Below are 110,967 nucleotides of genomic sequence, written 5' to 3'. Positions count from 1 at the left end.
ACCGCCAAAAGCTAATATATCTGCAATTTTCAAGGTTCCGATGGAGCCATTTTTTCAGCTCCATTTTTTCATAGACTACTTTACACTACCATTGATTGCAAAACCACTTTATATAATCTTGTATCATATCCTCTGAAACAGGCTCCCCAGAACAGGCACAATCTAATTGGTAGTCCATGATAGCATGAACCGTCATAGCAAAAGAGGTAGCTGCCATATCAATATCCCTAATACAGATTTTTTTGTGTACCTGTAAAGCATAAAACAAACTTTTAGTTGCCAAAATCATCCTTTTTGTTTCTTCTGCCATAATTTGGGCAGCAGTTGGATTAACCGCCCGTTCAGAATAAATAACCTTGTAAAAAGAAAACATTTTACTTTCGGTACTTATACTGCTGTAATTTGATACCGACTGTGTTAATGCTTCTTCCATACTTTTATCCTTGATAAATTCGCCGTAATCAATATCTGTAAGTGATAATTGCTCTTTTGATTTTTCCCTTAGATATTGATACATTGCAGCAATAATTTCTTCTTTTGATTTGAAGTGATTATAAAGTGACGGTTTTCGTATTCCCATTTTTTCTGCTATTTGAGCCATTGATACATTACTTAATCCGTTCTCTGCTGCAAGTTCCAATGTAACAAGGATAATTTCTTCTTTTCTATTCATCAGTATACCTCCTGTACTCAATATTAGTTATGTTACTACCAATCGTTAGTTTTTGCAATAACTTTTCTTCTATAAATTCTAAAAAAGAAAAGCGACAGAACTTTTACCCTCTGCCGCCAGTCTATTATGCGTAAATGATTTCCTCATTCACAATCTCCCTCGCACACGCCCGTATGTTATTGAGCCTTTGTACCTATTCAAGCTGATTTTCAGCCTGCCGCTTGTGAGCAGATTGATATATGTACCTCTACGGTACTCCTTGAGATAGCGCAAGTGACGCTCTCCCCATACGCCTATCGGCTGTTCTTCCTCGGCGGGTAAGGTAAGGCATGGGATTAGGTAATCGCCTTGCCTTTCGTATCTGCCCCCATTTCCTCGAATAATGATTTTGCCATTGTCTGTTACCTCCACATTCTTTTTTATTTTGAATGTCCGAAAAATCTGTCCTACATCAGAGGGTCGCCACGGGCAGTCTAAATTATGGATGGCAATGAGCCTGTCCTGCACATTCGTGCCTGCCCCATCTTCGGGGTAGAGCCGAACAATATACGCACCTCGCCGCTTCTGACCCTTGCAAACAGCTCTTTTTTCTGTGCATCGGTAGTCGCTTCATGGATAAAACGCACCTGCTCTGCAGGGATGCCACGGCGGATGAGCTTTTCCCGCATATCGTCATAGACATTGAAAGTGCCGTCATTCTTCGGAGTGGAAAGGTCGCAGAATACAAGCTGTGCCGCCTTTGTGTCGGCATGTTCCGCCCAGATACGGTACACATTGTCCACGCAGGTATTTACCTTACTGTCTGGGTCATCGGGCAACATCGGGTCAATCATCCTCTGGTCGAGTGCCAGTTTCCGTCCGTCATTCGTGATTTTGAGCATATTGTCGATGTTCGGCTTCACAAGCCTTGCACGGACTTTCTCGGCTCTCCCCGCAAGCCCCGCCACCATTTCTTTCTGTATCTCACTCGGCTTTGTCTTGATATTGTGGTATCTGACTTCTGGCACGGGGAGCTTTAACATATCGACGGTCTGAATATCCGCAATCTCACGGAACATCTGCATAAGCTCTGGCAGGTTATAGAACTTCGCAAACCGTGTCTTGGCTCGGTAGTTCGTACCCTCTGGGGCTAATTCCCTCGCCCTTGATTTATAGGTACATAATGAATTTTTTAGTTGATTTCTCCCACAAACTTATAGAAAATCCGTATTTTCTGGACTTTTTCCCCGCCTATGGTCATTGGTTCTGATACCTCGATCTTTTCAATCAGTCGGTTCACTATGGCTATGGTCAGCTCCTTGATCTCCGCACATTCCGCCATCTCATTGGCAAGCTGCTCCGCTTTGTACGTGCTGTCCTCCAGATTTTCCGCCATAGTGTTCAGTTTTTCAATTTCTTCTGTGTATTCTTTCTTTTCCTGCTCGAAGTGTGCGGACAGCATCCGGAACTGTTCTTCTGATATGAGTTTCTTAGACAAGTCCTCATACAGACGGATGAATTTACTGTCTGATTCCCGGCGTTTTTTCTCCAGTTCCCCCACTTTTTTCTGGAGATTTTTCTGGCTGTATTCCGCCGCCGTATTCATCTGCCCTAACACCCTGCGCATGAATTTTTCCCGGTTTTTTATGATTTTTCTTGCATGGTACTGGATGTCGGACAATACCAGTTCTTCCAGATCTCCGGCACTGATACGGTGCTGGCTGCAGAACTTCGTTCCCTTTACCCGGTAAATGCGGCACTGGTAATACGTCCGCTCCAGAAGCGGCCTGTCGGGGTTCCTCTCGTCCGTATGGATCATCAGATTATTGCCGCAGTCCGCACATTTTAAAATTCCCCGGAACTTGTTGTCATAACCGGATGTACATGGCTTTACTTTCGTGTGACGGTCAAGGATTTCCTGTACAGCATCCCATGTATGCTCGTCCACGATGGCTTCATGGCCGCTCGGGATGATGGTTCTCTCCTTTATGGGGATGTAGCCCCGCCCTTTCTGCTTGAAATGCTTCTTGTCACATTTCTGTACCCAGAAATAGCCTTTGTACAGCGGGTTGCGGAGAATACGGATGATCGTCTCCTGTTTCCAGTCATACGCATCCTCTTCACTTACCAGATATTTTCCGAACTGCTCCTGCTTGTAATACGCAGGCTTCGGTATCTTCTCCACATAAAGGATTTTCCCATTAAATCACCCGCCTGTTTAAACTCAAAATCTTTCTTCTCCCATTCTACCGTTCAATTTCATTTATGATATTTGATTTCACAATCCTTCTCGCCGGAATGCTGACTGCTATGACCGCAATCACAATATTTAATATCATAACCGCCGCCATGATTCCATTCGGGACTCCTGCTGTAATATGCAGGAACTGTACCACATGGGCCATATAATAATCCATGATTCTCCGAAAAACGAGATTGTAGATCAGAAAAATAAAGAGATCTGCCAAAATGCCATACAGAATTCCCGTCCTTAAGATCATCTTGTAAAATCCAACATCCGTAATCCCCATTGCCCGGATAATACCGTATTCCCGCCTGCGAGAGAGGATGGAATAATTCATACTGTTCATAATGTGGAACAGGCTGATCACCAGTAAAATTACGGCAATTCCAGAAAAGAATAACTGCTGCTGCCGCAGGTAATTTTTCTGTGTTTCGATTGCCGCTGTGTAGTCCTTAAGGACCGCCTTGGGTACGTCCTGAATCTTTTGCAATAACTGACCGCTTACCTGATCAGTATCTGCCCCGGCAGCCGGAGATGCATTCACAAAGCTGTAATCCTCAATTCCAAACTGACTGCTCATCTGCCAGTTCGTCATGATAAAACTCTGCGTATTACTCCACGGTTCCACATTCAGGAAACTATCCTCCTGGGCCAATGCGCGGCTTACGATGGCTGCAATTTCAAATTCCTTTGTGATATAGTTTTCCTCTGCCTCCTGGAACGTCAACACCTCCTGGGAACAGTTCAAGTCTCTTGGAACCCGCAGCGTAATCGTATCTCCGGGATGTTTTCCGTAAAAGTTATAATTCCCCTGTCCATCCATGTTTGCGACTGCTATGATCTGGTTCCCCTCTTCCAGCTCTTCCGGGATAATCTCTCCTTCCAGGACAAACGCCTGCAGTTGTTCAAGCATTCCCGCATCATATCCGTAAACATCATACTTGATTCCATAGGTTCCATCCTCCTTTTCTACACAAATGCCTCCGAATTGCTGCTGGAAATAGCTATATTTATTCCTTTCACTAAAATATTCCTCCCATTCCAGTTCCTGTGTCTGAATCGTAAGTTCGCCCAACGTATATTTCGTAGCATATACCTCCGACAACTCCGGCATATTCTTTATTGCATCAACGGTTGATGCCGGAATGGTATCCGATAAAACATTCGATTTTACAGAAATCCGGTATTCCGATCCCAGGCCATCGTCTGACTTCATGGACATTTCTGCGTGTACCTTCAAATTCTCCACCATATAAGTGGTGCAAAGGAAGATACATCCTCCAATCGACAAAGACAGCAAAATTCCAATGACTCTTTTCTTATTAGCAAACATGAATTTTCTTACTACAACATTCGCAAGGCTGGCATTTCTTAAGCTGTATATCTTCCTTCTGCTTTTTACAAAGGAGGTATCTCCGCTCATTACCTGCCGGATCGATTGTTTTCGCATAGAGTATACCGTACAAAAACCAACAACCACCAATGTTACCAATAAGAAAAGAAAACCAATCAGCATAGCCTCCCATGACACATAGAACCCTGCAGTCCCCATGCTCTCCTGTATGGCGGTCTGATCCAGCCGGGAAAGTTCAACACCGGTTCCTGCTGCTCCAACCGTTTGCGTTGAAAAGACACCATTTAACTGTCCGCAAAGCAGATTCAGAATCCCATTCCCTAACAGGCACCCAATCGGATAACCGATAAAAAATAAGATCCATAATTCTAAGATCAGTGTGCCGCCAATGCTTTTTTCACTAATTCCAAGTGTTTGCATCATGCCGTACTCCGCCATCCGTTTGGAAACAGAGATATGAAAGATGCTGTTTATGATGAACAAACTAAAAACACAGAGCAGCAAAATCATCCCGTTGAAAGCCAGGTTATATTCACTTTGCAATTTCAAGACAATGTATGTGAAATTACCTCTCTCATCCGTCAATGCAAACTTTACGATGTCTATGATACTGTCCGGCTGCTCACCGCCTAAGTACATGACAACTTCATCATTTACCGTTACTGCATCACTGGAGATCTGATACTTCTTCAGGAAAGCGTCCAACTGCTTATACAGCTTCTCACCTTCATCGAATCTCAAATATAAAAGGGGCTGGTTTCCCCGGCCTTCAAAGCCCTCTCCCACAAAAAGCTCCATTTCATTGGAACTGGCTGCCCAGGCACTTTTTATAATGCCGGTCAGGACATACTCTTTTCCATTCAGGCTTAAGGTATCGCCAATCTCACCGGAAAATCCCAAATTCCCCAACGTGTAACGATCCGCCGCGATCTCGTTTGCTCCTGTGGGATAAGTTCCCTCAATCAGCTCCCGGTGTGCCATCTGTCGGTAAGAATCATCCGTATTGATAAAATAAATGAGATAAGGTTCTGTCACCACATCCCGGATTTCCATCTTACCGCATTGTTCTACCTGAAATCCGGCATCTGTCTGCCCGCTGCGTACTTCCTCAAACACCTCCGGTTCCACATCCAGGTAATAATGCCAATCCCCATATATGGTCTTATGATTCTCCAGGCTGTTCCTCTGGCTGCTGTAGATCAAGGAACTGACGCCAGACAACAGGGCAGCCGTTAAGATGATACTTGCCAGAATTGCAAAGGTCTGGCTTTTATAATACCGCATATATTGATACGCCAGTTTTAACATACGCCATCACCGCCTTTTGGGGGAAACAGGTGTGTTCCTGACGTTACCATACCATCTTCAATGTGGATGATCCTGTCACAGATCTGTGCAATGGCCTCATTATGCGTTACCATCAGAATCGTCTGATTGTATTTCCTACAGCTTGTTTTCAGCAATCCGATGACTTCTATGGTGGTAGCAGAATCAAGGTTTCCTGTAGGTTCATCCGCCAGAAGGATTGCAGGTTTATTGATTAAGGCCCTTGCAATCGCAACCCTCTGCTGCTGTCCTCCTGACAATTCATTCGGATACTTTTTCCGTTTGTCCCAAATCCCAAGCTCCTTCAGCAATTCTTCGATGTACTTGCGATTGATATGTTTCCCTTTATCAAAAGTTACCGGAAGTGCAACATTGTCATACACATTCAAGACGGGCATCAGGCTGTAATTCTGAAACACAAACCCGATGTTTCTCCGCCGGAAAATGGTCAATTCCTTTCTGGTAAGCGAACCGATCTCTTTTCCTTTTACAAGAATTTTGCCCTTTGTAGGTGTATCCAGCCCTCCCACAAGATTTAACAGTGTGGATTTTCCGCTGCCGCTGGTTCCTACAATCGCAATAAATTCTCCTTCTCTTACCTGTATATTGATATCCTTCAGCGCTTTTACCTGATTCTCTTTTTCGCCATATATCTTTTCCACATGACTCAATTCCAGTATATTCTTCATGGTTTACCGCTCCTTTCCTGTTGATACCAACAGTATATCTGTGGAATCTTGCATTTTCTTTACAGGGCGGTAATCAGTTCTTACAGTTTTGTAAGAACACCGAAAAACAGCTTCCTTCTCCATAGACGGACTTCACTACCATGTAGCCTTTTTCCTTTTCAAGAATCAGGTTTGAAAGGTACAGCCCAATGCCGGAGCCTTCTATGTGTTCCACTTCCCGGCTTCTGTAAAAGCGTTTGAATATTTCCGTAATCTCATCCTCACGGATACCACATCCGTTATCTATGATCTGAATCTCCGTATAGATTTCATAGGAACAAACCTTGATCTGTATTGTGCCTCCCTGCTTCGTGTACTTGATCGCATTCTCCAGAAGATTTACAAAAACTTCAACCGTCCATTTCCGATTATGAAACAGCAGGATATCCTCATAGGTTTCAGAAACAAGCATGATCCCTTTCTTCTCCAGCTTTTCATATACCGTGTCTATTGCGTCCAGAAGCGTTTGTCTGATTGAGATGCTTTCTGCATCAAATACAATCACATCCTGCTCCAGTTTTACCATCTTAGCCAATGAACCTATGATCCAGTCCAGCTTATCAATCTGCTTTTTGATTTTTTCAGCAACTTCCGCTTTCTTCTTTTCCTCTAATTCCTGATCATTTAAGATTTCCGTATAGACAGAAAGGTTTGCCAAAGGTGTTTTAAGCTGATGCGACATATTGGAAACAAGACTTTTTACCTGCTCTTTTTCCGCCTCTGCCATCTCCACCTGTTTTCCCAAAACTTCCTGAATCCGGTTAATCTTATTTACCAGGGCAGACAGCTCTCCCTCCTGGACATCGGAAAGTTCTATCTTTTCCTGATTTAACACACAATCTAATAACCTGTCTATTGAACGGTAAGTTTTCCTGTTTTTATAAATGCTGTACCCTACAGTGAGGAATAACAGCGCCACAAGTATGATATTGAGTATCATGTTCCTATTCCTTCCAAATATATCCAACTCCATGTACGGTCTTTATGAACTTTGGATCGGATGCATCATCTTCTATCTTCGTTCTCAATCTGCTGATATTTACGGAAACCGTATTGTTATCTACATACTTTCCGTCACTATCCCAAATCTGGCTTAAAATCTGCTCCTTCGACAGTACATGGTTTTTATTTTCAATTAAGTACATAAGCAGCTTGTACTCTAATTTGCTTAATGCGATTTCTTCCTCATCCTTATACACTTTACAGGTACTTTTATCAATGACAATATTTCCGGAGCATAAATTTGTCGTTTCTACTTTTTCATTTAGAATCCGTTTCATTCTAGCTTTCAGCACACCCAGGGAAAACGGTTTTGACAGATAATCATTCACCCCCAGTTCCAATGCCTTGATCTCATCCATTTCCGTATCACGGGCAGTCAGCATGATAATAGGAATCATACTGAACCGGCGCACTTCTCTGCACAGATCAAACCCAGTTCCGTCCGGAAGATTACAGTCTAAAAGCACAAGATCATAACTCCCTTTTTTAATTTCCTGCTGTCCTTCTCTCCTGGTTCCCACATCAAAAACCTCATAGCCATCTCCTTCAAAAGAAAAGCGCAATCCTTCTCTTAAATCCATATCATCTTCAATGATTAATAGTTTTTTACCAACCATTATTTTCTCCTTTCCAGGCAATCATTTCGTCATTTCACAGTGCAGCACTGATTATACTCATATCTGCAATCAAGAAACTGTTTATAGGATAGCATAATCTGCGAAAAAAAGCATCTGCCCGCTTTCAACCACTGACAGATGCCATTACCTATTTTACACTTTCATCCAACAAACTGATACCCGCTCCCAACTACTGTTTCTATGTGCCCATCTCTGATCTTTCGTCTGAGCGAATACACCACATTCGCCACCGCCGCCCCACAATACTCCGGGTTTTAGTTTCCAAGTAGCTTTGTGTATATCTACTTCTCTAATCAGCCTCCGCCTCAGTTTCCCCTTTCGTTATCCTTTCCGCTTTCTCCATCGGGAAGTTTGGTATTTCTTCCAGCAACTTCGATGCTATCTCCTGCTTCATATCCTCGTCCACATAGGTTCTCACGCTACCGTCCGGCTGCCTTTCTTTCACTGTGGCGAGTTCTTCAATATAAGAATCGTAGTGTGCAATAACCTTTTCTGTTGCCCATTTCTCTCCGGCAACCACCGCTTTGATGATTTCATAAGTCAATGGATTCTGCTGTTCTTCCATACCCGTACCTCCACCAGTTTGATTGCTTATAGCATACCATATCCGAAGACTGCAATCCAGTGAACCGTGAAAAATGAAGATATTTTACAAGCCTTTTGCATTTTGAAATGCTACAATGAAGAACAGCAAGGAGGGAACACACATGAAGAAAGAAACAAGGACAGTGGTTTATGATGATGAGCTTCGGATTGAAGCATACCGTTTTGAGGGAATCGTGCAACCATTTCCAAACCACTTCCATGAATATTATGTAATTGGATTTATTGAGGACGGACACCGCGTACTGTCCTGTAGAAATCAGGAATACGCTTTAAAAAAGGACAATATTCTTTTATTCAATCCCGGAGACAATCATGCCTGCGTACAGAGTGATGATGACACTCTGGATTACCGGGGATTTAACATTACCAAAGAAGTTATGCTGGACCTGGCAGAAGAAGTAACCGGGAGAAGGGAACTCCCCGGCTTTTCCAAAACCGTGATCTTCGATGAGGAAGTGACCTGCTATCTGCATCCACTCCACGAACTGGTCATGAAAGGCTCCTGTGGGTTCGGCAAAGAAGAAAATCTGCTGCTCCTCATATCTCTGTTGATTCAACGGTACGGGCAGCCCTCCCCAAGCTGCATCCCGGAATGCCGGGAGGAAATTGAAAAGGCCTGCGATTTTATGGAGCAGCACTTCGCAGACCGGATTTATTTAGATCAGATCTGCCGTTATGCTGGTCTTAGCAAATCCACACTGCTCCGGGTCTTTACCAAGTCCAAAGGTGTCACACCATACAGCTACTTAGAGAACATACGCATTGGCAAAGCAAAGAAACTTCTGGAACAGGGCGTGCCTCCCATAGAGGCAGCCATGCAGACCGGCTTTTCCGATCAGAGTCATTTCACGAACTATTTCAACCGATTTATTGGATTGGCTCCGGGTCTTTACCGTGACATATTTTTAGAGAAGGGGGGAAACGCCGGATGAGTAAAAAAGCAACCGGGCATCTGGCGGCATTGGTAACGATCCTGATATGGGGAACTACCTTCATCTCCACCAAAGTGCTGTTAGTGGATTTTGAACCGATAGAAATCCTGTTCTTCCGGTTTATTCTGGGATTTCTGGCATTGCTGATCGTCTATCCCCACCGGATGAAAGGAACTACCAAACGGCAGGAAGCTATCTTTGCAGCGGCGGGACTGTGCGGCGTGTGTCTGTATTACCTGCTGGAGAACATTGCCCTGACTTATACAATGGCCTCCAACGTAGGTGTAATTATCTCCATAGCACCCTTTTTCACCGCAATGCTCACCCACCTGTTCACAAAGGAAGAAAAGCTGCGTGCAAATTTCTTCATCGGATTTGTAGTTGCGATGATCGGCATCTGCCTGATTAGCTTTAACGGAGCGAATATGCAGTTAAATCCCATCGGTGACTTATTGGCCGTAGCTGCGGCAGTCGTGTGGGCCTGCTACTCTGTGCTGACACGGAAAATCAGCCGTTTTGGATATCACACCATCCAGACCACAAGGCGGGTATTTGCTTATGGCATTATATTTATGATACCCGCACTATTCCTGTTTGACTGCCGCATTGGAGCAGAACGGTTCGCAAATCCAGTCTGCCTGGGAAATCTGATCTTCTTAGGATTGGGCGCATCCGCGCTCTGTTTCGTCACCTGGAACATGGCTGTGAAGGTTCTGGGCGCTGTCAAAACAAGCATTTATATTTACTTAGTTCCGGTTATCACGGTTGTCACCTCTGCCCTTATTCTGAAAGAAAAAGTAACCGTGATGTCCGGTATTGGTACGGTCCTGGCACTGATCGGACTGTTCCTTTCTGAATACAGAGGAAGAACACAAAAACAGGAGGCAATCTGAAATGGATTTACAAAATGAAAAATGCGTCATGGTCATTGACCTACAGAAACCTCCCCCGGAGCTTCCCTTCGGATGCATGGCAACGAAAATCTGCCGCTTGGCATTATCGCAAATACGGCGGCTATCATGGGAATTACCTTGGGAAAAGAGATGCCGGAGGTGGTCGGTGCAAATGTTACAGATCAAAGTGGAAACGAACATCTCGGCATTATTGAATTTCCCGTACCAATTTTGAAAGGCTCACCGGAAATCATCAAAGCAATCCGTGAGAAGCTCTATCAGCCCGACTTTCAGGATTTGACCGTGGTTGACTTTAGCGATCTGGCACAGGGCTGTAAAACCTATGATGAATTTATTTCTAAAATGGGGAACGTATCAGAAAGCACTTTGCAATACTTCGGTCTTGCCATTTGCGGTTCTAAGAAAAAAGTCAATAAGCTCACAGGCAGTATGCCACTGCTGCGATAGGCTGAGTCAGCAACAAACCGCTGGTACATGGAAACCCCATGCTCCAGCGGTTTGTTTTACAGTTCCATATTCAAACAATTTCGCATAACTCTGTTATTTAACCTTTTCGCATAACCCCGTCCCCACTTCGGAAACATATCTACATTTCAAATTTCAATAAAACACACGGCCCCAACTGGCAAAAACCTTTGATTTACCGGGCTTTTCTCGTCAGCAGACAGACCGTTTCAATATTTTCGGTAACAGGAATTTTATACTGCATTGCAAAAGTATGTAATGTATATTTAAGATTGGGGTAACGGCTTTATTCTCATTATGTATTATTTTCGAATCTCTACAGTTCCCTTTACTACATCTGCAACGTATTTTGAGGATATTTCGTAATCTATAAAATCTGGTATTTCCTTAAATACTAAAACTGATGGAAATGCCATTACTGTATTATGTTTAAGATAGCCTATATGAAATACCAAAATATCAACATCCTCTTTTTCATAATACTCATAACAGAAAATTCTGTTTAGCTTTTCCATATACTCCTCTTTATTTCTATTATATTCTTCTTGTGCTGATGGTCTAGTAAATGGATTATCAGCAATTAAAGGCATGCTTGGTGTTTGTAAAGGATATCCCGTATATTCAACAACAATATCATTACATTCAATTTGATATGCATATTCCAAAAATCTCATTTTCAATATTTCTTCAATGATATTACTTTCCGGAACAGCTATATCTTTTATTTTGCAGACATGATTTTTCTTAATAATAATTTTTACATCAATGTCTTCATCAAATGTATTACCTATATTGGCCACGGTTAAATCAACTAGCCCTTGTTTATCCACCTTTTCAAAAAAGGAAATATATTCGTAATAATCAACAATAGCCCAATATAATTCCCTTATGGAATCATACCGTTTTTTCTCTTCCTCACTACCTTCAAAGGTTGTACCACTCCCTCCATAAAAAGGAACTAGTGTAGATACCCTTTTTTTAAGATTTCCAACATTCCAAAAAGAATCTTCGATTTCGATGTCATTCTCTTTGGCGAATTTACAAATGGTACTCTTCCATCTATCAGCAATATCTGCATCCGTTATTTTGCCTGCCATAAAATCTGATTTTCCTAATAATTTATTCAAATCAGGGGTATTGATCAATAAAGGATTCTCCTTTTTTTCAATATCCTCTGTATTTTCCTTTTCTCTGGCATTCAGATATCCCTGCTGTAATAAAGCAAATTTTGAAATAATGCTCTTTCTTTTATCCTTTACCATTTTACACTCAGAAAAGCCAGAATACTCTACATCTGCACCTTTATCTTCTTCCAACGATGCAGCCTTAATTTTAAGAACAGGGCTTTCCTTTTTTTCAAATAGCGTTTTCTGACCTACTGCTAACGGTAAAAAATGCATTCCTAAATGATTAGTAAATAGCTGTCTCAGTTCATGTTCATCTTTTACTATAAAATAAATCCCTCTATCTTTGTACTTTTCTTTAAAGGCCTGCACCTTTTTATATTGTTCCATATCTACATTAGATGGATTTATAGGTGCATCAAGAAAATACATAAATACTTGTTTATTTGAAGATAACATTTCTTCAATTTCTTCTTCTGTTCCAGAGCCATATTTATCTGTTGGCGTGCCAAATTTTGTCCAAAATATAGCTACTGCAGCATCGCATTCCCGAACAAATTGTTTATTCAGCAATTCCTGTGGTTTATCTCCGGATTGCGGATAACTATCTGTTGACCAATGCTTTGTTGCAATTTCCATATTATTAATATTTCCATATACTCTATTAAAATTATCCACACATTCCCTAATAATATCGATAAATTGATTCACATCACCCGGACATGAAATTAGCAAATCATACGCAGTAATTCCTACTCTAGGCATAAAACATTCCTCCTCTGTTACTCGGCAATATCAGTATCGAAACACAAACTTAATTACATTCGTTTCTTTTGCGAAAAAGTATCCCTTTTGCCAAAATGTATCTGGACAATTCCGAAAATCTTACCCCCTGGGGTAAATCAGTTTCCGCATTGTCATTCTACGGAAACTGAAACACACATCCTTTTTTGCCCCAAAGCTGCGGAAATCTTTGATTTACCGGGCTTTTCTCGACACCAGAGCGACTGCTTCACATGGCCAGTATTAACAATTTTGCAAAACCCCATCCTCCCCTAATCGCCCTTATTTACGGGCTTTTTTGCACTTAGTTTTGCCAAATTATTTGTTTCCGCAGACCACAATATCTTGTGGCTTTTACATATTTTTCTATGTCAATTATGCAAGATTTTGTGTCAGCAAACAGACTGTTTCAACGTGATAAGTCGAAGGAAACAAATCCACGCACGCCATCCGTTCCACCCGGTACCCTCTGCCCTGCAGCATCTCCAGGTCTCTGGCAAGGCTGGTTGGTTTACAGGCAATATAAACCATTTTCTCCACACCGAAATTCGTAATCTTCTCCAGCGCCTTCGGGTGTACGCCATCTCTTGGCGGATCCAGCACAATCAGATCCGGTACTTCTCCAAGTTCATCAATTACCTTTAAGACATCTCCTGCCCAAAATGTACAGTTATCAAGTCCGTTCAGCTTCGCGTTTTCTTTTGCCGCCTCTACAGCTTCCTCCACGATTTCCACGCCTACTACCTTTTTCGCTACCGGTGCCAGTATCTGGGCGATTGTTCCGGTTCCGCTGTAAAGGTCAAAGATAACTTTATCTTTTGTATCGCCGACATAATCTCTTGCAAGTTCATACAGTACTTCTGCTCCCAGTGAATTGGTCTGGAAGAAAGAAAACGGGGTAATCTTGAAGCGCAGCCCCAGAAGTTCTTCGTAAAAATAGTCCTGTCCATATAATATTTCTGTACCTTCATCTTTTACTACATCTGCCACGCTGTCATTTTTTGTGTGCAGAATTCCTGCAATCTGACCATCCAGCTCCAGGGAACAGAGACGGTCTGCCCATTCTTTTCCGCCAAATTCTGTATGGAAACTGTGCTCTGTTGTCGTTACAAGGTCTATCAGGATGTCTCCTGTCTTCACGGCTTTTCTTACCAAAAGATGGCGGAAAAACCCCGCATGATGCATTCGGTGATAATATGGCAGCTTTGTCTCCCTGGAATATTCCAGAGTGCAGGCAAGAATTTTCCTATAATCTCCATCCACAATCTGACAATCTGTAACATTTACAATATCATGAAAGCTTCCTCTCTTATGCATCCCAAGTGCCAACGGGCCATCTTTATATTCATCTCCAAAGGAAAATTCCATCTTATTCCGATATTCGCTCTTAGAGGGACTTTTCCTGATTCCTTCCCATACATAGTCCCCATTTACTGCTGCATCCATCATTTTCTTTATCTGTATTTCTTTCATCTTAATCTGTTCTTCATAAGGCAGATTCTGATAAGTACATCCACCACACTGTCCAAAATGCGGACATGCAGATTTTATTTCAACAGGGGCGGGTTCTAATACTTCTATCAGCCGACCCTCTGCTATTTCTTTTTTCACTTTATTGACAGAAATTCGCACCTTCTGCCCCATTATCCCGTTCTTAACAACTATTTTTTTGTCTTCCCCCGGCACTGCTGCAATTGCTTTGTTGGGAAACTCTACCTTTTCAATCAGCCCTTCTAATATCTGTCCCTTTTTCATCTTCTTTTCTTTCCATTCATTTTATTCTCTATAAAGCCAAGTCTGTCATGGCAGGCATAAGCGCCGAAACGGTCTCCCATACGATTTGCCGCAGCTACCGCTTTCTGCCTAATCGAATGAAAGACCGTCACCATCTTACCTTATACTATCTTTTTATAATCCGTTCTATACCTGATCATCATCATTAAAGAAATCGTCATCGAAGTCATCTTCAAAATCGTCTTCAAAATCTTCCAGATAATCTGGTGCAAAGAAACAATATACTGCATATGCGATTGCTGCTACTGCTGCAACGACTCCAACAATTGCCAGTATCCAAAGAACTGTCTTGCAGTGTTTTTCTTCTTCTTCTTTTTTCTGAATAAAATCATTCAATTTTGATGCGGTAATAATCTCTTCTATTTTGCTCATGCTTCCACACATCCTTTCTTTTGCTTGCCGTGCAAGTAAAATTCGTTTCATTTATTATAACACCATCGCTCCGATATTACTACTTTTTTCTGTTAAATTTTCTGAAGTCTGGCAAATGCTGCAAACATTTTCTTGGTTCCTGCTGTATCAAAATCAACAGTTACTTCATAATCCCTTCCTCCCTCTGTAATGGAGGTTACCAGTCCTTCACCAAATTTCATATGACGTACCCGGTCTCCCACATCATATCCCGGTCCTTTCCCATTGCTTACTTTAAATTGCTGTACCGGCTTCGTGGAAAATGCTTTTGTTTGAAATGTTTGTTTTGCCTGCCGGTAAGTATTCTGCATCTTTACCTCCTTATCCTCCCGCTCGAATACAGCTCCAGTAGATAAAAGCTTCATCGGTATTTCTTTCAGAAACCGTGACATTTTGTTATACTGAGTCTCTCCCCGAACCATCCTCCTTCTGGCACAGCTTAGAGTCAGCTGTTGTTTTGCTCTTGTGATCCCTACATAACAGAGTCGTCTTTCTTCTTCCACTTCTTCCGGGTCATCGGATGTAATCGTCATATAACTTGGGAAAATGCCATCCTCCATGCCGGTCAGATATACATGAGGGAACTCCAGCCCTTTAGCACTATGTAATGTCATGAGAATCACGTAATCGCTATTTTCATCTAAACTGTCAATATCTGCAACCAGGGCGACTTCCTCCAAGAAATCACTAAGAGACGGTAACTCTCCTTTCTGCGTACAGGCTTCCTCATAGGCAGCAATCTTGTTCTTCAACTCGTCGATATTCTCCATGCGGGCTTCTGCTTCCACATCCCCTTCTGCCTTTAATTCTTCCACATAGCCTGTCATCTCAATAATGTCTTCCAACAGTTCAGAAATACGCACCTGTTCTGCTTCTGCCTTAAAGTGCTCAATTAGGGCAACAAAAGATTCCATTTTCGAGGCTCCTCTTCCTATATTAGGAATCAAATCTACAGCTCTGAGCGCATCATAGAAACCAATCTCCCGTGCCGCCGCATACTCCTGAACCCGGTTGACACTGGTGAGGCCGATTCCTCTCTTGGGTACGTTAATGATTCTGCGTACTGCCAGATCATCCTGCCCATTATCAATGGTTTTCAGATATGCCAGAAGATCTTTGATTTCCTTTCTGGCATAGAAGTTGATGCCGCCGACAATCTTATAGGGAATTCCTGCGGTCACAAATCTTTCTTCAAACATACGGGACTGGGCATTCGTGCGGTAAAGAATTGCATTGTCATTGTAGGCACACTCTCCCTGTTTCACATGCTCACGGATATCATCCACCACATATTCTGCCTCATCATAAGCAGAATCAAATTGCCGGAAAGAAATCTTCTCTCCCTCTCCATTCGCGGTCCAGAGTGTCTTATCCTTCCGCCCTCTGTTATTACGTATCACTGCATTGGCAGCATTCAAAATATTCCCGGTAGAACGGTAATTTTGCTCCAGCTTAATAACCTTGGCGTCTTCAAAAACTTGCTCAAAGTTCAGGATATTTTTAATATTAGCCCCTCGGAATTTATAAATAGACTGATCATCATCACCCACCACACACAAATTCCGGTATTTTGCCGCAAGGATACTAATCAACATAAATTGTACTGTATTGGTGTCCTGATATTCATCTACCATGATATAACGGAACCGTTCTTGATAATATTCCAGCACATCTGGCTGTGTCTGAAACAGCTGAACAGCCTTCACAAGAAGGTCATCAAAATCCAGCGCATTATTGGCCCGGAGCTGTTTTTCATATTCTTCGTAAACGGATGCAATTTTCTGCTTATGAAAGTCTCCCTCTGCCTGCAGACGGTACTCCTGCGGTGTAATCATTTCATTTTTAGCAGAAGAAATGGCAGCCAGAAGATTCCGTTCCTTATAGATCTTGGTGTCAATCTTTAAATATTTGCAGACATCCTTCATCAACGTCTTCTGATCGTCCGTGTCATAAATTGTAAAATTAGTATCATATCCCAACCTGTCAATATGGCGTCTCAGAATGCGAACACAAGTAGAATGAAAAGTGCTGACCCATATACTCTCAGAGCCAAACCCCACAATATTATCTACTCTTTCCCTCATCTCTCCTGCGGCTTTGTTGGTAAAAGTTATCGCCAGAATGTTCCAGGGATTGATTCCTTTCTCTTCTATTAAATAAGCGATCCTGTGAGTCAGAACCCTCGTCTTTCCCGAGCCCGCTCCTGCCAGTACCAGAAGCGGTCCTTCCGTATAAAACACAGCTTCCCTCTGCTGTTCGTTCAATTTTTCATAAATACTCATAATTCATCCTTTGCTTCTTAATATCCTATTTTCACTTGCTCCATCATATCACATATGAACTGCAGTTTCCATCATCTTTTTCTGAAAGAGATTTAAAATCTATGGACATTTTTTTTTAAACATGGTATATTTTAAATGATATTTTTAATTCAGCACTTTAAAGCGCGAATGTTTGTCACTTTAAAGCAATAAAGCGTTCGTGGGAATATAGGAGGATTTTTATGAGATTACAAGGTGAAATTGCAATTGTAACCGGCGCTGGAAGAGGAATCGGCAAGGAAATTGCACTGGCTCTTGCAGCGGAAGGTGCATCAATCGCAGCTGTAGCGCGTACATTATCAGATTTAGAGCAGACCGTAGCAGAAATTAAGGAAGCCGGAGGAGATGCCATTGCCCTCTCCAGAGATTTAACCGACATTTCCCAGGTTCAATCCATGGTTGATGCAGTTGTTGAAAAATATGGAAAGATTGATATTCTAGTAAATAATGCAGGGGGCTATCCCAAAGAAATCTACGATATTACGAAAAATCAGGCAATCAAAATCTGGGACTGGTCAGAAGAACAATGGGATCAGATTATCAAAACCAATCTTAAAATTCCATTCCTCTGCACAAACAAGGTCATTCCGGAAATGATCAAACAGAAAAAAGGGAATATTATAAACATTTCTTCCCGAATGGGACGGATTGCTTCCCAGATGGGCGCATATGCCTGCGCAAAAGCCGGAATTGTTACTCTTACAAAGACCACGGCAATCCAGGCACAGGAGTACGGTATCCGTTGTAATGCAATTGCTCCAACAATACTGGACACACCGGGACAAAGGGCTTATAATCATTCTGTTGGACAAGATGAAATTAAGATGGGAAACGCAGACTGTATGGGCAAGGCCGCTCTTTATCTAATCTGTGATGCCCCAGAGGTTATGACCGGACAGGTACTTGATTTATTCCCAACAGTTTAATATGATAATAGTAGACTATACTTAATTACATGAAGACAGGAGTTTTACATTATGATTATCAAATTAAAGAATTCTACAACTGAAGCTGAAAAGCAACACTTAATTGAATGGGCCGAAAAGCAGGGAGTTTCTGTATGCACCGTTACAGGTACAATGGATACTCTGCTTGGTTTTATCGGCGATACTGCGCATATCGATATGGAGCAACTGGAGGCAATGCATATTGTTGATGCTGTAAAACGTATCCAGGCTCCCTATAAAAGAGCAAGCCGCAACTTTCACCCGGAAGACACCGTTATTACCGTCGGCGATGCCGTAATTGGCGGGAAAGAACCTGTAATCATTGCAGGCCCATGCTCTGTAGAATCAGAAGAACAGATCTGCGGCGTTGCTATGGACGTAAAAAAATCCGGAGCAAAAATTCTCCGCGGCGGTGCTTTCAAGCCCCGCACTTCTCCATACTCTTTCCAGGGATTGAGAGCCGATGGCATTAAACTTCTTCTGGAAGCTAAGAAAGAATCCGGACTCCCAATTGTAACAGAGATTATGGATATCTCTCAGCTTCCGCTTTTCGATGACGTGGACATCATTCAGGTAGGCGCAAGAAATATGCAGAATTTCGAGCTTCTCAAAGAACTTGGCAAGACAGAGAAGCCTATTTTATTAAAGCGGGGGCTCTCCAGTACATTAGAAGAATTACTCATGAGCGCCGAATATATTATGAGCGGCGGCAACGAACAGGTCATCTTGTGCGAACGCGGTATCCGCACCTTTGAGACAGCTACCAGAAATACTCTGGATCTATCCTGCATCCCAGTATTACAATCTTTGTCTCACCTTCCGGTGATTGTAGACCCAAGCCATGCAACCGGCAAGGCTGACCTTGTCGCGCCAATGTCACGGGCGGCAATCGCTGCCGGAGCTGACGGACTGATTATCGAAGTACATAATAATCCGGCATGTGCGCTGTGCGACGGTCAGCAATCCCTGACTCCTGCAGCATTCGATGAACTGAAAAAATCTATCGATAAGGTGGCTGCAGCATTATGTTAAAACAGATCATACAGACAGGTAAGCCCTACCCCGTATACATCGGGACAGGGCTTCTTGCCCGCTCAGGAAATATTTTTACCGAAGCTATTGAACATTTATCCGGGAAATCCGTAGTCATCATCAGCGACTCCAACGTAATGCCTCTTTATGGAAGTATAACTGCAGATTCTTTCCGTTCTGCGGGGTGTCAGGTATATACTTATGAAATTCCTGCCGGAGAGACGTCTAAGAACTGGAACCTACTGGGTGCCCTGCTGGAACACCTTGCTAATCTGCAAATTACCAGAAGCGATTATCTTGTCGCCCTTGGCGGCGGTGTTGTAGGCGATTTGACCGGATTTGCTGCTTCTATCTATATGCGCGGTATCTCATTTTTACAAATTCCTACTACCCTGCTTGCAGCTGTAGATTCTTCTGTGGGCGGCAAAACTGCCGTAGACCTACAAGCAGGTAAAAATCTTGCCGGTACTTTCTGGCAGCCGGAAGCCGTGCTTTGTGATACAGACGTATTCCACACACTTTCCAGAGAAATTTTCCTGGACGGCGTGGCAGAAAGCATCAAATACGGTATTCTCAGAGACAGGCAACTATTTCTTTCCATCCTGAATGGCGGACTGGAACATACATGCAATGACATCGTTGCAGCATGTATCGCCATGAAAGGAGAAATTGTATCTGAAGACGAATTCGACCGGGGTACACGGGAACTTCTTAATCTGGGACATACTTTTGGCCATGCAATAGAAGCCTGCAGCCATTTTGCAGTAACTCACGGACATGCTGTTGCCATCGGTATCCACATGGCAGGCCAGACAGCAGCAAAGCTGGGAATCTGCAGCAAAGAATGCAGCCATGACATTACCAATGCTCTTCTGAAGCTTGGTTTCTCACTGGACTGCCCCTATTCTGCAGAGGAATTATATGAAGTTATGCTTCGTGACAAAAAACGCAAAGGCGGAACCATTGATTTAATTCTCCCATATGCTATTGGAGACTGCAGGATTTATCCGGTAACAATCGAACAATTAAAAGAAATCATGCATGCATAAAATAAGAACAGCCTACGAAATTCTATGCTTTACCGCATACAATTTTCGCAGACTGTTCTTATTTTTATGACATTTAACTGAAATCAATGCTCCGAATTGCTTTTTCCTCCGGCACATGTAAAGATAAAGACCAGCAATGCAATTGCCACTGCCATCCACCCTGCCAACATCGAAGTTCCTTTTCCACTGAACATATCATAATATCCTTTCAGATAAATAAGAATCACCAATAAAGGAATTCCATAGGCAACATACAGCCGTACAAAGGATGGGAATTTTATTCCGGAACCGGTGTTTGCTTCTTCTAAGAAATTCTTCCAGCCCCATCCATTTTTCTTCGTACAGAACATTACCGATACCAGGCTTCCAAGAGGAAGCAAATTATTAGATACGATAAAATCTTCCAGATCCAGAATGGTACTGCCTTCACCAAGAAGCTGTACTCCCGACAGTACATTGAACCCAAGCACACACGGCATACTAAGAAGGATAATTAAAACGGCGCTTACCTTCACGCTTTTCTTACGCGTCCACCCCAGCAAATCCATATCAAAGGAAATAATATTTTCAAATACCGCAACTACAGTAGAAAAAGCGGCAAATGTCAGAAACAGGAAAAATAACGCCGACCAGAACCTGCCTCCCGGCATCTGCGTAAAAATATTCGGAATGGTTATGAATATCAGACTGGGACCTGCCCCCGGCTCGATACCGAACGCAAAGCACGAAGGGATAATAATAAATCCTGACATCAGTGCTACAAAAGTATCCAATGCTGTAATTGTAATGGCCTCTCCGGTCAGGCTTCTGTCCTTATCCATATAGCTTCCGAAAATCAACATACTTCCGATACCAATAGACAATGTAAAAAAAGCCTGGCTCATTGCTCCGAAAATCATATTTCCAATTCCTACTTCCCGTATTTTGTCCAAATCAGGAATCAGATAAAAACGAATCCCCTCACCGGCTCCTTCCAGGAAAACAGAATGTACCGCCAAAGCCACCATAATTGCAAGCAGAGCCAGCATCATGACTTTTGTAATCCGTTCAATTCCTCCCTGAAGACCAAAGGCACAGACGCCAAACCCAATGATGCAGACCAAAACAGTCCAAAACATCATTACAGGTGCATTTCCTAACATCTTAGAAAATTCCTCTGTAACCTGCTCCGGGGAAGCCCCCGCAAATGTACCGATTATGCTTTTGTAACAATAATACAGCATCCACCCTGCAACTGTCGTATAGAACATCATTAACAAATAGTTTCCGATAATTCCAATCCACCTTGTCATATGCCAGCGGGTTCCCTCCGGCTCAAGTTTTTTATGCGCCGCCGCAATGCTCAGACGGCTTCTCCGCCCTATTGCAAACTCACACACCAATACCGGAATCCCCATCACCAGCAAAAAGAACAGGTAAAGGAGTATAAATGCCGCTCCTCCGTATTCTCCGCACATATATGGAAATTTCCACACATTCCCTATACCAATTGCACATCCGGCAGACACTAGGATAAAGCCCAGGCGCGAACCAAATTTTTCTCTTTTCATCTCTCTCTCCTTATTTATCATGCACTAATAGAATTGCCTGTATATAATTGATAATATCTTCCCTGCTCTCCAATTAACTGCTCATGGGTTCCTCGCTCAATAATCCTTCCTTGCTCCAGAACCATAATACAATCCGAATTACGGACAGTAGATAGACGATGGGCAATTACAAAGGTAGTCCTTCCTTCCATCAGTTTATCCATACCTTCCTGCACAATCCGTTCTGTCCTGGTATCAATAGAGCTGGTAGCCTCATCCAAAATCAATACCGGAGGATCTGCAATTGCCACGCGGGCAATTGCAAGTAACTGCCGCTGCCCCTGGCTCAAATTTGCACCGTCGCCTGTCAGCATAGTATCATACCCCTCTGGAAGCCTTCGGATAAATCCATCTGCATTTGCCAATCTTGCCGCTGCAAACACTTCATCATCCGAAGCATTCAATTTTCCAAACCGGATATTCTCTTTTACCGTTCCTGTAAATAGATGGGTATCCTGCAGGACGATTCCAAGAGAACGCCGCAAATCAGCTTTCTTGATTTTATTAATATTAATACCATCATACCGGATTTTTCCATCCTGAATATCATAAAAACGGTTAATCAGATTCGTAATCGTCGTCTTTCCTGCTCCGGTAGAACCTACGAAGGCAATCTTTTGTCCCGGCTCGGCGTACAACTTTACATCATGAAGTACAATTTTATCGTCCGTATAACCAAAATCCACTCCGTTAAAGACCACATCGCCCCTCACTTCTACATAATCAACACTGCCGTCTGCCTGATGTACATGCTTCCACGCCCAGCGCCCGGTTCTCTCTCTGCTCTCAACGAGCTTTCCATCCTGCTCTCTGACATTCACAAGCGTAACATAACCTTCATCCGCTTCCTCCTCTTCATCCAGCAATTGAAAAATACGCTCTGCTCCTGCCATAGCCATAACAATTGCATTTACCTGCTGGCTCACCTGATTGATTGGCATACTGAAGCTTTTATTAAAAGTCAAAAAGCTTGCCAGACCCCCCAGCGTAAACCCACCTACATGGTTCAGCGCAAGAATTCCTCCCGTAATTGCACAGATTACATAGCTTACATTTCCCAGCTGCGCATTAATCGGTCCCAGAAAATTGGCAAATGTATTCGCTCTGTCTGCACTGATATACAGAGTATCATTCAATTTCCGAAAAGCTTCTTTATTCTCTTCTTCATGGCAGAATACTTTTACTACCTTCTGTCCGGCCATCATCTCTTCGATATATCCATTCACTGCCCCCAGATTCTTCTGCTGCTCCACAAAATATCTGCCGCTTCTTCCTGCGGAAGCCCTGGACGCCAGTACCATAACGCTAACCATCAGCAGCGTTACCACTGTCAACGGCACATTCAAAATCAACATACTGACAAATACACTGACAATGGTAAATGCACTGTTAGCCACCTGCGGAATACTTTGGCTGACCATCTGTCTCAGAGTATCAATATCATTGGTATAAACAGACATGATATCCCCATGAGCGTGGGTATCAAAGTATTTAATAGGAAGTTTCTGCATATGAGAAAACAAATCGTCCCTCAGATTCCGCAGTACTCCCTGTGTAACATTTACCATAATCCTGTTATATGCGTAAGTAGCGCAGATTCCCACTGCATAAAAACACGCTACTCTGGCAATCGCACGGGCAAGCGGTGAAAAATCCGGCTGATCCGTTAAAAGAAACGGTGTAATATAATCGTCAATCAGATTTTTCATAAACATCGTTCCCTGCACATTCGCAATCACACCCAGAAAAATCAAAAGTAAGACCGCTATACAGTGAAATTTATATTGATGCAGTATATACCGCATCAGCCGTATAAAAATTTTCCCCGGGTTCTCTACCTGCTGCTTAGCGCCCCTGGAGCCTCTGTTCATCAATCCGGCCATAAGCTACTCACCTGCTTTCTCGTCAAAATCACCGCCGCCCTTTGTTTGCGACAAGTAGACTTCACGGTATATTTCATTGGATTCCAATAATTCTTCATGCGTCCCAAATCCATCAATCCGGCCTTCTTCCATAACAATAATACGATCCGCATCCTGAACACTCGCAATTCTCTGCGCAATAATCAGTTTCGTCGTATCGGGAATTTCCTCCCGGAAAGCCCTGCGGATTTTCTTGTCCGTGGCCGTATCTACTGCACTGGTACTATCATCCAGAATCAATATCTTTGGCTTCTTCAGCAGCGCTCTTGCAATGCAGAGTCTCTGCTTCTGCCCTCCCGAGACATTGCTTCCGCCCTGTTCAATATATGTGTAGTATCCTTGAGGAAATTTCTGAATAAATTCATCTGCACATGCCAGCACACATGCCTCCCTGCACTCTTCTTCTGTCGCTTCCTTATTTCCCCATCGGAGATTATCCAGAATCGTACCGGAAAACAATACATTATTCTGCAATACCACCGAAACCTGATTCCGGAGCGCCTCCAGTCCATATTTCTTTACATTGATTCCTCCCACAAGCACTTCGCCATCAGAGACATCATAGAGACGGCTCACCAGATTTACAAGACTTGTCTTGGCACTTCCCGTTCCTCCGATAATTCCAATCGTCTCCCCGGCATGAATTTTAAGATTAATATTCTGCAGTACCGGCCGCGCGCTTCCTTTTTTATAAGAGAAATCCACATTTTTAAACTCAATACTTCCATCCGGCACCTCCAGTATTGGTTCCCGGGGATCTTTCAAATCACTTGTCTCATTCAGCACTTCTGCTATACGCCTTATACTTGCCATACTCATGGAGACCATAACAAATACCATAGACATCATCATCAGACTCATCAATATATTCATACAATATGTAAGAAGGCTCATCAATTCGCCTGTCGTCAATGACGACGAAACTATCATTTTCGCCCCAATCCAGCTGATAAGCAAAATACAAGTATAAACCGTAAACTGCATTAATGGAGCATTATATACCAGAGTACACTCTGCTCTTACAAATATCCGGTAAATATTCTCACTTGCCTTGCGGAATTTCTCCGTTTCCTGTTTTTCTCTGACATACGCTTTCACCACGCGGATCGCCGACACATTTTCCTGAACAGATGCATTCAAATCATCATACTTTGGAAATGCCTCCTGAAAATATCTGGTTGCACGGCTCATAATCAGAAAAAGGAGCGCTCCCAGCACCAGAACTGCAATTAAATAAACCGTCGCCAGCCTTACGTTAATGGAAAATGCCATCGTCATTGCACAAAGCAAGCTTGCCGGAGCCCTGGTGAACATCCTAAGCGACATATGATAAGCATTCTGTACATTCGTCACATCCGTCGTAAGTCTTGTAACCAGTCCTGCCGTACTATATTTATCTATATTCGCAAAAGAAAAGGTCTGTATATGGTTAAACATCGCTTCTCTTAGATTCTTCGCGAATCCCGCTGAAGCTTTCGCTCCATATCTTCCTCCTGCCATTCCTGCAAATAAAGCCACCCCTGCCGCAGCTACCATCCATCCGCCTATTTTATAAATGTGCTGAATATCACCCACACTTACTCCTTTATCAATAATGGATGCCATAAGATACGGAATAATCATCTCCATCAACACTTCCAGTATCATAAACACGGGTGTCGCTATAGATGCTTTCTTATACTCTTTTACTTCTCGCAACAATACTCCAATCATCATCTGTCCCCCTTCTGCCAATCAATCATTTTACCGTAAATTCTCATATATATCAAGAATTCATTTCCCTTTTCTGCTGCTAATTTATTTTATGTTCAAAAAAATCTTGTCATCTAGTTTTCAATACTATATAATAACTATATTGAGGTGATAAATTATGACAATTGACACAAAAGATATGCTGAACAGCATTCTCACCAGCATTTCTAAAATCGACTATGTAAAACCGGAAGACATTCCCAATATAGATTTATATATGGATCAGGTAACGACTTTTATGGAAGCCCAGCTTTCTTCCACCAAGCGTTATCCGGAAGATAAGATTCTGACAAAAACTATGATTAATAATTACGCCAAGAACAATCTTCTTCCTCCCCCGGTTAAGAAGAAATATTCAAGAGAGCATGTTTTGCTTTTGATTTTTATCTATTATTTTAAAAATATTCTATCAATAAAGGATATTGAGACTCTTCTGGCGCCGGTTACAGAAGAAAATTTCAACAATGGAGAGGATTTCTCATTAACTGATATTTACAAGGAAATCTGCCAGCACGAAAAATCAAGAACCAGCTACTTAGCCAAGGATATTGCTCATTCCTTCAAGGCTGCATCCGAGACTTTTTCCAACGCTCCGGAAGAAGACCGCAGAAGTCTGCAGCAATTCTCCTTCATCTGCAGTCTGGCATTTGACGTATATGTTAAAAAACAGCTGATTGAAAAACTAATAGACGAAATGCCGGAACCGGAGCACAAAAAAAAGAAGAAATAGAAAAAGGGAGCAACACGTCTCCCTTTATTTATTGATTCTGTCAAACACCATATCATAACCATCATTTCCATAATTCAACGAACGGTTCACCCGGCTGATGGTTGCCGTAGATGCTCCTGTTTTCTCTGCTATCTCCAGATAAGTCTTCTGCTCCCTCAGCATCTTTGCCACTTCAAATCTCTGGGATAACGAAAGTAACTCATTAATCGTACAAATATCTTCAAAGAAAGTATAGCATTCTTCTTTATCTTTCAGGCTTAAAATTGCGCTAAATAAATAATCAACTGCTTCTGTCCTGATCTTCTTACTCATATTCATTCTCTCCTCTGCACAGAATTAGTAACTAGATACATTTTAGCACATTAAAACTTTAAAGTCTATATGGTGTTCTGAAATTTTACCGATTACGTTTTAAAACAGATAACAGTTTCGCAAGAGATGTATTTGCAATCAGCTCTTCCGGAAATTCCGCTTCCCGCAATACAGCAGAAGAATACAATGTATTTGCAATATCAACATCAACATGGGCATCACTTCCCAATGTAACCATTACATCATACTTCTTGCAAAGTCTCAGCATTTCCAAATCGTTTTTATAGGTATCTTTCCGAAATCCATCCGGCCGCAGAGAAGAATTATTAACCTCCAGAAGCGTCCCTGTCGCTTTCGCCGCTTTAACTAATGCCTCATAATCTACCTCAAACCGCCCGTCATCCGGATGGCCGATAATATCCACCAGCTCATTTTGCATCACATTCAAATAAGCCTGTGTATTCTCTTCCTTCCCTCTGCTCTTGCCATAGCAGGGTGTGTGGATACTTGCAATGGCTATATCCATCTGCTCCAGCCAATTCTGCGCAATATCCACCCTTCCGGTCTCATCCATAATATTCAGCTCTGTTCCCATCAATAACCGTACCCCATATAGCTCTCTGGGTACTACCTTCAGATTTTGAAAATAAAACAGATGACAGCTCCCCGGCATCTGAGGCGCATGTTCTGTAAGCGCAAGGCCTTCCAGCCCTTTATCGGCTGCCATTTTCGCCATCTCCCGAATTGTATTATAAGCATGCCCGCTCGCTAATGTATGTGTATGCGTATCAACCATAATTTTCATTATCCTGTCCTTCTTTCTTTATCCTCATATGGAAACATTATACAGTATGCAATTTTATATTTCTACACATTCTATTTTTAGTACAAAAACAAAAATTTTTCAAGGAGGTTTTACATTGAAAAACAAAGAAACCAAAAATCAAAGACTGATTGATTCCTATGATTATCTGTCAAACGCAGCTTCCTCACAGGATTGTACCGGGCTGATTCCTTTTGCTCCAACCTGTGAAGAAGAATTAGAATCCTATGAATCTGTCTATAGCTATCTTCCACCGGAAATCCCATCAGGCAAAAACACTGCCGACGAACCATAACAGTTAAATCACCGTTAAAATAATCTCCGCATATACTGGAAGAAAAAAAGGATGTTGACTTATTATGGCTGCTTTAGTTCCGGTTAGTGGAAATATTCAGAATATTTCTCCCGTAGGCAGCGACTGCTGCTCTCAGATGGTAACTCTGCGTACCGGCAATACCATTACGAATTTCGTCATATCTCCGGCAACCTATGTTATCCAGGAGGCGAGGCTGCGTATCGGCATGAATGTAACGGCATTCTACGATGCAAGCCTGCCGGTTCCTTTAATCTTCCCGCCACAATACCAAGCAGTTATCATTGGAAGAAAGAGTCCGAATGAAACCATTTATGCCGGTTTTTTTAATAACAATCTTGTGTCAGAAGATAATTCACTAAAGCTTAACCTATCCCGTTCAACCGAAGTTCTTACTTCTAACGGACAGCGGTTTAACTGTAATCCCGGCGGACAGTTGTTGATTGTATATTATACAACCACCACAAGAAGCATTCCGCCGCAGACCACACCAAGACGAATCATCGTAATGTGTTAAAAACCGATATTTCTGCAAAAAACCGACGTGACATCTCTATTCACGCCGGTTTTCCTCGTTTTATCTTAAATAAATTTTATATACGATACTCAAAATACCTTAACTGCGGTTCTGCTCGGCAACCAAATGGGAGGCACCATACATCTCCCGCAGTTTTGGCTTCTCAATCTTGCCTGTCGCATTACGCGGAACGTCTGCAAAAATAATTTTACGGGGACGCTTATATCTTGGAATCTTCTTACAGAACTCGTTAATATCTTCCTCTGTACAGACCACCCCTGGCTTCAACTCAATAATTGCGGCCGCAATTTCCCCCAGGCGATGATCCGGCAGGCCAATGACCGCCACATCAAGAATCGCATCATTTGTCCGCAGAAAATCTTCTATCTGCACAGGATAAATGTTCTCGCCACCGCTGATGATAACATCCTTCTTACGGTCAACAAGGAATATAAATCCATCTTCATCTTCCATTGCCATATCCCCGGTATAAAGCCATCCGTCATGGAGTACTTCTTCTGTTGCCTTGGGATCGTTATAATAACAGACCATAACGCCCGGCCCTTTCACCGCCAGTTCTCCGGTCTCTCCCTGTTTCACCGGATTCCCTTTGTCATCAATAATCTTCGTCTTCCATCCGTATCCGGCTATACCAATAGCGCCTACCTTATGAATGTTTTCAACTCCAAGATGTACGCACCCCGGTCCAATCGACTCACTAAGGCCGTAATTCGTGTCATATTGATGCCTCGGGAAATACTCTTTCCAGTGCTTAATCAGGCTTGGCGGAACAGGCTGTGCCCCAATATGCATCAACCGCCACTGATCTAATTGATAATCCTCAAGATGAATATCTCCATTATCTATGGCCAGAAGAAGATCCTGCGCCCACGGTACTAAAAGCCACACGATTGTACATTTTTCCTCCGAAACGGCACGCAGAATAAATTCCGGATTCGTCCCCTTCAAAAGAACTGCCTTGCCGCCCGTCAGAAAACTTCCAAACCAATGCATCTTCGCTCCCGTATGATAAAGCGGCGGAATACATAAAAACACATCATCCTTCGTCTGTCCATGATGGTTCTGTTCAACCTTTGCAGAGTGCATCAAAGCCTGATGGGTATGTAAAATTGCTTTTGGGAAACCTGTCGTTCCCGATGAAAAATAAATTGCAGCATAATCTTCATCTGTAATATCGACCTTCGGAGGCTGACTGGAACAGTTTGCAGTATGGGCAGTATAATCTTCTGCAAATCCCGGGCATCCATCTCCCACATAGTAAAGGAGCCGATGCTCACTGATATTATCAGCTATTTCCTCCACACGTCCGATAAATTCCGGCCCGAATACCAGCACATCCACTTCTGCCAGCTCCACACAATACTGAATCTCATCTGCTGAATACCGGAAATTAAGGGGCACAGCCAACGCTCCCGTCTTCAGAATTCCAAAATAAATTGGAAGCCATTCCAGACAGTTCATAAGAAGAATTGCCACCTTGTCCCCTTTCTGGACGCCCCTTTCCAAAAGCAGATTTGCAAAACGGTTCGCCTTTTCATTAAATACATTCCAGGTAATCTCACGCCTGTAATAAGGTGTCCTCACCGGCTCAATCAACTCATATTCCTTCCAAGTAACCCGTCTCGTCTCCGGCATCTCCGGATTAATCTCAACCAGGCATATATCATCGCCATATAACCGGCAGTTCTTCTCTAAAATCTCCGTAATAGGCATTGAAAAAATCCCCTTTCCTCTCTACGCCCTTCCACTTTAGCGCTTTTACTCGTTAAAGTCTATGATACCCAATTTCCCTGCAAATGTCAATCCTTATTTCACAACATTCCTCATCGTGAATATACTATAGCATTAAGAATTTAAGGAGGATATTTATGAAAAAGCGTTTCATTGCCGTACTGCTTGTTTCTGCTATGGTTCTGGCTTCCTTTACTGCATGCTCTTCGGACAGCGCATCGGAAACCACCGGAAATACTGACAGTCAGACAACCAAAGATACGGACGATACCAAGACAGAAACTAAGGATACTTCACCGACAAAAGTCGTGTTAAATGAAGTAGCACACTCTATTTTCTACGCTCCAATGTATGTTGCAATTGAAGAAGGGTATTTTGATGAGGAAGGAATTGAACTCGATCTAGTGTGTGGATTTGGAGCCGATAAAACCATGACCGCAGTTCTTTCCGGCGAAGCCGATATTGGATTCATGGGTTCTGAAGCTTCTATCTACACCTACAATGAAGGTGCCAACGACTACGTAATTAATTTTGCCCAGCTTACCCAACGTGCCGGGAACTTTCTTGTTGCAAGAGAAGAAATGCCGGATTTTAAATGGGAAGATCTAAAAGGAAAATTAGTGCTTGGCGGTCGGAAAGGCGGTATGCCGGAAATGGTATTTGAGTATATCCTCCGCCAGAACGGCATTGAACCGGGAAGTGATGTAACCATCGATCAAAGTATTGATTTCGGATCCACCGCAGCAGCATTTTCAGGTGGGCAGGGGGATTTTACCGTCGAATTTGAGCCATCCGCCACACTGCTTGAATCAGAAAACAAAGGCCACGTTGTCGCTTCGCTGGGAACTGACAGCGGTTATGTGCCTTACACTGCATTTTCTGCCAAAAAAAGCTACATTGACAACAATCCTGAGGTCATCCAAAGCTTCACCAATGCGCTTCAGAAAGGCATGGACTATGTACAGACCCACTCTCCGGAAGAAATTGCTAAAATTATCGAGCCGCAGTTCAATGAGACGGAGCTGGATACAATAACAACAATTGTAACCAGATATTATGATCAGGACACTTGGAAAGAAAACCTGGTTTTTGAAGAAGAAAGCTTCGAACTTTTGCAGGATATTCTGGAAGACTCCGACGAACTTTCAAAACGCGCGCCTTACGAAGACCTTGTTACCACAGAGTTTGCAAAGGAAGCTGCCAAATAAACCACACATTAAAAAAAGGGGACAGCACACACCAGAACTGTCCCCTTATAAAAGTTCTTCTTTTTATAGAAAATACGCAAAGACTGAAGCGCCAACTACAGTGCAAAGCCCTGCCACAACAATTGCAAGACTGCTCATAGCTCCTTCCACTTCTCCCATCTCCATTGCTTTTGCTGTTCCTATTGCATGTGACGCTGTTCCGATAGCAAGTCCTCTGGAAATGGAACTGCGTATGCGGAATATTCTACAGACAAATTCCGCCGACATATTTCCCAACACTCCCGTTATAATAATAATTGCAACGGAAATAGTAACATATCCGCCCAATTCTTCTGAAACACCCATTCCAATTGCTGTCGTAATGGACTTGGGAAGTAACGTGACATATGCTTCGTGGGACAGACCAAAAAGCACCGACATCCCCCACACTGTAACCAGGCTGGCCAGCACTCCCGCAACTATCCCGCCCAAGATTGCCATCAGATGTTTTTTCAACAGCTCTCTCTGCTGATACAAGGGAACCGCAAGGCTTACCGTTGCCGGAGTCAGAAGATACGCCAAATACTGGGCGCTGGAATTATAACTGTCATAATCCACATGGAATATCGAAAGAAAAAGGATTACCAATACAATGGAAACCAACAGTGGGTTGAATATTGCCAGTTTTAACTTGTTTTTCATGAAAATCCCGATTTCATAAGAAATCAGGCTAATTACTACCCCTATTGTTGCTGACTCAACAATTACCTGATCCATCTTCTGTCTCTCCTTTCCTTTTTTCCAAACATCTATCCGTAACCTTTCCTGTAACACCCATAACCACAAAAGTAGACACAAGTGTTATGACAGAAACCGGCAGAACAATTCTTTGCAGTTGTCCCCAGGAATTTAACAATCCCACTCCTGCCGGAATGAACATTAAAGGCATAATTTCTATTAAAAATTCTGCCGTCTCTTTCACCTGCTCAAGTTTGATAATTCCGCTCATCAAGAATATCAGCATCAAGAGGAGTCCGTAAATGCTTCCGGGCACCGGAAGCGGAACAAAGTATTTGATAATCTCTCCTGCACAGGTGACGCCAAGAATGATTCCAAACTGTTTCATATACTTCATTTATCTGTTTTCTCCTTCTATCTTATTTTGTCCGCTTAATATAGTAACACAAAATAACAAAAAGTTGAATCCGAAAAACTATTGTTCTATAATAAAGCTATGAATGGAGATTTTATTATGAATAAAAATGAAAAACGCAAAGAAATCAAACAAAAGCAATCTATTCTCAGCCCGGAATATTGCCATTTTGCAGATAAAGCCATCTGTAACAGGATTCTGTCCCTTCATGAGTTTCAAACAGCCGACGTAATATTTTGTTACATAAGTATGGAAAACGAAATCGACACACGCCCAATCATTGAAAATGCCTGGATGATGAAAAAAAAGGTTGCTGTGCCAAAATGCACAAAAAAAGGATGTATGGAATTATATCAAATTCACTCTTATGAAGACCTGGAAGCCGGAAAATATGGCATTCCAGAGCCTAAGAGCAAATGTCTTCCTGTCCCTCCAAATACCATAGACTTTGCCGTCATCCCCTGTCTTTCCTGTGATCTTGAAGGCTGGCGGCTGGGACATGGCGGCGGATATTATGACAGATACTTAGAACATACCGACTTCATAACAGCGGTTGTCTGTCGGCATCAGCTGCTGTCAGAAAGCATCTGTCATGAAACACATGATAAACGTATGAATATCGTTGTCACGGAAGAGATCATGCGCTTTTTATAACTTCCTTTCAGCAGCCCATTTCTTTTTTCGTCCAGCCTACTCTCCTCCCGAACCATCTTTTCCTGTTTTTTCTGATTCTGGAAGCGAAACTGCGGGCTGTACGGAATTCTCTGCTATACTTTCCGTTTTCCTCTTTGCTTCTTCTCTGGCACGATACAAATTAGATGGAAATAAATCCGTCTTCAATTCTCCCATAAGCGTATACTCCTTTCTGCAAAGGAGTATACCCTTTTCCACTTCATTCTATTCCATACTCTACTTAACAAAGAAGAATCATCTGCACCCCATAAGCTTCTTTACTGGATTTCTCTGATTCTTTTACGGAGAGGCAAGACCTTCGACGGCGCTACCGAAAGCTCATCAATCCCCATCTGAATAAACAGCTCTGTCATAGTAGTGTCTGCCGCCAAATCACCGCATATAGATATTCTCTTTCCTTCCAAATGCACATTATTTGCCACAATCCGAATCATCTTAATCAACGCCGGATGATGAGAATTATAATGATTCGTCAGCCTTCCGTTCTGTCTGTCCATCGCCAGCGTATGCTGCGTAAGATCATTCGTCCCAATACTAAAGAAATCCAGCTCTCGCGCAAGTTCACCGCTAATCAGCACAGCTGCCGGAGTTTCAATCATTGCCCCAACCTCAATATTTTCGTCAAAAGCCGTCTTTTCATTTCGAAGTTCTTCTTTTGCTTTTTCCAAAATCTTCTTAGCCGCAACGACCTCTTCCACTGATGTTATCATTGGAAACATAATGGAAATATTGCCAAAAGCAGAAGCCCGCAGAATTGCCCTGAGCTGAACCTTAAATAATTCATTCTTATCCAGAGAAATGCGGATTCCCCGGTATCCCATCATGGGATTGGCTTCTGCCGGAAGTCCCAGATATTCCACTTTTTTATCTCCGCCAATATCCGCTGTACGAATTACAACCTTCTTCGGTCCCATGGCTTCAGCTGCCAGTTGGTATACTTGAAGCTGCTGTTCCTCTGTCGGCAGCTTTCCATTACTTTCCATATAAATAAACTCACTCCGGAAAAGCCCGATTCCATTGGCATCATTACGCAGTACACTTTCAATGTCTTCTCTGGATCCAATATTTGCACATACATCAATCCTCTGGCCACTTTGCGTAACATTATCTTTACCTTTCAGCCTTTCCAACGCCTCCACAGTCTTGATGTTCCGCTTTTTCTTCTCTTTCATCTGTGCCAGGGTCGTCTGATCCGGCTCAATGTAAAGCTTACCTTCAAAACCGTCAATGATCACCATCTTGCCATTATAATCCCTTTTCAACGCTTCCCCCAACCCGATGATGGACGGAATCCCGCGCGTCCTCGCCAGGACAGCCGTATGGGAATTAATGGAACCGTACATGGTTACAAAACCAAGCGCCTTTGCTTTATCAAGCATAACGGCTTCGCTTGGATACAAATCCTTTGCCGCCATAATAAACGGCTCATCAAGGAACATCTTTCCTCTGCGCACTCTCGACAAAACCTGCAGAATTCTATTCGCAACATCCCGCACATCCGCTTCATGTCCACGCACATATCCTGTATCCTGCCTGCCGAAATTCTCAATGAATTTTTCCGCTCCGGTCTTCACGGCATATTCTGCATTCATTCTCTCTTCTTTTATAATACTTGTAATGCTGTCTATAAAATCTCCGTCTTCCAAAAGCATCTGCTGAATTTCAAAAATCATGGCGTTTGTCTCGCCAACTCCCTTTTCGGAGTCACTGCATAATTCCTGAAGTTCAGCTATAGCCCTCTCTCTGGCCTTCTGAAAACGACCGGTTTCCTTATTTACATCCTCTACACTGAAACGGCGTATTTCCTTTTCCCCTCTATTATAGAACACCAGCCTTCCCATGACGATTCCCTCAGATACTTTTTTCCCTGTTAAAGTAATCATACAATTCCTGTCCTTTACTGTCGATTTTCTTCCGTACTATCTGTACCTTCCTTTTTACTTTACACGTTGAAACAAAGGTAGTCAAGTCTTTGTCAGCTTCTCTGATGAAACTCTAATCAAACATCTGTCGGCTCTTTTTCTGCCCAAATCAGACGTTTTATTATGTTTTGTAAAAAATGCAAAACTTTTTCTTGTACGTCATTGACTTTTTTATAAATATGTGCTAATCTTACAGAGCGCGATTATGGATATTTGTTCCAAGTTGTGCAGCTCTATTAATTTTTTTCATTTTTTGGAGGTATGACAATGAGCAAAGGTACAGTAAAATGGTTTAATAACCAAAAAGGCTATGGTTTCATCTCTGATGAATCCGGTAACGACGTATTCGTACACTACTCAGGACTTGTAATGGATGGTTTTAAATCATTGGAAGAGGGTCAGGCAGTTGAGTTCGAAATTACAGAAGGCGCAAAGGGACCTCAGGCAGTCAATGTTGTAAAACTTTAATTGCCTCATTAATCAAATGCAATGTACCTTTTATTTATATAAAACATAGATTCGATTTTAGATATTTAAAAGCAATACTTGTAATTCGATTAAGAAAAGCGGAATGTGCAATACATTCCGCTTTTTTATCACTTTGTTATACATTCGCCCGGTATGCTTCATCTGCAGAATAAACGTCGAAACCGCTTTCCTTCAGGATAGAAACCACTTTCTCCGGGTCGTCGCTCTTAAGAACTGCCGCTGCATCGCTTCCATTTGCAAATGCGTACATATATTCAATATTCACCTTGCCTTCTACAAGCTGATGCATCGCCTTACTTAAGGATCCTGCCGCATGCGGCACACGGAGTGCAACCACCTCTGTCAGCATGGCAGTAATTCCTGCTTCTTTCAAAACTGCACGTCCTTTATCCGGCTCCGATACAATCATTCGGAGCATTCCATAATCAGAAGTATCTGCCAGACTGAGAGCGACGATATTAACCTCCCCGGCTGCCAATGTAGCAAGCACTTCATCCAAACGTCCTTCTCTGTTCTCCAAAAATACAGATAATTGTTTAATTGTACTGTTGCTCATAACGGTTCCCCTCCTTTTATAAACCTCTGTTATCAATGACACGTTTTGCCTTACCTTCACTTCTCTGAATCGTCTTAGGCTCTACCAGTTTTACCCTTACCGATACGCCCAATGCCTGTTTCAAAACGGCCGCTACTTTATTTTTCAGCTCATCCAGCTTACGGATCTCATCGGAGAAATACTTCTCGTCTACTTCTACCATAACTGTGAGGACATCCAGATTATTTTCCCGGTCAACAATCAGCATATAATGTGGTGCCACACCGCCGCCCATAGAAAGAAGAGCCGTCTCAACCTGTGTCGGGAATACATTCACGCCACGGATAACCTTCATATCATCTGTACGTCCGGTAAACTTCTGGATTCTCGGAAGCGTTCTTCCACACTCGCATGTATCGTGCTGAATACTTGTCAGATCCTTCGTTCTGTAACGGAGCAATGGCATTCCTTCTTTTGCAAGGGTGGTAAATACAAGCTCTCCCGTCTCTCCATCGGCACAGGCCGTCTGGTCTGCCGGATTCAACACTTCCGGATAGAAATAGTCCTCATATACATGAAGTCCCTTATGATGAATACAATCCATTGCAACACCCGGGCCCGTAATCTCGCATAAACCATAAATATCGAAACTATTAATATGTAAAATACTTTCAATCTTCTTACGCATTTCCTCCGTCCACGGTTCTGCACCGTTAATGCTTGCCTTAATCTGCAGACGGTCTACAATCCCGGCTTCCTGCGCAGCTTCTGCCAGATACAGCGCATAAGAAGGAGTACATGCAAATGCTGTTGCTCCAAAATCTTCCATACACATAAGCTGACGTTTCGTATTGCCGGATGACATAGGAATTGCCATTGCGCCAAGTGCTTGTGCGCCAAGGTCAAGACCCATTCCGCCTGTAAAAAGTCCGTATCCGTAACATACGTGAATGCGATCTGCACTGGTAAGGCCAGCCATCGTAAGACCTCTCGCCACACATTCTCCCCACACGTCAACATCCTTCTGTGTGTAGGAAGCCAGTGTCAGCTTTCCTGTTGTTCCACTCGTTCCCTGCACTCTGGCAATTTTTTCCTGGGGCACAGCAAGAAGCCCAAATGGGTAATTATCTCTCAAGTCTTCTTTTGTTGTAAACGGAAGCTTATGAATGTCCTCAATTCCTTTTATATCTCCTGGTTCGATGCCCATATCATCCATTTTCTTACGATAAAACTGCACATTTTCATATACATTCTTTACCTGCTTCACAAGGCGTTCGCTCTGCAGAGCCGTCATTTCATCTCTGCTCATACATTCAATTTTCGGATCCCGGATCCTCTCTTTCCAATTTTCTAATGCTACTCCTGCCATTTTCCTTTACTCCTCTTCTTTTATAATTGATAACCTACATCAAATGCGCGCTTATTAATTTCAATCGTTTTCGGCGGTACTGTGTGCTCAATCACTTCATACCACTGCTCCCTGGTAAAATCCATATGCTGCGCTGCAATTCCCAGCACGATTAAGTTAAAGACTCTGGGATTTCCCAGCTTCTTGGATTCCTCTGTTGCATTTACCGTATATACTTTATAATTTTTTTTCAGATTCTCAATAATATTCTCCGGATACTCTGCCGCTCCGATTACTACCGGCATCGGATCGATGCGCCAGTCATTTACAATTAAAGCTCCATCCTTTTTCAGAAAATGTGCATACCGCAAAGCTTCCAGTCTTTCAAAAGCGATAATTACATCTGCCTGGCCCTCTTCTACAATCGGCTCCGCAACATTTTCCCCGTATCGGACAAAAGTCACAACACTCCCGCCTCTCTGCGCCATCCCATGTACTTCGGAAAGCTTAACATCATAGCCGCCGGCAATGGCAAGTCCGCCTAAAATTCTGCTGGTCAGAAGAGTTCCCTGTCCTCCCACTCCAACGATCATAATATTCTTTGCTGCCATTATTTGTCACCTTCCTTTGCTAATTCAATTGCGCCAAACTTACATAAAGTCTCGCACAACCCACATCCAGTACACATTGTATCATCAATGTGGATGGTCCCATCCGTATTTTTCGTCATGGCTGGACATCCGGGCTTCATACACATTCCACACTTTTTACATTTATCCTCATGGGCAATATAGAGCGGCTTCTTTGCTTTGCTAAGCAATACGCATGGAGTCTTTGTGATGATAACCGACACTTCATCCTTCGCCACCTCTTCTTTGACCACTTTCTCCAGTTCTGCTATGTCAAAAGCATTGACCTCAATGACATTCTTCACGCCTATAGCACGGCACAGAGCCGGAATGTCAATTGCATAGGTCGGATCTCCCTGCAGGGTTTTCCCGGTTGCCGCATGATCCTGGTGCCCTGTCATTCCGGTCGTAGAATTGTCCAGAATCATAACCGTTCCGGTCGCTTTATTATACATCATATTCATCAGCGAATTCACGCCTGTATGTAAGAATGTAGAATCTCCAATTACGGCAACCCAGTTCTTAACATATTCTTTTCCTTTCGCCTTCTCCATACCATGAAGGCTGGAAATGCTCGCTCCCATGCAGATAGTCGTATCCACCACACTTAAGGGTGCAACTGCGCCCAGTGTATAGCATCCGATATCTCCTGCCGCATGAAGCTTTAATTTATTCAATACATAATACACACTCCTGTGTGGACATCCCGGACAGAGAATCGGCGGTCTTCCCGGAGCCTTTGCAGGCGCGGCAATTTCAAGCTTCTCACCTGCAATTGCTTCCCGAAGCATATTGGCACTATACTCGCCCTGAACCGTGAAAATTTCTTTCCCAACAGCCTGGATTCCCCAGGACTTCACCTGCTCTTCAATCACCGGATCTAACTCTTCTACAATATAAAGTTTTTCTACTTTCGAAGCAAACTCTTCAATTAATTTTCTCGGAAGAGGATTCACCATACCAAGCTTCAGAACAGAAGCATCCGGAAGAGCTTCCTTCACATACTGATATGGAATACCGCTGGTGATAACGCCGATCTTCGTATCTTTCATCTCCACCTTATTAATCGGCAGTGTATTGGCAGCTTCTGCCAGCTCCAGGTTGCGTTTCTCAATTTCCACATGCCGAAGCTTGGCGTTACCCGGCATCATAACCGTTTTCTGGATATTCTTTACATAGGGCTTGTCTTCAACCTGCTCTCTCTCCTGCAGCTCTACCAGTCCCTGTGAATGGGCAAGCCTTGTAGTTGTACGATACACAAAAGGGCGGTCATATTTTTCACTGAGTTCAAAAGCCACCTTCACAAAGTCTTTTGCTTCTGCACTATCGGACGGCTCCAGCACCGGAAGCTGCGCCGCGCGGGCAACCATTCTGGTATCCTGCTCATTCTGGGAGCTGTAAAGTCCCGGATCATCCGCCACAACAATCACCAGCCCTCCATTTACACCCATGTAAGACACGGTATAAGCCGGATCTGCAGCCACATTGAACCCGACATGCTTCATACAAGACATCGCACGGACACCCGCTACAGATGCACCGATTGCTACTTCCGTCGCCACCTTTTCATTGGGAGACCATTCACAGTACAAATCATCCTTATACTGCACCAGATACTCACTGATCTCGGTACTTGGCGTCCCCGGGTATGCGGCAGACACCTTCACTCCCGCCTCGTAAGCCCCTCTGGCAATCGCCTCATTACCGAGCATAATTACTTTTTTCTTTAACATTTGTAATCCATCCTTTCTTTCATATGATTAGTTTATCATGGATTTTTCAATTCAACAATGCATTTTCCTCTGCATATTTGCGTTTTATCATACCTCTGCGCCGGACTTACGGCATATTGCGCTTTACTTCATAATCCGTAAGCTCTACCTTAAGCACGCAGACAGCCTGCACGGCATTTGCATGGAACTCACAAAAATCTTTTCCCGTCTGCTGCTTCATAATAATTCTCAGCGCTCTTACCTTTTCTTCCGGTTCTGAAAGCATCTCTACTCTCCCATTCCCAATCAGGCTCTCGAAATAATAACTGTATCCGCAGGGAACTTCCGCCTCCATCAGTTCGTGTTTCCCGTCCAGCTCCAGACAAACTTGTGGATTTTTCTTCAACACATCCATTTTCCTTCCCTCCCTGGCACAATGGAAATAGAAGGTAAGCCTGCCGCCATCTTCGGTCTCACAGCCATAATTCATCGGCACCACATAAACTTTTCCATCATCATTCATGCCAAGCCTCGCGACTTTACATCTTCCTACAATTTCTTTAATTTCTTTCCAATCTGTCACTTGTCTGTTCTTTCTTCTCATATGTATCCTTTCCATTTAGGACGTAGTAAAGTGACACTTTACTACGTCCTAAATTAACATTTACCCTGTACCTATGTGTATTATGCCCTATACCTATTAATTTTTGAACACAAATACGGGCATCGGCGGGTTATTTTCTCTATTATAATATTCATTTGTAATCACTGTAAATATTTTAGGAGAAATCTGTTTTAAAAATGCCAAAATCCTGTCTTTTTCCTCGAATCCCGTATCCCCGCCACTATAGATACACAGGCTCATCATTCCACCGCTCTTCAGAAGGCCGAGTCCCCGGCTGACTGCCTGGACACTGGTTTCCGGACAGGTAGCTATTTTATGGTTGCCGCCCGGAAGATAGCCGAAATTGAAACAGATTACATCGATACTTTCTTCTTTGGCATACTGATCCATATGTTCATGACCGTCAAGAATTAACTTTGCTCTGTCTGCCAGTCCCTTTTCCTCCAACTTTTTTTCTGTCATTTCCAATGCTTCCTTCTGAATATCGAAAGCGAGCACACTCCCCTTTTCTCCCGCAAGCTGACAAAGAAACACCGTATCGTTGCCCTTTCCCATAGTTGCGTCGATATAATGTCCTCCGGCCTTCGCCTGCGAACGGATAATTTCATGGCACCAGTGGGTAATTTGTAAATTCTTCATCTACCTCTTCTCTTCTTTCTTTTTCTCTATAACACAATGATAGCGCCGGTTTGAACCGGCGCTTCCTGCATATGTTTATTCTATTATAAATCCGTTAAAATATCTACTACTTTTTTTCTGCCCCCAGCGAGCGATAGGTATGAATGATAACTACTAATGATATGAAAAACGTCAGCACGTCAGATACCGGCATGGAATACAACACGCCATCCAATCCAAAGAAGATTGGTAAAATCAATGCAAATCCTACGCCAAAGACGATTTCCCTGACCATGGAAAGCATGGTGGATATCAATGCATTTCCCATAGCCTGAAGATAGATGAATGTTGCCTTATTGATGCATGCCAGTATAATCATACACAGATAAATACGAAATGCTTTTATAGCAAATTCTGTATAATATACACTTTCATTTGCCGCACCGAATATTCCAATCAATTGTCTGGGCAGTAATTCTACAATTAAAAACGCCACTGCTCCTACCGCCGCTTCTGCAATCAGCAGATAGGTAAATAATGTCTTCACTCTGTCTTTCCTTCCTGCTCCTATATTATATCCCACAATCGGAATACATCCTGCTGCCATACCTATGACAATGGAAATGACAATCTGGAAAAACTTCATTACAATCCCGACCACCGCCATTGGAATCTGCGCATATTCCGGCTGTCCGAAGACCGGATCCACAGCGCCATATTTCCGAATCATATTGTTAATAGCCGCCATTGCCGCAACCAGGGAGATCTGCGCTAAAAAGCTGCAGATTCCAAGAGCCAGAAACCGCCTCGATACTTTAAAACTTAATCTGAAACTGCTCTTTTTCAAATGTACTGCTTTCATGTGGAATAGATACCATACCGCCAGCAGCGCTGTGAGCACCTGTCCCATAACGGTTGCTACTGCTGCTCCCATCATTCCCCACTGAAATCCAAAAATAAAAACCGGATCCAGGATAATATTGACAACTGCGCCTGCCAATGTAGAAACCATGGCAAACCGTGGGCTTCCATCAGATCGGATAACCGGATTCATCGCCTGCCCGAACATATAGAAAGGAATTCCTATCGAAATATAGAAGAAGTATTCCTTTGAATGCCGAAATGTCTCTTCATTTACTTTTCCACCAAACATAGTCAAAATCTGTTCCTGAAAAATCAGGTATACTGCTGTCAATATGATACTAATAATCAAACACAGCACAATTGCATTTCCTACACTTCGATGCGCGTTTTCTTCCTTCTTCTCTCCCAGACTGATACTAACAAATGCACAGCAGCCGTCTCCGATCATAACTGCCAGCGCCAGCGCCACTACCGTCAGTGGAAACACCACCGTATTCGCCGCATTGCCGTAGGAACCCAGATAACTGGCATTTGCAATGAATATCTGGTCTACGATATTATAAAGCGCCGCAACCAAAAGCGAAATAATACATGGGATAGAGTATTTTTTCATTAAAGTTCCTATTTTTTCCTGCACAAGAAAAGCATTTGCATTTTGTTTCTCCATTTTTTGTAAAACCTCCTTAAGAATTGCATAAAAAAAATGTGCGGCCAAAAGCTGGGTTTACGCCTCTGGCTACACACTATATTTATATTTTATATCATTTTTTTCATTTTTGCAAAAGGAAATTTTATCTTCTCTCCGCCGCACCTGCTGCCATCTGCAAAAAATACCGAATGACTCTGTCATCTTCCGTAAGTTCCGGATGGAATGCTGTCACAAGCTGATTTCCCTGCCTTGCTGCCACAATCCTTCCGCCGGTTTTTGCCAGGATTTCTACATGACTCCCTGTTTTCACAATATAAGGCGCACGGATAAATACCATGGGTATCTTTCCCAAAGTCCCAAATTCTTCTTCGGCACAGAAGCTTCCCAATTGTCTTCCATAAGCATTTCTTCTAACACAGATATCCATCGTGCCAAGATGAGAATTCCCTTCTTCCACCTCATTTGCAAGAAGAATCAGACCCGCACAGGTTCCAAGCACAGGCATGCCTGCATTTATTTTCTCGCGGATAGGCTCAAACAGCTCCAGATCACGAAGCAATTTTCCCATAACGGTACTTTCTCCTCCCGGTAAAATCAATGCATCAAACGGCCGCTTCAAATCCTTTTTCTGCCGTATCTCAAAATGTTCTGTTTTCTGTCTGTCAAGCATCTGCCCATGCTCTGCAAACGCTCCCTGCAAAGCTAAAACTGCCACTACCATCTTATTTCCCCCGCTCTGCCATAAGAAGCTCTATTTCCTGTTCATTAATTCCTACCATTGCCTCTCCCAAATCTGTGGAAAGCTCTGCAATTAGTTTTGCATCCGTATAATTCGTTACCGCCTTCACAATAGCCGCTGCTCTTTTTGCCGGGTCGCCGGATTTAAAGATTCCTGATCCTACGAATACACCTTCCGCCCCAAGCTGCATCATCAGAGCCGCATCCGCCGGAGTTGCAACTCCTCCCGCTGCAAAGTTCACTACCGGGAGCCTGCCATTTTCATGAACATATGTAAGCAGATCTACCGGAACCTGAAGTTGTTTCGCCGCTTCAAAAAGCTCATCATCCCGGAGATTCTGAATCTTTCGTATCTCCGCATTCATTGCCCTCATATGCCGTACAGCCTGCACAACATCCCCGGTTCCCGGTTCCCCCTTCGTACGTATCATAGAAGCGCCTTCTGCAATACGCCGGAGCGCTTCCCCTAGATCTCTCGCACCGCAGACAAATGGTACTTTAAATTTCGTCTTATCAATATGATAAATGTCATCCGCCGGTGACAGCACTTCACTTTCATCAATATAGTCAATCTCTATAGCTTCCAGTACCTGTGCCTCTACAAAGTGTCCAATGCGGCATTTTGCCATAACCGGAATGGAAACCGCTTCCTGAATCCCCCGGATCATCTTCGGATCACTCATCCGGGAAACCCCTCCTGCCGCCCGTATATCAGCCGGAATTCTTTCCAGCGCCATAACCGCACATGCCCCCGCCGCTTCTGCTATTTTCGCCTGTTCCGGCGTGGTGACATCCATAATAACACCGCCTTTTAACATCTGCGCCAACTGTTTATTTAATTCATATCTGCTTTCTTTCATTATTTTTATCCTCCTGTTTTTTATTTAGATTCCATTATACGCAAAAATGGATTGTTTTAAATATCCAGTTTATATAATTTTAACCATGCCAGATGCAGTTTCAGAATACTATTGATTTCATCTCCAATCTATCGTATGATTATACATGGGAGAAAATGGAACTGCCGCAGATACATTTGACGGCAGAATATAAGGGGAGTTTGAATTATGAAAGATTGCACCTACTATGACCTGCTTGGCATACCTATGGATGCGACAGACGAAGAAATTACCAATGCTAAGAATTTTCTGGTAAAACGTCTGCACCCGGATGCCAATACGAACAGCGGTCATGATACCACACTTTACATCCAGAATGTACTGGATGCTTACCGCATCCTGATTAACCCGACCAACAGACGGATTTACGATCGCCGTATCCGCAATCCAATCCGGCGAGAAGACCGGCCAGTCCATGGAAGCCGTCCTGCAGATAACGCGCCGCTTTCACCGAACTTTGCTCCATTCTGGGAAGCTGCTAACAAACTGAATGAACTGGTATGCCAAGGCAGTCAGATTCTAAAGCAAAAACGCTGGGGGAAGCAGGAGCTTTCATCTGAAAACCGCAATGAATTATCTCAGCTGGCTTCTGAAGCGCAGATACATATTCAAGTATTAGAATCCGGAGATATTCCGAAAAAATACTGGTTCTCTCATGCTATGAACTGGCTTCTTTTTCAATGGAGCCAGCACAGAGATCTGTCCTACGCCATGCTTTTTTCTATGTACGACAGTTATCTGGAACAGTGTAAATCGAATTTTGAAAGGAAAAAAATATTAAATCACACAGAATCATTTCTTACAACTTTAAATAAAATGATGAAATGACAAATACAGATAAAACTTGGATCTGCCGCATTAACTATTTAACGCGGCAGCCTTTTTTTATTCATGAACTTTCTTTGATTATAAAGAAACATCAGTAATGCCATCGTACAGATGACTCCATATCCGATCCAGCTCAGCCAGTCCGGAATCTGTCCAAATACCAAAAATCCCAGAAGCGCCGAAAAAATAATCTGAGAATAGTCATAAACAGAAATCTCCCTTGCCGGAGCGTAGGAATAGGCTGCTGTAATGCCGAACTGTCCGCCTGCGGCAGAAAGTCCCGCAAAAAGCAGGCTTACAAACTGACCCCCGCTCATTGTATGGTAATCAAACAGGAGAAAAGGCAAAGTAACGATGCAGGAAAATGCCGAAAAAAAGCATACAATGACCGGCCCTGCTTCTCCATGAAGGCTCAGTTTGCGCACAAATGTGTAGGCAATTCCGGCTCCCATCCCACCAGCCAGCCCTATCAGCGACGGGAGGAAATCCATATTAGAGAAAGTGGGCTTTATCACCAGCAGGCTCCCTAAAAATGCACCTGCTACGAATACTGCCTGAGGAACCGTAATTTTCTCTTTTAGCAAAAAGAAACTGAACAGCACAACAAAAAACGGAGACATTTTATTCAGCATAGAAGCGTCTGCCAGCACAAGATGATCCACTGCATAAAAATTACAGAGAATTCCAAGCGTCCCAAATGTGGAACGCAAAATGAGATCCTTCCGGTTTTCTTTCTTAACTGCAAAGGGAATGCCTTCCTTTTTCATAATAACAATTGCAAAGAAAAATGCCACCAGGTTTCGGAAGAAGCTTTTCTGCACCGATGGAATATCTCCCGCAAGACGTACAAACATATTCATCAGCGCAAAGCAAAACGCCGAACAGATAATAGAAAGAATTCCTTTGTATCTTTTCCTGTTTTCCGCCATCATAACATTCCTCCTTCTTCTGGCGTATCAATATCATAAAGCTCTTCTGCACTTTCCGCCTCTATATAAACGCATGGATGATTCCGTATAACTTTGCGTCCCCCTTCATCTCCTTTCAAAGCAAGAAGCTCCGGCATCAGCCGGGCGGAGAAAAGCGTCGGACTTCCGGGGGTGCTGCCATACCTTACGGAAGCCGTCTCAACACCAAAATCCGCTGCCGCAAGCAGCTTTTCAACGGTATATTCCGTAAGTCCCGGCTGATCTGCCACCACAAATACAAGAAAATCTTCTTCCGGAATATCTCCCACAGCATGAAGAGCTGCCTCAATGGTATAGGACATGCCTTTATAGCTGTCCGGGCTGTATACCACCTGCACGCCTCCCTTTTTTGCCTGTTCCAAAATTTCCCGGTACTGCGACACAACATACAAGATACAGTCAGAGCGTTTATAGCAGAGTTCTTCCAGCATATCCAACCCGTAACGGTATAAATGCTTCCCTCGATATACATGCAAAAGTTTATTTGTTCCAAAACGGCGGCTGTTGCCAGCCGCCAGATATATCATATGCTTATTCATCTTCTATCCCCATGAGAATTTTCTCCGGCGTAATAGGCAGCGTACGGTGCCACACACCTGTCGCATTATAAATTGCATGTGCCAGCGCCGGAGCCGGTGTATTAATAACAATCTCACCAATAGATTTGGCGCCAAACGGGCCGGTAGGCTCATAACTGGATTCAAATTCTACCTGCAGATGCCCCATATCCAGACGGGTAGGGATTTTATACTGCATAAAAGAATTCTCCAGGATCTTGCCGGATGCAGAATAGGTTACATTCTCATAAAGCGCCATTCCGATTCCCTGTACCAGCCCGCCTTCTGTCTGAATCCGCGCCAGATTCGGGTTAATAGGCGTCCCACAGTCCACCACTGCCGTGTAATTCAGTATCTCGACTTTCCCGGTTTCCTTATCCAGCTCAATTTCCACCATTCCTGCCATATAAGGCGGCGGCGATACCGGCGAGCATGTGGTTGCTGTAGTCTGAGCCGCCACATCATTAAACATCATAGATTTTGCCGCTATCTCTGCTCTGGATACAAAGCCATTCCCATCCAGCCTGCGCACACCATTTCCGGTAAATTCCACTTCATTTTCCTGACAGTCCATCATTCCTGCGGCAATCTTACACAGATTCCTTTTCAGCTTCTCACAGGCTTCCTCTACCGCCTTTCCGGTAAGATAAGTAGTGGAAGAAGCATAAGAACCTGAATCATAAGGCGAGGAATCCGTATCTGCGCCAAAAACTTCTATATCCTCTAATGGACATTCCATACATTCTGCCGCCATCTGCGCCAGAATCGTGTCGCAGCCTGTCCCCATATCAGCCGCACCGATAATCAGATTATAAAATCCTTCATCACCAAGCTTTATGGTAGCAGATCCCACATCTACTCCTGAAATACAAGAACCCTGCATAGCCAGGGCAACTCCTGCTGTCCTTACCTTCCCATTTCCCATATCCCTTACAGGATACTTTTCCTCCCATCGGAACAATTCTTTACAGCGTGCGATACAACGATCCAGGGCACAGGCATTTGCCATCTCTCCATAATAAGCCGGCATCATCATACCTTCCCGTACAATATTCTTCTCCCGAAGCACAAGCGGATCCATTTTCAATCGGTCAGCCAATTCATTCACTGCACTCTCCAATGCGAAAATCCCCTGGGTTGCACCATATCCACGGTAAGCCCCTGCCGCCTGCATATTGGTATAAACCACATCATAAGAAAAACGGTGCGCCTCCAGTCCACCTGTATAGAGGGGAATGGATTTGTGACCGGACAGTCCTACCGTCGTAGGACCATGCTCCCCAAAGGCTCCTGTATTGGACAAGGTATAAACGTCCAAGGCGCGGATTTTCCCCTCCTTTGATGCTCCCAGTTTCACATGCACTTCCATCTCATGGCGGGGACTCCCTGCCGTCTGGCACTCTTCTCTGGAATAAATCATCTTCGCCGGTCGTTTGGTCTTCCAAGTTACGAAGGCAGGATATACTTCCGCAACCACCGTCTGCTTAGCGCCAAAGCCTCCTCCGATCCGCGGCTTCTCCACACGAACCTTTGACTTCGGAATATCCAGTGCATTTGCAATAATACGGCGGCAGTGGAATACAATCTGTGTAGAACTGATTACATGAAGTCTTCCATAGCGATCTATTTCCGTATAAGTGCGGAAAGTCTCCATCATAGCCTGCTGACACGCCTTCACATGATACGTATGTTCAACAATCTCGTCACAATCCGCAAAAACAGCATCCACATCACCGCTTGAGGATTCTTCACTGGCACAGAGATTCCTCTGATTATCTGCTCCCACAGGACACAACGACTGCCAATTATCTTCTGGATGAACCAGAATCTTATGATCCTTCGCTGTCCGGAAATCCAGAACAGGCTCTAATACCTGATAAGTAACCTTAATCAGCTTAAGCGCCCGCTCCACTGCTTTTTCTGTCTCTCCTGCTACAATTGCAACTGCGTCTCCCACAAACCTGACTCTCTTATCCAGAAGAAGCCTATCATAAGGCGAGGGCTCAGGATAGGTCTGCCCTGCCATGGTAAAACGCTTCTGCGGCACATCTTTATACGTATAAATTCCCACGATTCCCGGAACCTTTAATGCAATCTCCGTCTTGATATCCTCTATCAACGCATGGGCATGAGGACTTCTGAGAACCTTTACCGACAATGCATCCGAAGGCGTAATATCGTCCATGTAGACAGGTTTTCCCAAAAGGAGCTGCATGGCATCCTTCTTGCGGACAGACCTGCCTACCGTTTTCAAATTCTCTTCCAAGCCTCTACACCCCTTTCTTCCAATTCAGATATGCACGGATGCCGCGAAGCTGTCCGTCATATCCGGAGCACCTGCATAAATTCCCTGCGAGATACGCTTTGATTTCATCATCAGAAGGATCCGGATTCTCCCGAAGAAGCGCAATCGTATTCATCACAAAGCCCGGATTACAGAAACCACACTGCTCTGCCCCCTGGTCTGCAATAAAGCCCACAAATTCTTCCGCTTCTTCCTGAAGCCCCTCTAATGTCTGGATTTTGTGCCCTGCTGCCCGCGCCGCAAGTACGCTGCAAGATAATACCGGAACGTCATCCATCAATACCGTACAGAGCCCGCAATTGGCAGTCTCACAGCCACGTTTCACAGAAAAACATCCCTGTGCCCTCACAAAATCTATCAGCAGCATATCTGCTGAAACTGCTGCCTGAATCTTCTTCCCATTTAAAGTCAATTCAATCTCCATCATCAGACCTCCTGCAATGCAAGTACGGCACGGCGCACCAGCACCTCACACAATTTTCTACGGTATGCAGCGCTGCCTCTCATATTTCCCGCAAACTCCGCCCTGGAAGCAATATCTGCGGCAAATGCGGCCGCCGATTCTGCTGTGTCCCCATGGGCAAGCAGATTCTTCTCATCCTCATAGACCTGCGCCAGTGCCGGACGTGCACCCACTACACAGCTATATCTGCCATCCAGAACGGATACAGCACAGGTAAGTACCGGAAAATCCGTCTCCGTATTCCTCATGGAGAGGTACACCGTTTTTCTGGATGTCTTCGGAATGATAATATACGTCAGAATATCCCGGTTTGTCCGTGAAAATCCTGCAAATTCCCGGATTTCCATCACACCTGCATGGTACAATTCCACTTTCGCATCCAACGCCATAAATAAAGTCATAACATCCGAAAAACCAAAGCGCCCATATATACTTCCACCTGCCGTTGCCAAATTGCGGAACTGCACACCTACAATATGCTTCACTGCTTCTGCCATCGCTCCCTGTGTCAAAGCATTTAACCCGGCATGATTCTCCAGCGTCCTTAAGGAAACCATGGCCCCAATCCGGTATTCTTCTTCCGACTCTTCAATCTGATCCAAGCCAAGATCACACAGATCAATCGCCGTTCCGGCATTTTTCTTCTGCATTTTCAGCCACAGCATGCCGCCGAGCACCACATTACTCTTTTTCTGGCACAACGTATATGCTTCTTCCAGACTCTGTGCCCGCACATATTGATTAAATGAAAGCATCTTTCCTTACCTCCGAATGTAATTAGGCTTCCTCTTTTGGAAGCAGAATATTCAGAATAATTGCCACAAATGCAGCAGGCACAATTCCTGAGCCGCCGAAAATCAAGGCAACAAAATCTGGAAGCCCTGCAAGAATTGCGCTATTTGCCCCGATTCCGTATCCAAGGCCAAGAGCCACCGACACAATCGTCATATTGCGGGCCGTCAACGGCTCTTTAGTAATCAGCTGGATACCACTCATTACGATAGAAGAGAACATAATAACTGCCGCTCCGCCAAGTACACACTGGGGCATAATTGATACCAGCGCTGCAAGCTTTGGCAGGAGTCCACAGAGAATCAGGAAAACTGCACCACAGCCCAATGCAAAACGGTTGACAATCTTCGTCATAGTAACGAGTCCTACATTCTGGCTGAAAGATGTATTCGGCAGCACACCAAAAAGGGCAGCGAAGGAAGAACCGATACCATCGCACATAACACCGCCTGCCAGTTCACTATCGCTGGCCTCTCTTCCCATACCGCCTTCCATACAGCCGGAAATATCTCCCACAGTCTCTACAGCAGTAACAATAAACATAATCATAACCGGAACAATAGCACGAAGGTCGAAGACCGGCTTTACAGGCATAATCTGCGGAACTGCAAACCATTTTGCCTGTGCCACCTTATCCCAGTTCAGCACCCATGCTTTTGTGTACTCTACGCCATCTGCATTTACAGCAGTAGTCGGAAGGATGAAAGACAGCACGCCACAGATAATATAGCCAATAATAATACCAATCAAAATACAGGAAGAACTTGTCAGTCCCTTTGTCCCGTGCTTAAGCACCAGGATGATAATCATAACAACCAGCGCAATCAGAAGATTTTCTGCAGAACCATAATCGTTCGCAGACGAACCGCCTCCGAAAGAGCCTACACCTACACTGATCAGAGACAGACCAATAGCCAAAACAACCGTCCCGGTCACAACCGCCGGGAAAAAGCGGCGCAATGGCTTTAAGAATGCTCCTAATACCGTCTCGAACAAACCTCCGATCAGACTGGCTCCCATAATCGCGCCATAAGCGACAACACCGCCACCCATTATATTCACAACACTCTGGAATACGCCAATAAAGCCGGAACTGGTTCCCATGATAATCGGCACCTTCCCTCCAATCGGCCCGATAGAATAAAGCTGCACCAAAGTAACAATTCCCGCTATCAACATCGCGTTCTGAAGAAGCGTCACCTGAACAGCTGCAAAATCTTCGGCACCGCATGCCGCTGTAATAATAAGAATCGGAGTAAGGTTCCCCACAAACATTGCTAAAACATGCTGAAGCCCCAACGGGATTGCCTGTTTCAGCGGAAGCTTTCCTTCAAATTGATACGGAGTACCCATAGCGGTCTCCGCCTTAGAATGATTTTCTCTCATAATTTCCTCCTTAGATAATTTTCTCCTTAAATAGTCAGCCTATTATAGCATAGAATCTATGACTTTTGCGACCCCTATTGCACATATTTATGAAGAAAACATGGAACGATAACCTCCAACACACTTCCCCCGATGCATCTTGCTTTATCTGATATGGTGAAACAATTCTTAAATTCTTCTTTTCGGGGATCAATATCCGCAATCTTAAATCCCACAGGAATCTCGCACCCTTCCCGCAGAAGCCCCCGCAGAAGCCCCGGTATAGTGGCAGTAACCGGAACACTGCCGCCATCTCTCTTCTCAATCCATCCAATCGGCTCTCCCTTCTCCACAATATCTCCTATCTTCCGGATGTTATGGAAAACTCCCTGTTCTGTCGAATGCATCACCCTTTCTTTGGCATAACCATCAATCCTTCCCGGAATTCCTGTGTTCGCAGCAGCCGATCCTGATCTTATAACTCTTCCCAGATTATGTCCCCGTTTCGTCTCAATCACCACATCCACATCTCTTCCTGCCTCAAATCCAGGCCCCAACGCCACAGTAAGAGGCGCCATCGCTCTATGCGTCCCCAGATTCTTTTTGGCAAGGATAGCATCCACCACCACCACAGGGCAAAGTTTCTGAATAGACATTCCTTCCGGGTCAACCAGAACCGGTACCTTTCTCTTTGCCAGAACATCCCATACCTTCTCACAATTGCTGATGCACACCGCCGTCATATCTTCTACAACAGCCTGTCCATCATAAACGGCCTCACTGACCGACACCTGGCGACGAATCGCTGCCGGATGTTCCGTCTCCAATACCAGCACCGGAAGCTCTGCCGACCAGAGCCGATGGATCGTGCCCGTTGCCAGATCACCTCCGCCCCGTACAACAATCAGCTTCTGTTCCATATCTCTGCACGCTCCCTTCCCAGAATATGTTCCGCATAAAAGCTAGTGAGGATTCCCTGGTACACTCTCTTTGCTTTCAGCATCTTCAGGATTTTCCTTCCGCTTCGGAGCCGCTCTTCGTCGTCACACTTGTTGAGAACTACGAAGTACTCCCTTCCGCCGACATTTTTCCGGGTTCCTTCTTCAGATGCAAGAATTTCCGCCAGCACTTCTTCCGTCAGCACTCTCTCCGGTTTCAGATGAAAATGTATCTCTGCCTCTTTTTCCCGAAAACAAGCTTCCCCTACCGTTCTAAAAAGAGCATCCATCCCCATAACACCAATGACAATATCACATTCATCAGGTATAACCGGTTCAAAATCTGCCGGCACCTTGCAAGGTTTCCCCTTTGCCCCATCTGCTTCAACCAGGACAACCTGCGCTATCTGCATATATTCCCGCAATTCTGCCTCCGTGAGTGCTTTTAATTTCCCATTCTCAGCTTCTTCACCCACCACTGCATACTGTCCCGCTTTCCAAAGCCTTTCTGCTTCCTCTGCACTTCGCGCCCAGATTCTCTTTTGGGGTTGATAAATATGGGTAGTGGTAGTCACCAGCACGCGGATTCCTCTTTTTGTATATTCTTCTGCCAGCGCATACATAAGCGTTGTCTTTCCTCCGGCGCCTACAAGGGCAATTCTATGTTCCTTTTCCTCAAGGAATGGCAGGGTTCCTTCTACCACCCTCATTCCTGTCCTTCCTCTCTGGCAAACGCTCCATGAACGCCGCCGGATTTATGCAGCAGCCGGATATCCGTAATCTCAATGTCCTTCTGTACTGCCTTACACATATCGTACACCGTCAGCGCTGCCACAGAGACAGCAGTAAGGGCTTCCATCTCTACCCCTGTTTTCCCATCACATTTAACGGACGCCCGGATTCTTATGCTATAATCCTTCTCCTCCAGGTGGAAATTCAGATCAATCCCCTGCAAAAAAATGGGATGACACATGGGAATCAATTCCCATGTCTTTTTCGCCCCCATGATTCCCGCAATCTGAGCCACTGTCAGTACGTCCCCTTTTTTCATCCCTCCACTCTGGATAAGCCGGAACGTCTCCCGGTTCACCTTGACACTGGCGGCTGCCACCGCAGTCCTGTGGGACACAGGCTTATCCCCTACATCTACCATCTTTGCCTTCCCCTGCTCATTAAAATGTGTAAAATCCCCCATTTTGCTTCTCCTTTTACATAACAAAGGTGGGTATTTTATGCCCACCTAAAAAATTACCCCTATGAATCTTCCCGGAATGTAATGGTCTGCGCATCCGCATCCATCGCATCCACAATTGCCAGCGACTCTACCCGAAGTCCCTGTTCTCTCAGCTTCGCTCCGCCTTGCTGGAATCCTTTCTCAATTACAATCCCGATACCGACCACATTTGCATGAGCATCATGAATTAATTGTACAAGCCCCAATGCCGCACAGCCATTTGCCATAAAGTCATCAATAACCAGAATATTCTCCCCCGGCTTAATAAAACGGCTTGCCACGATTACCTCATACGTCCGCTTATGCGTAAAGGATTCTATCTGTGTCGACAACATCGTCCCGTCCAGATTGATGGACTGTGATTTTTTGGCAAATACCACCGGGCAGTCAAAATACTGTGCCACAACCGCCGCAATCCCAATGCCCGACGCTTCAATCGTAAGGATCCTGTCCACCTTCACATCCGCAAAGCGCCGCTTAAATTCCTTTCCAATCTCATTGAATAACTGAATATCCATCTGGTGATTTAAGAAATTATCAACCTTCAGAACATTTCCCGGCTTGATTATGCCGTCTTTCCGTATACGCTCTTTTAAAAGTTCCATGTCCTTTCTCTACTTCCTTCTTCCGTTTATTTGAACAAAATTATACCAGCTTCTGATTTTATTGTAAATAATTAAGAAGAGAAAACCACTAACAATCCTCTTTTAAAAGCAAAATATGATCCTGGGGAAACTGCAGATAATCCGGCATCCCCTTCTCTTTCATACGCTCCCACCTGTCACGCTGCAAAAACCAACAGATATCCTCCCTTCCTTCCTTCTCTTCTCCCTCAGGAGTGAGATAAAAATTCTTTTCAAATGGCAATTCTGCACTTCCGGCAACCTGCACCCTAATACAATTTTTCTTCCGTTCGCCCCAAATCGGGACAAATTCATGCGCCCGAAAACCAATCTTCGTAACATCTTCTTCTATTGTCTCTGCTACTTCCAACTCGATTCCCCAGTCAAGCGCCTGCAGCCTGTGTGCATCCAGTCTCTGTATTCTTGAAAAATTCTTACATCCTGTCAAACGTGCGGCTGCCTTTTTCCCAGGATTCCTGAATAATACCCGGGTCTCTCCGAACGCCACTGTCATCCCCTGATCCATAATCAGAAGGTCCTCACTAAACCGGTAAATTTCATCTCTGTCGTGGGATACCATAATCGCAGTGCCTCCGTACCCCTTAAGCATCTCCATCATCTCCTGCTGTAAACGATCCCTTAAGAACATATCCAGCGCCGAAAATGGTTCATCCAGCAAAATCACATCCGGTTCATATGCCATAATCCTTGCAAGGGCAGCCCTCTGCTGCTGTCCGCCAGATAATTCTCCGGGAAGACGCTTCTCCAGCCCTTCCAGATGGAACCTGCATACCATCTCCCGAACCCTCTCTTTTTTCTCCCGCTTCGTTCCCTTCAGACCGGCAGCTATATTTCTTTCCACTGTCATCGTGGGAAACAAAGCATAATTCTGAAACAAATATCCAATCTTACGCTTCTGCGGCGGGACATTCACTTTCTGCCCGGAATGGAAAACAACTGTATCATTTATAAGAATCGTCCCCTCATCCGGTGTCTCGATCCCCGCAATACTTTTCAGCGTCAGGCTTTTCCCACAACCGGACGCTCCAAGGATTCCTATACGGGACGCTCCGCTCCGGAACCGGACATCCAACCGGAAATCTCCCAGTACTTTTTTTATATCAACCGATAATCCCATTTTCTTTTACCATCTCTTTACATTCTTCATCTTCCTGCCGGACAGCAGGTTCATTAAGACGATAATCACAAATGCAATCAAAATAACCACCGCAACCCAGATTCCCGCCGTCAGGTAATCGCCATCCTGTATGACCATGGCAATCTTCTGGGAAATCGTTCCCGTCTTTCCCGGAATATTCCCCGCAAGCATAGACGTAGCTCCATATTCTCCCAATGCACGGGCAAAGGTTAAAATGGTACCAGAAACAATCCCCGGTCCTGCCGATGGCACAACTACCGTCCAGAAAATCCGGGATTCCGACATACCAAGGGTTCTTCCTGCATAAACCAGATTCACATCCACCTGCTCAAACGCCGCTCTGGCATTACGGTACATCAGCGGAAATGCAATAACTGTCGCCGCAATCACGCAGCCCAGCCAGGTCTGAACCACCTTAATATCAAATTCTTCATATAACAAAATACCCAGTGGCCGCCGCCTGCTAAAAAGAAGCAGCAAAAAGAACCCTGCCACCGTCGGCGGCAAAACCATAGGAAGTGTAAGCAGACCATCAAAGAACGCTTTCCTTCCCGGCGCCATCTTTATCACCTTTCTGGCAGCGAAGATTCCCAAGAAAAAAGAAAAGAAAGTCGCAGTCACCCCTGTTTTCAATGATATAATCAATGGGCTCCAGTCCAAATCCTTCAGTATATCTACAACCATTTCCATATCCATCACTCTATCTTTACTCTACATCTGTGTCAAAATAATATGCGTCAAATACCGCCTTCGCCTCGTCAGATAAAATAAATTGCAGAAAATCCTCCGCCGCTTCTATCTGGGCATCATCCGCTTCTTCATTGACAACACGAGCAATAGGATAGATCACATCCCCTGTCAGATCATAGCTTACTGTTTCCAGAATCTCCAGGTCATCTTCATATCCATAGGTATCCGAATAATAAGTCGTTCCCACCTCGCAGGAACCCTCCACTACTGCAGTCAACACCTTACTCACATTATCCTGCTCACTGATTTCTACCCCTCCAAGGGCTTCTGAAACCTGCTGCGTCGTAATAGTTGATACATCTTCCACACTTTCTAATTTACCCAAATTTACCAACGCCTGTCTCGTGTATTTCCCCACCGGCACACTTCCGCCTGCCAATGCAATACTCCGGGCGTTCTCAAGATTCTCAAGCCCTGTCACAGCAGTCCCACTATCCTTTAAGGTCACCACAACAACCTGGTTATTCACCACATTTGCCCTTGTACCATCCTCCACAAGGCCATCTGCTTCCAGCTGATCCATCTGCTTCTGTGCTGCTGAGAAGAAAATATCACACTCATAACCTTCCTCAATCTGGGTTAAAAGTGTGCCGGAACTGTCTGCGTTAAAAGTAATCTTTACTTCCGGATGCTCCTCATTGTACATCTCGGCAAGTTCCGTCATAACCGTGTTGAGACTTGCCGCAATAAATACCTGTATCTCCGTCTCTTCCGCCTTATCCTCTCCGGTTTCCGGATTTTCTGCATCTTTCTCAGCGGCACTTCCTGCACATCCGACAAGCAAAGCTCCTGTCAACACTACTGCCAATAAGCTGCTCACAATTTTTCTTATCATCTGTCTTTTCCTCTTTTCTTTATTTTTTATGGTTACTGCCACAGTCTGCAGCATCTCCCAAAAGAATCTGTATGCCATGCTCCAGATAGGGCAGAACATATTCCAAACTCTCTTTTACTGCTTTTTCACTTCCCGGCAAATTAACAATCACCGTCTTATTCCGAATAACAGACACTCCCCGCCCCAGCATGGCTCTGCCGGTAACAGAAAGGGAATACATACGGATTGCATCAGCAATTCCCGGTGCATTTCTCGTGGCAACAGCAAGAGTAGCTTCCGGCGTCCGGTCCCGCTCAGCAAACCCGGTTCCTCCTGTGGTAAGAATCAGATTCACCTGTCTTTGATCTGCAAGGCGAACCAGCTCCCTTTCGATCCTCTCCTGATCATCCGCGAGAAGGATTCTCTCTATCACACGGTATCCCGCTGCCTCTGCCATCTTACAGATTAATGGTCCGCTGGTATCCTCCCTCTCACCTTTTGCCCCCTTATCACTTAAAGTCATTACTGCAGCCGTATAGCGGTTATCTGCCCGTTCTATCATCTGCATTTCATCTCCCACAGATAGAATTCCTCCATGAACCACCCGGGCAAATACTCCCTGCGTCGGCATAATGCATTCACCCATTTTCTGATAAATCTGACAATGGTTATGACATTCCTTTCCAATCTGCGTCATCTCCAAAACCACCTCTCCGCACTGGAAAGTCGTTCCCACTGGGAGACTGCCAAAATCAAATCCTTCCACCACCAGATTTTCACCAAAGGCTCCGGGAGTGACTTCCGCTCCTTTTCGGTTGAACTCTTCAATTTTTTCTGCCGACAAAAGGCTTACCTGCCTGTGCCAATTTCCTGCATGGGCATCCGTCAGAATTCCAAAATCTTCTTTCAATTCAGCAGATCCCACATTGGTTTTTTGTATTCCCCGTCTGTCACTGGTACAGACCGCTTTCACAATACCCATCTTATCCTCCAATCCCTGCCATCTTCCGTTTCTCCGGCGTGCCTTCTTTCATCTTACCGGCAAAACCATGGCATCTTGGCTTCGCGTAAATACTGTCTCTTAATTTTTTCTCAATCTCTGCATCATCCATCCCTCTGCGCATAGCCTCTTTGATATTTATCCTGCCTTCGTAACTCAGGCAGGGCTTCAAAAGTCCGTCTGCTGTTAATCGGATACGGTTACAATTCTCACAAAAACTATGGCTGACAGCACTGATAAATCCCACTCTTCCCCGAAATCCTTCCAGCCGGTAATATACGGCCGGTCCGTTTCCGGAAACATCTCCATCCAGCTCCATAGAACCATATTTCATTTCCAGGATCTTCGTAATTTCTTCCTGCGAAACGCCGGTACAAGCTTTTCCCAATCCAACCGGCATCATCTCAATAAACCGGACAGCTACCGGATACTTCTTTGCCAATGCCGCAATGGCGGGAAGCTCATCTTCATTAAATCCTTTCATGGGAACACAATTAATCTTCACAGGAATATCTGATAACAACGCATTCCTGATACCATCCCTCACCTGGAAAAACGCATCTTTTCCCGTAAGCTTTCTGAAACGCTCCGGCTGCAGCGTATCTAGGCTGATATTAATTCCCGAAACACCTGTTTTCTTCAATTCGGGCAGATACTTCCCAAGCAGAAATCCATTGGTAGTAAGGGTCACGGCTTCCATTCCCGAAATCTCTCGGATTTCCTTTATCAGCCCGCAGACTCCTTTCCGTACCAACGGTTCTCCACCTGTAATCTTCACTTTCTTTATGCCGGTCCTTACCGCAATCTTCATAAAACGCAGAATCTCTTCATAGGTCATAATTTCACTATGAGGAAAAAGCGCCGTTCCTTCTTCCGGCATACAATATCTGCAGCGAAAGTTACAGCGGTCTGTCACTGATATTCTGATATAATCAATCTCTCTCTGATACTGGTCTTCCATCTATTCTTTTCTCTTCCTTTACCTGCTATAGCATTTCCATCAAAACCTCAATTACGCCGCCACAGACCATACCTTCTTCTTCCGCCTCTTCTCCGGTCATGTCCACACGGCACAGCTCCGGCTCAGTATCCATTCTTCTTATCTTAAGTAAAGCTTTGCGGTATATATCCGCCTCCGCACATCCTCCGCCAATCGTTCCCACACAGTGTCCATCCGGCAAAACCAGCATTTTCGTCCCCATCTTCCTGGGAGCTGATCCCTTTCTCCCAACGATGGTAACCATCACTCCCGTATTTTCTGCACACCCACATTCTTTTCCGTCCACAGATGCATTTTTCTCACAGACTACCTGCATAATCTCTCTGGTATAGCCACTGTCCCGCCTGTTTTTATTCTTCACTTCAATAATCTCAGCCATAATCGCAACTGCAATTTCTTCCGGCGTCTCGGCTCCAATCGCAAGCCCAATGGGTGTGTACACCCGGTCTATGACTTCCCGGCAGGCTCCCTCTGCAATCACAGCTTCTTTCACCAATTTTACACGTTTCCTGCTGCCAATCATCCCTATATATGCATGCTTCTTCCCGGCAATCTGTGCCAGACAGGTCTGATCATAGCGATGTCCTCTTGTCACAATAATAAAATAGGTATCCTCGTCCCCTTCTATCCTGGACAACCCTTCTTTAAATGGTTCACAATAAACCCGGGAAGCCCCGGCACGCCTGGCGTTGTCTGCAAATTGAGGGCGATCCTCCAGCACCGTCACATGGAAACCAAGCATAATTCCCATTTGAATCACAGGAACCGATACATGTCCGCCTCCGCAGATCACCATTTTTTTCTCTTTCCCCAGAATTTCACTAAATACAGTCCGCCCGCTTACGATGACCTTTCCACTTTCTTTTATTCTTCCTATTTCAGCCCGGTTCTCTGAAAAAAAACCGTTTTTCACCGACTCCCATTTAATTCTCTCGCCGGATACCAGCGCTTTCTCACCGAACGGCTTTCCGTCAAGCACTGTCAAAACCATATTCCGGTGATTTGAATCTGCATTTTTTATAGCATGATATAATTCCAGCATTTCATTCTCCTTCTATTTTCCAAATCCACAATTCGGGAAGGTACATACCGGACAGGACAGGCAGAGTCCCCCCTCTCCCAGTATATCCAAATCTTTTTTTTCGAGAATTTCTCCTGCCATCACCCTTGGCAGCACCAAATCAAAAATGGTCCTCCTTGCGTACATCACACATCCCGGAAGTCCCATAACGGGAATTCGATCTTCTCCATAATATGCCAGAAGGAACATGGCTCCCGGCAGCACCGGTGCCCCATAGCTCACAATCTCAGCACCGGTATTACGGATTGCCAAAGGCGTCCTGTCATCAGGATCCACACTCATTCCTCCTGTACACAGGATCAGATCCGCCCCCTGCCCTAATAACTTCTGTATACATTCTGTAATACGTTCCGGTTGATCGTCGCTGATCTCTTTACCAACAATATCCACCTGGTATTCTGCCAGCTTTTCTTCTATAACCGGAGAAAATGTATCCCGGATCCTTCCATGAAATACCTCATTTCCTGTAATAACCAGACCAGCCCTTTTCTTGATAAATGGAAGGATCCCAAAAACAGGCACCCCTCCTCCCACTTTCTTTGCATGTTCCATTTTTTCTGCTTCAATCACCAACGGGATAATCCGGGTTCCTGCTATCTTATCTCCTGCCTTCACCGGGAAATTCCCATGACGGCTGGCAATCATCATTTCTCCCAGAGAATTTATCCGGTTCAGCTTCTCTGTATCCACCTTCAGCAGTCCATCACAATCAGCAATCAGTTCAATCTTACCTTCTTTGATTTCAGACGGATGCATAAATGTATTTCCGCAGATATCATAAAGAATCTGCGCAGCCTCGTCTTCGTGCAGCATACCTTCTTCTTTCTCCCAAATATACAGATGATCTTTTCCCACAGACAAAAGCACCGGTATATCCTTTTCTGTCACCACATGCCCCTTTCGGAATACAGCATCCTTTGTAACACCTTTTATAATCTGCGTAATATCATGGCAGAGTACTTGCCCCACCGCATCTTCTGTTCTCACCAGCTTCATTTTCATCATTCCCTTCTATAATCAGAAAAATCCCCATTCTTGTTTATTATATCAGTGCCTCACACTTTTTTAAGTTGTCAAAACAACTTTTTACGCAAAAACTCCTGCCACATCTATCCAGTGGCAGGAGCCTTCTTCAAAAATAAATTTAATATAAAACAAAATGATTCTTTCGCACGGTCAGTAACCCTTCTTTTTCCATTTTCTTTAGTTCATGGGACAGCACGCTTCTGTTTAACCCCAGATAGCTTGCCAGTTGTTCCCGGTTGAAATCAATATCGAAAGCATCACTTTGATAACGGAGACTCTGGATTTTTAAATATTTTTCTATCTTTTCCCGTACACTTCTTGATGAAAGGATCTCTATCTTGCGGTATTTACGGATATCTTCATTGGCAAGAAAAGTGACAATACGCTGATAGAGGGAAATCCTGTCCGTCTCCTGCAAAACCCCTGCCTCTTCAATGTATCTGACCGGAAACCAGTAAATTACTGACGGCTGCAATGCATAAAGTGTATATGGACTGGTTTTTTTTATACTAACAGCCACCTCCAGCCCCACCATGTACGACCTCTGAAGCTTTTGCATCATTTGCTCCGTCCCGTCAGGATAGTATTGTACCTTACAGACCTCACCAGAAAGGAGGATTCCAATTTCTCGAATTTCATCTCCCTCTGACAAAATCATCTCCTTTTTCTGATACTCCTTCGTCTTTCCTTTCAACAGTCTGATAATATTTTCTGCCTTTTCACTGTCCATTCCTTGAAACAAATGGCAGGAAAACAAGCCTTTATGCAGCTCCATTATCCACGCTCCGTTCTTTCATTATAAATCAAACAGGGACAGCTGATTACTCTCCGGGATACCTTCAAACAGTCCCAATTCATTCATCAAATCAATGACTGTCTTACTTACCTTCGTCCGCTGCCTGAAATCATCCCTGGAAAGATAGGGGCCGTCCGCAGACGCCGCCTCAACAGCTTCTGCAGCTTTATCTCCCATCCCTTCAATACTGGAAAAAGGCGGCATTAATTTACCGTCGATAATCAGAAATTTTGTAGCTTTCGCTTTGTACAGGTCAATGGGAACGAATTCCAGTCCCCTGGCGTACATTTCCTGTACGATCTTCATGTCCTTCAGTGTATCCTGTTCCTTTTTACTGAGAGTATTAGAGCGCCGTTTATAATCATTGATATAATAATTCAGCTGTTCTTTGCCCCGGCACATCAATTCATAGGAAAATGCATCTGCACGGATTCCGAAATAGGCCGCATAGTAGGCAAGCGGATAATTAATCTTACAGTAGGCAATCCGATATGCCATCATAACATACGCTGCCGCATGTGCCTTAGGGAACATGTACTTAATCTGCTCGCAGGACCAGACATACCAGTCCGGCACATCGTGCGCCGCCATATCTTTTTTAAATTCCGGCCACTCCTTACATTTCCCTTTTGCCACCGCTCCTTTTCGAACACGCTCCATAATCGTAAAGGATTCTTCACTGTCTAATCCTTTATTAATAAGGTAGGTCATAATATCATCACGGGTACAAATGCAGCTTGAAATAGTAGCCTTGCCGCTTCGTATCAGTTCCTGGGCATTGTTAAGCCACACATCTGTCCCATGCGACAGCCCGGAAATACGAATCAGGTCTGACAAAGACTGCGGCTTTGTGTCCACCACCATCTGAATAACAAAGTCCGTGCCAAACTCCGGGATTCCAAGGCAGCCCACCGGGCAGCCGTCAATATCGGAGGGTTTAATTCCCAACGCCTCCGTACTCTGGAATAAAGACATCACACCCCTGTCATCCAGCGGTATCTTCGTAGCGTCAAAACGATTGTCCGTCTCGTTGTATTCATTCTCCATCGCAGGCGAACTGATATATTCCTCCAGTGTCTTAATCATCGTCGGATCATCATGCCCCAAAATATCAAGCTTTAACAGGTTATGGTCAATGGAGTGATAATCAAAATGGGTAGTGACAATATCCGTAGACATGTCATTTGCCGGATGCTGCACCGGAGTAAAAGAATTAATATCTTCCCCCAGCGGGAGCACGATGATACCTCCCGGATGCTGCCCCGTACTCCTGCGGATACCCGTACATCCCTGCACAATCCGATTGATCTCACAGACCCGTTTCCTGGTTCCACGCTCTTCATAATAATTCTTCACGAAACCAAATGCCGTCTTATCCGCCAGCGTACCGATGGTTCCTGCACGGTAAGTCTGTCCGTCACCAAAAATAACTTCTGTATATTTATGAGCATTACTCTGATAGTCGCCCGAAAAATTAAGGTCAATATCCGGCTCTTTATTTCCTTTAAATCCAAGGAATGTCTCAAAGGGAATATCGAATCCATCCTTTACCAGCTTCTCCCCACAGACCGGACATAATTTATCCGGCATGTCCCAGCCGCACCCTCCGGCAAATGCCTTTACCTCCTCCGAATCAAAATCACTATAATGGCATTTCTTACAATAATAATGGGGACTTAAAGGATTGACCTCCGTAATACCTGCCATCGTCGCAACAAAAGAAGAGCCGACAGAACCACGGGAACCAACCAGATATCCATCCTCATTCGACTTCCACACCAGCTTTTGGGCTATGATATACATCACGGCAAATCCATTGGAAATGATGGAATTCAGCTCACGTTCCAGACGTTCTGTCACCACCTCCGGCAATTCTTCGCCATACATCTCATGAGCCCGGTTATAGCAGATATCCCGCAGCATGGTGTCCGAATCCGGAATGACCGGAGGACACTTATCAGGACGTACCGGCGAAATTTTCTCTACCCATCCGGCAATCATATTGGGGTTTTCAATTACCACCTCATGAGCCTTCGCTGAACCTAAATATTCAAATTCTTCCAACATTTCTTCCGTGGTTCTAAGATAAAGAGGCGCCTGCTCATCCGCGTCAGAAAAGCCCTTTCCCGCCATAATAATCCGGCGGTAGACTTCATCTTCCGGGTCCAGAAAATGCACGTCACAGGTAGCGACCACAGGCTTATTAAACTTCTCTCCCAACTCAATAATCTTTCGATTCAGATCTCTTAAATCTTCTTCACTTTGTACCTTTGTAATCCGGTCACTAGCTATCATAAACCGATTGTTCCCAATAGGCTGAATCTCCAGATAATCGTAATACTCTACAATCCGTGCAATTCGTTCCTCTGACCTGTCATTTAAAAGTGCCTGGAAAAGCTCTCCTGCCTCGCAGGCGCTTCCCAGTATCAGCCCTTCTCTATATTTGGAGAATTCACTTTTTGGTATCCTGGGCTGCCGCCCAAAATACTCAATATGCGATTTGGATATCAGTGTATAAAGATTCGTCCTCCCAATATCATTTCTCGCAAGGATAATAGCATGATAAGACGGAAGTTTACGGATCGCATCTGCATTGTGCGCCCCGAATCGGTTCATCTCTTTTAATGTAAAAACATCCCTTTCTTCCAGCATCCTGACAAACTTCACAAAAATCTCCGCCGTCGCTCCCGCATCATCTACCGCACGGTGATGATTCTCCAGCGATATATTCAGTGCCTTCGCAACAATATTCAGCTTATATTTAGACAGAGTGGGAAGCAGGATTCTTGCAAGCGCCACCGTATCAACAGATGTAAAATCCGGCTGTATATCCTGATACCTGCAATTCTGCTCTATAAAGCCCACATCAAACCCCGCATTGTGTGCAACCAGCGCCGCCCCATCAATAAATTCCAGAAATTCCGGGAGAACCTCTTCAATCGTCGGCGCATTCATCACCATCTCATCCGTAATACTGGTAAGCCTGGTAATTTCAAAAGGAATCGGCACTTTCGGATTTACAAAGGTACTGAACTTATCCGTAATCTTTCCTTCTTCCACCTTTACCGCGCCGATTTCAATAATCTTATCCTTTACAGGACTAAAACCCGTAGTCTCCAAATCAAATACCACATAAGTATCACGAAGCTTCTGGCCTTTTTCATTAACTGCAACATCCTTCAAATCATCAACCAGATATGCTTCTACACCATAAATAATCTTAAAGGAATCCTCCTTCTCCAACCGTTCAATGTAATGGTTAGCGTCTGTGAAACCTTGTACGACGCCATGATCCGTAATGGCAATTGCCGGGTGTCCCCAATCATGCGCCCGCTCTACAATCTTCGTCACATCAGAGACGCCATCCATATCACTCATTTTGGTATGACAGTGAAGTTCTACCCTCTTCTCCACCGATTTGTCTTCCCGTACTGCCGTAAAATCCTTAATTTTCTTAATGCCATTCACAGAACCTATGGTAAGCTCTCCGTCATATCTGTCAATCGTCGTGACCCCTTTGATTTTCAGAAAAGCACCCGGCTTAATCTCTGCCAGCATCTCTGGCAGCATCTCATTTTTCACAAACATTTTCACCATAATGGTATCGGTAAAATCCGTCACCGCATACATGAGAATGGTTTTTTCTCCCCGGATTTCCCTGGTCTCAAAACTAATCACCTTACCACGGATTGTAATCTCACCCATCTCACCGGCTACGCTTTCCAGCTCAATCGCTGCATCATCAAAATCTCTTCCGAAAATCATATTTGGATCATCTGACTTGCGATAATAAGAGCCTCCACTTCTTCCCTGGAAGCTTCCCCCCTGTTTCTGCGGATTCCCCTGCTTCTGCGAACCGGCCGCCGTTTTAGAGTGTTCCTGATTTCCAGAGGAACCAGCTATTTCTCCCACCGCTGAAGCTTTGCTCTTACTCTTTTCTTTCCGGGCAGCAGACGTCTTTCCTTCTTCTTCTCCATTTTCTTTCTGAAGTTTTTTCTCAGCATGGAGGGCATTGCTGCGCTCAACAATTGCCTCTACCTCCTGCCTTAACCGCAGCTCGTTATATTTCAGCTTACTTTCTCCCATTCTTTCATAAACTACCCGAACCTCTACAGGCAAATGGAACCGTTCATGGAAAATATGCCGAAGCAGTCCTACAACAGAATCTTTCTTTCCCTCTGCTACTACAGTATCCTGAAGCTTCAGACACAGAACATTCTCTTCTTCAAAAGAATACTTCGCCGTCTGGAGCATATTCTTTTCTACTACACTTTTCTGCTCTGCTTCCAGGAGAATACTGTCGAAATATTCATTCATCAGATTTTCCGGCGTATATAGCTCCGACAATTCATAGTCCTCCAGAATCTGCGCCTGAATCCTGGTTCTGGCAAAAAGCTGTTCCTTAAGCATCTTCTCTGTTTCATAGATATATTTCTTCTGTATCAGATGCCGGCTGAAAATATGTACCCGCACATAATCCCTGGCGGAATTGGTGGTCACCTTCCTGACCTCAACTCCTGAAAACATCATTTTAATGCCTTCATTCACTTTTAAAGTTGGAAATACTTCAAAAAACGGTTTACTCATTCCAGTGTAACAACTCCTGTCTCAACGTATCCAATAATTCTTCTTCCTTTACTTTCTTAACAACTTCTCCTTTTTTTATCAGAAGTCCTTCGCCGATTCCGCCCGCAATGCCAATGTCCGCTTCCCTTGCCTCTCCCGGACCATTTACCACGCATCCCATAACCGCAACTTTCACATCAAGCGGAATATCCTTCACCATATCCTCCACCTGGTTCGCAAGCCCGATCAAATCAATCTTCGTACGTCCGCAAGTAGGACAAGACACAATCTCAATGCCTCCCTTGCGAAGTCCCAATGTCTTTAAAATTAATTTCGCAGACTTAATCTCTTCCACCGGATCTCCGGTCAAGGAGACACGGATTGTATCCCCGATTCCCTGATAAAGAATAATGCCAAGACCGACAGACGATTTAATATTACCGGACAACAGTGTGCCGGATTCCGTAATCCCTACGTGCAGCGGATACGGACACTCCTTCGCAATCAACTCGTGAGCTTTCACACCCATCAGTACATCAGAGGACTTAATACTAACCACCAGATTGTCATACCCCATCTCTTCTATCAAATGTACTTTATCCAGCGCGCTCTCTACAATCCCCTCTGCCGTAACTCCACCGTATTTCTCCACAAGATTTTTCTCCAAAGAACCGCTGTTCACCCCCACACGAATCGGGACTCCATACTCCTTCGCCTTATCAACCACAGCCTGAACCCTGTCTCTGCCGCCAATATTGCCTGGGTTAATCCGAATCTTATCCGCCCCATTTTCAATTGCCGCGATTGCCAGCCTGTAATCAAAATGAATATCGGCTACCAACGGAATATGAATCTGTTTCTTAATCTGCTTTATTGCTTCTGCCGCCTCCATCGTCGGCACAGCGCAGCGGATAATCTCACATCCTGCTGCCTCTAATTTCAGAATCTGCTCCACCGTACTTTCTGCATCTTCTGTTTTCGTATTTGTCATAGACTGAATAGCAACCGGATTTCCGCCGCCAATCCACACATTACCGATTTTTACCTTCTTTGTCTCCTCTCTTGTCATAAGAACCTCCTTTTAAAAAAGAGCGTTGCAAAGCATTGCAACAGCTCTTATCTCTTAATAAATACCATCTGTTCACCATACTCACGTTCTGTAAGTGTCAATCGCTCATGATCCACGCTGTAATCGAAAGTGGTGATAACGGAGCTGAGAGCATTCTCCAGCATTTCCTCCGTATATTCTCCATCCGAATCCTTCACTGCTTTCTTAATAGCATCCGGATCTTCACTAATTGTCAGCGTCTTCCCGTCCTTATCGATTGTATACTTCACTTTCAGCTCTATATCACTATCCTCCAGTACTTCTGACATGTCAACTACCATAGAATTATTACTTCTGATTTTTAAATTCAGGCCGCTGTCTTCTCCCACCCAATTTCCTTCCAGTGGATTAGACGTGAAGAGTCTTGTCAGGAAAAAAATTGCTATTACCACAATTAAAATAGAAGAGATAATCATAACAATTCTCCATATCCGACTTCTCTTTACCTCATCATTCTTTGCTATTAACATCCGCTCAATCCTCTCTATTTTGTTTCTCATTAAATTATAGGTGGTTTAATGGCCTGTGTCAACGGGGTATCTCTATGTTTCATTTTGCGACATAGTGGCAACATTTTGTTGAGATTGGGCACTTTTACCTCTTACTTCATGCAGAACTGGTAGAATATGGTAACAATACAAAGGAGGAAGCGGTATGTCATTTTCCGAAAAGCTAAAGAATCTTCGGGCAGAAAACAATATGACTCAGCAGATGCTTGCTGACCGTATGAATCTCGCCAGAACAACCATTACCGGATATGAGACAAAAAACAGACAGCCCTCACACGAAAAACTGACTGCCATGGCAGATATTTTTGGTGTGACTGTCGATTACCTGATTGACGACAGAGAATCAGATCCTGCATCAGCCAATTCTTCTGATACCCCGCGCAGGAATTCCAGTGACATACAGCTTCTGGAAATTTATCACGGTCTCTCGCCAAAATCGAAAGCAGAACTCTTAAGATATGCACAACTTTTAGAACTTTGGGAGGCATATAAAAATCAGTAGAAATAAACGAAAGGCTGCCTGAATGCAGCCTTTTTTCGTTCTATTTTACAAACCGATGATAAATATAATCATTTGCCTCCTGTTCCTGACTGTCATCAAGAGGCGCCAAATCAGCTTCCCCGTATTTACGTTCCAGCGCCCTTGCAATCAACCAGTCACAAACCTGCGGATTCTTTGGCAAAAGCGGTCCATGAAGATAGGTACCGATAACATTTTTATATACGACTCCCTCATATCCGCTTTTTCCGTCATTCCCTGAACCATATAAAACTTTTCCAAAAGGCTGGTTTTCACCAATATACGTCCTGCCTCCATGATTTTCAAACCCGACCACAGGCATAGCAACTAATTCACTCTGAAGGACAATATTATCGATCAGCCTTCCTTCTTCCTGCTCTGTATAAATATCTACCAGTTCAAGACCTTCCATCACTCCATCTTCAGTCTTATAATAATTGCCCAGAAGCTGATAGCCTCCACACACGGCAATCACCACACCATTGTCTTCCACATATGCTTTAAAATCCTTTTGAATCTCTTTTAGCTTCTGACACACAATCATCTGCTCTCTGTCAGAGCCTCCACCCAGGAGCACAATATCCAGCTTTGCAAAATCAATTTCATCCTTCAATTCAAACTCTATTGTCTCTGCCTCAATCCCACGCCATTTACATCGCTGCATCAAACAAGCAATATTTCCCCTGTCTCCGTAAAGGTTCAAAAGATCAGGATATAAATGCCCTATCGTTATCTTACGCTCCATCACTTCTGTCCCTCCAATCGTTTCAGCACGTTCCTGGTGCTAAAAAGCGCCGTATAATTTACCAATACATACAGATTCCCACACCCATTTTCCACACGCTCACAGATTGCCTTCTCCACATCAGCTTCCAGCATAGAAGGAATATCCACATACTTCAGCCTAAGCCGCATATCCTGGCATCGGATACCGCTGACTACAATGGAATGAACATTTGCCTCTTTGAACCGGTCGAAATCTACATCCCACAGCCAGGATACATCCGTGCCGTCCTGAGCATTGTCATTAATCACAATTATCAAATCCTTCCGGGTATCATCCTGCATAACCGCAGAAATATTCTGATTAAAGCCTGCCGGGTTCTTGGCAAGGTTCAGAATAATCTTCGTATCCCGAATCACAAACTGTTCCATACGTCCATTTTCAGGATTAAAGTCTGCAAGCATCTCATTAAAATGCACAGGCTCAATACCTGCTGCCCTTACCGCCGCATAAGCTGCCAGGATATTATATACATTATAGAATCCTTTATAATTTGCTGTAATCCTTCTGCCCTCCACTGTAAAAGAAAGCCGTTCCCCCACTTCAATCTCAGAAGCGTTAAACAAAATCTCCGGCCGCTTAAAATCACAGCCTGTACATGCATAATCACCAAGCTGGCTGTAATGATAGAATTTATATTCCAGAGGCGCGCCACATTTCTTGCAGAAGCGTCCCTCGCGAATTTCGTGAGAATCCTTATCATCCATCACCTTCTCACTAATACCATAGGTGAGAAACGGATTGCCTGCATCCATTGCCAGAAACGCAGAAAGCGCATCATCCCCATTTACAATCACTTTCATATCCGGTGCGCTCTCCATCACCTCTTTTAAAATGTTCATCGTAATATCTATTTCACCATACCTGTCAAGCTGATCCCGGAACAGATTCGTAAGCACCATATAATCCGGTTTAAAATACGGAAACACCCTTCTGGTAGATGCCTCATCTATCTCTATGCAGGCACAATCCGCCTTCAAATTGCCGTTTAACCCTGCTCCCAGGGCAAATGCCGCTACAACACCATTTAACATATTAGAACCGGTGTGGTTACAGATAACTTTTTTTCCTTCCGCCTCCAACGCTGCACAAAGCATATTATTGGTTGTCGTCTTTCCGTTTGTTCCACACACAATGAAAATCGCACCCTTCACCTGTGCCGCCAGTTCTTTCAATATATCCGGACATATTTTAAGCGCAATCTTCCCTGCCCAGGTCACACCCTGGCGGTGAAAAATATGCACGCTCACCTTTTCAGCCAGTTTTGCCGCCCATATGGCTATCATTCTACGTAATCTCATAAAAACCTGTCCTTTATCTTATTCTTCTACGCATTTCTTTCAGCAATACTATAAATCAGCTTCTCCGTATCCTCCCATCCAAGGCACGGATCGGTAATCGACTGCCCATAAACATGATTCTCGCTGATATCCTGCCTGCCCTCCACAAGATAACTTTCAATCATTACACCCTTCACCAAACGCTTCAGCTCAGGGTTATAATTCCTGCTGTGCATTACCTCACTGACAATACGAATCTGTTCCTTAAACTGCTTGCCGGAATTGGAATGGTTCACATCCACTACAACTGCCGGATTCTTCAACTCTCTCTTCGCATACATTTCCGCCAAACGCGCAAGATCTTCATAATGATAGTTTGGAATATTCTTCCCATACTTATCCACACCGCCACGCAAAATCGTATGTGCCAGTTCATTTCCGCTGGTTCTCACATCACACCCTCTATAAATAAAACGATGGGGATGCTGTGCCGCTGTAACAGAATTTAACATTACTGACAAATCGCCGCTGGTAGGATTCTTCATCCCTACCGGGATATCCATTCCACTGGCAGTCAGCCTATGCTGCTGATTTTCCACAGAACGGGCTCCCACCGCCTCGTAAGACAATACGTCATCCAAATAGCTTCTATTCTCAGGATACAACATTTCATCTGCAGATGTCAGACCTGTCTCCTCCATCACACGAATATGGAGCTTGCGAATTGCAATAATCCCCGCCAGAAGATCCGGTGCCTTATCCGGATCCGGCTGATGCAGCATTCCTTTATATCCATCTCCGGTCGTACGGGGCTTGTTCGTATACACTCTCGGTATAATCAGTAATCTGTCCGAAACCCTATCTGCCACTTCCTTCAGTCGATTTACATATTCACACACGGAATCTTCATTATCCGCCGAACACGGGCCCACCAGCACAACAAATTTATCTGACTTCCCCGTAAAAACATCTCTGATTTCGCGATCTCTTTCTACTTTAATCTTCTTAAGCTTCTCCGGCACCGGGTACTCCGCCTTCAATATCTCCGGCAGTGGCAGCTCATGGTTAATCTTCATTGACATTGTTTTATCCTCCAGTCTATTTATCCTCTTGCCATCTTCTCCATATTACCACACCATCCCCCGTTCCATCAAATACTTTAGGAAACCTTCACATCCCTCCATAATATCATCATAGGTACGGTCAAAATTCCCCGTATACCAAGGATCCGCAATATCTCTGGGATTATCTGAAAAATCCAAAAGCTTGTACACTTTGTGTTCCGGATCTCCACCCAGGATACGCAACATATTGCGGATATTCCAATCATCCATTCCAATCAGATAATCATATTCTCTGTAATCTTTCTTCTTAAGCTGCACGGCATATTTTCCTGCCGTACTAATCCCATATTCTTTTAATTTATTAACCGTACCGCGGTGAACCGGATTGCCAAGTTCCTCTGTACTGGTCGCCGCAGATGCAATATGCAACTGATTGCCCATTCCACGCTTCTGCACCAGATCACGGAATACAAATTCCGCCATGGGAGAACGGCAAATGTTGCCGTGGCAGACGAAAAGTATTTTTATCATTCTTGCATAACCTCGCATTTCCTTGTTTTTCTTGGTATTTCAGGCTTTGTGAGCCTTTGTAAAAAATTGCTTTTTGGCATAAATTGGTGTGTTATGGCATATGTTAGTTCGCAAAAGGTGTAAAACAAGGTGTAAATTCCAAGGTTTTACACCTTGCCATTTTAAGCATTAAAAACGTAATTACACAATCCGAAGTCTGGCGACTTCTTCTCTGGCATCCTCAAGATTGACATGCGTATATGTATTCAATGTAACACTTATATCTGAATGCCCCATCAAATATTGTAATGCTTTTGGATTCATTCCCGACTTTGCCATATTAGAACAATAAGTATGTCTACATACATGCGGTGTAACATTTGGCATCTGAACTTTGTAAATTTTATTATACTTCTGAACAATATGTTTAAAGTAATGCTCCCAGTGCAAAGAATAGCATATACTTCCATCTTTATCAAAGTATAAAAATCCGCTCTTCCCCTCTATCATGGGTTCTGTTTTTGGTGGATTTCGTTTTTCTATAATCTTCCGAAAACATTCTTCTACATCCGCAGTCATAGGTATCTTTCTTGTTCCGCTGATTGTCTTTGTTTCTTGAATATAATATCCAATTTTTGATTTCTTCTGCAATTGGTGGTCAATATTGATCGTATGTTCTTTAAAATCAATATCAGAAACAGTCAGCCCACAAAATTCTGAGATGCGAAGTCCCGTCTTAAACAGTATGTAAATGCCTTCGTAGTACTTACTGAAATGTGGATCATCCTTCACAAATTGTAAGAACTTCCGTTCTTCACCTCTGGTAATTGCCTCTCTTGTCACACTGTCATTCACAATCACTTCCACCAGTTGAAACTGAAATGGATTTTTTCTAATCAGATCATCGTCTACCGCCAATTGAAATGCCGGTCGAAGAACTCCACGGATGGAATGAATGGAACTGTAGCTTTTCTTCTCAATTTTTTGAAGATGTATCAGCCAACATTTCGCATCGGAAATCCGAACCATATCAATCCTTCTTTTTCCAAATGGATCTTTCTTCAAAAGATTGATGACCGTCCCATATCCGGCAACCGTTGTCGGTCTGACACCAGTTCTAGTCGAAATATATTTTTCAACCAGTTCCAGCACTGTTATATTTCCGCCATTTGTTATAATCTGGTCAAATCGGTCTGCCTAGATTCTCTTTTCCAATTCTCGAAGTGATGCTGTACGACGTTTTCCTTTTGGAGTCGCATCATTATGGTCCAGTCTCCAACTATACACACAGCGTTCTTTTCCCATCTCATCTGCATACTTAAATCGATATCTGCCATCAGATAACTGCATTTCTCCATTGTGTAATATACGTCCTCTATGATCTCTCTTTTTTTCACTCATAATATTCAGTCTCCTTCATCAAATGTTCATTTAACTTGGAAGACCGTCTCGGTAGTATTGATTATATCACAAGACACTCTCTTCGCTAAGATAAAATGAACATTATTTTCGCCATTGATTTCCGCCTTGTCGCCTATCCTTTAAACCGTGCTGGATAAATCCAGATACTTCTCAAATAATCTTCTTTTAAACCGAATATGTGAGCCAATTTCCAGAATAAAATCTGCTCCCACATTTTCATTGGCGATCTGTCTCAGTCTCTTTTCTCCAATCCCGTAATACTCCGCAGCCTCCGGAATGTTCAAAGAATATTTTTCCCAAACAGGTACCATCTTGTCCGTATTACTCATCTTCATTCATCCTCCTTTCGGCTCCTTCCAACATCTTTTTTGCTTTATCCATTTTCATACTTGCGATTTTCTCCCGTTTACTTGTACCTCCCACATATATTGGTGTACACATTTCCAGAATACGATCATAAATACGCTTTTTCTCTAACATCGTTTCATTTTTCAGTTCTTTCAACGGAAGATTGGTTGTTACGATCAATGGTCTTCCGGAGCGGATTCTTCGGTCTATAACACTAAACACAATTCCTAACGCATACTCTGAATTGCGCTCTACTCCCAAATCATCGATAATCAAAAGTTCATAACTAGCCAAGGCATTGATGTATTCAGTTTTATCTGCCAGTGGAAATATATCATCAATAATCGTATTGAAATTTGTCATCTTGACTGTTACTTCCTGTTTCAAAAGAGCATTGGCAATACAACCAGAAACGTAGCTTTTTCCAGTACCAACTGGTTCCCAGAGCAATAGCCCTATATGATTTCGTTTCATTTTATTCCAGCTTTCAACATAGTTTTTCGCCTTATTCATAACCGCATCCGACATGTCCGCATTTTCAAATGTCCACTCTTCCATTCTGCTTTCTTCAAAACAGATTCTTGTATTTCTACTGACTAATTCCCGGTGTTCTTTTTCCTTAAAATATCTTTGCTCTTCTTCATATGCTTTTCTGTCGCAGGCACATTGTCTGGAGTGTTTCTTCATCCCCATAAATCCTCCTGCCGGGAAATACGCCTCTTTCGGTTCTCCACAAACTTTACAATACTTCAATCCATCTTTAACCAAATACATTGTATTTTCTTCTCTCATCACAGACTTTCTCCTTCTTCATAGCCATAATTTACTTCATGATATTTATTTCTTTTATATTTCTCAGTTACTTTACTAGGTGCCACATTTCCGACTTCTGCACAGCCATTTTTACGACCAGATGAAAGATTCTTTTCCGACTCTGTCATAGCCATCCTTTTGTCCGCTTTATTATCAACTGGCTGTAAACTTATCTCATCAGATGGAATTCTCACATATAAATGATTTGGTTTTGAAAATCCACCAGATCTGCGAACCAATAATCCTGCCTCGTCTAATTCCTTCAATGCTATTTTTACAGATGATTTGCACTTACCAATCTGAACAGATAATTCATCGATTGGAAATATCAGATAAACATTCCCTTTGTTATCTATCCAGTTATTCTTCCTCGATATCCGTGCACGGTCATATAAAATCATATAAAGGAATTTTGCATTTTGAGAGATTGGAAGATGTAACAAAAACTTCGGGAACTGGAAGTACTGAAGTGTCTGCTCTGACTCCGTCATGTATTCATATTTCATTTTCTCGCCTCGTTTCTAATTCAATTTAGTGTAAAGACGTTTTCTAAGCCGGCTGAAAAAATGTCCTTACATATATCGAAACGCTGAGAAGCATAAATACAGGGTATACAAAATATTTTTTTATAAAAAAAGAAAAGCATCCAACTTTTTAGGTTGAATGCCTTGTCAAAATATTCATTATTTTGTTGTCTGTGACTTCCTGATACGCTTTACGTATCTGATAAAATATATTTGCTGGCAAATATATTTTTATGTGGATATGGGGAAATAACCCCATCAAGTTCTTGATCTGTGAATAATACAGAATTGGCAAACTGGCGATACTGTATTACACGGGTGGATCTTGCTCTGGTGTTTCTTTCTCTTAGGAGCAGTAAGCAATGTTGGATACCATTTTGAAATATTGCGGTGGTCACTAGGGATTATGAGCTTTTTTCTTTTAAGTATATCTTTTATTGAATAAAAAGTCCCCATTTCGTTTTTGCTCATGATGATGAACTTTTTCAGCCATATACTAAATATTCCAAAGATATCTTTTCAATTTTCTTTTTATTTTTCTAGCAACTTAGAATATTACATCCTCAATTCTCCATTCTTTTCCCATCATTTCAATTACATCTCCAACTTTACATCCTGTAAACACTTCAACCGCTTTAGGCAGCATTCCATTTACCATGTCATATCTATATGTTTTGGTTTCCTTATCTATATTGCGAATTACAACCTTACATCCTAATGTCACCTCAGGAACATCTGATATATCAACAGCATCTGTATTTTCATCATCAGAATAATCAATATCCTCTTCTTCTGCAGATATATTTCCTTCAAGATTTAATGTAGGGACATCACCTTGCATAATTGCATCTACTGCATCGGTGAATATTCTAGTGATTTCTTCCTTTTCCAAACAATCAATAACCACCGATCCCCCAACTGCGTTTAAATATGACATTGCAGGTCTTATATGATCTTTCACTAGTACGTGACGTCCTTCATCCTTAAATTGTCGCAGTGCTTCTATAATGGCAGCCATAACATCTGGATTAGAAGAAAATGTAAAGTTATAAAAGAACTCATTAATTTTAGAATTCAAATCATTACTTCCAATAATATCCAGACTTTCGAAGTGATTTTGATTATTGTTAGGATCTTAAGTATTATGTCCTACCCACCAGCATTTTGATAACGTATTTCTGTAAAATCCGCTTCTTCCAGTATATCTGTAAAAAAATCTGGTCTGTATGGCACCCGCTTCTTTTTCAGCACTCTTCGGCTTTTTCCCGTATCCATATCCCCACCGTTTACGCATGTAATCGTAAAACGTAGTATGAGCCAAACCTGCCCATAGACGTTCATCACTGGCTTGTGATTCACTCAAAAACTGTAATTTTTCATAAAGGATCTTGCAATTATTAAGGTCTATTTCCCCAGGTGTTAAATCAGAATTCAAATCAGCCAATTTAAATTCTGTAACATCTTTAAATTCGATAAAAGGATCCTCTCCACAAATATCAGTAATCCATTGATTTGTTTTTTCCGTATAGTATTTTCCATAAACGACTGGCAAATTAGCTTTAAACATTTCGAGTGCTTCTCGTTTCATTATGTATAGTTTCATTACGAGTCCTCCTCTGTGGTATCAAAGAATATTGGAATCTGATCAAATGCTTTGCTCAAAGGCAATTCCATTGCTTCTTGCGCCAATTGATAAGAGGTTTTCTCTGGATTAAGTACCTCTTCCATGAAAGTAATGCCCCTCTTTGCATAAGACTTTTCCAAAGCTAAAAACCATTCTTTGTTATGATATGTTTCCTCTCCACCTTCCTGTCTTAATTCTTCAAACACATAAACCAATACTGGTAGTATTAACATTGAGTGAAACAAAGACTGTAATTCTGTCTTTCCAGAGTACACAGCATATACATCATAATCTTTAGTTCCCAAACCAATCCTAATTTTATTTGATTCAAGATTTATTTCAGCCGGACAATTATCTTCCGTAATTCTTTTATAAACTGCAAAAATCGAACCCGCATTTGTAAACTCCTCGTAATCTTTTGTTACGTCCAAACTGTTAAGGTTTTGATAGGCCAAAATAGATCCCGTGAATAAATTAAATGTAGTATCTTGAAAATCATCTACCCAGTCTGTACAGAAAAAACCTGTAATATTCTTTTTAAGAATAATAAATGCTACAACATCAAATGATCCATTTATTCTTCCAATTGGTATGACATGTTCAATATGTTTTGATACGGAATGCAACACTTCTCTGTATGCTGTTGTCGAGCATTCCAAATGTATGACATAATCCGCTTTTCCGTCTATAATTAACTGCTCTAATTCATGACAATTCATAGTAATATCAAAACTTAGCCTTAGGCTGTTGACTCCTTGCATCGACTGTTCGTAATCAACACTAAAAAAGGATTCCTTATAATCGTCCTTCTCATCACTTAATACCGGATAGGTAAATAATCTATTAGTTATGTTCATATACATTTACCTCCATAGCATAATCATGTGAATCTGCAAGAGTTACAATAATCTTTACTTTCCCAGAAGATGTCATATTCAGAGTTTCTATCAAATCTCCGTTCAATTTTGCTGTTTCACATCCAGATGTCGGATTAACATCTGTTATACGAAGCCTATTAGACTTTCCATTTTCTCCTACAGTGACAAGTTCAATCCTTCCATACTCCACATCATGTGGTATTTCAAAATTAAGAGAATATATTCCTGTACCTTTTTTTATAATGCGCACATTTTTAAGCGGACAACTAGTCTCCCCACCTGCTTTTTTCTGTAGCACAACATCTTTTCCATTTGGATCCGGGATTCCTCGATGCGTATCTAATTTTTTTCGTTTTCTTTTTCCTTTCAGAATTCTAAGTCCTACTTCGCCCATTTTTCCAAGTGTTCCACTTGTGGTTGTAGATTGACTGCTGCCTTCATCTCCTTTTCCATAAAAGAATCCTTTTGATGGAGTCTTAATTGGTCGTTCCAAAACATTAATGTTCCCCAGATGATCATTGATGTTTTCCCGTTTATTATCTGAATCACCAGTGTCTACTGCCTCTGGCTCTTTTTGAAGAACACCACCTAACCCCTCAACGTCTATTTCATCATCACTTGTATTTTCAGCAAGTTCTGCTACACAGATTCTAATCCAGTCCTTAATTTCTTCATAATACGCTTTAGCCTGTTTCGGATTTGGATGCCTTCCGGGTTCCCAATTATCATGAGCGACTGTTTCCATAGCGCGGAAATAACTGTTTAAATCTTTCCCCTGTAATTCAAGAATTCCTGTAAAAGGAACCAATTTAGATATATTTCCAAGCCGAAATAATTTCATTCCAGCCTTCCTCACAATCAAAACTTTTCTATCTAATTTTTCATTCGGATCAACTAACAGTCTCAATTCCAATGTACCCATACCATGAAAATCCTGTGAATATATATGAACGCCCTCTGTTCGCGTCAACGCAAGATAATTGCCATAAGTTCCTTTAGTTGCACCCGGGCGTTCTCTATGAACACGTTCCATATATCCTGGTAATGATTTTTTATTAATTTCTCTTCCTTGTACCTTTACTCGAAGCTGCTCATTAAAAAATGACATAAGAAAACTTTCCAATAATGCTACCGTAATTTCTGTTTCCCAATCGCTTGCAGACTTAAATCCATAAATAAAAACATCTGTCCCTATTTCAGATCTTCTATTTATACTATCAAGTTCCGGTATTACCTCTACCGGATTATTTCCTTTTGTTTCTCCATAATAACCAATCCCGCTAGTCATCAACGCTCCATCTTGATATGACATTAATCTTGAAATGCCCTGTGCAGCACGCTCATATTTCTGATTGTACGTTCTGTAAAACACCAATCTATAATGCGAATTACTAAATGGTGCACTTTTTCCGATACCAAATGCTCCAGCCTTATCATCACCTTTATTCGCACCACCATCAATTTTTATCAATGCATTCCATCCATCGAAACTAAAATTAAATGGATCATTGGATTGTGTATATGGATCTGAAAGTCCCGTTGTATTATAATCACTAATTCTGAGTAAAAAAGTATTCTCCTTTTCTGCCTCTTTTATGGCATCTTTCAAAAAAAGTTTAGCTTTTTCGCTCTTTGATCTATCCCAAAAAGCCTTACATTTTTTCAAAATATTTCGGTATTCCATAATACCAGGAATCTGCTTTGCAGGCACAAAATATCTTTCAAATTCAACCAGAACATCCGGGTTACTATCATTCAATGCGGCATCCAAAGAATTTTGGCAATTTTCTCGTGCCAAAGATGAAAGCTCAGTTCCATTAAAATTTTCGATACCTGCATCTGCAACTCCTTTTACCTGTCCATCCTGGTTACCTGGGAAATTCCACCTAGCCATCTTACTGTCCCTCTCTTTATATTTTTCTATCGTCTCTTAAGAAGTTTTCTCAAACTTTGAGTTTCAACAATTCGATAATTTGACAGCCATAATTGCTTATCCTTTCCTGCAAGTTGCGGATTATTGCTACTTTCAAATGTATTCTGCACAATACTTGTTCCGACTTCCTCCCAAATTTCCAAAGGATTAAACAGCCATGAAACCTCACCTGTCTCTTCATCAAATCTTAACAATGAACGAAATGCACCAAAAATTGGATAAATGTAACCGCTTGATATAGAATAATTCGTTCTATTCTGAAGGTAATTTGTTTTCGTTCCTTTTTCAATATTTTCGACACCTTTTACACTTCCAAACCTAGGAATAGCGACCCCAAGTTTTTTCTTGTATTCATTGTATTTCAAAGACAACTCTCTCTCTATCAAATCATATAGTTCCACAAGAACCGGTAATTGTTTTGTTAATGATTTATAAAAAGGTGTATCATATGCATCTTTATATCTTTTAAAAACCTGAGCCTTACCTGAATAGCTTTGAATAGGTGCCACACTATCATCTGGATATTTAACTACATCAAATGCATACATTAATCGAAGTAATTCAGATATGTTGATTGGCTTATTTTCATTATCCTTATATGCAATTTTATCAGCATAATTTTCATCTTTAATAGCGTTTCTTATATTCTCAAAACTATCTTCAAGATTAAATAATGCTATATCTGAAACCTGAACGGATGTGTTTCTCGCATCTGATAATCTTGTAATATTGATCACATTAGTAATCACTTCCATACGAACATATTTTTCAATGTCTTCCGGAATTCTATTTCTATTCTGTATTATAGCTGTATAAGTATGTCCTCCATCAAGGATACCATAATTATATCTGTCACTCTCATCATCCTGATTACCAATATCAATTGTCACCTCTGAATCCACACTATTAAAACTTAATGATTTTGCAGAAATAACAATACCTCTATTATTAATATAAAAATCTGTTTCCGGCTCAACCACAGCATTGATAAGTCTCTTTGCTACATTCGTTCCCATTTTAGGTACTCGTGGATTAACATCTAAAGGAATATTTTCTGGAAGATCCTTCATATTCACTAACAAATAATAAATTGTTTCAAACGATGTTGCTTCTTCTTTTTCATTTTTCTTATAGGGCGAAGCAAGTGTCCTCAATGCGTTCACCTTGAATTTTAACTGTGTATTCATACTCTTATACCTCCGTTTTCTATTTCTTTTCCATTTTTTCATTTCAGTTTTTATGGTCTTTCTCAAATTCTGTTTCAGATCTTGATCTAAGTATATTCCTTATGGTAGAATAGATCAATGCACCATGGTGCATAATTATAATGGAGATGACTAAAATGGCCGAAAGGAAAAAATATGATCCAGCTCTAGTAAAAGTAGGCGAATTAATTACCGAAAAAAGAAAAGCTTTAGGACATGCATACAACTCTCGCGAAAGCTTTATTTCATTAAGAAGTGATGAACTCTTTGGGGGAGAAACATGGATTTCATCTCGCCACCTAGCTAACTTAGAGCTCGGGAAAAACTGGATTAGTATCGAAAAACTCATAGTTCTCGCTGCTGCCTTAGAAGAAAATCCCGTTGATTTATTTGAAGAGATTATTCAAACTTATCAAAAATATAAATAATGTATACTTTAAACGTAAACGGCTCTATTTTACATTTAAAAGTTATATTTACAGATGAGTAATCCATATCACATGCTCTATTTTGCTATAATTTTCTTTTACATGGATGGCTCTTTGCATATTTAGAATATCAATTGGTAACCCTATTGCGTTAAAAATATCCATATTAAATCTTTATAAATTCATTGCATAATCCACTTCTTCTGTGTATACTATAAATAGTAGATGGGCTATATGCCTATCATGTGGACTGACACATAAAATCCGAAATTCTTTCCGGACTTCGGGTGCCGGACAGTTGGCTGGCAACGGAAAAACCAGTTTTCTTATCGGACTTCGGGTGCCGATCAGTTGGCGGACAACAGAAAAATCAGTCATTAAAGGAAGGTGTCATCTGCTACGGCAGAAGAACCTTCCTTTTAAATTTATCCAAAATACCAGCATATAAGGAACTTTAATATTATGACTAAAAAACAGGCTATTGCTATCATTACAAAATGCGCAAAACAATATCAGCAATATTTAGAGCATAACCAAGTTGTTTTTGTCTATCGTGACGAATACAATCATTCACACCATACAGTTGTAAAATTTCATTCTCATAATTTCCTTCATTTTACCGGAGTTGTTCCAAGAACAGGACTGAATGCGAATGGTTTCTATCGTGCTGCCCTAAACAGTCGATTAAGTGAAAATGATTTTTCATTTAAAAATAATCATACAACAGAATTAAAACTTCAAGTATTGAGTACCATAATGAGTATAGACACGAAAGCTCGTATGATAGGTAATTACATCGGTCCGCATCTTGAGCTATATACAGAGAAGGTTACCGGCACAACATCTGCCTGCCTCGGTCTGATTCAAGGTAAAGATTGTTACATTCCAAACAGTGTATTAAGTGAAGATATACGCTCAATCGTTCCTAAACCACCTGGAAAGATATATTCCATATTCAAAAAAGATATTAATTCACCACTGTATACTCAGCTTACATACAAAGCAAAAAATATAACTATTACAAAGAAATGTCTCCCCGAAGAACTCCTTGATGAAATTGATCCTTCCCTTTTCGAAAACTAAAGTGATAGATTTGTTCTTTAACGAATACATTTTTGTGAATTGACGACTCCGTTGCCATCATACATAACACAGTAAAATGCATTTCAAATTCATTTTCTCCATATAAATAAGACGTGAGATTTTCTCCCACGCCTTCACATTATTATTTCAGCTATTCCGATCCGGTCTTCCAAAGGTATAAATAAGGTGTAAATTATTGGTTAATCCCCAAGAAATCCAATAAAATCAAGGTTTTCACGACATCCATTAAACATTGCCGTGGCAGACGAATAATACTTTTATCATAAACGAAAATCCTCCTAAAATGCCGTATTCTGCCCCGATTTGCCGCAGTTTGCCGACTATAATTTTTGCTCTGTGATTGTTAAATTTGTCACAGAATGAGCAAAATGCGGCAAAACGGGGAAAGTTGAGGACATGAAACGTAGTCAAAACGTAGTAAGAACGAGGGTGTTTTACTACTGCGATTTATTACTTTTCAAAAAATTTTCTTTTATTGTAGAGGGATATATTCCTTAAAAATATTACAAAGTGCTTCCGCACAATCATCAGTTACATTCAATAATTTCAAAACATAATCAATATAATATTGCTTTTTCCATCCAAAAGAATTTGACAAACCAGTATATGGTAAAAGCCCCTTATTGTTAATGACTCTAAGTGCTTCCAAATAATCGGCTTCATCTACTATTCTCTGTAATTCATTCAAAACGCTATTATATACCTCCATTGCATTAGTTTCCGATGATATAGAATTTAGATTCTCAACATATTCTGAAATTGAAGTAACAGATTTATTGCTTATCTGATTAATAGCATTTTGACATTTTTGTCTTGTAAACAAAAGTGCTTGTCCATTTATATTTTTTTCAAAAAACCAATCGTTTTCTCCTTTTTTGCGGAAACAATTTCCTCAACATTTTCAATATTCTGCTTACGAGCTACAATTCTTATTACCTCTGGTAATAAAAACAAATTCTCTATTTCTGCAACCTTAGATACAAAGATATCATAAGTACGAAGAGAATTTATTTCTTCTTCTGCTTTTCTATCCCGATCAATAATCCCCTTTACCTCTTTGTAATGAAACTCGCGCATGCGATTATACGCTTTTGTTGTTTGAATAACTGTGCCACACCCCTCTAATGGTATGATATTATAATCTTCAAAAATCTTTGAATACAACTTTCTATCCGTACTTTTATCAGGAGTACCTTCAACAAGAAGTATTTTCTGCCTATTTCCTAAAATCTCTAACACCAGTACCAACACCTACTTTGCAAACTTGTCCTGCTGCAATCCTCCCTCCATACAAAAACTGAAGATACCCGCATAGCAAACAAATATTATTTTTACATTCATAATTATTGTCCTTTAAATGCCACGTTTTGCCGCAATTTGCCCCCACCGACACCATGCCGCAATATAGGATGTAATTGAATCGTAGTAAAAACGGTGTAAACACCATTTCCACTGCCGCGATTTGCACCGTTTTGACGCACTTTGCGTTGACTATGAATATTTGCCGTGGCAGACGAATAATACTTTTATCATATGTTAAACCCTCCATATAATTATTTTATACAATTCATAATTACACTTATCATCATTTCTTTTTCTTCTGGATTTGATTCTGCGATCATAATCGTAAGTGCAACAAGTGTATGGTCGTCAATTAGTTTTTCTCCATTTTTAAATAAAACACCATTCTTATCCAGAAAATATAAGAACATTGTTGCAGCTATTCGTTTATTTCCGTCGGAAAAGCTATGATTCTTCGTGACAAAATATAATAAATTTGCAGCTTTTTCTTCTAAAGTAGGATATAAGTCTTCTCCTGCAAAGCTTTGATAAATTGCTCCAATGCTTCCTTTAAATGAATCATCCTTTTCATTACCGAATAATGAACTGCTGTCACCAAATTTCATATTATCAATTACTTTTCTACATTCCTCATAAGTCAGAATATATGTTGCTCTATTTCCTTTTGGTCGTTCCATATTCTGATGATCATAGGCATCTAACAGCTCTAGTGCCTGACTATATTTTTCTACTACTGTTAATACTTGTTTTGTATCCAGGCTGTTTTCTACTCTTTTCATAACTCGTATTACCTCGTTTAATTGATCCATACGATTATGATTCACAGCGTATCCTCTGATTATGTATTCCTTTAAGACACCATTTGCCCAACGTCTAAATTCGATGCCTCGTTTTGATTTCACTCGATAACCGACAGAAATAATAACGTCCAAATTATAGTGTTCTACCATGTATTTTTTACCATCGGAAGCAGTTGTCGCAAATTTTGCGACAACTGCATTTTGACCAGATAATTCTTCCTTCAAAGCATTATTAATGTGCTTACCAATCGTTTTTATGTCACGTTCAAACAGTTCTGATAACTGATTTCTATTAAGCCAAACTGTTTCCTCTTTCACCATAACTGGTAAAGATATCATTCTATCCTCTGTCTCAAATAAAATTATTTCATTTTTGTTATTCATTGGTTTCTCCAATCCATATATTATGTCACATCGGAACACCCTTCAAAAGTTGTAAAAATCATCTAAATGACCCATAAATCCTATTAAAACAAAGAAATATCATCCACCCCACACTTCCTGCCGTGGCAAACGAATAGTACTTTTATCATGTTCTCATAACTCCTCATATCTTCATTTTTCCTTGTATTTAAAGGATTTTTACAACTTTGATTTTTCTTGCAATTCATGTATCTTTTTATAAATTCACATATTTTCATGGGCAAAAGTTGTAAATAATTGAATTGTTTCCTTTGTTTTTTTGCCTGTAAATTAATCATTTTATCACATTCGCTTTCGTCAATCATAAAATATGGGTAGTTAATCCTTTTTACTAACTACCCACATTTGTCATAATCTTTTCACTGCCTGCTCAAATTCCTGCTCTGTATCAACAAACCGATACGGTTCATATTCTCCATATGCTGATGGACGGCTAATTGTAACTAATTGCACTTTATCTGTTCCTATTTCAGTAATTAACTTTCTTTTAAAATCCACTAAATGCTGACCGTGAGCTGTCTGTAAAGCTAAACAACCAATATCACTAATTTTTTTGCGATCAGATAACACACGCTCCAACACCTCCTTGAATTCATTTTCTGTTCTGATTCTACCACTTTCATATTCTTTTCGCAACGTACAACCAATCAAATCATCATATTTGCGTTTATATACATATTTATGAACGCTTTCTTCATGGCATCTTCCTTTACATCTGTCAGTTGCTTTTCCTGTCTGTACCTATTCATTAAAATAATGGAATAATCCATAGATAGAACCAATTGTAATATGGCAGCAATGCTGGTATTACCATTTCGATAAATCATATCATATTGATTAAAATTCTCGTCTAATGCAGTTTCAATAGATATTTCTTCGTCCGAACCGTAATCATATGATGTATTTAAAATATACAATGTATGATTATCTTTATTGTAGTCTTCGGTTCCTGCTCCCCCTTCCCTGTAAATGAGATTATTCCCACACTTCAAGAGAGACTTCCCGGAAAAACCATATCTTCAGAAGTGGTAAAACAAGATAAGCTAATCTCTGGACTGAAAAATCATATGTACCAATTATGTATTCTCTGTACAGATCCGGAAGATAAATCGCTGTTCTGTCAGCGTTTTATGCAGGAACGCCTTTATATCTCCATTTCAAAAGACCATCCTCTTGCCCAGGCAAAGAGTGTAACCTTCCATGACCTACGCGGTGTCCGTATTCTTGTAAACGGCAATGTTGGTTTCTGGTTGGACATTTGCAAAAGAAACCTTAATGAAGCTGACCTGCTGATACATGGAAATCCTGGTGCCCTTACTGATCTGGTTGAATCTTCCAATCTGCCGCTCTTTAATTCCGATCAGTTTATTGCACGCGGATTTAAAACACCCGGAAGAATCTCTATACCTATTAGCGATACAGAAGCACTTGTTACCTATTGACTGGCTTGCCTTGCTTCCAACCAGAAATCTTATCGTTCTATATTCAATGCAGTGCGGGGAAATCTTTTGAGAAACAACTAAAACTTTTCAATATGAAATAGCAAAAGAAAGAGAGCGCGACGCATACGGCTGGTGCAGTATTCAAGAAATCTGGAACATGACAGTATGGATGATCTGCATGAACTCGTGGATTCATCTACTCTGCCTACTTTTCATTCTAACCGCCGCCTGTGTAACCACAGGTAGTTACCAACAGACGCACTGAAATACAAAATCATGAAATGTCTCCCTCCTTCAATTTCTTCACATCTTGTAAGGAAATTTTCGGATGATGGTACTGCGGCCGTTTACTTAATGTGGGGACTCTCAATTTTACTGCATGTTTCGGACACCAGTGGAGGCAGGCATAACATGCCGCACATTGCTCCTTATGCACTGCTTTTCCACCATTTATGACGATATTATCTGTCGGGCATACCGAAGCACAGATTCCACAGCCTATACAGTCTTTGGTAATCCTAAAATTTTTCATAAGCGTCAGACGTTTCAAGGAATGGGTTCCGTAGAAATAACTTTTCTCAACAAAACCCGCTTCAGCCTTTTTGCCTGATGGTTCATAAAGTATGCTCTTCCTGCATACCATCTCACTAATTTTCTTTATGACAGATGGAGCCTGAGCCAGCCTCTTTTGATTTTCTTCTTCAGAACTGATTAGACAGTTTCCAGGCATCTGCAAATTAAAACCAGCACATAAATGACCACCGTTTGTCTGCAGGGCCTCATCTACGCTTTGAAAAGCTTTGCCGCTCTGTCCATTATTGGAAGTCATTACAAGGAACACATAGCTGTCCGCCCTGACTTTCACTTTCACGAGAATCTCTTTTACAATCCATGGAATATCTCCCATATAGGTAGGAAAAATAAAACCTACCATATCATCCGGGCATTCTAATGGCATGTTCCTGTACTTTATAAGCCCTTCAACTGGTGTCTTCAGAATTCTTCCAAGTTCTTTTGCTGCCCAGAGTGAATTTCCGGTTCCTGTAAAACAATAAATCATAGTCTCTCCTTCTTTCTCACAATATAATCTTATGCGGCCTTATTTCCGGATCATGGGTTGCCAAAATCTCCATACACTCCTTTTTCTGTGACATGTCATGAACCCATTTTAATGATGCTTTCGCCTTATCTTTGTTTACCATAATGCCGGGCAAACACATCTGTTCCCAGGACTGGCGGTTGTAACAGGCATCTGCAGTAATCAGGACAAATTTCCCCTGGTTTTGGATAAGCACACCCGTTGTTCCTGCTGAATGCCCGGACACATCAACGAACTGCACCGTTCCATCCTGAAAGACATCAACGCTTCTCCCATGCGGTCCTAATCCTGTATTTTCCATATGAATCGGCTGAATGGCTATGTTTTCCCACAACTTCCTATTATATCGGATGTCTCCTTTCTCAACCGCACACAGTTCTGCATCACTGGCACAAATACACTTTGCGTCTTTTACAAGCTCCAGACCACTGACATGATCCACATCCAGATGAGTCAGCAGCACATAGTCCAGTTCTTCAGAAGATAACCCCAACGCTTTTAATTGTTCAGTAACCGCTTCTCCGACCGGTAGAAGTGCTTTGCTGGCAATGTTCAATTTCCATGAAAGATGCTTCTTCTGATCCTGCCGTACCTGTGTATGCCACCCTGTATCTATCAAAATTTTCCCCTTTGGATGCACAATCAGATATACATATACCGGAAGCCATACTTGATGCTTTTTTCCCCGCAGTATCCCCGAATAGGCAAAAGGATTTCTGGATTTCCTTTTATCTGGTACTGTTTCGTCTGTTCCCACTGTTCCGCAGCGCATTGCATAAATTTCTATCCGGTTCATTCCATCACTCTCCACTTCTACTCAAGTATTATACATAATTAATAATAATCATAATGATACTCATGGCAGCAAGGCCAAAACCAAGGGTACGATTCATAACCTTTGCCGAAGCTTTATTTGCAAATTTTGCTGTGAGCATTGCACCAATTAACGTAAAAATAATACATAGGACAAGAATCGAATAATCCGTCACTCCATCCCCGATTGCAAAATGAGACATGGCTCCGGTCAAAGCAGTAAAGGTCATAATAAATACACTAGTTCCCACAGCGGTTTTCAGTTCATAACCCAATACACTAACCAGAACCAGAAGCATCATCATGCCTCCACCCGCACCTACAAATCCGCAAATCAGTCCGACCGCTATTCCACAAGCAACCGACTGTATCGCTGCTTTCTTTTTACTCCGGTTCTTGTTGCTTTCCTTTGCCTCCATGACTGGCCGGAAAATGAATTTCACGCCCGCGAACAGTGTCATAAACATGGAAAACCCACCCATTGTAGTCTGTGGGAGAAAAGAGGCGGCATAGCTTCCGACAAGGGTAAAAATCAAAACGGAAATAAGCATAATCATCCCATTTTTAACATCAATATTTTTGTTTTTCTTATAGGTATACGCCGATGCTGCCGAAGCAAGCACGTCCGATGCCAACGCAATACCAACAGCTTCATAAGCGTTTACGTGAAGAAACGTAATCAGCATCGGCGAAATTACCGCAGCTGCGGAGAGACCTGCAAGACCGGTTCCGAAACCTGCTCCTGCTCCGGCCACTAAACAAACCAATACTTTTTCCAGCATAAGGTATTCTCCATCACCTTTCCATTTTTATAAATCTTTTCCACTTCTGTCCGGCAATTCTTCCATAATGCGCTTCGCATGTCCAATCATCTCCAAAAGACGGTTCATTGCCTCAGTATCGGCATCAAAATAATAATAATTTTTAGTTCCCTCACGCCGCATTTTCAAAATACCGGCCTCCTTAAGTATCTGTAGATGATGGGATACAGCAGGGCGGGAAAGATGGGTTTTCTCCGTGATTGTGCCTACCCGGACGCCGCCGCAATGCTCCATTCGCATCATTTCCAGCATAAGATGCTGACGATTCTCATCCCCAAGGGCCAACAGTATCTTCTGGCAACCTTCAAATTCCTCTGCCAGTCGATTGATATCCTCTCTGTGTTCTGACATGATTGCGACCTCCTTTGTTCATTTACTCAAACCATTGTACTATATTTTGTTCAAAAAATATTATTGGTAAAGAAAATCGAGACAATCAAATTATTGATTAAGGAATTAAAGGAGAAAGCGCAATCATTTTATCGGCAGATTCCTTTACGTTTCCGCCATAACCAAATGCATCCTTAGCAGTACAACGCTAAGTGTCTTTTTGAACATAGGCTTTCTCTTTTATTCCACAAGTCCAAGGCTCTGAAGCCACGGCTCGATATCATTCTGGAGACTGTTTCCAATGTCATCGCTGGAACTGGTGCAGAAAGGAATGATGGTCTTGCCTGAGAAATCATTCTCTGCAAGGAAGGTTGCTATCATAGCCGGAGCTTCATCCTACCATATTGCGTAATCAAATTGATACAATTTCAAAATCGGAGCTATCGTTTTTTGAATATGCGAAAACGCCCATGGTTAGGGCGTTTTCTGTATGATGGGATGCACCCTCGTAGGTGCTATTATCGTTTTTCGAGTAGGGATTGTACCTTTTTCGTGAGTAAGAAGGCAAAAGTTTAACGATACTATCGTTTTGAGAGTAGGAATCGTTAAATTTGCACCCTTGGAGTTGAAAATGCACCCTATCGTTAAATTATTGATTTGACAGGATTTCCACATTCATAAAATTTCTTTAATGGCTGACAAAGAAATCTATAAATCCATATTGGGTCTGACAAAATTTTATGAACGAAATGAAAATCATAAGGACTTCAATTCTTTCCATCTTTGTATCAGACGGGTGTGCCAGTCCATTCCTCGTTATTCTAGTAAAATTCGCATATACTTGGAAAGCCACCCTATCAACTGATGGCAACATATCTTTAAATTGCTGATCCTGCACGTTATTTTTTATTAGGTCAAAATACTTTTTATAACAACTGAATTTTGCAGATGCCATTCTAATACTAGATATCTCTGTTTGCATTTGTGCATACTCATTTGTGAAATTTCTGGACAAATATCCTAACAGTGCATCTATTTGTTCATCTATTATTTTTTCGCTGGAAAGCCCCAACATTATTACTGCCGCTTCCATGCAATTAGCATTGTAACACTGTAACGCCTCTTTAATATAAAACTTTACCCATTCTGAGATACTGGGTATATTCTTAATCTTTTCAAAATATCCGTCTACATCATATGGCAGTATTTCATGTTCTTCTAAACATTTAAGTCCATATTGCGTAACATGAAAACTTGGTAAATTAGGACCATAATTCCCTATGGCTCCAGGCGCTATAATCCCCTGATTAAGCAATAAATGAAACTGCTCATAAATATTTTGTATGTCGCTATAGCTGAAATTTGTCGTACTATGCGCATGCAGCATAAGACCACTTCCGCCCCACGCAGCTCCATGCAAAGGAATATCTGATTCTATCAGCCCCCTTTTTATTGCCAACCCTTCCATTAGACGATATAAATCTGATTGTGTTCCCTGATATCCATATTTCTTGAATGTTTTTCCTTCAGAATCAATATCATCTGCTTCATATGCCAAAGTATCTAACATTAAATTTCTAATTTCTATCGATGATAAAACTCTCGTTTCTTCCGCCATTAATCTCACGCATCCTCTCAATATTAATGCACTAACTGTAAAATCTCCACAGTTCTCTGATCCCGTTCCCCATGGAAGAACTTGTCCAATACCTTCTGGAATACTTCACATTCCGGTTTTGCCAGAGCAAATAAGGTCATGGAAGATTTCAGTTTCAAGTTATCCGGCCGGCCCATCACTTCGTCCGCATCATTGGATTTTATCTCCAGAAGTGCCTGAGATATTTCAATCAGATTCGTTCCAAGCGTGTAATCTTCCATATATGCTTTCGCTTCTTCCATATTCTTAATAGCATAATACCGGGCAGTCTCACTGTAGCCAAGCCCCGCTATCTGCGGAAAAATAAACCACATCCAATGGCTGCGCTTCTTCCCGGATTTTATCTCCTGCAAGGCAGTTTGATAATAAGTCTGCTGTGCGATTAAAAATCGCTCTAAATTGTTATCCATTCTCTGTTGCCTCCTCTGTTTGCCATTATTCTACCACAGGTCAGGCTTTTTTCCTACCACAAACAAAAAAAGCCCGGAGCCGGACGGTTTCACACACACCGCGCCGAACTCCGGGCTGCCTGGTTTTAATTTATATTAAGAGGTGCCGTTATCCCTCGATGGCAATATATTTCTTTTCTTCAACCTCCGGCTTCCTTGTTTCTGCCTTCGGAATGCTCAGTTTCAATACCCCGCTTTCATATTTCGCATGAATATCTTCCTGCTTTACATCCTCCCCGACATAGAAAGACCGGCTCATGCTGCCTGCATAACGCTCCCGGCGGACAAATCTGCCTGTTTTCTTTTCCTTCTCGTCCTTGTCAAGCCCCTTCGCCGCGCTGATTACCAGATAGCCATCTTTCAGCTCCAGGGAAAGTTCGTCTTTCTTAAAGCCTGGCAGATCAATGTCCACCTCATAGTGGTCGTCATGTTCCTGCACATCGGTCTTCATCATATTCGCCGCATGGCGTCCATACAGTTTCCGCTCCGCTTTACGCATCGCCTTATCGTCAAAGGACGGGAAATCAAAAAAGTCATCAAAGAAATCGTCAAATAAGTTCTCTCCAAAAATACTAGGTGTCATCATAAGTCATCGCTCCTTTTCCTAATTAAAAACATCTTGTTAATTGGAACTGGGGATGATTGGGAAGAAACCGGAACCCTTTTCTGGTTCCTTTCTTTCCTTCTCCTTTGTTCTATCTGTGTTATAACACTTTTATTAGCACTCGTCAAGAGTGAGTGCTAATAATTTTTGTGAATTTTCTGTGAACTGTTATTCACACGTATGTAATTAACCCAAAAACTATCTGCTTTTATATCCATGCTTTTTCCCACCTATTTCGCATACCGCACTTCTATTTCATAATCTCCCTCGTCATACTCCACCTGCAGTTCATAATCCCCGATCTGCACACTTCCGTCATCCACAGCGTAAAACTTCTGTCCTTCTGCGTCAAAGATCACGAATTCTTCTACCAGCTGGTTTTCAACTGTTTCTAACATCTCCCGGATACAGTCATCACAAAATAACGATTTCATTCTCTGGACGCTGACAATCCCTCGTCCCCTCTGCACTGTCACAGTTCCTTCCTTATTCTCCGGAGTTTTTGTGATATGCAGACTTGTCTGGCTTACCTCATCATATCCAAAGCTCATGCTCATGTAACCATATTCGCCAGCGTCCGGATTCGCCCCTTTTTCAAATAAATCTAGGTCATACAGTTCTCCCGTATTGGTACACACAAGGTACACCTGTGACGGGAACCCTTCTCCGCATGTCCGGCAGATGTCTGCCGTATTGGGAATATAACGGATATAGTTCTCTATTTCCTGCCCATATTCAGAAAACACCAGGTCATGCCGTATGGTCTTTGCAATCTCCTCATATTCATCCTTCGTGGCAGAACCCATATATGTGGCTACCATTTCCATAAGTTCTTCCATATCTTCGCTGTTCTGGCGGCTCACCCGGATGTTACTGAACGCAATCGAAAAACTGCAAAGGGCGACCACGGACATGCAGACCATAAAAGCTCCATACCACAGTTCCCTTTTATCCGACTGGCTCAAATGCTTCACATAAGGATCATACTCATCATCCCTCCAGAATTTCCTCCATTTTGCCTTTATCCATTGGCACAACCTTTTCATACTCCACACCTTATCACTTTCTTCACTCTTATCACTCTTTCTTTTGTTTTCACTACTCTTACAATATAAAGTGCTATCACTTACCTGTCAAGTGACTGTATATTTCACATCCAATTTCGATTACCATTTACCTATACTAAAATTGGAGGACAGGGAATATGGCAACCAATAAAAGAGTATTTACTTTACGTTTGTCAGATGAAGTATTCGATAAAATCGGCATTCTGGCTACCAGCGAACACCGCTCCTTAACCAACTATATTGAATACATACTGATCAAACATTTAGAAGATGTGGAAAAAGAGCATGGAGAAATTAAAATGGAAGAATAAAGACTGCCATCTGTGTCTACTTTTTCACTTTTTGATGTAAAGTGCTATCACTTAGCTGTCTAGTGAACGTATAAATTTACCGCATATTGGTATACCATAAATTCATACCCGGAACGGAGGGCAAGGGAAATGGCAACCAACAAGCGTGTATTTACTCTGCGTCTGTCGGACGAAGTGTTTGACAAAATCGGGATTCTTGCTACAGATGAACACCGCTCTATGACGAATTACATTGAATATGTACTGATCCAGCATCTGGAGCAGATAGAAAAAGAACGCGGGGAGATCAAGACAGACCAGATACAATAACAAAATTAAGATAACCAGGTCAGTTTGATATACCTGGTTATTTTTATTGAAAAAAAACTGGCAGTTACTTCATAGTTGCAACTGCCGGTTTTTTCACGTTTCAAAACTATATCCGTACCCACCAACGGTCTTTATGTTGTATTTATTCATTTCCCATTTTTCTGAGTATCTGGCTAATCAACTGCCACCTTCTCCAGCCCCTTTCCACATTTTCATATGGACACATATTCCTTTATCGATAATAATAAACAAGACGGCATTTCAATTTATAGTTCAGCTATTTGAAATTTTATAAAATAATAATGTCACCGCATTAAGCTCTATGGTGTGTTCTATATAAAGAGGTAAAGATGATGAGAGCAGAAACATTATTTACTGAGCATATGGATCTTCTTTATCGAATGGCGCTATTCATGCTATCAAATACCCATGACGCTGAAGATGCCGTTCAGGAAACCTATGTGAGATATTTATTAAAAAAACCAAAGTTGAAAGATGAAGAGCATGCAAAAGCGTGGTTAATGCGCGTCTGCATCAATATATGCAAAAACCAAATCCGATACTGGAAACGTCATCCTTCTTCCCCTATTAGTGAAACGGATATATCTGAAACCACTTTAGGTGAACAGGAAATTTTGAGGGAGATTTCCTTATTACCCACAAAATATAAATCCGTTATCATTTTACATTCCATAGAAGGTTATTCGGTAAAGGAAATTTCAAACATATTAAAAATATCTGATGCTGCGGTAAAAAAACGGCTACAGCGGGCTCGTGAGCAATTAAAATTAAAAATAGGAGAATGACAATGAATGAATTGAAAACTGAAATCATGCTAAGTGAAAAGAAAAAAGTCCAGATTATTGAAAATGCACACCAAATTGCCAAGCAAAGGAAGAAGGCATTAAAATTGCGTTATTGCAGTGCTGTTTTTTTATTGCTTATCATTGGAATAACAGGATTTTTTGCGAATGGGCATTACGGGATAATGGATGAGTATCCGATTAAAGTATATGCCCAGGATCTATCCGGAGCCAGCGAGATTGACTTAATACCGGATAAAACATTTACGCTTGAAAAAATACAAACGCCTTTAGGTGAAGGATATTCTCTCTATATATCGGCAAACGACGGTTATTATTGTGAAACCATCTGTAATGACTCAGACGATGGCTTAGAACAGATTTTTTCAGACGAAGATTATATATACTGGATTCCTGATTATTGGAAAAATAAGGATATGAGGATTTACGATGCAGAAGGAAATATATTAGATCCGCAGGATTTGTTTTCAGTTTCAGATCAAACAGCAACCATTACTTATTGTGTATATAATGAACGTGACAGCTTGCAGTTTCAGATGACCGTTTCACTCCGTGAAATAGATGGGGTAGGAAAGGGAGAAATTCTTAGCTTGGTAAGTTATCCAGAACTGAAAACAGAATAAACTGTGCTATACATTAACAAAAATAAGCCCCGGAACCAGTATCTCCACACTGAATTCCGGGGCATCCCTCTTTTCCTATATTCTTGTCTCAACCTCCGCGCCATTCCGAAAGGCAAACACCACCCTCCCGTCATGGTACACTGTTGCATAATCCACCAGGCTGTGGAACAGCTTCACATCAAACTCCAATGGCAGCTCCTCCAGCTCACTCAGTTCAAACAGGAACCCGCTGAAAATGCCAAACTTGATTTCCCGGCTCTCCCGGTCTTTTTTCAGGCTGTCCATCCGGCTCTCTAAAGCTGCGTACTTATTGACATATCCCTCATACTTCCTGCGGTAATCGTTCTGATCCAGTTTCCGGGTTGCGTTTTCCACAATCAGCTTCTGGATCAGCCCGGTGACTACCTCCATCTCGCTACTGACGGATTCCAGTTCCTTCTCAATGGTGCTGCAATCCCCAAGTACATCCATCACTGCACGGCAGTCATCCATGACCGTCTCCCGGTTTTCCAGTAGCCGCCCCAGCGCCTCCAGAAATAACTCCTGTATCCGCTGTTCGTACAGATGCGGCGTAGTACACTTGCTCTCTCCCTTAAACTTGGCGTTGCACTGCCAGATGGTGCGTTTATACTTGCTGTTAGAGTGCCAGACCTTGGAACCGAAGAATTCCCCGCAGTCTCCGCATTTCAGCTTTGCAGAAAACGTTCCGCAGCAGTTATGGCTCCGCCCCATGTTCCTCCTGCGTTCCATCTCCAGCTGTACCATCTGCCACTCTGCAGGTGCGATGATGGCGTCATGGCTGCCTTCCACATAATACTGCGGAACCTCGCCCTCATTCACTTTCCGCTTCTTGGAAAGGAAGTCCACCGTATAGCACTTCTGGAGCCTGGCATCGCCCTTGTACTTTTCATTGGTCAGTATGTTCTCAATCGTCCGGTGCTGCCACCGCTGTTTCCCGGTCGGTGTGGGGACCTTCTTTTCCATCAGGTACTTTGCAATGGCGTAAGGCGTCTTTCCCTGCATGAACATCCGGTAAATAAGCCTTACAATTTCTGCCTCCTCCGGCACGATCTCCATCTGCCCGTCCTCCCCTTTCTGGTAGCCGAGGAAAGAGCTGTAGGCGATGCTGACTTTGCCGTCTGCAAACCGCTTTCTCTGGCCCCAGGTCACATTCTCTGAAATGGACCGGGATTCTTCCTGCGCCAGGGAGGACATGATGGTGATCAGCAGTTCCCCTTTGGAGTCCAGAGTGTAAATGTTTTCTTTCTGGAAGTACACCTCCACGCCCTTTTCCTTTAGTTTCCGCACCGTGGTAAGGCTGTCCACCGTGTTCCTTGCAAACCGGGATACCGACTTGGTGACGATCAAATCGATCTTTCCGTCCAGCGCATCCTGTATCATCTGGTTAAAGCCGTCCCGGTGCTTGGTGCCGGTTGCGCTGATACCCTCATCGGTATACACGCCGACAAACTCCCATTCCGGGTTATTTTTAATGTAGTTAGTGTAATAATCCACCTGCGCCTCGTAGCTGGTCTGCTGCTCCTCACTGTCCGTGCTGACACGGGCATATCCGGCGGTCTTTTTCTGGACCACGGCATCTTTCCTTATTCCGGTGTGGAAATTCCTGGTTGCCGGGATCACTGTCACATTAGCCATCGTTCTGCGCCCCCTTTCCTGTTTCCTTTGCCCGCATTTCTTTCATCAGGCGGCTCACCGTCTGCCTGTGCCCCTCTGATGCTTCCCGGTCATTCCAATATGCTTTCATCTGCTCACTCTGCCGTCTGCGCTGCTCCTCCGGGAACTCGCGGTCTTTCCAGTATTCCTTCATCCGCTCACTTTGCTGCCTGCGCTGTTCCTCTGTCCGTTTCCTGCCAGAATTTTTCCGGCTGATCTGCCTCTTCTGCTCCTCTGTGCAGACATGCACGGTTTCATGCTCCCGCCACTGTTTAACGGTTTCCTTGCCATTCTTGAAACAGAATACCAGGGTGCGGTCTTTCTCTGCCCGGATAACCGTTATTTTATCCCTGACGGCATCCTCAGTAACTTCCCCACTGAGTATCTCTGCGGTAAGCCGTATCAGTTCTTCCTCCGGGATGATCTCTGCGTCACAATGTTTCAGCCCCTCTTTTCTCCGGGTCCTGCAGGTCCATGTCCGGTAACTTTGTGTACCTGACCTCACATAATTTTTCCCGCAGCAGCCGCACCGGACCATGCCAGTGAAGGGATATGTCTCACACTTTTTTCCTTCCGGGCTTTTATATCTCTCCGCTCTGCGTTTGATCTCTTCCTGCACCTGGTTGAAGGTATCCATGTCAATGATCGCCTCATGGGTGCCTTCCGCAAGGTACATCGGTTTTTCACCCTGGTTGATGATGCACTTTTTCGTGATGTGGTTCTCACGGTAGGTCCTCTGCTGGAGAAGGTTTCCGGTATAGGTGTAATTACGGAGCAGCTTTAAGATCGGGCTCCTGTTCCACTGATTCCCCAGCCTCGTCTTGATTCCCATGGCATTCAGCCGGTCCCGGATAGCGGTTGCCCCAAGCCCCTCCAGATACCAGTCAAAAATCATCCGCACGGTTTGTGCTTCTTCCGGCACGATCTCAAAGCGCCCGTCCACGTTGCGGTAACCAAGAAGCGTACTGCTCCATGGCTTCCCTTCCTCAAAATTCTTCTTGATGCGCCATTTCTGGTTCTCGCTTGCCGACCGGCTCTCCTCCTGTGCATAGGATGCCAGGATGGTCAGCATGAACTCCCCGTCTGTGCTCATGGAATGGATGTTCTGCTCTTCAAAGTAAACATCTACGCCCATCAGCTTCAGCTCCCGCACCGTCTCCAGCAGCGTTACCGTATTTCTGGCAAACCGGGAAATCGACTTGGTCAGTATCAAGTCAATCTTCCCCGCACGGCAGTCGGAAAGCAGCCGCACAAAATTTTCCCTGGTGTCCTTGGTTCCGGTTTTTGCCTCATCCGCATAGACCCCGGCATATTCCCATTCCCCATGGCTCTGGATCAGCTCACTGTAATAACTGACCTGCGCCGCCAGCGAATGGAGCATGGCGTCCTTTCCGGATGACACACGGCAGTAAGCCGCCACGTTTTTCTTTTTTGGAATCTCCGGTACGTTAAAAGCCACCCGTGTCACTTTTCTGCCCATGTTATCCCTCCTTGTATCAATTTCCGCCATCTTTGGCGTACCATATTCATCACTCTAAAGCGGAGATATATCAAGCGGTTTCCGCGAAAATACTATCCAAAGATAAGCCGTGGCGTCTGGCAATGATTGTGTATGCTTTCCTCCGGTCTGCTGCCGTAAGATGCCCGCCCGAATACAGGCTGTCAATCAGGGAAAGGGACACCCGGTAGACCATCAGGTTATCCGCTGAATACTTTTCCTGCGAGTTTTTTTCTGTGGTTTCCGTAACATTTCCTGCTGCAGAACTTCCTTCTCTGATTCCCATAGCTCTCAAACTCCTTTCCGCAAAACTGGCACACCAGCGTGTAATATGCCTCTTTTTTGATCTCCGACTGGTGGCTGTTCCACCATTGGTTACGGCATTTATCCGAACAGAACTTCTTCTCCTTCCGCCCTTCCTTCTGCACCACTGGTTTCCCACACTGCGGGCAGACACGGGAGGTGTCTGCTTCCGGGTGCCGGCGCAGATAAGATTTTACTGTGTTCAATGGCAAGTTTAGCGTTTCCGCGATTTCCGCCGCGCCCTTGCCCTGCTGTCTCAGATCATTCAGTTTTATAATATCCTGGTTCTTCATCATATCCCTCCACTACAAAAGCCCATGTAAAAATGATGCCCGCTAAGGAAATCTTCCTCAGTGGGCACCGTTTTTATTACTTTTTACTTATACCTTCTGTGCATGGTCCAGCGAAATCCAGCCATCACGGTTCTTCTGGTACGCTTTCAAAAGCCCCCACTTGGATGCGCCGGGGCCGTCCGCTTCCTCTACAATCGTAAAGATACCCTTTCCCGTGTACTTCCCGGTCTTGGCCTTATCGATGCCGGGGCCTTTGCGAATACGCAGGTCAGAGGCTGACACCTTCACCAGATACGGCTGAAAGGCAGCCTGTTTTCCGGTATAGATATTCCTGCCGGATTCATCGAACACGGAATACCCCGCATTCTCATCTGCACACTTCTTCGCATTGGCAAGGCTGTGGAATGCGCCTTTCTGGGATGCTGCGTCTGCCCAGGTTTTACGCACACGGTACCAGACTTCCGCAGTTCCGGCATTTGCCACGTCATACTGTGTCAGCTTCCACTTCTCAATGATGGAGCAGAGGTTCTCCACATAGGTCGGGGAAGTTGCATATCCGCCATCCTTGATGATCTGCACCGCTTTCTTATAGTCCGTGCAGCCTTTCAAGCCATCATAACGCAGTTTCGCACCATTCTTCGCTCCCAAAAGATACGCGGAATGGTCTGCAATGGATTTCTCCACGGACGGATATTTGCGGAAATCTGCCGTTACCGTCATATATGCACCATTCTCGTATTCCTGTGTTTTCTTGGTGTAGATGGAAGTGCCGTCCCAGGTGGAACCACTCCAGGTATTCCCGGACAGGGACTTCTTCATGCCAAAGCAGTTGTTGGCGTTCTGTGCCAGTTCACTCTTCCCGTATCCGCTCTCCAGAATAAACTGTGCCAGGGATACCGATGCCAGAATACCGCTTGTCTTCTGGTCTGCGGTAAACAGCGGCCCCACCTTGGCGATCACATCTGCCTCAGAGAGATTTTTAAGGGCAGACGCCTGCAGGCCGGAAGTTCCAGTGCTGCTGCCAGAACTGCCAGAGCCATTCATCTTCGCCTTTACTGCTTTGCGGAATCCATCCATGGTGTAGCCCATGCCGAGTCCATTCCACAGATGCTCCGGGTCTCCGTGGTTAGAAGCAATGCCCCGGCTGTGCCCCTCCCTGTGGCTGATGATGACGCCATCAGCGGTCGGGTTTAAGTTGTACTGCTTACAAAGCATAGCAAACAGTTCCACCGCCGCCTCATACGTTCTCTTTGCCACAGCCTTTGCCGTTGCTTTATCCGAGCAGGTAAAGTTACTGCCCGATGTGTACTTGATGCACGCCGGTTCGCACATTTCCACTCCGATATGGGTATTGTTTCCGCTTCCCTTACTGCCGGAACCACAGTGCCAGCCACGATGATTCCATGGAAGCGTCTGATACACCGTGCCGTCGTTGCCGTCAATAAAACCATGCACACAGGCATTGTTATAAGACGGGCTGTTCCACGAATTGATAAACACCGATGCCTTGGGCTGCGGGCATCCTACGGAATGGAGCATCAGCCCCTTGACCGTGATCTTTCTCCCTGCCGTATAACAGGGGTTTTTAGTCAAAATACTCTGTACTAATTTCATAATCCTGTCCTCTCTTTCCAAAGGAAAAAGCACCGGAAACCCGATGCTTACTCTCCCTCTTTCCCATCTTTCAACTGTTCCAATACATCCTTTAACTTCTGCGGCACAGGTAGCCCAAGGACCGATGCGTTCTCCAGGATGCTGATCCCTTCATTGGATAAATAAAAGAAAATCACCGCCGTACGGATGACGCTCCCGTTTTGAATGACATAGGCATCCACGATATGCCCCACCGCCACCAGTGCGAAGATAACCACTTTCTTAAAAATCCCGTGGAAACCCACCTCGCTGGACAGCTTCTTATTCAGAACCGCAGCCATGACGCCCGTCAGGTAGTCCACCACCACGAACACAATCAGGGCGTACAGGAATCCGTCAAAACCTCCCATGACAGCGCCCACCGCCCCTCCAAGTGCCGCGAATGCGTACTGTGCCGCTTCAATAAAATTTTTCATGCTCCGTTCCTCTCTTTCTTTGATTTTTGTATTGAAAAAGGCAGCCGTCCCGAAGGATGAACTGCCTGTTTTCCACATTCGTTTTATTTTTTTATATTAAGCCGTCCGTTTCCACATATAGCAGACGATATACGGCTGAAGGTTTGAATGCGCCCCACCGCCTCCCGTATTGGCATTCGTGCCTTTCGCGGTAAGTGTATGGGTATGCGCGCCCGCGCTGTTTGTTGGGGATGTTCCCCCTGCGCCGGACACTCCCGCGCTGTGGACAGTATACGTGCTTGAGCCTGATGCACCATCCCCGTCACGACCGACATTGTGGGTATGCGCCCCTTTGCTGCTTGTAGTAGCGGAACTTCCGGTAAACGTATGGGTATGTGCAGGCATCTGTGCAGTTGTCAGTGTAACCGTTGCCGCACCACCGGTCTTTTCCACTGTATTGAAATTCCCGTCTGCGGTATTGATACCCACAGGTACCCGCCCTGCGCCCCAGGCTACCCATGTTCCGCCAAAGTAAGCGGACGGGTTAGTGGCATTGACGCTCATATAGATACTGCCCACCGGATACAGCGTCTTAATGAAGGACTGGATATAATCTTTTAAAAGTTTCCCATACACCCGGACATCCCAATCCTCCGCAACCTCGAAGGTATTATCCTTCTCCGATACCTTCCCAACAGCCACTCCCTTACCGCCTCTCTTAAAATCCATGACCACGGCTGCCGTAGAAACGATGTCCTGGATAGCAATGGTGGTAAAGGCATCTGTCAGCGTATATTTGATGTCATAGGAGGTCTCCGTGGAGATGTTTCCGCCGCCAAAAGTAAACGCCGTACCGGAACTGAAAGCGGCATTGGCATTCGTCCACGCGGTATCCGATGCCTTTTTGTAATAGGTGGCGCGGGTAATGGTGTTTTTACTGCTGCATGACGCATAACTGTAGGAAACCAGTCCCCGGATATACGTCCCGTCATCATTAACAGTTCCATTGCTTAAGCACCGCTGTGAGAGGTAGCTGGCAAAGGACGGCGGGGAATAGGCCACCACCGAAATGCTCACCGTGGCCGCTGCTGACACCCGCCCCCTGGAATCCGTCACCGTCGCCGTAAAAGTAACCGTGCCGGAAGTATTCAGGAACCCCGTTGTAAAACTGGACGCCGTACTGGTGTAGCCGCCGCCCGTAATGGAATAGGAAGAAATCGTGGAGCCGTAGCTTCCCGCCGCCCCGTTAATGGTAAGCGTTGCTTTGGACTTCGTCTGCACATAGATCCCCCAGGTACCCGGCACCGCCCCGTCCACCCTGGCAGCAGTCAAACTGGTAATGGTAGGTTTTATTGAAGCCGGGACGGTCAGTGTCAGCGTACACGTCTTACTTCCAATCTTCGTACTGCCGTTATAAGTCGTACAGGTGACCGTGCAGGTTCCGGTCACCGCTTTGGGTATCTGGCTTGCCAGTGAAAGGGGCGGTGTCCAGGATACCGATGTGGACGTGGTCTTTGTGGCTATCGTCCCGGCAGCCGTGCCGAAGGTATAGGTCAGCGTGTGGGTAAAGGAAGAAGAGGCACGGCTGATGGCAATGGCCGTAGCAGACCCCATCGTTGCATTAGGGGTAGAAACACTGGACGCCCTTGCAATGGAATCCAGCGTAATATTGGCGCTTGCGGTAATCGACTCATAATACGTCCCGCTTAACGTCGCCCGGATATAGAACACCGCGCTCATGGTCAGGCTTTTTGTGCCGTCACTGTTATGGTTCACGGTCTGTGTTACAGTTCCCAGAAGGTGCGTGCCTGTACCGTTGACTGCTGGTGACTCATAAATCTGTGCGGTTCCGTTGATCGTTATGGAATTGTCCGAACGGCCATAAATAGACAGACTCCAGTCATTGACCAGATAGGCTTTCGCTGTGACCGTGCTGGTATTGGCAGATATATTTTTTGTCTGCGTCCAGTCCACCCGCAGCACATAATGCCCGCTGTGGATGGAACCGGAAAAGCTGCCGCTGGATGCCATTTTGCTTTTCCTCCTTCCCCACAAAAATAAAAACTGCTGTTATCCCGCCGGGTCACGCCATTTGATAGACAGGTTCCCGTTGGCTCTTGGGATAAAATCAAACCATCCCCTGCTCTCATTACCCAGGGACAGCTTGTTCCGTATCTCCGCATTGGTGATCACAAGGCTCTGATTGGAAATATAGGCAATCTTCTGTCCGTTCTCCTTAAAGGCCAGCTCCTCGTTGGAAAGCTCCGCCGTGAACGCATTCCCGACCTTCCCAAGCTCGATCAGCGCCCCTTTAAACCGGATATACTCCTCCAGAAGCGTCTGGTTTGCAGACACATTGTTGATGATCTCATTGGTGATAGCGGTAAAATCCATGCGGATCTCGCTGCTGTTCTGGGTGATGCTCGCCTGGAAGTCCTGCTGGATGCTTTCCAGCTCAGACTTTGACAGGTACATCTCCCGGACAGAACTCTGAATCTGCTCGGAGGTCTTTGTGATCTCCGAGTAGCACTCCCGCACGTTGACCTTTAAGGCTTCCACGCCCTCCACCGCGTCGTCATACGCCTGCACGTTCTGGAACGTATGCTGGCAGACCGTTAAAAGCGCCATGCCCGCCACCCCCCTAATTAGACACATCACACTGTAGGGTGGCGATGCTGTCAATGTCCTCCGCAGATAAATAAATGACTTTTCCAGTCTTTCCAAAGGCAGCCTCCCTGCCGTCCTTATCCTGCTTATACCAGGTGTAGGTAAGACTCTGCTTTTCTGTTGCCGCTGCCCACGTAGTCCCGTTATACTTCATCAGCGTGACTGTTTTCGCTGTATGGTCGATCTTGTACCAGAACATCCCGTTTGCCGGCGTGGAAGGGGCTGTCTCGCTGATATTGCCGAGCAGTGCATCCACTTCCTTCTGGTTGGTACGGACGATCACATAGGGAACCAGACCGCCCAGGTTATTTTTTACGGTAAAGCCGCCGATGGAGAGCATCTCCGATACATAGGGATCCGACTTATCCTCCACCGTGATCACATCCACATAGGACTTGCCGCCATAATTCATGGTGCACCGGTAAGACTGGATATTCACGATATCCGCGCCGGAAACCGTCAGCGTATCAGACGTTGCCCCGCTGATATCTGTCCATTTTCCGGCTGTGTATTTCGACCACTGGTAAGTCGCACCTGTGGTGATCTCCGTTGTGCCGCTGTAGGCGGATGTTGCCAGTACCAGGGAACCGGACTGGTTTTGTACGATAGTCCCGTTTGGTGCGTAAACAGAGAACACCACCGCACTGGCCCCGTTGCTTCCCTTATTGGATTTCGTCCAGGCAAACTTCTTCACCACGCTCTTTCCTGAAATCGTAAAGGTCAGGTCAATGGTTCCAGTCAGCACCGATGCCCCGCCCAGGGTGGCATTGGCGGCAAAGGTAAGCACTACGGAACCTGAAGCAGACGCCGTGGCTGCCGTATTGGATTTTACGGTCACTCCGGTGGGCAGGGTTCCCACTGTACAGGTACATGGGGTTTGCGTAATGCCTACATACCCGGTAAAGGGAATCGTCACATCCACGGCAGCCTGTACCGCACCTCCCGTGGTGCAGGCAATGTTCTGCGCCTCATTTCCAAGGATGACGGACAAACCTCCCGCGCCTGCCTGCCCCGGCTGTCCCTGCTCCCCGTCATACATCTTCGTGATGGAAATGGTGTCGAACACATCCGCATCATCGGTCACCAGCTTGATCTGCGCCACGTTGTTGAAGAACACTGCGTGTGCGGGCTTTACTACCAGCGTCCCGCCGGTAATACTGGTATTGTCCGAAGTGGTCGGATAATCTGTCCACACACCGGAACTGTTCAGATACTGCCACTTGCTGACCGTTACCCCCTGGACCTGTGCAGACAAAGTCGCCTGCGTTGCCCCTACCAATGCAGAACTGGTATTGTATTTGAACACATAGGTATCCGCCGTCACATAGGCCAGTTTTGCGTTCTCCGCATTCTTTACCAACGTATAGGTAATGTCAGAAGAAATATTGACCGTATTCTTCGTTTCCGAATCATAGTAACTGATATAGCAGATATAAGTGATCATCCCGGAGGAAGATGCGGAGAGCTTGTTCTGGCTGACCGTCAGGATGCCGCCGGACACCGTTTCTCCCGATGACAGGGCGCTCTCTGCCCCCGTTCCGTCTTTGCGTTTCCATGAAATGGTCAGCCCGGATGCGTCCAGCGCCACGTTGGTCTGGTCTAAGAAGATCACCGGGGTCAGCACCAGATGGGATGTTTCCCAGTTCGGCGCATAGGCGTGGGGCAGGGTGTTCGGGTCCTCACTCTGCGTCTTCGGTAAATTGGATGTGATATAAGCCGACAGTTTCCGCTGATCTGTGATGTCCACGAAAGTCTGCTGGCTGGATGTTAAGATAGTAGGCATTTGTGTTCCTCCTTCAAATTAAATGGTGACTTCACAATAAAAGGACGCATTATCGAACACGTCCTCGGTTGATATGGTTACGCTTTTCATTCCTTTATGCAACCCATCCCAATCGGCATCCGTTTCCACATTGCCGGACTTCCGGTGCCAGTTAAAAGAAGATTTGGGAAGGGTATCTGTGATATCCTTGTCCCAGGATAGCACCCTACAGGAAAGCCTGCTCATCTGCCCCTTATCCCGGAAGATGCTCGTGCCTTCCACCACCAGTTCTGTCCGGTACATTTTCGCTGTGGTGATATCCTCGACTTTCCCGAAGATGTTCTCGATCTTCTCCGTCTGCCCCAGGATATCCTGTTCCAGTGTGCTTAAGTTCTGGTTCTGCTTCGCACTGATGGCAGTCAGCCGGATACCGCTTGCCCCGATGGTAATGGTGTTGCCGGAAGGATTCAGATAATCCCGCGTCCTCTGGATGCACAGATACCTTCCGTCGATCCCATGGGGCGGGGAAGAACAGTACACATACTGCCTTGCATGGATATCCGCGATATCTGCCCCGGTATCGGATTCATCCACGATAGTCAGCTCCATGCTGGTGATGCCCTTCGCCAGTTCAGAAATCCTCGCTTTCGCCTTCCTGAGAAGGTTGGAAGAAAGCGTTACATCCTCCCACACTTCCGTTGCCCATATCCAGCCGATCTCCTTGACCGCATCTTCATCGAACACATAATTCTTCCCGTCGTTGGCAGCTTCAATGGTGACGCGCTCATCCGTTTCCACCTCATTGCCTTCCTCATCCGTGGTCTTGACCTTTGCCCCAAGGGGAATGAGTGCTGTCACCCGTTCCGTATGATCCTGGTTGATTTTTACATCGGTCAGGTTTTTCCCGTACTCCACTTTTTGAAGTGACGCCTCTGTAAAGTCCGCCAGGTAGTCCAAGACTTTTCCATCGGCTGTATACCGGAGCCGCAGATACCCTCCGTGTGTTTTCATGAGCTTATCCTTAATGGCATCCATCGTCATGGAATACTCAGAACAGCTGTAAGCCACATAATCATTGTTATCGGCTACCGTTACTTCCCCCACCGTGAACTGCTTCTGCTCCTCCACGGTTTTGTTGTGTTCGGTTATGAAATACTCGAAAAGCCCTCTTAAGCTCCCTTTGTAGTTATAGGGCGACTGCTGGCTGTCTTTTAAATAGGAAAGAGCCGATTCACAGGTCCATGTGTGGGTGTTATAAAAATCACTGCCGTCATCCAGCGCCCGCCCCTCAAAGACCGTTTCATTTCCTTTCTTGCAAACGATCACAGAAGCCATTGGCTTAATTGCATTTAGATAGGGGTGGTTATAGGGAGCCGACAGCGTCAGGCTGTCAATGTTCTCCGCATCCTCTTCCACCTTCGCCTCCGTGACTGCCAGTTTCGATAACTGCGGATGGTAAAACAATGCCCCGTCCACATAGATACGGAATAATCTCATAGGCATCCCTCCCGGTACCGGAAGGTCACGGTTCCATTTCCAGTGACGGACACTACATTTCTTCCGGCCTGCAATTCCATTTCAGGAAATTCCCAAGTACCGGGGCTGACAGATTTTTGGAAGGTGTCTGTGCCGATCTGCCAGCCCAGTGCCGTTTCCGCCGTGGCTGTGATGACCGGGACCACAGGCATATAATCATTATCCAGAATGACATTCCCTCCGCCCGTAACTGTCACCACCGTTTCATTCACATGGTAGCGGTAGGAATCCCCATCGGAGCAGGAAACGGTAAGCTGCCCCTTCCTCGTTAGCGGATCATAAGCCGGGGACATTTCCAGTGTGCCGATGGCATACAGCCCCGGTTCCTCACTGCAAACCACTTTCACCAGATGCCCTGCAAACGGGTTCACCACCGCACTGACCTTTTGATTAAACTGCTCCCTGGTTCCAAGCATGGAAAGTATGATTTCAAAACTCCTGGGCTGGTAGGATACCCGCCCCAATGCTTCCGTGTACCGGATGGGGGAATTCCGTCCCGGCACTACAATGGTATTGGTCTGTGACTGGGGCGTCGGAAAGCTGATGCTCTCCCGCAGCCACCCAAGGCCAGACATCCACACGCTATCCAGTTTTATATCCGGCCTCATAAACTCAACCTCCTGTTCAACTTCTGCATCTGCCCCAGCTTACTGTCAATGGCCGGAAGCAGATGCCCTACCAAAGTTCCGTCCTCCAGATAAATGCCCTTGCTGCTGTTTGCCGCAATGACAGACAGATAGCGTTCCATCGTGCTGGTATCCATCCGGTTTGAAAGGATACTCTCCAGCTGACTGTAGAAACCTTTCAATGGCAGGATCGCTTCTGCCCCAGCTTCTCCGCCTGCCATCAGGTTCGTACCGTTCATCCCAAACAGAGTCGGGCGTGTCATGATACCGCCCTCTTTGTACCAGTCAATAGACAGGTGAGGCACGCTCGGCGGTGCAATAGACAGGCTGCCGGAAATCCTGAAATGCGGCAGCTTGATGTGCGGCAGGGAAATCTTCATGCTGGAGAAGAATCCGGTGATCTTATCCACAATACCCTTGATGGTGTTTTTCGCTGCCTCAATCGGAGTAATAATGGCAGTCTTGATGCCGTTCCAGACGGAAGTGGTGGTACTCTTGATGCCATTAAATACGGAAGTCACCGTACTCTTGACCGAGTTAAATACAGAGGAAACTTTGCTCTTGATGCCATCCACCACGGTCGAAATGGCGGATTTGATTCCGTTCCAGACACTGGACGCCACCGACTTAATGGCATTGAATACGGTAGTCACCACGGATTTTATCGTGTTCAGCACCGTTGAAATTTTCGTGCTGATCGCCGTCCAGATAGCCGAAATGACATTCTGGATCACGGACATTACGGACGAGATCACGCTGGAAACCGCACCGATTGCGGAAGATACCACCGATTTAATGGCGTTCCAGGCAGATATAATGATTTCCTTACAGTTCTCCCAGATAAACTGGAAAGGCAGCGTGATAATGTCGAAGGCAGCACTTAAAATGGAGCCGATCAGCATGATTCCTGTCTGCACCACATTTGTGATGGTCTCCCAAATACCAGAGAAGAAAGCTACAATGCCGTTCCAGATACCCTCGAAGAAAGTCTTGATATTCGTCCAGACCTCACTCCAGCTCGTGCCGAACCAGCCGAGGAACACGTCGACAATGCCCTGGATGATGCCGACCGCTGCCGAAAGGACACCCTTGATTCCCTCCCATACCCCGGAGAAGATTGTCTGGATGCCAGACCACATCTGCGACCAGTTTCCGGTAAACAGTCCGATAAATACATCCAGAATGCCAGTGAGCACGTTCAGCACCGTAGAGAGTACCGCAGCAATCGCCTGAAACGCACCTTCAAAGACCGGGGCAAGCAGGGAACAGAAACCGTTCCACACTGCCGAGAGCACCTGTGTGATGTCCTGGAAACTAAATCCCAAAGCATTCAGCCGGTCAACGATTCCCTGGCAGAAGGTACTGACGGTCTCTTTGATGGTATTCCACGTCCCAATGATGGCCTCCCGGAATCCCTCATTGGTATTCCACAGATGCAAAAATGCAGCCACCAGTGTCCCGATGACTGCCACCACCGCCACAACAGGGGCAGAGATACCGCCAATGGCAGCTCCCATTTTTCCAAACAGCCCTGTGCCGCCCTGCACCGCCACTTTCAGTTTGTTAAAGCCGTTCACCAGCTGTACAAACCCTTTCATAGCCGTGCCGATCTTGGCTATCGTGGTTCCGAGGATCACCAGGAACGGCCCAAGCGCCGCTACCAAAAGGCCGATCTTTAAGACCATCTCACGGGTGCCCTCATCCATGCCGTTTAACTTATCCACGAACTCCTGGATTTTCGTCACAATGTTACGGATGGCAGGCATCAGCATCTCACCAAAGGAAATAGCGAGCTCCTCCAGCTGGCTCTTTAAGATGGTAAGCTGCCCCATCAGGTTATCCTGCATGGTGGCAGCCATCTTTTCCGCAGTTCCGTCACAGTTATCAATAGCACCGCTTAACTTTTCAATATCCGCAGGGGCGGCATTCATCAAAGCAAGGAAACCGCTCATGGCATTCTTGCCCACAAGGGATTCTGCCGCCTGCGCCTTCTCAGATTCGGTCAATCCTCCAAACGCAACCCGGCAGTCTGCAAGGATATCCGACAGGCTTCTCATGCTGCCATCCGCATTTGTTGTGGCAATCGTCACATCCCCGATGGCCTGCCCGCTGATCTTCACTTCCCCGGCAAGATTGTTCATGATAGTACGAAGTGCCGTACCTGCCTGGGAGGACTTGATACCCGCATTCGCCATCAGGCCGATGGCTTCCGCCGTATCCTCCGCGGAGAAACCAAGTGCTCCTGCAATCGGCGCACAGTATTTGAACGTCTCGCCCATCATGCTGACATTCGTATTGGCATTAGAGGATGCCGTCGCCAGAATATCCGCAAAATGCCCGGAATCCGCAGCCGACAGTCCAAAGGCAGTCAAGGCATCCGTTACAATGTCCGATGTGGTCGCCAGGTCTTCACCACTGGCAGCAGCGAGGTTCATGATACCGTCAATACCGGAGATCATGTCTTTTGACTTCCATCCGGCCATGGCCATGTAATTCATGGCCTGCGCTGCCTCGGATGCGGAGAACTTCGTTTTCTCACCCATCTCGCGGGCCTTATCCCGGAGAGACTGCAGGTCGTTCCCGGTCGCGCCGGATACCGCTGCCACCTGGCTCATGGCAGAGTCAAAGTCCGCAGCCGTTTTCACCGCCGCAATGCCCAGGCCGCCGACTGCCGTGGAGATCGGCATAATCGTTTTTCCGACACCGGCGATAGAGTTTCCCAGGTTCTCCATCTTGCCGCCGATCTCGTCGATCTTGGCAAGGGCTGTACTGGTGGTTGCAGCCTCCTGCTGGAGCCGCTTTAATTCCTGCTCAGTTTCGATGATCTCACGCTGGAGGGCATCGTATTTGTCCTGCCCCAAGTCACCGTTCTCCAGCTGCTCCTTTGCCTGTGCCTGCGCCTGTTTTAAGGCATCCAGCTTTTCCTTTGTGGATGAAATCGCATCCTTCAGTAACTTCTGTTTCTGTGTGAGAAGTTCTGTGTTGGCGGGGTCCAGCTTCAGCAGCTTATTGACATCTTTTAGGGCACTCTGCGTATGCGTGATAGAAGAATTGACACTTTTCAGGGCCTTGTCTAAGCCTGTGGTATCGCCGCCAATCTCAATCGTGATGCCTTTGATCCTGCTCGCCACTGTTCCTCACCTCCAAGCATGTAAATGGCGCACCCGAACCGGATGCGCCAAAGCTAAAATTTATCGAATTATCAGCACCTTATAAAAATCAGCACCTTTTGTCTTGATGAAACCATTCGTCTGGATTATCATACGAAAAGGT

Annotated in this window: 106 protein-coding genes and 5 pseudogenes; 21 read left to right on the top strand and 90 right to left on the bottom strand. The window is 43.8% G+C overall.

Annotated elements, in window-relative coordinates; genetic code table 11:
* Positions 1-85: 85 nt before the first annotated feature.
* The 9 genes and pseudogenes from OCV99_RS08875 to OCV99_RS08835 all read right to left on the bottom strand — a co-directional run bounded on the left by OCV99_RS08875 (position 86) and on the right by OCV99_RS08835 (position 8,510).
* Entirely contained in the window at positions 86-673 is a 588-nt protein-coding gene (locus OCV99_RS08875; protein WP_158369863.1) for a TetR/AcrR family transcriptional regulator, read from the bottom strand.
* Positions 674-797: 124 nt separating this feature from the next.
* Positions 798-1,068: pseudogene (locus OCV99_RS08870) on the bottom strand (TnpV protein).
* A gap of 7 nt (positions 1,069-1,075) precedes the next feature.
* Positions 1,076-1,815: pseudogene (locus OCV99_RS08865) on the bottom strand (LPD25 domain-containing protein); the annotation flags it as partial.
* Between the two features lie 29 nt (positions 1,816-1,844).
* Positions 1,845-2,837: a DUF4368 domain-containing protein gene (locus OCV99_RS08860; RefSeq protein WP_262575262.1), complete on the bottom strand. Its 993-nt coding sequence runs from the start codon at positions 2,835-2,837 to the stop codon at positions 1,845-1,847.
* 61 nt (positions 2,838-2,898) lie between these two features.
* A complete protein-coding gene (locus tag OCV99_RS08855; RefSeq protein ID WP_158369859.1) occupies positions 2,899-5,559 on the bottom strand; it encodes an ABC transporter permease in 2,661 nt (886 codons plus the stop codon).
* On the bottom strand, positions 5,553-6,266 hold the full coding sequence (locus tag OCV99_RS08850) for an ABC transporter ATP-binding protein (protein ID WP_158369857.1): 714 nt from the start codon (positions 6,264-6,266) through the stop codon (positions 5,553-5,555). Before OCV99_RS08850 ends, OCV99_RS08855 begins: the two co-directional genes overlap by 7 nt.
* Positions 6,267-6,339: 73 nt before the next feature.
* Positions 6,340-7,245 carry a sensor histidine kinase gene (locus OCV99_RS08845; protein ID WP_158369855.1) on the bottom strand — a complete coding sequence of 302 codons (906 nt, stop codon included), beginning with the start codon at positions 7,243-7,245 and terminating at the stop codon, positions 6,340-6,342.
* A gap of 4 nt (positions 7,246-7,249) precedes the next feature.
* Positions 7,250-7,924 carry a response regulator transcription factor gene (locus OCV99_RS08840; RefSeq protein ID WP_158369853.1) on the bottom strand — a complete coding sequence of 225 codons (675 nt, stop codon included), beginning with the start codon at positions 7,922-7,924 and terminating at the stop codon, positions 7,250-7,252.
* A 310-nt stretch (positions 7,925-8,234) separates the two neighbouring features.
* Entirely contained in the window at positions 8,235-8,510 is a 276-nt protein-coding gene (locus tag OCV99_RS08835) for a helix-turn-helix domain-containing protein (protein WP_158369849.1), read from the bottom strand.
* Positions 8,511-8,652: 142 nt separating this feature from the next.
* On the opposite strand from OCV99_RS08835, the gene OCV99_RS08830 reads away from it, so the two are divergent.
* From OCV99_RS08830 to OCV99_RS08820, 3 genes and pseudogenes are all read left to right on the top strand, one after another.
* On the top strand, positions 8,653-9,483 hold the full coding sequence (locus tag OCV99_RS08830) for a helix-turn-helix domain-containing protein (protein ID WP_158369847.1): 831 nt from the start codon (positions 8,653-8,655) through the stop codon (positions 9,481-9,483).
* Positions 9,480-10,376, top strand: a complete 897-nt coding sequence (locus OCV99_RS08825; RefSeq protein ID WP_158369845.1) for a DMT family transporter — start codon at positions 9,480-9,482, stop codon at positions 10,374-10,376. Before OCV99_RS08830 ends, OCV99_RS08825 begins: the two co-directional genes overlap by 4 nt.
* Before the next feature lies 1 nt (position 10,377).
* Positions 10,378-10,844, top strand: a pseudogene (locus OCV99_RS08820) (DUF2000 domain-containing protein).
* Positions 10,845-11,164: 320 nt separating this feature from the next.
* On the opposite strand, the gene OCV99_RS08815 reads toward OCV99_RS08820, so the two are convergent.
* The 4 genes from OCV99_RS08815 to pcrA form a co-directional block, all read right to left on the bottom strand.
* Positions 11,165-12,751, bottom strand: a complete 1,587-nt coding sequence (locus OCV99_RS08815) for a hypothetical protein (RefSeq protein WP_227191768.1) — start codon at positions 12,749-12,751, stop codon at positions 11,165-11,167.
* A gap of 393 nt (positions 12,752-13,144) precedes the next feature.
* Positions 13,145-14,524 (bottom strand): 23S rRNA (uracil(1939)-C(5))-methyltransferase RlmD, encoded by a 1,380-nt coding sequence (rlmD, locus tag OCV99_RS08810; RefSeq protein ID WP_158369843.1) that lies wholly within the window; start codon positions 14,522-14,524, stop codon positions 13,145-13,147.
* Positions 14,525-14,689: 165 nt separating this feature from the next.
* Complete coding sequence (locus OCV99_RS08805) at positions 14,690-14,935, bottom strand: DUF4366 domain-containing protein (protein WP_158369840.1); 246 nt, start codon at positions 14,933-14,935, stop codon at positions 14,690-14,692.
* 92 nt (positions 14,936-15,027) lie between these two features.
* Positions 15,028-17,256 (bottom strand): DNA helicase PcrA, encoded by a 2,229-nt coding sequence (gene pcrA / locus OCV99_RS08800; protein ID WP_158369838.1) that lies wholly within the window; start codon positions 17,254-17,256, stop codon positions 15,028-15,030.
* Between the two features lie 221 nt (positions 17,257-17,477).
* On the opposite strand from pcrA, the gene OCV99_RS08795 reads away from it, so the two are divergent.
* The 3 genes from OCV99_RS08795 to aroB are packed head-to-tail and all read left to right on the top strand — an operon-like array spanning position 17,478 to position 20,323.
* Positions 17,478-18,221 carry an SDR family NAD(P)-dependent oxidoreductase gene (locus tag OCV99_RS08795; protein ID WP_158369836.1) on the top strand — a complete coding sequence of 248 codons (744 nt, stop codon included), beginning with the start codon at positions 17,478-17,480 and terminating at the stop codon, positions 18,219-18,221.
* Between the two features lie 51 nt (positions 18,222-18,272).
* A complete protein-coding gene (gene aroF / locus OCV99_RS08790; protein ID WP_158369834.1) occupies positions 18,273-19,274 on the top strand; it encodes a 3-deoxy-7-phosphoheptulonate synthase in 1,002 nt (333 codons plus the stop codon).
* Entirely contained in the window at positions 19,268-20,323 is a 1,056-nt protein-coding gene (aroB, locus tag OCV99_RS08785) for a 3-dehydroquinate synthase (protein ID WP_158369832.1), read from the top strand. The genes aroF and aroB overlap by 7 nt, the downstream gene beginning before the upstream one ends.
* 83 nt (positions 20,324-20,406) lie before the next feature.
* Here aroB and OCV99_RS08780 read toward each other — a convergent pair whose 3' ends face one another.
* Genes OCV99_RS08780 through OCV99_RS08770 form a run of 3 tightly spaced genes read right to left on the bottom strand, consistent with a single transcriptional unit; the run spans position 20,407 to position 25,547 of the window.
* Positions 20,407-21,873 (bottom strand): sodium-dependent transporter, encoded by a 1,467-nt coding sequence (locus tag OCV99_RS08780; RefSeq protein WP_158369830.1) that lies wholly within the window; start codon positions 21,871-21,873, stop codon positions 20,407-20,409.
* A 17-nt stretch (positions 21,874-21,890) separates the two neighbouring features.
* Complete coding sequence (locus tag OCV99_RS08775) at positions 21,891-23,795, bottom strand: ABC transporter ATP-binding protein (protein WP_158369828.1); 1,905 nt, start codon at positions 23,793-23,795, stop codon at positions 21,891-21,893.
* Between the two features lie 3 nt (positions 23,796-23,798).
* Entirely contained in the window at positions 23,799-25,547 is a 1,749-nt protein-coding gene (locus tag OCV99_RS08770) for an ABC transporter ATP-binding protein (protein WP_158369826.1), read from the bottom strand.
* 157 nt (positions 25,548-25,704) lie between these two features.
* Here OCV99_RS08770 and OCV99_RS08765 point away from each other — a divergent pair, with 157 nt between their 5' ends.
* On the top strand, positions 25,705-26,316 hold the full coding sequence (locus OCV99_RS08765; protein WP_158369824.1) for a DUF1836 domain-containing protein: 612 nt from the start codon (positions 25,705-25,707) through the stop codon (positions 26,314-26,316).
* A 24-nt stretch (positions 26,317-26,340) separates the two neighbouring features.
* On the opposite strand, the gene OCV99_RS08760 is transcribed toward OCV99_RS08765, so the two are convergent.
* Together OCV99_RS08760 and OCV99_RS08755 are read right to left on the bottom strand one after the other, a co-directional pair.
* A complete protein-coding gene (locus OCV99_RS08760) occupies positions 26,341-26,628 on the bottom strand; it encodes a YerC/YecD family TrpR-related protein (RefSeq protein ID WP_158369822.1) in 288 nt (95 codons plus the stop codon).
* Positions 26,629-26,713: 85 nt separating this feature from the next.
* Positions 26,714-27,433: a phosphatase gene (locus OCV99_RS08755; RefSeq protein WP_158369820.1), complete on the bottom strand. Its 720-nt coding sequence runs from the start codon at positions 27,431-27,433 to the stop codon at positions 26,714-26,716.
* Positions 27,434-27,548: 115 nt separating this feature from the next.
* Between OCV99_RS08755 and OCV99_RS08750 the strand changes: the two genes are divergently transcribed.
* Positions 27,549-27,746, top strand: coding sequence for a hypothetical protein (locus OCV99_RS08750; RefSeq protein WP_227191764.1), 198 nt, complete (start codon positions 27,549-27,551; stop codon positions 27,744-27,746).
* Between the two features lie 64 nt (positions 27,747-27,810).
* Entirely contained in the window at positions 27,811-28,281 is a 471-nt protein-coding gene (locus tag OCV99_RS08745) for a hypothetical protein (RefSeq protein ID WP_158369818.1), read from the top strand.
* A 99-nt stretch (positions 28,282-28,380) separates the two neighbouring features.
* On the opposite strand, the gene OCV99_RS08740 is transcribed toward OCV99_RS08745, so the two are convergent.
* On the bottom strand, positions 28,381-30,015 hold the full coding sequence (locus OCV99_RS08740; RefSeq protein WP_158369816.1) for a class I adenylate-forming enzyme family protein: 1,635 nt from the start codon (positions 30,013-30,015) through the stop codon (positions 28,381-28,383).
* Positions 30,016-30,170: 155 nt separating this feature from the next.
* Here OCV99_RS08740 and OCV99_RS08735 point away from each other — a divergent pair, with 155 nt between their 5' ends.
* A complete protein-coding gene (locus OCV99_RS08735; RefSeq protein ID WP_158369814.1) occupies positions 30,171-31,241 on the top strand; it encodes an ABC transporter substrate-binding protein in 1,071 nt (356 codons plus the stop codon).
* Positions 31,242-31,304: 63 nt separating this feature from the next.
* On the opposite strand, the gene OCV99_RS08730 is transcribed toward OCV99_RS08735, so the two are convergent.
* A complete protein-coding gene (locus OCV99_RS08730) occupies positions 31,305-31,997 on the bottom strand; it encodes an LrgB family protein (RefSeq protein WP_158369812.1) in 693 nt (230 codons plus the stop codon).
* Positions 31,978-32,355 (bottom strand): CidA/LrgA family protein, encoded by a 378-nt coding sequence (locus OCV99_RS08725; RefSeq protein ID WP_158369810.1) that lies wholly within the window; start codon positions 32,353-32,355, stop codon positions 31,978-31,980. The genes OCV99_RS08730 and OCV99_RS08725 overlap by 20 nt, the downstream gene beginning before the upstream one ends.
* Before the next feature lie 117 nt (positions 32,356-32,472).
* Here OCV99_RS08725 and OCV99_RS08720 point away from each other — a divergent pair, with 117 nt between their 5' ends.
* Positions 32,473-33,027: a 5-formyltetrahydrofolate cyclo-ligase gene (locus OCV99_RS08720; protein ID WP_227191760.1), complete on the top strand. Its 555-nt coding sequence runs from the start codon at positions 32,473-32,475 to the stop codon at positions 33,025-33,027.
* Positions 33,028-33,063: 36 nt separating this feature from the next.
* Here OCV99_RS08720 and OCV99_RS08715 read toward each other — a convergent pair whose 3' ends face one another.
* Both OCV99_RS08715 and ptsP read right to left on the bottom strand, forming a co-directional pair.
* Positions 33,064-33,222, bottom strand: a complete 159-nt coding sequence (locus tag OCV99_RS08715; RefSeq protein WP_227191759.1) for a hypothetical protein — start codon at positions 33,220-33,222, stop codon at positions 33,064-33,066.
* A gap of 101 nt (positions 33,223-33,323) precedes the next feature.
* Positions 33,324-34,949 carry a phosphoenolpyruvate--protein phosphotransferase gene (gene ptsP, locus OCV99_RS08710; RefSeq protein ID WP_158369806.1) on the bottom strand — a complete coding sequence of 542 codons (1,626 nt, stop codon included), beginning with the start codon at positions 34,947-34,949 and terminating at the stop codon, positions 33,324-33,326.
* Between the two features lie 306 nt (positions 34,950-35,255).
* On the opposite strand from ptsP, the gene OCV99_RS08705 reads away from it, so the two are divergent.
* On the top strand, positions 35,256-35,456 hold the full coding sequence (locus OCV99_RS08705; protein WP_158369804.1) for a cold-shock protein: 201 nt from the start codon (positions 35,256-35,258) through the stop codon (positions 35,454-35,456).
* A gap of 136 nt (positions 35,457-35,592) precedes the next feature.
* Here OCV99_RS08705 and OCV99_RS08700 read toward each other — a convergent pair whose 3' ends face one another.
* The 9 genes from OCV99_RS08700 to pdxS form a co-directional block, all read right to left on the bottom strand.
* Positions 35,593-36,033 carry an amino acid-binding protein gene (locus OCV99_RS08700; protein ID WP_158369802.1) on the bottom strand — a complete coding sequence of 147 codons (441 nt, stop codon included), beginning with the start codon at positions 36,031-36,033 and terminating at the stop codon, positions 35,593-35,595.
* 16 nt (positions 36,034-36,049) lie between these two features.
* Positions 36,050-37,381: a phenylacetate--CoA ligase family protein gene (locus OCV99_RS08695; protein ID WP_158369800.1), complete on the bottom strand. Its 1,332-nt coding sequence runs from the start codon at positions 37,379-37,381 to the stop codon at positions 36,050-36,052.
* A 20-nt stretch (positions 37,382-37,401) separates the two neighbouring features.
* Positions 37,402-37,971: an indolepyruvate oxidoreductase subunit beta gene (locus tag OCV99_RS08690; protein WP_158369798.1), complete on the bottom strand. Its 570-nt coding sequence runs from the start codon at positions 37,969-37,971 to the stop codon at positions 37,402-37,404.
* Positions 37,971-39,722 carry an indolepyruvate ferredoxin oxidoreductase subunit alpha gene (iorA, locus tag OCV99_RS08685; RefSeq protein ID WP_158369796.1) on the bottom strand — a complete coding sequence of 584 codons (1,752 nt, stop codon included), beginning with the start codon at positions 39,720-39,722 and terminating at the stop codon, positions 37,971-37,973. The genes OCV99_RS08690 and iorA overlap by 1 nt, the downstream gene beginning before the upstream one ends.
* A gap of 106 nt (positions 39,723-39,828) precedes the next feature.
* A complete protein-coding gene (locus OCV99_RS08680) occupies positions 39,829-40,305 on the bottom strand; it encodes a pyridoxamine 5'-phosphate oxidase family protein (protein ID WP_158369794.1) in 477 nt (158 codons plus the stop codon).
* 96 nt (positions 40,306-40,401) lie between these two features.
* Positions 40,402-40,965 (bottom strand): tRNA 5-(aminomethyl)-2-thiouridylate-methyltransferase MnmM, encoded by a 564-nt coding sequence (mnmM, locus tag OCV99_RS08675; protein WP_158369792.1) that lies wholly within the window; start codon positions 40,963-40,965, stop codon positions 40,402-40,404.
* A 106-nt stretch (positions 40,966-41,071) separates the two neighbouring features.
* Positions 41,072-42,475, bottom strand: coding sequence for an MATE family efflux transporter (locus OCV99_RS08670; protein WP_158369790.1), 1,404 nt, complete (start codon positions 42,473-42,475; stop codon positions 41,072-41,074).
* Positions 42,476-42,599: 124 nt separating this feature from the next.
* Positions 42,600-43,178: a pyridoxal 5'-phosphate synthase glutaminase subunit PdxT gene (pdxT, locus tag OCV99_RS08665; RefSeq protein ID WP_158369788.1), complete on the bottom strand. Its 579-nt coding sequence runs from the start codon at positions 43,176-43,178 to the stop codon at positions 42,600-42,602.
* A gap of 1 nt (position 43,179) precedes the next feature.
* The gene (pdxS, locus tag OCV99_RS08660; protein ID WP_158369786.1) at positions 43,180-44,055 is read right to left on the bottom strand and encodes a pyridoxal 5'-phosphate synthase lyase subunit PdxS; all 876 of its coding nucleotides are present in this window, start codon (positions 44,053-44,055) and stop codon (positions 43,180-43,182) included.
* Between the two features lie 207 nt (positions 44,056-44,262).
* Between pdxS and OCV99_RS08655 the strand changes: the two genes are divergently transcribed.
* On the top strand, positions 44,263-44,922 hold the full coding sequence (locus OCV99_RS08655) for a J domain-containing protein (RefSeq protein ID WP_158369784.1): 660 nt from the start codon (positions 44,263-44,265) through the stop codon (positions 44,920-44,922).
* A gap of 38 nt (positions 44,923-44,960) precedes the next feature.
* Here OCV99_RS08655 and OCV99_RS08650 read toward each other — a convergent pair whose 3' ends face one another.
* The 21 genes from OCV99_RS08650 to OCV99_RS08550 all read right to left on the bottom strand — a co-directional run bounded on the left by OCV99_RS08650 (position 44,961) and on the right by OCV99_RS08550 (position 67,937).
* Complete coding sequence (locus tag OCV99_RS08650) at positions 44,961-45,854, bottom strand: DMT family transporter (RefSeq protein WP_331490702.1); 894 nt, start codon at positions 45,852-45,854, stop codon at positions 44,961-44,963.
* Positions 45,851-46,429 carry a nucleotidyltransferase family protein gene (locus tag OCV99_RS08645; protein WP_158369782.1) on the bottom strand — a complete coding sequence of 193 codons (579 nt, stop codon included), beginning with the start codon at positions 46,427-46,429 and terminating at the stop codon, positions 45,851-45,853. Before OCV99_RS08645 ends, OCV99_RS08650 begins: the two co-directional genes overlap by 4 nt.
* Positions 46,422-48,662, bottom strand: coding sequence for a xanthine dehydrogenase family protein molybdopterin-binding subunit (locus OCV99_RS08640; RefSeq protein ID WP_158369869.1), 2,241 nt, complete (start codon positions 48,660-48,662; stop codon positions 46,422-46,424). The genes OCV99_RS08645 and OCV99_RS08640 overlap by 8 nt, the downstream gene beginning before the upstream one ends.
* 55 nt (positions 48,663-48,717) lie before the next feature.
* Positions 48,718-49,176: a (2Fe-2S)-binding protein gene (locus tag OCV99_RS08635; RefSeq protein ID WP_158369870.1), complete on the bottom strand. Its 459-nt coding sequence runs from the start codon at positions 49,174-49,176 to the stop codon at positions 48,718-48,720.
* Between the two features lie 2 nt (positions 49,177-49,178).
* Entirely contained in the window at positions 49,179-49,970 is a 792-nt protein-coding gene (locus OCV99_RS08630; protein ID WP_158369781.1) for an FAD binding domain-containing protein, read from the bottom strand.
* Positions 49,971-49,992: 22 nt separating this feature from the next.
* Entirely contained in the window at positions 49,993-51,393 is a 1,401-nt protein-coding gene (locus tag OCV99_RS08625) for a uracil-xanthine permease family protein (RefSeq protein WP_158369779.1), read from the bottom strand.
* Between the two features lie 74 nt (positions 51,394-51,467).
* A complete protein-coding gene (yqeB, locus tag OCV99_RS08620) occupies positions 51,468-52,292 on the bottom strand; it encodes a selenium-dependent molybdenum cofactor biosynthesis protein YqeB (protein ID WP_158369777.1) in 825 nt (274 codons plus the stop codon).
* The gene (gene yqeC, locus OCV99_RS08615; RefSeq protein ID WP_158369775.1) at positions 52,277-53,020 is read right to left on the bottom strand and encodes a selenium cofactor biosynthesis protein YqeC; all 744 of its coding nucleotides are present in this window, start codon (positions 53,018-53,020) and stop codon (positions 52,277-52,279) included. The genes yqeB and yqeC overlap by 16 nt, the downstream gene beginning before the upstream one ends.
* Complete coding sequence (gene moaC / locus OCV99_RS08610; protein ID WP_158369773.1) at positions 53,017-53,505, bottom strand: cyclic pyranopterin monophosphate synthase MoaC; 489 nt, start codon at positions 53,503-53,505, stop codon at positions 53,017-53,019. The genes yqeC and moaC overlap by 4 nt, the downstream gene beginning before the upstream one ends.
* 59 nt (positions 53,506-53,564) lie before the next feature.
* Positions 53,565-54,149 carry a xanthine phosphoribosyltransferase gene (locus OCV99_RS08605; RefSeq protein ID WP_158369771.1) on the bottom strand — a complete coding sequence of 195 codons (585 nt, stop codon included), beginning with the start codon at positions 54,147-54,149 and terminating at the stop codon, positions 53,565-53,567.
* A gap of 88 nt (positions 54,150-54,237) precedes the next feature.
* Positions 54,238-55,305, bottom strand: coding sequence for a sulfate/molybdate ABC transporter ATP-binding protein (locus OCV99_RS08600; protein WP_158369769.1), 1,068 nt, complete (start codon positions 55,303-55,305; stop codon positions 54,238-54,240).
* 6 nt (positions 55,306-55,311) lie between these two features.
* Positions 55,312-56,016 (bottom strand): molybdate ABC transporter permease subunit, encoded by a 705-nt coding sequence (modB, locus tag OCV99_RS08595; RefSeq protein ID WP_158369868.1) that lies wholly within the window; start codon positions 56,014-56,016, stop codon positions 55,312-55,314.
* A 16-nt stretch (positions 56,017-56,032) separates the two neighbouring features.
* The gene (modA, locus tag OCV99_RS08590; protein ID WP_158369767.1) at positions 56,033-56,911 is read right to left on the bottom strand and encodes a molybdate ABC transporter substrate-binding protein; all 879 of its coding nucleotides are present in this window, start codon (positions 56,909-56,911) and stop codon (positions 56,033-56,035) included.
* A gap of 19 nt (positions 56,912-56,930) precedes the next feature.
* Complete coding sequence (locus OCV99_RS08585; protein ID WP_158369765.1) at positions 56,931-57,872, bottom strand: MOSC domain-containing protein; 942 nt, start codon at positions 57,870-57,872, stop codon at positions 56,931-56,933.
* 1 nt (position 57,873) lies between these two features.
* Positions 57,874-58,851, bottom strand: coding sequence for a GTP 3',8-cyclase MoaA (gene moaA, locus OCV99_RS08580; RefSeq protein WP_158369763.1), 978 nt, complete (start codon positions 58,849-58,851; stop codon positions 57,874-57,876).
* A gap of 25 nt (positions 58,852-58,876) precedes the next feature.
* A complete protein-coding gene (locus tag OCV99_RS08575; RefSeq protein ID WP_158369762.1) occupies positions 58,877-59,932 on the bottom strand; it encodes an XdhC family protein in 1,056 nt (351 codons plus the stop codon).
* A gap of 12 nt (positions 59,933-59,944) precedes the next feature.
* Positions 59,945-60,967, bottom strand: coding sequence for a molybdopterin-binding protein (locus OCV99_RS08570; RefSeq protein ID WP_158369760.1), 1,023 nt, complete (start codon positions 60,965-60,967; stop codon positions 59,945-59,947).
* 148 nt (positions 60,968-61,115) lie between these two features.
* A complete protein-coding gene (locus tag OCV99_RS08565) occupies positions 61,116-61,772 on the bottom strand; it encodes a Crp/Fnr family transcriptional regulator (RefSeq protein WP_158369757.1) in 657 nt (218 codons plus the stop codon).
* 21 nt (positions 61,773-61,793) lie between these two features.
* Positions 61,794-66,380, bottom strand: coding sequence for a PolC-type DNA polymerase III (locus OCV99_RS08560; RefSeq protein ID WP_158369755.1), 4,587 nt, complete (start codon positions 66,378-66,380; stop codon positions 61,794-61,796).
* Positions 66,373-67,428: a flavodoxin-dependent (E)-4-hydroxy-3-methylbut-2-enyl-diphosphate synthase gene (gene ispG, locus OCV99_RS08555; RefSeq protein ID WP_158369753.1), complete on the bottom strand. Its 1,056-nt coding sequence runs from the start codon at positions 67,426-67,428 to the stop codon at positions 66,373-66,375. Before ispG ends, OCV99_RS08560 begins: the two co-directional genes overlap by 8 nt.
* Before the next feature lie 47 nt (positions 67,429-67,475).
* Positions 67,476-67,937 (bottom strand): hypothetical protein, encoded by a 462-nt coding sequence (locus OCV99_RS08550; RefSeq protein ID WP_158369751.1) that lies wholly within the window; start codon positions 67,935-67,937, stop codon positions 67,476-67,478.
* Between the two features lie 184 nt (positions 67,938-68,121).
* On the opposite strand from OCV99_RS08550, the gene OCV99_RS08545 reads away from it, so the two are divergent.
* Positions 68,122-68,478, top strand: coding sequence for a helix-turn-helix domain-containing protein (locus tag OCV99_RS08545; protein ID WP_158369749.1), 357 nt, complete (start codon positions 68,122-68,124; stop codon positions 68,476-68,478).
* 40 nt (positions 68,479-68,518) lie between these two features.
* Here the strand turns inward: OCV99_RS08545 and OCV99_RS08540 are convergent, their stop codons facing one another.
* The 12 genes and pseudogenes from OCV99_RS08540 to OCV99_RS08485 all read right to left on the bottom strand — a co-directional run bounded on the left by OCV99_RS08540 (position 68,519) and on the right by OCV99_RS08485 (position 80,863).
* The gene (locus OCV99_RS08540; RefSeq protein WP_158369747.1) at positions 68,519-69,241 is read right to left on the bottom strand and encodes a type 1 glutamine amidotransferase; all 723 of its coding nucleotides are present in this window, start codon (positions 69,239-69,241) and stop codon (positions 68,519-68,521) included.
* Positions 69,241-70,581, bottom strand: coding sequence for a MurT ligase domain-containing protein (locus OCV99_RS08535; protein WP_158369745.1), 1,341 nt, complete (start codon positions 70,579-70,581; stop codon positions 69,241-69,243). The genes OCV99_RS08540 and OCV99_RS08535 overlap by 1 nt, the downstream gene beginning before the upstream one ends.
* A gap of 26 nt (positions 70,582-70,607) precedes the next feature.
* Complete coding sequence (locus tag OCV99_RS08530) at positions 70,608-71,642, bottom strand: 3-deoxy-7-phosphoheptulonate synthase (protein WP_158369743.1); 1,035 nt, start codon at positions 71,640-71,642, stop codon at positions 70,608-70,610.
* A gap of 45 nt (positions 71,643-71,687) precedes the next feature.
* Positions 71,688-72,155, bottom strand: coding sequence for a low molecular weight protein-tyrosine-phosphatase (locus OCV99_RS08525; RefSeq protein WP_158369741.1), 468 nt, complete (start codon positions 72,153-72,155; stop codon positions 71,688-71,690).
* 180 nt (positions 72,156-72,335) lie between these two features.
* Positions 72,336-73,535 (bottom strand): annotated as a pseudogene (locus OCV99_RS08520) (tyrosine-type recombinase/integrase).
* A gap of 140 nt (positions 73,536-73,675) precedes the next feature.
* The gene (locus tag OCV99_RS08515) at positions 73,676-73,885 is read right to left on the bottom strand and encodes an excisionase (RefSeq protein ID WP_158369739.1); all 210 of its coding nucleotides are present in this window, start codon (positions 73,883-73,885) and stop codon (positions 73,676-73,678) included.
* A complete protein-coding gene (locus OCV99_RS08510; RefSeq protein ID WP_158369737.1) occupies positions 73,878-74,696 on the bottom strand; it encodes an ATP-binding protein in 819 nt (272 codons plus the stop codon). The genes OCV99_RS08515 and OCV99_RS08510 overlap by 8 nt, the downstream gene beginning before the upstream one ends.
* Positions 74,696-75,223, bottom strand: coding sequence for a replication initiator protein A (locus OCV99_RS08505; RefSeq protein ID WP_158369736.1), 528 nt, complete (start codon positions 75,221-75,223; stop codon positions 74,696-74,698). The genes OCV99_RS08510 and OCV99_RS08505 overlap by 1 nt, the downstream gene beginning before the upstream one ends.
* A 565-nt stretch (positions 75,224-75,788) precedes the next feature.
* Positions 75,789-76,829: pseudogene (locus OCV99_RS08500) on the bottom strand (DUF6339 family protein).
* Positions 76,830-76,843: 14 nt separating this feature from the next.
* Positions 76,844-77,722: a hypothetical protein gene (locus OCV99_RS08495; protein ID WP_158369730.1), complete on the bottom strand. Its 879-nt coding sequence runs from the start codon at positions 77,720-77,722 to the stop codon at positions 76,844-76,846.
* Positions 77,709-79,637 (bottom strand): hypothetical protein, encoded by a 1,929-nt coding sequence (locus tag OCV99_RS08490; RefSeq protein WP_158369728.1) that lies wholly within the window; start codon positions 79,635-79,637, stop codon positions 77,709-77,711. The genes OCV99_RS08495 and OCV99_RS08490 overlap by 14 nt, the downstream gene beginning before the upstream one ends.
* A gap of 26 nt (positions 79,638-79,663) precedes the next feature.
* Positions 79,664-80,863 (bottom strand): AIPR family protein, encoded by a 1,200-nt coding sequence (locus OCV99_RS08485; RefSeq protein ID WP_158369726.1) that lies wholly within the window; start codon positions 80,861-80,863, stop codon positions 79,664-79,666.
* A gap of 155 nt (positions 80,864-81,018) precedes the next feature.
* Between OCV99_RS08485 and OCV99_RS08480 the strand changes: the two genes are divergently transcribed.
* Both OCV99_RS08480 and OCV99_RS08475 read left to right on the top strand, forming a co-directional pair.
* Positions 81,019-81,309, top strand: coding sequence for an XRE family transcriptional regulator (locus tag OCV99_RS08480; protein WP_158369724.1), 291 nt, complete (start codon positions 81,019-81,021; stop codon positions 81,307-81,309).
* A gap of 462 nt (positions 81,310-81,771) precedes the next feature.
* Positions 81,772-82,392: a PBECR4 domain-containing protein gene (locus OCV99_RS08475; protein WP_158369722.1), complete on the top strand. Its 621-nt coding sequence runs from the start codon at positions 81,772-81,774 to the stop codon at positions 82,390-82,392.
* A gap of 493 nt (positions 82,393-82,885) precedes the next feature.
* On the opposite strand, the gene OCV99_RS08470 is transcribed toward OCV99_RS08475, so the two are convergent.
* The 5 genes from OCV99_RS08470 to OCV99_RS08450 form a co-directional block, all read right to left on the bottom strand.
* Positions 82,886-83,236, bottom strand: coding sequence for a hypothetical protein (locus OCV99_RS08470; RefSeq protein WP_158369720.1), 351 nt, complete (start codon positions 83,234-83,236; stop codon positions 82,886-82,888).
* Positions 83,237-83,250: 14 nt separating this feature from the next.
* Positions 83,251-83,652: a DUF4435 domain-containing protein gene (locus OCV99_RS08465; protein ID WP_262575238.1), complete on the bottom strand. Its 402-nt coding sequence runs from the start codon at positions 83,650-83,652 to the stop codon at positions 83,251-83,253.
* A 314-nt stretch (positions 83,653-83,966) separates the two neighbouring features.
* On the bottom strand, positions 83,967-84,899 hold the full coding sequence (rhuM, locus tag OCV99_RS08460; protein WP_158369716.1) for a virulence protein RhuM/Fic/DOC family protein: 933 nt from the start codon (positions 84,897-84,899) through the stop codon (positions 83,967-83,969).
* Between the two features lie 387 nt (positions 84,900-85,286).
* The gene (locus tag OCV99_RS08455; RefSeq protein WP_317248012.1) at positions 85,287-85,508 is read right to left on the bottom strand and encodes a DUF6718 family protein; all 222 of its coding nucleotides are present in this window, start codon (positions 85,506-85,508) and stop codon (positions 85,287-85,289) included.
* Between the two features lie 77 nt (positions 85,509-85,585).
* Positions 85,586-85,930: a hypothetical protein gene (locus OCV99_RS08450; protein ID WP_262575265.1), complete on the bottom strand. Its 345-nt coding sequence runs from the start codon at positions 85,928-85,930 to the stop codon at positions 85,586-85,588.
* On the opposite strand from OCV99_RS08450, the gene OCV99_RS08445 reads away from it, so the two are divergent.
* Positions 85,859-86,380 (top strand): substrate-binding domain-containing protein, encoded by a 522-nt coding sequence (locus OCV99_RS08445; protein WP_158369712.1) that lies wholly within the window; start codon positions 85,859-85,861, stop codon positions 86,378-86,380. The genes OCV99_RS08450 and OCV99_RS08445 overlap by 72 nt on opposite strands.
* 274 nt (positions 86,381-86,654) lie before the next feature.
* On the opposite strand, the gene OCV99_RS08440 is transcribed toward OCV99_RS08445, so the two are convergent.
* The 9 genes from OCV99_RS08440 to OCV99_RS08400 form a co-directional block, all read right to left on the bottom strand.
* Positions 86,655-87,440: an EFR1 family ferrodoxin gene (locus tag OCV99_RS08440; protein ID WP_158369710.1), complete on the bottom strand. Its 786-nt coding sequence runs from the start codon at positions 87,438-87,440 to the stop codon at positions 86,655-86,657.
* A gap of 16 nt (positions 87,441-87,456) precedes the next feature.
* Entirely contained in the window at positions 87,457-88,275 is an 819-nt protein-coding gene (locus tag OCV99_RS08435) for an N-acyl homoserine lactonase family protein (protein WP_158369708.1), read from the bottom strand.
* A 28-nt stretch (positions 88,276-88,303) separates the two neighbouring features.
* Positions 88,304-89,074 (bottom strand): sulfite exporter TauE/SafE family protein, encoded by a 771-nt coding sequence (locus OCV99_RS08430; RefSeq protein WP_158369706.1) that lies wholly within the window; start codon positions 89,072-89,074, stop codon positions 88,304-88,306.
* Between the two features lie 27 nt (positions 89,075-89,101).
* On the bottom strand, positions 89,102-89,464 hold the full coding sequence (locus OCV99_RS08425; protein ID WP_158369704.1) for an ArsR/SmtB family transcription factor: 363 nt from the start codon (positions 89,462-89,464) through the stop codon (positions 89,102-89,104).
* Positions 89,465-89,683: 219 nt separating this feature from the next.
* The gene (locus OCV99_RS08420; RefSeq protein ID WP_158369702.1) at positions 89,684-89,824 is read right to left on the bottom strand and encodes a flavodoxin; all 141 of its coding nucleotides are present in this window, start codon (positions 89,822-89,824) and stop codon (positions 89,684-89,686) included.
* Positions 89,825-90,131: 307 nt separating this feature from the next.
* A complete protein-coding gene (locus OCV99_RS08415) occupies positions 90,132-91,061 on the bottom strand; it encodes a hypothetical protein (RefSeq protein WP_158369700.1) in 930 nt (309 codons plus the stop codon).
* A 23-nt stretch (positions 91,062-91,084) separates the two neighbouring features.
* Positions 91,085-91,510 carry a DUF1810 domain-containing protein gene (locus OCV99_RS08410; protein WP_158369698.1) on the bottom strand — a complete coding sequence of 142 codons (426 nt, stop codon included), beginning with the start codon at positions 91,508-91,510 and terminating at the stop codon, positions 91,085-91,087.
* A 148-nt stretch (positions 91,511-91,658) separates the two neighbouring features.
* Positions 91,659-92,135, bottom strand: coding sequence for an Hsp20/alpha crystallin family protein (locus OCV99_RS08405; RefSeq protein ID WP_158369696.1), 477 nt, complete (start codon positions 92,133-92,135; stop codon positions 91,659-91,661).
* Between the two features lie 248 nt (positions 92,136-92,383).
* A complete protein-coding gene (locus tag OCV99_RS08400) occupies positions 92,384-93,199 on the bottom strand; it encodes a hypothetical protein (RefSeq protein WP_158369867.1) in 816 nt (271 codons plus the stop codon).
* Between the two features lie 158 nt (positions 93,200-93,357).
* Here OCV99_RS08400 and OCV99_RS08395 point away from each other — a divergent pair, with 158 nt between their 5' ends.
* From OCV99_RS08395 to OCV99_RS08380, 4 genes are all read left to right on the top strand, one after another.
* Complete coding sequence (locus OCV99_RS08395; RefSeq protein ID WP_178670005.1) at positions 93,358-93,531, top strand: hypothetical protein; 174 nt, start codon at positions 93,358-93,360, stop codon at positions 93,529-93,531.
* Positions 93,532-93,660: 129 nt separating this feature from the next.
* A complete protein-coding gene (locus tag OCV99_RS08390; protein WP_158369694.1) occupies positions 93,661-93,840 on the top strand; it encodes a hypothetical protein in 180 nt (59 codons plus the stop codon).
* 350 nt (positions 93,841-94,190) lie between these two features.
* A complete protein-coding gene (locus OCV99_RS08385) occupies positions 94,191-94,646 on the top strand; it encodes an RNA polymerase sigma factor (RefSeq protein ID WP_262575231.1) in 456 nt (151 codons plus the stop codon).
* A gap of 2 nt (positions 94,647-94,648) precedes the next feature.
* Entirely contained in the window at positions 94,649-95,287 is a 639-nt protein-coding gene (locus OCV99_RS08380; protein ID WP_158369692.1) for a hypothetical protein, read from the top strand.
* A gap of 75 nt (positions 95,288-95,362) precedes the next feature.
* Here OCV99_RS08380 and OCV99_RS08375 read toward each other — a convergent pair whose 3' ends face one another.
* The 11 genes from OCV99_RS08375 to OCV99_RS08325 form a co-directional block, all read right to left on the bottom strand.
* Positions 95,363-96,943, bottom strand: coding sequence for a recombinase family protein (locus OCV99_RS08375; RefSeq protein WP_158369690.1), 1,581 nt, complete (start codon positions 96,941-96,943; stop codon positions 95,363-95,365).
* Complete coding sequence (locus OCV99_RS08370; RefSeq protein WP_158369688.1) at positions 96,936-98,441, bottom strand: recombinase family protein; 1,506 nt, start codon at positions 98,439-98,441, stop codon at positions 96,936-96,938. The genes OCV99_RS08375 and OCV99_RS08370 overlap by 8 nt, the downstream gene beginning before the upstream one ends.
* A gap of 218 nt (positions 98,442-98,659) precedes the next feature.
* Positions 98,660-99,055: a DNA gyrase inhibitor YacG gene (locus OCV99_RS08365; protein WP_158369687.1), complete on the bottom strand. Its 396-nt coding sequence runs from the start codon at positions 99,053-99,055 to the stop codon at positions 98,660-98,662.
* 87 nt (positions 99,056-99,142) lie between these two features.
* On the bottom strand, positions 99,143-100,669 hold the full coding sequence (locus OCV99_RS08360; protein ID WP_158369685.1) for a glucosaminidase domain-containing protein: 1,527 nt from the start codon (positions 100,667-100,669) through the stop codon (positions 99,143-99,145).
* Between the two features lie 47 nt (positions 100,670-100,716).
* Positions 100,717-101,124, bottom strand: coding sequence for a phage holin family protein (locus OCV99_RS08355; protein WP_158369683.1), 408 nt, complete (start codon positions 101,122-101,124; stop codon positions 100,717-100,719).
* Between the two features lie 96 nt (positions 101,125-101,220).
* On the bottom strand, positions 101,221-103,134 hold the full coding sequence (locus OCV99_RS08350) for a DUF859 family phage minor structural protein (protein WP_158369681.1): 1,914 nt from the start codon (positions 103,132-103,134) through the stop codon (positions 101,221-101,223).
* Between the two features lie 39 nt (positions 103,135-103,173).
* Positions 103,174-103,731: a hypothetical protein gene (locus tag OCV99_RS08345; protein WP_158369679.1), complete on the bottom strand. Its 558-nt coding sequence runs from the start codon at positions 103,729-103,731 to the stop codon at positions 103,174-103,176.
* A gap of 13 nt (positions 103,732-103,744) precedes the next feature.
* Entirely contained in the window at positions 103,745-105,553 is a 1,809-nt protein-coding gene (locus OCV99_RS08340; protein WP_158369677.1) for an autotransporter outer membrane beta-barrel domain-containing protein, read from the bottom strand.
* 18 nt (positions 105,554-105,571) lie between these two features.
* Positions 105,572-107,029 carry a phage tail spike protein gene (locus OCV99_RS08335; RefSeq protein WP_158369675.1) on the bottom strand — a complete coding sequence of 486 codons (1,458 nt, stop codon included), beginning with the start codon at positions 107,027-107,029 and terminating at the stop codon, positions 105,572-105,574.
* Complete coding sequence (locus OCV99_RS08330; RefSeq protein ID WP_158369673.1) at positions 107,026-107,676, bottom strand: phage tail family protein; 651 nt, start codon at positions 107,674-107,676, stop codon at positions 107,026-107,028. The genes OCV99_RS08335 and OCV99_RS08330 overlap by 4 nt, the downstream gene beginning before the upstream one ends.
* Positions 107,673-110,825: a phage tail tape measure protein gene (locus OCV99_RS08325; RefSeq protein WP_158369671.1), complete on the bottom strand. Its 3,153-nt coding sequence runs from the start codon at positions 110,823-110,825 to the stop codon at positions 107,673-107,675. Before OCV99_RS08325 ends, OCV99_RS08330 begins: the two co-directional genes overlap by 4 nt.
* Between the last annotated feature and the right edge of the window lie 142 nt (positions 110,826-110,967).

The sequence above is a fragment of the Dorea acetigenes genome (assembly GCF_025567385.1).
GTDB classification, from domain to species: Bacteria; Bacillota; Clostridia; order Lachnospirales; family Lachnospiraceae; genus Claveliimonas; species Claveliimonas acetigenes.
Note: the sequence above shows the minus strand (reverse complement) of the source record. Positions and strands in the feature narration are given on the sequence as shown.

Excerpts from the sequence above, each read along its gene's own strand:
- OCV99_RS08875 (WP_158369863.1), bottom strand. The coding sequence starts at position 673 with ATGAATAGAAAAGAAGAAATTATCCTTGTTACATTGGAACTTGCAGCA.
- OCV99_RS08855 (WP_158369859.1), bottom strand. The coding sequence starts at position 5,559 with ATGTTAAAACTGGCGTATCAATATATGCGGTATTATAAAAGCCAGACC.
- OCV99_RS08850 (WP_158369857.1), bottom strand. The coding sequence starts at position 6,266 with ATGAAGAATATACTGGAATTGAGTCATGTGGAAAAGATATATGGCGAA.
- OCV99_RS08845 (WP_158369855.1), bottom strand. The coding sequence starts at position 7,245 with ATGATACTCAATATCATACTTGTGGCGCTGTTATTCCTCACTGTAGGG.
- OCV99_RS08840 (WP_158369853.1), bottom strand. The coding sequence starts at position 7,924 with ATGGTTGGTAAAAAACTATTAATCATTGAAGATGATATGGATTTAAGA.
- OCV99_RS08835 (WP_158369849.1), bottom strand. The coding sequence starts at position 8,510 with ATGGAAGAACAGCAGAATCCATTGACTTATGAAATCATCAAAGCGGTG.
- OCV99_RS08830 (WP_158369847.1), top strand. The coding sequence starts at position 8,653 with ATGAAGAAAGAAACAAGGACAGTGGTTTATGATGATGAGCTTCGGATT.
- OCV99_RS08825 (WP_158369845.1), top strand. The coding sequence starts at position 9,480 with ATGAGTAAAAAAGCAACCGGGCATCTGGCGGCATTGGTAACGATCCTG.
- OCV99_RS08815 (WP_227191768.1), bottom strand. The coding sequence starts at position 12,751 with ATGCCTAGAGTAGGAATTACTGCGTATGATTTGCTAATTTCATGTCCG.
- rlmD (WP_158369843.1), bottom strand. The coding sequence starts at position 14,524 with ATGAAAAAGGGACAGATATTAGAAGGGCTGATTGAAAAGGTAGAGTTT.
- OCV99_RS08805 (WP_158369840.1), bottom strand. The coding sequence starts at position 14,935 with ATGAGCAAAATAGAAGAGATTATTACCGCATCAAAATTGAATGATTTT.
- pcrA (WP_158369838.1), bottom strand. The coding sequence starts at position 17,256 with ATGAGTATTTATGAAAAATTGAACGAACAGCAGAGGGAAGCTGTGTTT.
- OCV99_RS08795 (WP_158369836.1), top strand. The coding sequence starts at position 17,478 with ATGAGATTACAAGGTGAAATTGCAATTGTAACCGGCGCTGGAAGAGGA.
- aroF (WP_158369834.1), top strand. The coding sequence starts at position 18,273 with ATGATTATCAAATTAAAGAATTCTACAACTGAAGCTGAAAAGCAACAC.
- aroB (WP_158369832.1), top strand. The coding sequence starts at position 19,268 with ATGTTAAAACAGATCATACAGACAGGTAAGCCCTACCCCGTATACATC.
- OCV99_RS08780 (WP_158369830.1), bottom strand. The coding sequence starts at position 21,873 with ATGAAAAGAGAAAAATTTGGTTCGCGCCTGGGCTTTATCCTAGTGTCT.
- OCV99_RS08775 (WP_158369828.1), bottom strand. The coding sequence starts at position 23,795 with ATGGCCGGATTGATGAACAGAGGCTCCAGGGGCGCTAAGCAGCAGGTA.
- OCV99_RS08770 (WP_158369826.1), bottom strand. The coding sequence starts at position 25,547 with ATGATTGGAGTATTGTTGCGAGAAGTAAAAGAGTATAAGAAAGCATCT.
- OCV99_RS08765 (WP_158369824.1), top strand. The coding sequence starts at position 25,705 with ATGACAATTGACACAAAAGATATGCTGAACAGCATTCTCACCAGCATT.
- OCV99_RS08760 (WP_158369822.1), bottom strand. The coding sequence starts at position 26,628 with ATGAGTAAGAAGATCAGGACAGAAGCAGTTGATTATTTATTTAGCGCA.
- OCV99_RS08755 (WP_158369820.1), bottom strand. The coding sequence starts at position 27,433 with ATGAAAATTATGGTTGATACGCATACACATACATTAGCGAGCGGGCAT.
- OCV99_RS08745 (WP_158369818.1), top strand. The coding sequence starts at position 27,811 with ATGGCTGCTTTAGTTCCGGTTAGTGGAAATATTCAGAATATTTCTCCC.
- OCV99_RS08740 (WP_158369816.1), bottom strand. The coding sequence starts at position 30,015 with ATGCCTATTACGGAGATTTTAGAGAAGAACTGCCGGTTATATGGCGAT.
- OCV99_RS08735 (WP_158369814.1), top strand. The coding sequence starts at position 30,171 with ATGAAAAAGCGTTTCATTGCCGTACTGCTTGTTTCTGCTATGGTTCTG.
- OCV99_RS08730 (WP_158369812.1), bottom strand. The coding sequence starts at position 31,997 with ATGGATCAGGTAATTGTTGAGTCAGCAACAATAGGGGTAGTAATTAGC.
- OCV99_RS08725 (WP_158369810.1), bottom strand. The coding sequence starts at position 32,355 with ATGAAGTATATGAAACAGTTTGGAATCATTCTTGGCGTCACCTGTGCA.
- OCV99_RS08720 (WP_227191760.1), top strand. The coding sequence starts at position 32,473 with ATGAATAAAAATGAAAAACGCAAAGAAATCAAACAAAAGCAATCTATT.
- OCV99_RS08715 (WP_227191759.1), bottom strand. The coding sequence starts at position 33,222 with ATGGGAGAATTGAAGACGGATTTATTTCCATCTAATTTGTATCGTGCC.
- ptsP (WP_158369806.1), bottom strand. The coding sequence starts at position 34,949 with ATGATTACTTTAACAGGGAAAAAAGTATCTGAGGGAATCGTCATGGGA.
- OCV99_RS08705 (WP_158369804.1), top strand. The coding sequence starts at position 35,256 with ATGAGCAAAGGTACAGTAAAATGGTTTAATAACCAAAAAGGCTATGGT.
- OCV99_RS08700 (WP_158369802.1), bottom strand. The coding sequence starts at position 36,033 with ATGAGCAACAGTACAATTAAACAATTATCTGTATTTTTGGAGAACAGA.
- OCV99_RS08695 (WP_158369800.1), bottom strand. The coding sequence starts at position 37,381 with ATGGCAGGAGTAGCATTAGAAAATTGGAAAGAGAGGATCCGGGATCCG.
- OCV99_RS08690 (WP_158369798.1), bottom strand. The coding sequence starts at position 37,971 with ATGGCAGCAAAGAATATTATGATCGTTGGAGTGGGAGGACAGGGAACT.
- iorA (WP_158369796.1), bottom strand. The coding sequence starts at position 39,722 with ATGTTAAAGAAAAAAGTAATTATGCTCGGTAATGAGGCGATTGCCAGA.
- OCV99_RS08680 (WP_158369794.1), bottom strand. The coding sequence starts at position 40,305 with ATGAGAAGAAAGAACAGACAAGTGACAGATTGGAAAGAAATTAAAGAA.
- mnmM (WP_158369792.1), bottom strand. The coding sequence starts at position 40,965 with ATGAAGAATTTACAAATTACCCACTGGTGCCATGAAATTATCCGTTCG.
- OCV99_RS08670 (WP_158369790.1), bottom strand. The coding sequence starts at position 42,475 with ATGGAGAAACAAAATGCAAATGCTTTTCTTGTGCAGGAAAAAATAGGA.
- pdxT (WP_158369788.1), bottom strand. The coding sequence starts at position 43,178 with ATGGTAGTGGCAGTTTTAGCTTTGCAGGGAGCGTTTGCAGAGCATGGG.
- pdxS (WP_158369786.1), bottom strand. The coding sequence starts at position 44,055 with ATGAAAGAAAGCAGATATGAATTAAATAAACAGTTGGCGCAGATGTTA.
- OCV99_RS08655 (WP_158369784.1), top strand. The coding sequence starts at position 44,263 with ATGAAAGATTGCACCTACTATGACCTGCTTGGCATACCTATGGATGCG.
- OCV99_RS08650 (WP_331490702.1), bottom strand. The coding sequence starts at position 45,854 with ATGATGGCGGAAAACAGGAAAAGATACAAAGGAATTCTTTCTATTATC.
- OCV99_RS08645 (WP_158369782.1), bottom strand. The coding sequence starts at position 46,429 with ATGAATAAGCATATGATATATCTGGCGGCTGGCAACAGCCGCCGTTTT.
- OCV99_RS08640 (WP_158369869.1), bottom strand. The coding sequence starts at position 48,662 with ATGCAGCTCCTTTTGGGAAAACCTGTCTACATGGACGATATTACGCCT.
- OCV99_RS08635 (WP_158369870.1), bottom strand. The coding sequence starts at position 49,176 with ATGGAGATTGAATTGACTTTAAATGGGAAGAAGATTCAGGCAGCAGTT.
- OCV99_RS08630 (WP_158369781.1), bottom strand. The coding sequence starts at position 49,970 with ATGCTTTCATTTAATCAATATGTGCGGGCACAGAGTCTGGAAGAAGCA.
- OCV99_RS08625 (WP_158369779.1), bottom strand. The coding sequence starts at position 51,393 with ATGAGAGAAAATCATTCTAAGGCGGAGACCGCTATGGGTACTCCGTAT.
- yqeB (WP_158369777.1), bottom strand. The coding sequence starts at position 52,292 with ATGGAACAGAAGCTGATTGTTGTACGGGGCGGAGGTGATCTGGCAACG.
- yqeC (WP_158369775.1), bottom strand. The coding sequence starts at position 53,020 with ATGAGGGTGGTAGAAGGAACCCTGCCATTCCTTGAGGAAAAGGAACAT.
- moaC (WP_158369773.1), bottom strand. The coding sequence starts at position 53,505 with ATGGGGGATTTTACACATTTTAATGAGCAGGGGAAGGCAAAGATGGTA.
- OCV99_RS08605 (WP_158369771.1), bottom strand. The coding sequence starts at position 54,149 with ATGGAACTTTTAAAAGAGCGTATACGGAAAGACGGCATAATCAAGCCG.
- OCV99_RS08600 (WP_158369769.1), bottom strand. The coding sequence starts at position 55,305 with ATGGGATTATCGGTTGATATAAAAAAAGTACTGGGAGATTTCCGGTTG.
- modB (WP_158369868.1), bottom strand. The coding sequence starts at position 56,016 with ATGGAAATGGTTGTAGATATACTGAAGGATTTGGACTGGAGCCCATTG.
- modA (WP_158369767.1), bottom strand. The coding sequence starts at position 56,911 with ATGATAAGAAAAATTGTGAGCAGCTTATTGGCAGTAGTGTTGACAGGA.
- OCV99_RS08585 (WP_158369765.1), bottom strand. The coding sequence starts at position 57,872 with ATGGGTATTGTGAAAGCGGTCTGTACCAGTGACAGACGGGGAATACAA.
- moaA (WP_158369763.1), bottom strand. The coding sequence starts at position 58,851 with ATGGAAGACCAGTATCAGAGAGAGATTGATTATATCAGAATATCAGTG.
- OCV99_RS08575 (WP_158369762.1), bottom strand. The coding sequence starts at position 59,932 with ATGCTGGAATTATATCATGCTATAAAAAATGCAGATTCAAATCACCGG.
- OCV99_RS08570 (WP_158369760.1), bottom strand. The coding sequence starts at position 60,967 with ATGAAGCTGGTGAGAACAGAAGATGCGGTGGGGCAAGTACTCTGCCAT.
- OCV99_RS08565 (WP_158369757.1), bottom strand. The coding sequence starts at position 61,772 with ATGGAGCTGCATAAAGGCTTGTTTTCCTGCCATTTGTTTCAAGGAATG.
- OCV99_RS08560 (WP_158369755.1), bottom strand. The coding sequence starts at position 66,380 with ATGAGTAAACCGTTTTTTGAAGTATTTCCAACTTTAAAAGTGAATGAA.
- ispG (WP_158369753.1), bottom strand. The coding sequence starts at position 67,428 with ATGACAAGAGAGGAGACAAAGAAGGTAAAAATCGGTAATGTGTGGATT.
- OCV99_RS08550 (WP_158369751.1), bottom strand. The coding sequence starts at position 67,937 with ATGTTAATAGCAAAGAATGATGAGGTAAAGAGAAGTCGGATATGGAGA.
- OCV99_RS08545 (WP_158369749.1), top strand. The coding sequence starts at position 68,122 with ATGTCATTTTCCGAAAAGCTAAAGAATCTTCGGGCAGAAAACAATATG.
- OCV99_RS08540 (WP_158369747.1), bottom strand. The coding sequence starts at position 69,241 with ATGGAGCGTAAGATAACGATAGGGCATTTATATCCTGATCTTTTGAAC.
- OCV99_RS08535 (WP_158369745.1), bottom strand. The coding sequence starts at position 70,581 with ATGAGATTACGTAGAATGATAGCCATATGGGCGGCAAAACTGGCTGAA.
- OCV99_RS08530 (WP_158369743.1), bottom strand. The coding sequence starts at position 71,642 with ATGTCAATGAAGATTAACCATGAGCTGCCACTGCCGGAGATATTGAAG.
- OCV99_RS08525 (WP_158369741.1), bottom strand. The coding sequence starts at position 72,155 with ATGATAAAAATACTTTTCGTCTGCCACGGCAACATTTGCCGTTCTCCC.
- OCV99_RS08515 (WP_158369739.1), bottom strand. The coding sequence starts at position 73,885 with ATGAGTAATACGGACAAGATGGTACCTGTTTGGGAAAAATATTCTTTG.
- OCV99_RS08510 (WP_158369737.1), bottom strand. The coding sequence starts at position 74,696 with ATGAGAGAAGAAAATACAATGTATTTGGTTAAAGATGGATTGAAGTAT.
- OCV99_RS08505 (WP_158369736.1), bottom strand. The coding sequence starts at position 75,223 with ATGAAATATGAATACATGACGGAGTCAGAGCAGACACTTCAGTACTTC.
- OCV99_RS08495 (WP_158369730.1), bottom strand. The coding sequence starts at position 77,722 with ATGAACATAACTAATAGATTATTTACCTATCCGGTATTAAGTGATGAG.
- OCV99_RS08490 (WP_158369728.1), bottom strand. The coding sequence starts at position 79,637 with ATGGCTAGGTGGAATTTCCCAGGTAACCAGGATGGACAGGTAAAAGGA.
- OCV99_RS08485 (WP_158369726.1), bottom strand. The coding sequence starts at position 80,863 with ATGAATACACAGTTAAAATTCAAGGTGAACGCATTGAGGACACTTGCT.
- OCV99_RS08480 (WP_158369724.1), top strand. The coding sequence starts at position 81,019 with ATGGCCGAAAGGAAAAAATATGATCCAGCTCTAGTAAAAGTAGGCGAA.
- OCV99_RS08475 (WP_158369722.1), top strand. The coding sequence starts at position 81,772 with ATGACTAAAAAACAGGCTATTGCTATCATTACAAAATGCGCAAAACAA.
- rhuM (WP_158369716.1), bottom strand. The coding sequence starts at position 84,899 with ATGAATAACAAAAATGAAATAATTTTATTTGAGACAGAGGATAGAATG.
- OCV99_RS08445 (WP_158369712.1), top strand. The coding sequence starts at position 85,859 with ATGATTATCTTTATTGTAGTCTTCGGTTCCTGCTCCCCCTTCCCTGTA.
- OCV99_RS08440 (WP_158369710.1), bottom strand. The coding sequence starts at position 87,440 with ATGATTTATTGTTTTACAGGAACCGGAAATTCACTCTGGGCAGCAAAA.
- OCV99_RS08435 (WP_158369708.1), bottom strand. The coding sequence starts at position 88,275 with ATGAACCGGATAGAAATTTATGCAATGCGCTGCGGAACAGTGGGAACA.
- OCV99_RS08430 (WP_158369706.1), bottom strand. The coding sequence starts at position 89,074 with ATGCTGGAAAAAGTATTGGTTTGTTTAGTGGCCGGAGCAGGAGCAGGT.
- OCV99_RS08425 (WP_158369704.1), bottom strand. The coding sequence starts at position 89,464 with ATGTCAGAACACAGAGAGGATATCAATCGACTGGCAGAGGAATTTGAA.
- OCV99_RS08420 (WP_158369702.1), bottom strand. The coding sequence starts at position 89,824 with ATGATAGCAACCTTCCTTGCAGAGAATGATTTCTCAGGCAAGACCATC.
- OCV99_RS08415 (WP_158369700.1), bottom strand. The coding sequence starts at position 91,061 with ATGGCGGAAGAAACGAGAGTTTTATCATCGATAGAAATTAGAAATTTA.
- OCV99_RS08410 (WP_158369698.1), bottom strand. The coding sequence starts at position 91,510 with ATGGATAACAATTTAGAGCGATTTTTAATCGCACAGCAGACTTATTAT.
- OCV99_RS08405 (WP_158369696.1), bottom strand. The coding sequence starts at position 92,135 with ATGATGACACCTAGTATTTTTGGAGAGAACTTATTTGACGATTTCTTT.
- OCV99_RS08400 (WP_158369867.1), bottom strand. The coding sequence starts at position 93,199 with ATGAAAAGGTTGTGCCAATGGATAAAGGCAAAATGGAGGAAATTCTGG.
- OCV99_RS08395 (WP_178670005.1), top strand. The coding sequence starts at position 93,358 with ATGGCAACCAATAAAAGAGTATTTACTTTACGTTTGTCAGATGAAGTA.
- OCV99_RS08390 (WP_158369694.1), top strand. The coding sequence starts at position 93,661 with ATGGCAACCAACAAGCGTGTATTTACTCTGCGTCTGTCGGACGAAGTG.
- OCV99_RS08385 (WP_262575231.1), top strand. The coding sequence starts at position 94,191 with ATGATGAGAGCAGAAACATTATTTACTGAGCATATGGATCTTCTTTAT.
- OCV99_RS08380 (WP_158369692.1), top strand. The coding sequence starts at position 94,649 with ATGAATGAATTGAAAACTGAAATCATGCTAAGTGAAAAGAAAAAAGTC.
- OCV99_RS08375 (WP_158369690.1), bottom strand. The coding sequence starts at position 96,943 with ATGGCTAATGTGACAGTGATCCCGGCAACCAGGAATTTCCACACCGGA.
- OCV99_RS08370 (WP_158369688.1), bottom strand. The coding sequence starts at position 98,441 with ATGGGCAGAAAAGTGACACGGGTGGCTTTTAACGTACCGGAGATTCCA.
- OCV99_RS08365 (WP_158369687.1), bottom strand. The coding sequence starts at position 99,055 with ATGAAGAACCAGGATATTATAAAACTGAATGATCTGAGACAGCAGGGC.
- OCV99_RS08360 (WP_158369685.1), bottom strand. The coding sequence starts at position 100,669 with ATGAAATTAGTACAGAGTATTTTGACTAAAAACCCCTGTTATACGGCA.
- OCV99_RS08355 (WP_158369683.1), bottom strand. The coding sequence starts at position 101,124 with ATGAAAAATTTTATTGAAGCGGCACAGTACGCATTCGCGGCACTTGGA.
- OCV99_RS08350 (WP_158369681.1), bottom strand. The coding sequence starts at position 103,134 with ATGGCATCCAGCGGCAGCTTTTCCGGTTCCATCCACAGCGGGCATTAT.
- OCV99_RS08345 (WP_158369679.1), bottom strand. The coding sequence starts at position 103,731 with ATGGCGCTTTTAACGGTCTGCCAGCATACGTTCCAGAACGTGCAGGCG.
- OCV99_RS08340 (WP_158369677.1), bottom strand. The coding sequence starts at position 105,553 with ATGCCTACTATCTTAACATCCAGCCAGCAGACTTTCGTGGACATCACA.
- OCV99_RS08335 (WP_158369675.1), bottom strand. The coding sequence starts at position 107,029 with ATGAGATTATTCCGTATCTATGTGGACGGGGCATTGTTTTACCATCCG.
- OCV99_RS08330 (WP_158369673.1), bottom strand. The coding sequence starts at position 107,676 with ATGAGGCCGGATATAAAACTGGATAGCGTGTGGATGTCTGGCCTTGGG.